Here is a 115,343-nt window from a genome sequence, read left to right as displayed (position 1 = left end):
GAAGCATCCGGTGCGCCCGGGCGTCGGCCTCCTCGACCGTGTCCGCGCCGAACTGCACCATCAGGAAGGCGTGGCCGTCGGGCAGTTCGGAGAGGGCCTTGCCATTGAGATGCTTGATCTGCTCGTCCCGGACCAGCCGGGAGTCGACGCCCTCCAGCGCGATCGGCTCGTGCGGCAGGACCTCGGGCACGGCGTCGGCCGCCCGCTCGATGCTGTCGAACCCCAGCACCACCAGCGTCCGTTCCCGCACCACCGGCACCAGCTCCAGCTCCGCCCGCATCACGGTGACCAGCGTCGACTCGCTGCCGACCAGGAGCCCGGCGACGTCGAAGCCGTGCTCCGGCAGCAGCGAGTCCAGGTTGTAGCCGGACACCCGGCGCGGGATGTCCGGGAAGCGGCGCCGGATCTCGTCCGCGTAGGTGTCGCGCAGGGACCGCAACTGCCGGTACACGGCCGCCCGCAGGTCGCCGTGCCGCTCGATCTCGGCGTACTCCTCGTCGCTGGTCCTCCCGCACCAGAAGCGGGTGCCGTCGTACAGCAGCACCTCCAGGCGGGCGATGTTGTCGACGACCTTGCCGTGCGCCTGCGCGGTCGCACCGCAGGAGTTGTTGCCGATCATGCCGCCGATCGTGCAGTTCGCGTGTGTGGCGGGTTCGGGGCCGAAGCGCAGGCCGGCCGGCGCGAGCTGCCGGTTCAGTTCGTCCAGCACGATGCCGGGCTGCACGACACACCGGCGGGCGTCCTCGTCCACGGACTCCAGGCGCGTGCAGTACTTCGACCAGTCCAGCACCACACCGGCGTTGGCGCACTGCCCGGCCAGACTGGTCCCGCCGCCCCGCGACAGCACCGGCGCGCCGTACTCGCGGGCCACCGCCACCGCCTCCGCGCCCGCCTCCGGGGTACGCGGGACGACCACGCCGATCGGTGTCTGCCGGAAGTTCGAGGCGTCGGTCGCGTACGCCGCCCGGCTGCCTGCGTCGAACCGGACCTCCCCGTCGACCCGTTCACGCAGTGCCGCCTCCAGCGCCTCGACGTCGACGGGCGGAGCGGCCCCGTCACGGATGACCGGTTCGGGCAGGTCCAGCGCGCCCATGGAGCCTCCTTCACGTCTCGGCACGTCAGGCGCCGGGTACCCCCGCCGCCAGCGGGGCAACCACCGTGTGCCCGGGCACGACGCCGCCTGGGTCAGGGCGTCCGCGCGTGCGGCGAGCAGGGGACGCCGTGCGCCCGGGGGATGGTGGTGACCGTGCTGCTGGACGGTCTCGCGAGCAGCTCCCAGGCCGACCTGATGGCGGCGATGAGCGGCCGTGCGCTGTACCGACTCCGGTACGGCCGCCGCGGCGGGGCCCAGTTGCAGGGCTCGGTGGAGATCGGCGGACGGGCAGGGACACAGGCACTGGAGGTGACCCATGAGGCTCCGGAAGGACAGGAGTATCGCGCTGGTGTCGGCCGTCCACTGCTCCTTGCCGAGCATGTCCGCGTCTGCTGAGCGCCCGTCACATCCTCTAGACGGCGCAGCTCACGGAGAGGTTCGGCGATGTGCACGGGCATCGGACCGTCCAGGCCGACCGGCGTGCCTCTGAGTGTGAGGGACCCCGCCTCGCATCCCCGGGCCACGGACACGATCCGTGCCGCCGGACGCGGCGAGTACGCGGGCGACCACTGACAACGGGGGGTCCGCCGGTCTCCTCCCGTCACTCCTTCGCGAGGTCCGGCACCAGCCCGCACAGCGCCTCCCGCTGCTCCGGCCCCATGAACCGGGCCAGCGCTTCGGTGACCGTCTCGGCGAGGGCGCCGGAGGCCTCCGTCAGCAGACGCCGGGCCTTGTCGGTGAGCGCCACTTCGACGCCCCGCTTGTCGCCGCACACGGACCTGCGGGTGACGAGCCCGGTGTGCTGGAGGCAGGCGATCTGGTAGGTGAGCCGGGTCTTGGGGCGGCCGAGGAGTTCCGCGATCCGGGTCATGCGCAACGCCGACTCCGGCTGCTCGGCGAGCAGGCACAGCACCAGGAACTCGTCGTGGGAGACGTCGAGCCGTTCCTTGACCACCGACCGCAGCCGCTGCTCCACGGCCCCTGTCGCGGCCAGCAGGAGCATCCAGGCGCGCAGCTCCGGCGGCAGCAGTCCGCCGCCCTGTGCGGACGGGCATTCGGGCTGGTCGGTGGGGTGCTCGTCAGGGGCGGCCATGGCTCCGAGTCTACCTGTCGTCCAATTTTGGAGAAGCGGGTTGTTCAGATTTGGATTAACCGCTAGCGTGAGCTCACCAAGCTCATCCAAATTTGAACGACCGATGTGTACGACCGAGATGTCAGGAGAACGATCATGACCGTCGCCGTGGAAACCGGCCTGTGGCAGCTCGACCCGGCGGCCTCCGCCGTCGCCCTCCAGCACCGGACGATGTGGGGCCTGGTCACCGTGAAGGGCGCCTTCGCCGCCGTCAGCGGCCGGGGCGAGGTGCGGCCGGACGGGTCCGCCGTCGGCACTCTGACGCTGGACGTCGCCTCCCTCGACACCGGCAACGCCAAGCGCGACAAGCACCTCAGGTCCGCCGACTTCTTCGACGCCGACCACCACCCCGAGATCACCTTCGCGGTGCGCGGCGCCGAACTCCGTGACGGCGACGCGGTGCACGTCATCGGTCAGCTGACCGTCCGCGGCATCAGCCGGCCCCTGTCCCTCACCGCGCGTCTCGCCGGGGCGGACGCCGACGCCCTGACGCTGGAGGCCGAGTTCACCGTGGACCGCGAGAAGTTCGGCATGGGCTGGAACCAGCTCGGCATGATCCGCGGCCTGACCACCGTCACCACCGCGCTCCGCTTCATCCGGGCAGCGGCCTGACGGCCCGGCCGGCACGCTCCACGGCCGCCTGGACGTCGGTGCTCGACAACGTCTGGGGCGAGGCCGTGAAGGCGCGCAGCCGGATCCGGGTGCCCGGACGGGGCACGCGGTACCTCCCTGCGGGGGGTACGAGGTCGTAGCGGGCCGTGGTGTGCGCCGGGAGGGTGGCCGGGCCACGCGTGATCGCCCAGTACGGATCCATGCCCTGGCCCGCGGTGAGCGTGAAGTGGGGGCTCAGGGCGCGGTCCGAGGTGTTCGTCACCCGCAGCGCGAGCAGGGACACGGTGCCCGCCGACGGCCGGTGCACGGAGGTCACCTGCATGCGCAGCGGCGGCGTCCCCGTCACCGCCAGGGCGGCGCTCGTCAGGGCCGGGGAGAGCAGCAGCAGGGTCGCGGCGGCCCGCGCCGGGCGGCGGTGCGGGCCGGACAGCGGACGCGGGCGCGGCTGCCACGCCGTGGCGAACTCCGACGCGGGCGCGGTGATCGCGGCCGCCAGCCAGAGCGGGGTCATCATCAGGTAGTAGCCGTCCTGCGAGCGCGTCGCCAGATAGAAGGCGAGCCACGGCAGGACGGTCGCCGCCGGCCCCAGCCGCCGTACGAACATCACGAACAGCGCCGTCAGCGCCGCGGCCAGCAGCAGGCTCGCGCGGGAGTGCCAGTCGAGCCGGTCGCTGCCGTTCGTGAAGTAGAGGGAGACGCCCACCAGTCCCTGGCCGTGCAGCACCGCGCCCTGCGTCAGCGGCAGCGCGATCCCGGTGAACCAGGGACGGGGTTCGCTCACGATGAAGTACGTGTTCAGCAGCAGCCACACGGTGGCGGCGACCCCGGCGACGCGCAGCACCACCGACGCCGCTCCCCGCGCGCCCAGCTCCCCGCGGCGCACGGCGTAGATCCCGGCCAGCAGGAACGGCGCGACGAACCACGGAAGTTGCTGCGCCGCGCACGCCGCGCCCAGGCACGCCGCCCGCGCCACCCCGGCCGCGCCGAGCCGCCCGCCCGCCCCGATCCGCGGCCAGCGCACCACCACCGGAATCAGCAGCGCCAGCGCCAGGATCGCCGGGTAGCCGAGCCGGCCGTACGTCGGCAGGAACCCGAAGCCGAGGCACGCCATCGTCGCGGCCGACCGCCAGGGCGCCGGCAGCATCCGCCACAGCGTGACCGTCCCGGTGACCAGCGCGGCCGTGCTCACCGCCGTCGCCGGGGCGCCGCCGTGCCCCAGCCACAGCAGCGGCGCGGTCAGCAGCGGGGCCAGCGGGGGATAGCCGTACGTGAAGTCGTATCCGCCGGTCACCGTCGGTGTGAGCGCGACGCCGTGGCCGAAGAGCCAGGGCCACGGCTGTCCGTAGACCGGGCGGCCCATGACCAGTTCCCGGGCGGCCTGGGTGGTGAGGTCCGCCTCGTCCGAGCCGCCGTGCAGCACCGTCCACGCGCACAGTGTGAGCGTCACGGCGGTCACCAGCACGCACAGGTCCAGCCGTGCCAGTGACCGGGCCCGGCGGACGGTCAGGGCCAGCACTCCGCACGCCAGGATCGAGGCGTAGCAGACCGAGATGACCGCGGCCACCGCGAGCCGGTGAGTGGCCGCCTGCGCCCACACCGCGCGCGTGCCGACGAACAGGCTGATGTCGGCGAGCAGGGTCAGGACGCGGTGCCACTGGGCGGGGGAGTCCGGGACGGCGAACGGTGCGGGCTGCGTCCGCCGGCGGGGTGTGACCAGCTGCGTTTCTGCCAAGAGCACGGCACCGGACGCTAATCGTGCCCGGTGAGGGGGGTGCCGCCGGAGGTGAAGAGTCCGGTGTGAAGCGAGTGAGAGCCATGATCCGGTACGGATCGGACATATCCCCGGTATCTTGCTCCCCGCGTGGCGTGAAGCGGTGGGTGGGGCGGTCGCGCACCGTGTCGCTGTTGGGCCGAACGGGTGACATGGCGTAAGAATTGGCTGGTGCAGGCAGAGAAGGCGAGTGGGATCGGGGGGAGCCGGTGAACAGCCACGATGTCACCGATGAACAGTGGGAAGGGCTCGCCCAGGTCGTGCCGTTGCGCGGCCGTGACGCCTGGCCGTCCTCGGTGGGCCATCGCGCGCTCCCGGAGGCGGAGACGGAGACACGCCGCCGTTTCGTCGTCCTCAGGGTCAACGTCTTCGCCGACGCCCGCGAGGTCGCCGAGACCCTGATGGCGGGCATACCCGTCCTGCTCGACCTGACCGGCGCGGAGACGGACGTCGCCAAACGGGTCCTGGACTTCAGCACGGGCGTCGTGTTCGGCCTGGCGAGCAGCATGCACCGCGTCGACCGCAACGTCTTCCTGCTGACTCCGGCCGGGACCGAGGTCACCGGGCTCATGGAACAGGCGGGCGTACCCGGGCCGTGAGCGGTGGGCGTCCCGCACCGTGGTGGGGGCGTCTGCTCGCGAACGTCCGGGCGAGGTCGCCGCACCGGGGCAGGCCTCGTCGGCGCGTTGCCGCGCCGGTCCCCCGATCGTAGGAAGGGCGCGAGGACGGAACGGTTCGCCTGGCGAGGCCGGTCCTACGGTGCGGATATGACTCTGTCATCCGCGCCGGCCGCCCCTCCGCTGCCGTGTCCGGCGCTCCCCGGGGACGGCGAGTGCCACCCGGACCGGCCGCGCGTCACCGAACTGCGGCTGTCCGCCTTCGCCCGGCACCGGCGCGCCGGGTTCCCGCTCGGGCCGCTCACCCTCTTCGCCGGTCCCAGCGGCTGCGGCAAGTCCAGCGCCCTCAGGGCCTACGAGGCCCTCGCCCGGCTCGGCGGCGGCGCCCGGCTCGACGAGGTGTTCCCCGACCCGGTCGCCTGTGTGCCCGACCGGGCGCGGCCCGACGCGCAGCGCCGCCGCGGCTTCCGCATCGGCTGCACCGCCGACGGGCCCGAGGGCCCCGTCCGGCTCGACGTCGCCGTACAGGCCGAGCCCTGCCTGCGCATCGTCGGGGAGCGGTTGACGGCGGACGGGCTGGTCCTGCTGCAGACCGCCCTGCGCGATCCGGGCCGGCGCGCCGTGCAGGCCGAGTGGCACACGGCCGGATCCTCGCCGGTGACCCGCGCCCCGCTGCCGGACGACCGGCTCGGCACCGCGCTGCTGCCGCTGCGCGTCGCCGGCAAGACGGACGGACAGCGCCGGGTACTCGCCGCCGCCGAGCAGATGGTGGTCGCCCTGCGTTCCGTCTTCGCCTGCGATCCACGGCCCAGCCGCATGCGGGACCCGGTGCCCACCGGCTCGGGGCGGCTGCTCCGCGGCTGCGACAACCTCGCCGACGTCCTGTGGCGCACCCGCACCGAGTGCCGGCGGCGGCACGCGCAGCTCGTCGCAGCGGTACGCGCCGGGTGCGCCGGCCCGGTCGCCGACGTCCTCGCCGAGCCGCTCGCCGGCGGAGCGGTCCATGCCCTGCTCGACCGGGGCGACGGATTCCGCACCGGCCTGGGGCGGCTGGGCCACGGCGAGCTGCGCTACCTCGCGCTCGCGCTGGTGCTGCTCACCGGCTCCGGCGTGCTGGAGGTCGACGCGGCCGCCGAGGTTCCCGCCGCCCTGCAGACGCTCACCGTCCTCGCCGACGGCTTCGACCGGGGACTGGACCCGGGGCAGCGGGCCGAACTGCTGCGGCTGGCCGTCCGGATGTGCGCACGGGGGCACATCCGCCTGGTCGGCGCGGTGAGCGACGCGTCGTGGGCCACCGGGACGGACGGGGTCACAGTGGTACACCTGGAGCCGTGACCGACCCTCAGCGCGAACCCCTTGACGTGGCGAAACTCCAGCGCAGGCTGGCCGAGTTCGCCGCCGCCCGGAACTGGCAGCCGTACCACACCCCCAAGAACCTCGTCGCCGCGCTCAGCGTGGAGGCCTCCGAACTGGTGGAGATCTTCCAGTGGTTGACGCCCGAGGAGTCGGCGCGCGTCATGGACGACCCCGGCACCGCGTACCGCGTCACCGACGAAGTGGCCGATGTGCTCGCGTATCTGCTCCAGCTGTGCGAGGTGCTCGGCATCGATCCCCTGGCCGCGCTGGACGCCAAGATCGACCGGAACGAGCGGAGGTTTCCGGCGCCGGGAGAGCGTGACGCGTAGGCGGACCGGCGCCGAACGCGGGGATCGGAAAGCTCCGTTATTACTCTCCGTGTTCAATTTCGGGCCCGAAATCGATTTGTTGTCCGCAGATTTCCGTCTTCCTCTGGCTTTTCGCCTCACGTGCCTTCACTCTGGGTAGTGGACAACGGAGTTCGGGCGGACGTGTGGGCGAGCGCACGTCGTGACAGACGGGGACAACGCATGGACGCGGTGTGGCTCATCGTGACGAGCAGAAGTGCCCTGGCCGCCAGTGGCGACGTGCCGGGGACCCTGGCGGAGGTGTGGCAGGCGCAGGCCCTGGCGCAGGCGATCGGGAGCCGTCTCGCGGTCTCCGGCCCGCCCGAACTGCGTGGCGAGGCCCTGGGGTTGACGGAACTGGCGGGGCGTGGCTGCGGTGTGCTGGACACACCGGAACTGGCCCCCGGTGAACTGCGCGCCGCCCAGCTCACCGAGCTGGGCGACGCCCGCCAGGCCCTGACACGCCTCGACGGCCTCCTCGGCGAGATAGGCATCGCCCTCGTCGCCATCGCCTGCGCGGCGGACGACGAGGGCACGTACTGGCAGTGCATGGAGGCCATCGACGCGGCCGACGAGTCGAGGGACCGTGTCCTGGAGATGCTGCGCAGGCTGGCGGACCGGGAGCAGATGGTGCCGGAGCGGGAGGCGGGTTAGGCCCTGCCCGGGCGAGGGCCTCCCTCGCGTCCCCCGCCGCGGAGGGGGCGCCCCCCGGCACCCGGCGCCCGTGTTTCGTCGGCCGCGTCGATGGCCTTCGCTGCCCCGCCGACGGGCCCGAGGGCCCCGTTCGTCTGAGCGGCCGACGGTCGCTGCGCGCCCCCGGCCGACCGCAGATCCGCGCCCAGAGCCGACAGGTCCGCGTTCAACGCCGCCATCAGCTCCTCCATCTGCTCCAGCAGCCCCTTCGGCCGTCCTGCTGCGGCGCCCCCGCCCTGCTGCGGCACGGTCTCTTCCGACATGACGTTCTCCTCGGCCCCCGGCCCCCCGGGGAGGCCTGCGTGGGTGGCGCTCCGGCGGTCACCGCCCGGCGCGGGTGCCGGGCGGTCCGGCTCCGCCCGAGCCAACGATCATGGCCGGGGCCGGTCACTGGCCCGGTCACGGCCCGGGCGGGGGGTGACGGGATTTCACCCGACGGGGGACGACGGGGGCGGTCCGGGGTGGCCGGGGCGCGAGCGTGCAGGATGGAAGTATGGATCTGCGCATCTTCACCGAGCCCCAGCAGGGGGCGACCTACGACACCCTGCTCACCGTGGCGAAGGCCACCGAGGACCTGGGATTCGACGCCTTCTTCCGCTCCGACCATTATCTCCGCATGGGCTCCGTGGACGGCCTCCCCGGCCCCACCGACGCCTGGATCACCCTCGCCGGCCTCGCCCGCGAGACCAAGCGCATCCGGCTCGGCACGCTCATGACCGCAGGAACCTTCCGCCTCCCCGGCGTACTCGCCATCCAGGTCGCGCAGGTCGACCAGATGTCGGGCGGCCGGGTCGAACTGGGCCTGGGGGCGGGATGGTTCGAGGAGGAGCACACGGCGTACGGCATCCCCTTCCCGAAGGAGAAGTTCGCCCGCCTCGAAGAACAGCTGGAGATCGTCACCGGACTGTGGGCGACGGAGGTCGGCAAGACCTTCGACTTCCACGGCACGTACTACGACCTCACCGACTCGCCCGCGCTGCCCAAGCCCGCGCAGGAGAAGATCCCCGTGCTCGTCGGCGGTCACGGCCCCACCCGTACCCCGCGGCTCGCCGCGAAGTACGCCGACGAGTTCAACATGCCGTTCGGCTCCGTCGAGGAGAGCGAGCGCCAGTTCGGCCGGGTGCGCGCCGCCGCCGAGGAGGCCGGCCGCAGCGCCGACGACCTGACGTACTCCAACGCCCTCGTCGTCTGCGTCGGCAGGGACGACGCCGAGGTGGCCCGCCGCGCCGACGCGATCGGCCGCAAGGTCGACGAACTGAAGCTCAACGGACTGGCCGGCTCCCCGGCCGAGGTCGTCGACAAGATCGGCCGTTACGCGGAGGCCGGCTCCCAGCGGATCTACCTCCAGGTCCTCGACCTCGACGACCTGGACCACCTGGAACTGATCTCCTCCCAGGTCCAGTCCCAGCTGTCCTGACCGCAACGGCCGACCGCCGAACAGCGGGCCGAACGGACACGGCACGTCGTGACCGCACAGCCCCCAGGGCCACCGTCCCCTGGGGGCTGTGTTTGTTCGGTGGACGCGGCAGGCAGCCGCCAGATCTCCGTGCGGTCACGGTCCACCAGGGCTCGTCCGGCGGATCATGGGCCGGGCCAGGGCCGGAACGAGGCGAGGGCCGGCCCGTGCCCCAATCGTGTTGACCGCCCGCGGCAGGCAGTGCTGGAGTCGGCACGTGGACAGCATCCCCGCCAACCGGCGGTTCTGGAACCGGATCAGCAGCGCCTACCAGCACGAGCACGACCCGCGAATCGGCGCCACACCCCGGCTGTGGGGCATGTACTCCATCCCCGACGCGCACCTGCACGCCCTGGGCGACGTCACCGGCAAGCGCGTCCTCGAACTCGGCTGCGGCGCCGGCCAGTGGTCCAGGGCGCTCGCCGCCGAGGGCGCCACCGTGGTCGGGCTCGACCTGTCCGACGCCCAACTCGCCGCAGCGGCCCGCGCGATGGGAGCGGACCGCTACCCGCTGGTGCAAGGCGCCGCCGAACAACTCCCCTTCGCCGCCGACAGCTTCGACCTGGTGTTCTGCGACTTCGGTGGGCTCAGCTGGGCGCCCCCGCACCTGGCCGTCCCGCAGGCCGCACGCGTCCTGGTTCGAGGCGGGCGCCTGGTGTTCAACGTCGCCAGCCCATGGTTCGAAGCCTGCTACGACGAAGCCGCCGGCCGCGTGACCACGACGCTGCAGCAGGACTACTTCGGGCTGAACACCATCGCCGAAGACGACGGCGCGACCAGCTATCAGCTCACCTACGGCGACTGGGTCAAGGTCCTGCGCGGCGCGGGTCTCATCATCGACGACCTCATCGAGCCGCGGCCCGAACCCGGAACACCCAACGGCTACAACGAAACCGACCCACCCGACTGGGCACACCGCTGGCCGGCGGAACTGCTCTGGGTAACCCACAAACCGTGAGTTCCGCCGCGCCGAGACGTGAAGGCATCCCCTCGCCGGACAGGCCCTGGCCCGCTGGAGCAGGGTCCCGGTAGTGCCGGATCGACGATCTCTCGTCCCGCACCCGGGCGAACCGCTTGGAGCGTCTGTGAAGACCGTGATCCACACCCTTCAGCAGCTGTCGGGTGAGAGGCAACGTCCCGACGCCGAGACCGACGAAGTGCGCGCGCTCCTCATCGCGGCGACGGCCGCGTGAACGACGCCCTCCCTGACCGGAGCGAAAATCCCGGGGTGTGCTCAGCGGGTTCCCGGTACGTTGTGCGGACGCGCCGACGACAAAGCGCGTTCGTCCCCTGCGTACTCGCAGCGCAGAGCGCAATTCGAGGTTGACCCACAGTGTTCCTGACCATCAGTACCACCGGCACGCCAGAGCGCCCCGCGACCGATCTGGGTTTCCTGCTGCACAAGCATCCCGACAAGGCGCAGGCGTTCTCCACCTCCTACGGCACGGCCCACGTCCTCTACCCGGAGGCGGACGCCGAGCGCTGCACGGCGGCGCTGCTCCTCGAGGTGGACGCGGTGGCGCTGGTCCGGCGCGGCAAGGGCAAGGGCCGGGGCGGCGCACCCGACGCGGCGCTCGCGCAGTACGTCAACGACCGCCCGTACGCCGCCTCCTCGCTGCTCGCCGTGGCACTGAGCGGCGTGTTCTCCAGCGCGATGCGGGGCGTGTGCAACGCCAGGCCGGACCTGCCCGCCGAGCAGAGGCCGTTGCGGATCGAGGTGCCCGCCCTGCCCGCGCGCGGCGGCCCCGACCTCGTGCGGCGCCTCTTCGAGCCGCTCGGCTGGACGGTCGTCGCCGAGCCGGTGCCGCTGGACGCCGAGTTCCCGGAGTGGGGCGACTCGCGGTACCTACGGCTCGAACTGGAGTCCACAGACCTCACTCTCGCCGAGGCCCTGCGCCACCTCTACGTCCTGCTCCCGGTCCTCGACGACGCCAAGCACTACTGGGTCTCCTCCGACGAGGTCGACAAGCTGCTGCGCGCCGGTGAGGGCTGGCTGCACGAGCACCCCGAGCAGAAGGTGATCACCAGCCGCTATCTGTCCCGTCGCTGGTCGCTGACCCGGCAGGCGATGGAGCGGCTGGAGCTGGTGCGCCTGGCCGAGGCGGACGACAGCGAGGTCGAGGAGATCGACAACGCCGTGGAGGCGGAGACGGAGGCCGAGGAGAAGCCGACGCCTCTCGCCGTGCAGCGGCGCGACGCGATCCTCGCCGCGCTCCGCGACCGCGCGGCCACCCGGGTCCTGGACCTCGGCTGCGGGGAGGGGCACCTGGTGCAGGCGCTGCTCAAGGAGCCGCGGTTCACCGAGATCGTCGGCGTGGACGTGTCGGTGCGCGCGCTCACCATCGCCGCCCGGCGTCTGAAGCTGGACCGGATGGGGGAGCGGCAGGCCTCGCGCGTGAAGCTCTTCCAGGGGTCGCTGGCGTACACCGACAACCGGATCAAGGGGTATGACGCCGCCGTGCTCAGCGAGGTGATCGAGCACCTCGACCTGCCCCGGCTGCCCGCCCTGGAGTACGCGGTGTTCGGCTCGGCCCGCCCCCGCACCGTCGTCGTGACCACGCCGAACGTCGAGTACAACGTCCGCTGGGAGAGCCTCCCGGCCGGACACGTCCGGCACCGCGACCACCGCTTCGAGTGGACGCGCGAGGAGTTCCGCACCTGGGCGGAGGCGGTCGCCGGACGCCACGGGTACGGGGTCACGTACGTTCCCGTCGGCCCGGACGACCCCGAGGTCGGACCGCCCACGCAGATGGCCGTCTTTTCCCTGAACGCCGAGAAGGAGGCGAAGGCCGCATGACCACCGGGACCCACGTGAAGGCGCGCACCCTGCCGGTCACCGACCTCTCCCTCGTCGTGCTGGTCGGCGCCTCCGGCTCGGGCAAGTCCACCTTCGCCCGCAGGCACTTCAAGCCCACCGAGGTGATCTCCTCCGACTTCTGCCGCGGGCTGGTCTCCGACGACGAGAACGACCAGAGCGCGACCCGGGACGCCTTCGACGTCCTGCACTACATCGCGGGCAAGCGGCTCGCCGCCGGCCGCCGTACCGTCGTCGACGCCACCAGCGTGCAGCAGGACGCCCGCCGGCAGCTGATCGACCTGGCCAAACAGTACGACGTCCTGCCCATCGCCATCGTGCTCGACGTGCCCGAGGACGTGTGCGCCGAGCGCAACGCGGCCCGCACCGACCGGGCCGACATGCCGCGCCGCGTCATCCAGCGCCACACCCGCGAACTCCGCCGCTCCCTCAGGCACCTGGAGCGCGAGGGCTTCCGCAAGGTGCACGTCCTGCGCGGGGTGGAGGAGGTCGAGAACGCCACCGTCGTCACCGAGAAGCGGTTCAACGATCTCACCCACCTCACCGGCCCCTTCGACATCATCGGCGACATCCACGGCTGCTCCGCCGAACTGGAGGCGCTGCTCGGCAAGCTGGGCTATGCCGACGGCGTGCACCCGCAGGGCCGTACCGCCGTGTTCGTCGGCGACCTCGTCGACCGCGGCCCGGACAGCCCCGGCGTGCTGCGCCGCGTGATGTCGATGGTCGGGTCGGGCAACGCGCTGTGCGTGCCCGGCAACCACGAGAACAAGTACGGCCGTCACCTCAAGGGCCGCAGGGTCCAGCTCACGCACGGCCTCGCCGAGACGGTCGAGCAGATGGAGGGGGAGAGCGAGGAGTTCCGCGCGCAGGTACGGGAGTTCATCGACGGACTCGTCAGCCACTACGTCCTCGACGGCGGCCGGCTGGTGGTCTGCCACGCCGGTCTGCCGGAGAAGTACCACGGCCGCACCTCCGGCCGGGTCCGCTCGCACGCCCTGTACGGCGACACCACCGGGGAGACCGACGAGTTCGGGCTGCCGGTGCGCTACCCGTGGGCGGAGGACTACCGGGGCCGGGCGGCCGTCGTCTACGGCCACACCCCGGTCCCGGAGGCCACCTGGCTCAACAACACCATCTGCCTCGACACCGGCGCCGTCTTCGGCGGCAAGCTCACCGCGCTGCGCTGGCCGGAGCGGGAGCTGGTCGACGTACCGGCCGAGCGGGTCTGGTACGAGCCGGCCAAGCCGCTGCGCACCGAGGCACCCGGCGGGCACGACGGGCGGCCGCTCGACCTGGCGGACGTGCACGGCCGCCGGGTCGTCGAGACCCGGCACGCGGGCCGGGTGTCCGTCCGCGAGGAGAACGCGGCCGCGGCCCTGGAGGTCATGAGCCGCTTCGCCGTGGACCCGCGGCTGCTGCCGTACCTCCCGCCGACCATGGCACCCACGGCGACCTCGCACGCCGACGGCTACCTGGAACACCCGGCGGAGGCCTTCGCGCAGTACCGGGAGGACGGTGTCGCACGGGTGGTGTGCGAGGAGAAGCACATGGGCTCGCGGGCCGTGGCCCTGGTCTGCCGGGACGCCGAGGCCGCACGCAGGAGGTTCGGCGTCGACGGCCCCACCGGGTCCCTGTACACCCGTACCGGCCGCCCGTTCTTCGACGACGAGTCGGTCACCGAGGCCGTCCTCGACCGGGTGCGCACCGCCATCGGCGAGGCCGGCCTGTGGGACGAGCTGGCGACCGACTGGCTGCTGCTCGACGCCGAGCTGATGCCGTGGTCGCTGAAGGCCTCCGGACTGCTGCGGTCGCAGTACGCCGCGGTGGGCGCCGCCTCCGGGGCGGTGTTCCCGGGTGCGCTGGCCGCGCTGGAGAGCGCCGCCTCCCGGGGCGTCGACGTGACGGAGCTGCTCGGGCGCCAGCGCGGACGGGCCGCCGACGCCGCCGCGTTCACCCAGGCGTACCGGCGCTACTGCTGGACCACGGACGGCCTGGACGGCGTGCGCCTGGCGCCGTTCCAGATCCTCGCCGTGCAGGGCCGCAGCCTCGCCGGCCTGCCGCACGACGAGCAGCTGGCGCTGATCGACCGGCTCGTCGAGCACGACGGCAGCGGACTGCTGGGGACCACCCGGCGGCTGTACGTCGACACCGGCGACCCGGAGTCGGTGCGGGCCGGTGTCGACTGGTGGCTGGAGATGACCGGCCGCGGCGGCGAGGGCATGGTCGTCAAGCCCGTCGGCGCGGTCGTGCGCAGCGAACAGGGGCGGCTGGTGCAGCCCGGCATCAAGTGCCGGGGCCGCGAGTACCTGCGGATCATCTACGGCCCCGAGTACACGCGCCCGGAGAACCTGGCCCGGCTGCGGTCCCGGTTCCTGAACCACAAGCGGTCGCTGGCGATCCGCGAGTACGCCCTCGGCCTGGAGGGCCTGGACCGGCTGGCGGACGGTGAGCCGCTGTGGCGGGTGCACGAGGCGGTCTTCGGTGTACTGGCGCTGGAGTCCGAGCCGGTCGACCCCCGCCTGTAGCGAAGCGTTCCGGCCGAGTGTCCCGACCCTGGGGCACTCGGCCGGACTTCGTCGCTCCGGGCCTCACATGTCCCTGGTTAACCGCCAGTTGCCGTGCTAACTTCGCAGATCGGTCAGGCAGGGTACCGGCTCATGGGGGACAGTCGGTGGAGGCAGGCGTGGGTTTCGGCGGGCCCGAGGTCGATTCCTCGCGCGTGCAAGGTCTTGAACTGCTGTTACGGCTCACCGGCGCCATCAGCGAACTGAGTTGCATGGAGGACGCCCAGGGGCGCATGCAGTTCGCGACGGTGCTGGGGGAACAGCTGGGCCGGCCGGTCGACGTGCGCGGTGTGCGGCTGCGCGAGGACGTGGTGGCCATGGTGCGCGCCGCACTGAATGTGGCCGGCGGGGAACACGTACTCGTGAGAGTGGTCGAAGTCTTCGAAGGAACCGCGCCGGCCGACGAACTCGACCGGCTGCTCGCCCCCGCCTCGCCCCCCTTGCCCGAGGCGCTGCGCGGCCCGCTGGACGGCCCCGACGAGGCCGCCGCCCGCGCCCTGCTGGCCGCAGCCAAGGGCGAGGTGTCCGCGGTCCGGCTGCGGGACGAACTCGCCGACGAGCTGGGCGGTCTCTTCCTGCCGCCCGGGCTCTCTCCCGAACAGCTCTTCACGCACGTCCTGGAGTGGAACGTGCAGCCGGACGGCCTGCCGCCCGCCGTTGTCCTGCTCGACCTGGCCGCCCGGATCGCCGTGGCGCCCGGGCACCGCGCCGCCCTGGCCGGCTGGGTCGACGGCTGGGCGGCCGGCGCGGGCCTGACCGCAGAGGTGGGGCGGCGCCGGGCCGCACGCGCCTTGGTGGTGCGCGACCCGGAGATCCCGCGCTGTCTGATCATCGCCGTCGAGCCGGCCCGCGACGGCTCGGACGAGATCGTCGTACGCCCCTGGCTCAACTCCGCGCCCGGCCGCTGGGACCCGCAGCCCAGCGAGCCGGTCACGACCACCCTGGAGGGACTCGGCCAGGCCGTCGAACGCGCACTGCACCAGGGCGACCGGCTCTGGGCGGCCCACCGCGAGCCGGACCCGGGTGGACGCGAACAGCCGCCGCCGTACATCGAGTTCGTCCTTCCGTACGACCTGCTCAACCACGATGTGGCGGGTTTGAGGTTCCGGTCGGGCGACGCGCGGCCCTTGCCGCTCGGACTGAAGTACGGGGTGCACCTGCGCAGTCTGGAGCGGATGCGGACCGACGACGTGCTGGTCCGGCGTCAGTGGCAGGAACGCTGGCGCGCCCTGCGGCAGCACGGGGTGGCGGTGCACGGCTGGAGCGTGCCGGACGCGCAGCGGCTCGACGCGTGGCAGACCACGCTCGCCGGGGAAGCCGGGCACACGGCCGTGGTGCTGGACGCCCCGGCCGACCTGTCCGCCCTGGAGGCGCTGAAGGCGGCCATCGCCGAGGGGATCGGGCTGGCGATCTGGGACCGCAGGGGGGTCTTCGTCGAGGAGCGGCGGGAAGTCGTGACCGCGGTCTTCGCGTCGGTGCCGACTCCCGCACAGATCCCGATGGCCATCCACCGCCTCCGGCAGAAGGCCGAAGTCCACACCCAGGGTCCCCATTTACTGGGGCGGCACATCGGCTTCTTCTGGGACGATCCCACCCGGCTCGTCGACATCCAGACCACCGACCACGGCGATCTCGCCAGCGAGGAGGCACCGGCATGAGTGAGCAGGAGAAGACGGCTCTGGAATGGCGCGTCTTCCACGCCACCGGCCGTCCACCGGCCACCCCGCCGACGCTGCCCGACGCGCCGCCCTGGCGCCGGTTCCTCGGTGGTCCGTCCCAGCCCGCGCCACCGGACGACCCGGCGGCGGCCCTGCGCCGCCTCGGCCGCGACGTCACCCCGCAGCTCGGCTCCGAGGAGATCGACACCGTCAACGCCGCGCTGCTGCTGCGCCGGCCGCTGCTGATCACCGGCCCGCCCGGCGTCGGCAAGTCCACGCTCGCCTACCTGATATCCCAGGAGCTGGGCCTCGGACGGGTCCTGGAGTGGAACGTCGTCAGCCGGACGACGCTCAGGGACGGGCTGTACACCCACGACGCCCTGGGGCGGGCCCAGGCCATCGCCGCCTGGCAGGCCGGCCTGCGGGACGCGGCCGGCCAGGAACAGCAGGGGGCGCAAGCGGGTCCCGAAGATACCGAGGCATCGTCAAATCACCGTCAACTCCCTCCGTTACTGGGCGACTTCATCACCCTTGGCCCCCTGGGCACGGCCCTGCTGCCCTACGATCGTCCTCGTGTCCTCCTCGTCGACGAACTGGACAAGAGCGACATCGACCTGCCCAACGACCTGCTGCACGTCCTGGAGAACGGAAGCTATGAAGTCCCGGAGCTGGTGCGGAACGCCGCGGGCGCCGCGCACGTCCACACCAGCGACCCGGGCGGCCGCGCCGAGGTGCGCGGCGGCCGGGTCGAGTGCCGGGAGTTCCCGGTCGTGGTGATCACCAGCAACGGAGAGCGCGAGTTCCCGGCCGCCTTCCGGCGGCGCTGCCTGCCGCTGGAGATGCGCACGCCCACCCGGGAGCAACTTCTGGCCATGGTTCAGGGGCACCTGGGGACCCGTCCCCCGGGCACCGAGGACCTGGTGGACCTGTTCGTGCAGCGGATCCAGGCCGGGGGCACCCACTCCCTGGACCAGCTGCTGAACGCCGTGCAGATGACTACCGCGGGTGGTTTCCAGGCGGATGGTGACGGGCGTAAGCTCGTGGAAATGCTGCTCCGCGACCTCGCGAAGGGCCGCTGAATGAACGGCTTTCCCAGGGAGCGCGCATCCGGGGCCGGCGACGGTGAGCCCGTTTCGGGGTCGTCGCCTCCTTCGGCGTTCCCCGAGTCCGTCGAGTACGCGAGTGAGTACGGAGCCTCGGTCCCCGCTGCCCCGCACGCCCCGGCCCGCGCCCGGCCGACCCCCGAGGCGGAGCCCGCGCCGCGCTGGCAGGAGGTCGCCGACGCCGTCTGGCTCGCCGCCTACTGGTCCCACCATGACCGCCCGGCCACCGGCGCGCAGACCACGCTGGAGGCCCGCGACCCGGTGCGCGCCGACCGGCGGCCGCCCGAGCGCTCCGAGGGACCCGCACGCCCCGAGGGAGCCGAGGACCCACGGCACGCGCAGACGCCTCCGGCCGCCGACGCACCTGCGCCCGCCCCGCTGAAAGACCTCCTCGGCACCGGCGCCGCCCCCGGCGCGTGGCCGACCCCGGTGGCCCGCCCGGACCTGCGGTTACGCATCCACCCCGAGGGCACCGAGACCCTGTACCTCAACCGGCCGCTGCTGCCCGCAGAGGAACCCCCGAAGCAGGCTCCCGGCCGCCCCACGGCCCTGCTCGCGCGCGCCCTGCACCGGCTGGCCCGCCGCGTGCCCTCCCGCGACACCCTGGAGCTGGACGAGGAGACCACCGCCGAGCGCGGGGTGGTCGACGGCCTGTGGATGCCCTTCCTGCGGCCCGTCCGGTCCTCCGCCTTCGACCTGGTGCTGCTCCTCGACGACGCCCCCACCATGCGGATCTGGGAGGAGACCGCCGCCCGCCTCGCCGCGGCCGCCGAGCACAGCGGCGCCTTCCACAGCGTGCGCACGGTCGGGGTGAACGTGCCGCGCACCGGCGCCGCCACCCTGCGCTGGGCCGCGGGGCGCGCCGCCGCCGACCCCGGCGAACTGCTCGACGGCCGCGGCGGCCGCGTGTTCCTCGTCGTCACCGACGGACTCGCCCACGGCTGGGCCGCCCCCGCCGCCGACACCCTGCTCGGCCGTCTCGCCCACGCCGGCCCCACCGCCGTCGTCCACCTGCTGCCGCCCCACATGCGGCACCGCTCGACGCTCTACCCGTACGAGGCGGTCCTGGAGGCCGGCGGCTTCGGCGCCGCCAACGACTCCCTCGCGCACTGGGCCCCGCCCGGCGGTCCCGACCCCATGCGCCCGCTGCCCGACGCGGGCGACGGCTCCGTGCCCGTCCCCGTGCTGTCCCTGAAGCCCGGCTCCCTCGCCGCCTGGGCCGACCTCGTCACCGGCGAACGCGGAGTGCGCCGCTCCCTGCCCGTCGTGCTGGCCGGCACCCTCACCAAGGGCGCGCCCGCACCCGGCCTGCGCGCCCCGCGCCTGAGAAGCGCCGCCACGGCCGCCGTACGCCGCTTCTTCACCCTCGCCACTCCGGCCGCGCGGCGGCTCGCCACCCAACTGGCGGCCATCCCCTTCGACTTCGACCTCGTGGAGCAGCTGCGCCGCCGGGCCATGCCGGAGACCGGACCCGACCATCTCGCCGAGATCCTGATGGGCGGGCTGATCGACTGGGACAGCGGCGGCGAGGGCCGCCCCGAGTTCGCCGACGGAGTGCGCGAGGCACTCCTCGCCAGCACCACCCGCACCCAACTCGCGCGCACCGTCAGCCTGGTGGGCGAGCTCCCCGCCGCGGGTGAGCGCGGGGTCGCGCTGCGCGCCGCCCTGCGCGACCCGGCCGGGGCCCGGCTGCCCGACCCGGCCGAGCACGACTGGGTGCGCACCGAACTGGCCGTGATGCGCGCCCTCTCGGGCCCCTACTCCGCGCGCGCCCGGCGCATCGACTCCAGGATCGGCACGGCCGATCGGGTGGACGCCCGTTTGCCCGACAGTACACCCGCCGGAGTGAACCCCCGGCGTGGCGGCGGATCTTCCGACGGTGGAGAAGGCACTGATCCATCGACGAAGGTCCCCGACCCACCTGGAGAGCCCGTGTCCGCCCTGGTAACCGACGCGTCCCAACCCAAAGCCCCGGAGGCTGAGCCGCTCATGCAGAGCACCACCACGACCACACCGCCGGCTCTTCTGGTGAACGTTCCCCTGCGGAACACCTCGTTCGTCGGCCGCCAGGCGCTGCTGGGGGACGTGGAGGCGCAGCTGGTCTCCCAGGACACGGCGGCGGTGCTGCCGCACGCGCTGCACGGCATGGGCGGTGTCGGGAAGTCCCAGCTGGCCCTGGAGTACATCTACACCCACCAGCGCGACTACAAGGTGATCTGCTGGATCCCCGCCGAGCGGGAGAGCCTCATCCTGGCCGCGCTGGCCACCCTGGCCGCCCAGCTGGGTGTCGCCCCGGCGCAGGACAGCGCCGGCGCCCCCGCCGCCAACACGGCCGTGCCGGCCGTCCTGGAGGCGCTGCGCACCGGCGTGCCGTACGACAACTGGCTGCTCGTCTTCGACAACGCCGAGGACGTCGACGCGGTGCGCAAGTACTTCCCCACCAACGGGCCCGGCAAGGTCATCGTCACCTCCCGGAACCGCGCCTGGGAGCGGGTGGCCACCCCGCTGGAGGTGAAGGTCTTCGAGCGCGAGGAGTCGATCGAACTGCTCCAGAAGCGCTCGCCCGACCTGACCCGGGAGGACGCCGACCGGCTCGCCGACGCCCTGGGCGACCTGCCGCTCGCCGTGGAGCAGGCGGGCGCCTGGCGTGCCGTCACCGGCATGCTCGTCGACGAGTACCTCGACCTGCTCGACGAGCGCAGCCCCGAGATCCTCCAGCTCGACCCGAACCCCGACTACCCGGTCTCCGTCGCCGCCGCCTGGGACATCTCGCTGGGGCGGATCCGGGAGACCAACCCGGGCGCACGGCAACTCCTCGACATCTGCGCCAGCATGGCCCCCGAGCCCATTCCGCGGTCCATGCTGCGCGGCAGCCGGGGCGTCAGCATCACGCCCGAGGTCGATCCGCTGCTGCGCGAGTCGATCCGGCTGAACCGCGCCGTCCGCGACCTCAGCCAGTTCTCCCTGATCAAGGTGGACCCACGCTCCGACACGCTGCAGATGCACCGCCTGCTGCAGACCGTGCTCCTGGCCAAGCTGAACGCCGAGGAACGGGAGCGGATGCGGAACGCGGCACACCAGCTGCTGTCGGCCGCCAAGCCGGGCCACTTCGCCTCGTCCCTGGAATGGCGCAACTACCAGGCGCTGCTGCCGCATGTGCTCACCTCGCAGGCGGTCACCAGCACCGACACCTGGGTGCGTGAACTGGTCTTCGACACCGTGCTGTTCCTGTACTACTGGGGCGACCACCAAGGGGCCACGCGACTCGCCCGGCAGTGCTGGAACGCCTGGCTCGCGGCCTCCGGCGAGGAGGACTCCAACGTCATCAAGATGGCGAAGAGCTTCGGATTCCTCCTGCGGCAGATCGGTGAGATCGACGAGTCCATCCCGCTCACCGAGAAGGCGCTGGAGGTGTCCCGCCGCATCGACGTGGACGCCGAGGAACTCGTCGACGCCCTGTGCGAGATGTCCGACGCCCGCCGCTACCAGGGCCGGTTCGAGGAAGCGCAGGCGCTGGGCAGTGAGGCCACCGAGCTGGCCCGGTCCCTGTTCGGCCCGGACGACCTCACCACCTCGCGGGCCACCCACAGCTGGGGCGTCGACCTCAGACTGTGCGGCCGGTTCCACGAGGCCCTGGAACTGGACCAGGAGAACGCCCGGCTGCGTGAGCTGCTGTACGGCCCCGCCAGTTTCTTCACGCTCAACACGCTCAACGCCCTGTCCATCGACATGCGCGAGAGCGGCGACTACCGCGGTGCCCGTGACTTCCAGGAGGACGTGTACCGCCAGGCGCGCAGCGCCCTCGGCGACGACAACCCGCTGACGCTGCGCATCGCCCGGAACCTCGCGGTGTGCCGGCGCCGTGACGGGGCGCTCGAAGAGGCCGCCAAACTCTCCGAGGAGACGCTGCACCGCTTCGTCGCCCGCTACGGCCCCGTCCACGCCGACTCACTGGCGACGGCGATCAACCTCTCCGTCGACCGGCGCCTGGCCGGGGATCTCGACAGCTCCCGTGAGCTGGCCGAGGAGACCGTGCAGCGGTATGCGCAGCTTCTCGGCGAGGACCACGCGTACACCCTGCTGACCAAGGCCAATCTGGCCGCCACGATGCGGGCGCTCGGCGCGCTCGACGCCGCGCAGGAACTGGACGACCTGGCCGCCGCCCGGCTGACGGAGACGGTGGGCGCCAATCATGTGATCACGCTGACGACCGCGATCGGCCAGGCCAACACGGCGTACGCCCGGCTGGACTTCGACCGGGCCCGGGAGATCGACGAGGCCAACCTGCCGCTGCTGGCCGAGGCCGTCGGTGCGGAGCACCCGCTGACCCTGTCCTGCACCACGAACCTCGCCCTCGACCTGCGGGGGCTGGGCCGCGGCGCGGAGGCGGACGAGCTGAAGCGCAAGGCGGTCGACGGCCTCAGCCGCGTGCTCCGCTCGGACCACCCCTGGCTCCTCGCCGCCCGCCAGCACCGCCGCGTGGAATGCGACATCGCACCGATGCCGCTGTAGCGTCGCGCCGTCCGGAATGCGGCAGGCGTTGTGGCGGGGTGGGTGTGTGGGGTGCGTCCGCCCGGAGGGCGTGACCTGCGGCCTCCGGTGCGTGCTCCGGGGGTACCCTCTGCTCGAAGAGCGTGGGGGAGCGTGCCGGGCGTCGCGGGGCAGGCGCGATTGCGCCGACAAGGCGTACGGCTGCCCGTGCGAACCGCGCCTACCTGCCGAAGCGCGGTATCCGCCGCACGGTCCCGGAGAAGCGCGACCAGATCGCCAACCGCAAGAAGCACGGGTCCCACGGTGGCCGGCCGCCGAAGTCCGACACGGCCGACTGCAAAGAGCGCCACGCGGTGGAGTGCGGCATCGATCGCCTCAAGCGCCACCGCGCGGTCGCCACGAGATGGCGCTTCCGGCGGGCCCCCAGCGCCGACTGCCGCACGACAGTCCGAGAATGCGGTCGTGGGGCCCCGCCGCGGAGCTGAGAGCGCCTCAAGCTCGGACAGCTCTGGGTAGCCGGGCCTCTGTGCCCTCTCAGCCGGCGTGGAGGATCCTGAAGCGATCGGGCTCCGCCGGGTCCCGATCAACGACCTGGACCGGTGTCCAAGCCCATTGCCGAACGCTGATGCCCGGCGTGCGGGAGAACCGGATCGGCCCGCGGGTGCCCTCGACCGCCACGCGCGGCCATGACTCGGCGATGGCCGCCCGGTCCGTGCCGTGCGAACGCAGCACGTCGGCGAGGACGGCGACGGTGTCCCAGCCCTCGAAGGCGACGAAGGAGGGCGCTTCGCCCAGCCGTTCGCGGAGGTCCTTCCCGACGCGTTCGCCGAGCGGACCGAGGTGCTCGGGCAGGTAGCGCAGGAACGGGACCCCGGCGCCGTCCTCGCCCAGCACCTCGGCCCATTCGGCGAACTCCGGTTGTCCGGCCGGAGCGCCGATCAGGATCTCCGCGAGCCGCCGGTCGCCCCGGACGGCCCTGACGATCGGCACCGCCGGCTCCGGATGGCCGACCAGCAGGAGGAGCGCCGTCGCACCGTGGTCGACGAGCGCGTCGCACAGGGCCTCGGGGGTGAGCGCGTTCGCGTCGAGTTCGACGACGGTGCCGCCGCGGGGAGCGAGGTGGTCCTGCAGGACGCGGGTCCCGGACGCCCAATAGACGCTCGGCTGGGCCGCCACGGCGATCCGACGCCGGCCCGCGCCGAGGAGGAAGTCCGCGTAGATCCGCCAGCCGTGGGACTGGGCCGGGGCCAGGCGCGCGACCCACTCCGTCGGCTCCTCGGTGAGCGCGTCGAGCACCGCGGACGAGCAGAGGAACGGCACGCCGAGGGCGTCGGCCCGGGCGGCGGCGGCGCGGGCGACGACGCTGTGGTACTCGCCCGCCACGGCGGCCACGCCCAGAGCGGCCAGTTCGTCCACGGCCGCCGCGGCCCGCTCCGGATCGGCCGCGGTGTCCCGGACCGCCAGCTCCAGTGGTCGGCCGTCGATCCCGCCCGCGTCGTTGACCTCGCGAACGGCCAGTTCGAGTCCTGCGAGCAGGTGCCGGCCCGCCTCCACCCAGCCGGGCCGCGTCAGCGGGACCAGCGCCCCCAGACGGACGGACGACCCGTCCGCTTGCTCCGCTCCGGACGGCGATGGTGGCGTGTTCATCGGTTGGCGTCTCCCCTGGGGCGATGCGGTCACGGTCCGCCCGGATCGCGCGTCGGCCGGGTCGGCGGTTCGCGTTCATCATGTCTCGCCGCGGCGGGCGTCTGCCCGGGTGATCACGCCGGTCATTGGATCCACCACCGTCGCCGGCAGGCAACCGATTATGTGTTCGCTGAGCTGCCAGGCTTCATCGGGCGGCGGCGTTGAGCGGGGGCGCGTGCTGGTGTCCCGGCCGGGGTGGCACTCCGTGCCGTGAACTCCGGTACCCGGCATCTGCCGCGGACCGCGCCCGGTCAGCTCACGTCCGCCACCGGCGTCGTCGGGGTGCCGTCCGGGGGCTGTCCGACCGGTGGTGTGCCGGTGGTGTGCGTGGGGGTGCCGGGCCGGTCGCGTTCGGCCAGGCGGCGGGTCAGGAGCAGGAACGGCTGGGTGAGGAGCGTGGTGGCGAGGGCCATGAAGACCAGGACCGTGTAGAGGGGCTTGCTCAGCAGGCCCGCCTGGAAGCCCGCGTTGAGGGCGATCAGCTCGGTGAGGCCACGCGTGCTCATCAGGACGCCGACGGTCCACGCATCGTGCCGGCCCAGACCGCCGAGCCGGGCCGCCACCGTACTGCTGCCGATCTTCGTGACCACCGCCAGCACCGTCACCACCACCAGCGTGACCCACCCCGTGGCGTCCATGCTGTCGAGGGCCACGGACTGCCCCGAGATCACGAAGAAGAACGGCAACAGCAAGGAACCGGCGTCGTGCAGAGGCCGCAGCAGATCCGGATCGAGCGTGCCGCCCTTCTCCCGCGGTACCACGACCCCGGCGAGCAGCGCACCGAAGATCACATGCAACCCGAGGGAGTGCGTCACCCAGGCCGACCCGAGAGCGAAGCCGAGGAGCAGGGCCAGCCGCAGCGAGGGCTCCATCCGCGTGCCCCACAGCAGTTTGCGCAGCACCGGCCGGGCCACCAGCACCATCACGGTGACGAAGCCGACGGCGAGCCCCACCCGCCACGGCCAGTCGAGCACCTTCTCGCCGCCGCTCTGCATCAGCGCCCCGGCCAGCACCGTCCAGCCGATCACGTCCAGCAGCCCGGCGGCGGAGACCGCCACCACCCCCGGCACGGTGCGGGACAGGTCGTTCTCCCGCACGATGGCCGTCAGCACGGGCACCGCCGTTATCGACAGGGCGACACCGGCGAACACCACCATGCCGGGGGAGAGGTCCCGCGGCATGCCCAGGTCACGTAACTGCTCCCGGAACAGCAGCGCGCAACCGCTGCCCACCGCCATCGGCACCACGAACGCGGCCAGTGCCACCGTCACCGAGGCGCGCGCCCGGTCGCCCAGCACCTTCAGATCCAGCTCGTAGCCCACCGCGAACAGGAACACCACCAGCGCGAACTGGGAGAACCCCATCAACGCGGGGGAGATCTCCTTGGGAAACAGCGCCTGGTACGCCCCCGGCGCCGTATGGCCGAGCAGCGACGGACCGAGCGCGATCCCCACCGTCAACTGCCCCACGATGTAGGGCTGCTTCAGCCGCTGAGCCAGCCAGCCGCCCGCATGCGCGGCCACCAGGATCAGGGCCGCGGCACCTACGAAATGCGCGATCATGGCGTCAGGGCTCACGGTTTCTCCCCGTGTTCGGTCGTGTCCTGTGGTCGCAGCCGATCGTTCGGCCGCCGGCAGGTCGGACATCTTCGGGGCGGCCCCAACCTCCATAGCATACTGTTGATCTGACGTCGCATCGGGAGTCGTACACCGACCTGCACCGTGTCACGGGGGGCACATGACGGCGGTCGTTTTCCTTCACGGGACGGGGGTCCGCGAACCGGGCTTCTCCGCACTCGCGGGGCGGGTCGGGGCCGGCCTGACCGCCCTGCGTCCCGGACTGCGCCTCATGCCGTACTACTGGGGCGGCGCGCACGGCGCCACGCTCGCCGCCGGAGGAGCGAGTCTGCCGCCGGCAGCGGGCACGACCCGGGGCCTGGCCGATACCCCGGCCGGGGCGGACCCCGCCGACGACACATCGGCCGCCTGGGCCGCCCTCTACGCCGACCCGTACGCCGAACTCGCCCTCGCCATGGCCGGGGCGCGGCCCGCCGGCGAGCGGCCGCCCGGCTTCGTACCGCAGGAGCAGAAGCTGCAGGCACAGCTCGCCGCGCTCGCCGCGCAGGGCGACGCGCCCGCGGCCGAGGTGGGCCCCGGCCTGGCCCGGGCCGCCACCGACCTGGCCGCTCACCCGCTGCTCGGCGCCGTGGCCGAGGCCCTCGACCCGGACGACCTCGCCGCGCTCGCCGCCCGCTCCCTGACCGCCCGGATCATCGCCGACGCCCTCGACGCCGACGCGCCGCTCGTCCCCGTCGGCGACGTGCGGGACGCCGTCACCGACCGGCTCGCCGAGGCACTCGGCGCACCGCCGCGGGGCACGGAGCGCGGGGTGCGCTCCCTGCTGCTGCGGGTCGCCGGTTCGGCCGCCTCCCGTGCCGTCGTACGGCGTCGGCGCGCCCTCACCGAGGCCGCCCACCCCGCCGCCGGGGACGTCCTGCGCTACCTCAGCCGCGGCGAGGCGGTCCGGGCCGGGCTGCGCGACCTGCTCGCCGGTCTGGAGCCGCCCGTCGTGATCGTCGCCCACAGCCTCGGCGGCATCATCGCCCTCGACACGCTGGTCCTCACCCCGCTGCCCCAGGTCCGCCTCCTGGTCACCGCGGGCTCCCAAGGGCCCTTCCTCTACGAGTCGGGATCCCTGCCCTCTCTCGAACACCCCGCGCCGCTGCCCCCGCACGTCCCCGACTGGCTCAATCTGTACGACCCACGGGACCTGCTCGGCTACCTCGGCGCCGGCCTGTTCCCCGGGCGCGTCACCGACGTCGCCGTCGACAGCCGCCAGCCGTTCCCCGCCGCGCACAGCGCCTACTGGACCAACCCGGCGGTGTACCGGCACATCGCGGACCACCTGCCGTGACCGGCCCGGACTCCACCGCCGTGACCGGCCCGACGGCGCCCGTGCCGCACGTCGACCCGGCCCGCGTGCACGCCCTCATCGTCGGGATCGAGGCCTACGACGCCGGTCCCGCGTGGGATCTGCCCGGACCTGCCCGGGACGCCGTCGCCTTCCACCGGCTGCTGCGGTCCGCCGGGGTGCCGGAGGACCGGCTCCGGCTCCACCTGGCCCCGCTGCCGCCCTTCACCCCCGACGTGCCGTACGCGCCCGCCGACCGGACCACCCTGCGCCGGGTCCTCGTCAGCGATCTGCCGTCGGGTCAGGGCGACGTCCTGTGGGTGTGGTGGGGCGGGCACGGCGTCCTCGACCGCTCCGGTCGTCTACGGCTGTTCTGCGCGGACGCCACCACCGCCGACAAGGCGGGCATCGACCTGGACTCCGCGCTGGAACGCTACGCGGGCGACGCCGTGCCCTCCTTCACCGAGCAGCTGTGGATCGTGGACGCCTGCGAGACCTTCGAGGAGGCCCTCGGCTTCCGGGAGCCGCTGCCGCCCGACGCCCTGCCCGTGGGGCGGCGCACCCTCACCCACCGGCAGACCGTGCTGCGCTCCGCGGGCCGCGGCCGGGCCGCCGTCAACGACCCCGTGCGCGGCACCGGGCTCTTCTCGGACGTGCTGCTCGGCCTGCTGGCCGACCGGGCCGCCGTCCTGCCCGCGCCGCCCGATCCGGAAGAGCTGTTTCCGGCCGTGCGGTCGCGTATCGCGGCCCTCAGGGAAGCGGGCCGTACTCTGCAGTATCCCGAGATCCGGTTGCAGAGCCCCGAACGTTCCGAGATTCTGCCGCCCTCGGGGCCGGGTGCCGGGCCGCGTCCCCGCTCGCCACTCGTCCGGGCGGTGGACGCGCTGCTTGCCTATCCGCTGATGAGGGACCCCGCCGAACGGCAGACGGTGGTCGCCGCGCTGGACCCGCGCGTCACCGCGACGCTGCCCCGTCACACCATTGCCCGTACGGACGCCACCGGCATCCTCACCGCGCTCGGCCGGCGCCACCCGCAGGCGCTGTGGGACCTGTACGACGCCGTGGTGTCCGTCGACGACGATCCCGACCGCGGCGACGAACTCGCCGAGGCGCTACGGCAGTTCGCGGCATCGAAGAGCCGCCCCCACGGCCCTGGATGATCAGGTGGCGTGATCGTACGGTTCCGCAAGCGGGCAGGAATGGCCATGATGGAACCGGACACGGGGCATCGCGTGCCACCGTGCGAGAAGGGGGACGCATCTTGGACCAGCCGCCCGCTCTGCACACTGCCGAAGCCGCCGTCAGTGAGCCGGCCCCCACCGCGGGTGCCCTCGTCTGGGAGTCGGATCTGGCGGACCTCGCGGCGCTGCCACTGACCGCCGTGGACGGTCTGACCCCGCTCAGCCCCCCTGCCCGCCTTCTCGAAGAGGTCCTGCGCTCCCGCAGCGGCATCAGCGGGGGAGGAGAGACGGGCGGCCGGGCCGACTAGCGCCGGCCGCGCGGATCATGTCGCCGGACGCGCCGACGTCGCGCTGCCCACGGGCGTCACCGCCGGTCACCGCTTCCCGCTCCGCCACGCCGCGGTCCCCCACCCGCCCACACGACCGGAGGTCCCGGGAATGACCAGCGCGCAGCGCCATGCCCCGTTCCGCATGCCCGAGCCGCTCTTCGCGGAACTGGCCGCCGGCGGTGGCTCGGCCGAGGCCCTGGCCTTCCTCGAACGAGGGGAGCGGGCACGCCGGCTGCTCCTGCTGCGGACCCTGCTGGCCCGCATCGACGCGCTGCCCACGCCGCTGACGCCGGCCGCCGAGGCCTGGCACCTGATGAAGGAGGCCGCCGCGCGGGCTCCCGAGCCCGTCGACCGGCTGCTGCTCGCGCCGACGACCGGGGGCTGGGTCGCCCACATGCTGCGCAGGGTGCACGGCACCGCGACCGGGCCGCCGCTGTGGGCGGAGGCCGGTCACCTGTGCGCGCTGGCGGTCACGGCGTCCCTGCACGCGGGTACGGAGACCACCGTCCGGGTCCCCCTCACCGACGGTGGCCTGCACCTGCCGGGCCTGGGGCTGGCCCGCCTGCCGGACGCGGAGGGCGGACTGACGGTCGGCCTGGCCGGCACCCGCCGGGGAGAGCTGACGCTCACCGGCCCCGGACGGGACGGGAGCCCGACCTCCGTGACCTGCCGGCCGACGACGGCCCCGCTGGGCGGCGGGGAACCGGCCGCCGCCGACCCGGACGGCAGCGACGGAGAGGCGACCTGGCTCCCTCTCCGCACCCTCACCCACACCGGCCCCGCCGGAACCGTCGCCATACCCCTCGACGACCTCGACCCCTACCGCGACCTGGACGACCCCGTACCGCCCGCCCGGCTCGACGCCGACGAAGCCGGGGAATGGCAGCGGGTGTTCGACGAGGCCGTGGGGGTGCTCACCGGGGCGGGCGGTGGAGGGGACGGGCCCGGACGGCTCGACCCGGCCGTCATCCGTGCCGTCGTGCCGTGGGGACGGACCCGTGCCACACCGCCCGCGCCGCCCACCGTGGGGATCTCCGCCTCCAGCGGCGACTCCTTCGGCAGCATGGTGATCTCCCGCCCCGCCACCGGTCAGGCCCTTGCCGAAACGCTGGTCCACGAGTTCCAGCACAGCAAGCTGGGCGCGCTCCTCCATCTCTTCCCCCTCCTCGACGACGACCGCGAGGAGCGCTACTACGCACCCTGGCGTGCCGACCCGCGGCACCTCACCGGCCTGCTGCACGGTGCGTACGCCTTCACCGGTGTCACCGGCTTCTGGCGGGACCGCATGGCCGATCCGGCCCAGGCCGACGCCGCCGCGTACCACTTCGCGCTGCGCCGGCTGCAGACCCGGCTGGTCGTGCGCACCCTCCTGGCCAGCGGCCGGCTCACCGCCGCGGGACGCCGGCTCGTCGGCGGCCTCGCGGCCACGCTGGACGGCTGGCTGCGCGAACCCGTCGACCCGGCCGCGCTCGCCCGGGCCCGCACGGCCGCCGCCCTGCACCGCACCGAGTGGCGGCTGCGCAACGTCGTACCGGAGGCGGACGCGCCCGCCGCCCCCCGCTTCCGTACGGACCGGCCGCTCTGGCCCGACCTGCGCACCCACGCCTTCGCCACCCGCCCCGCCGCCCCCCACACCCCCGACGAGCATCTCGCCGCCGGGAACCCGGCCGCAGCGCTCGACGGCTACGCCGACAGCCTCGCCCGCGATCCGGCGGACCCCCACCTCCTGGCCGGCTGGATCGTGGCCCGTGCCGCCCTGGACCGGGGCCACGCCACTCGGCGGCTGCTGGCCCGCCCCGAACTGCTCCAGCCGCAGCCCAGCGGCTGAGCCGTGGCCCGGTCGGTGTCTGCCCTTCCGTCCCAGGCACACCTGACGGGGATCTCGCCGTCTGGGAGCCCGGCCGCCGCGCTCGACGGTTACGCCGGGGCCCGGCGGCTGAGCCGCCGTCCGCAGAAGGTCGCCGCAAGCAGGGGGTGAACGGGCGCCCGACTGGTCAGGATGGAGGCATGGGATTCCATGTCGACTCCGAGGCCGGGCGGCTCACCCGCGTCATACTGCACCGGCCGGATCTCGAGCTCAAAAGGCTCACCCCCAGCAACAAGGACGCCCTCCTCTTCGACGACGTGCTGTGGGTGCGGCGGGCGCGGGCCGAGCACGACGGGTTCGCCGACGTGCTGCGTGACCGGGGGGTCACCGTCCACCTCTTCGGCGACCTGCTCACCGAGGTACTCGGCATCCGGGCGGCGAGATCCCTCGTCCTGGACCGGGTCTTCGACGAGAAGGAGTACGGCCCCCTCGCCACCGACCACCTCCGCGCCGCCTTCGAGGCCCTGCCCTCGCGTGAACTGGCCGAGGCCCTCATCGGCGGCATGACCAAGCGGGAGTTCCTGGACGAGCACCCGGAGCCGACCTCCGTGCGCTTCCACGTCATGGAGCTCGACGACTTCCTCCTCGATCCGCTGCCCAACCACCTCTTCACCCGCGACACCTCCGCCTGGATCTACGACGGCGTCTCCATCAACTCCATGCGCTGGCCCGCCCGGCAGCGCGAGACCGTGCACTTCGAGGCCATCTACCGGCACCACCCGCTGTTCCGCGACGAGAGCTTCCGCGTCTGGTCCGAGGGGCTGGCCGACTACCCGTCGACCATCGAGGGCGGAGACGTGCTGGTCATCGGCAACGGGGCCGTCCTGATCGGCATGAGCGAGCGGACCACGCCCCAGGCCGTCGAGATGCTCGCGCACAAGCTGTTCGCGGCGGGCTCCGCCGAGACCATCGTGGCCCTGGACATGCCGAAGGGGCGCGCGTTCATGCACCTCGACACCGTGATGACGATGGTCGACGGCGACACCTTCACCCAGTACGCGGGGCTCGGCATGCTCCGCTCGTACACCATCGAACCGGGCACCGAGGAGAAGGAGCTGAAGGTCACCGACCATCCGCCGGAGCACATGCACCGTGCGATCGCCGCCGCGCTCGGACTGAGCGAGATCCGTGTGCTGACCGCGACCCAGGACGTCCACGCGGCGGAGCGGGAACAGTGGGACGACGGCTGCAACGTCCTCGCCGTCGAGCCGGGCGTCGTCATCGCCTACGAGCGGAACTCGACGACCAACACGCATCTGCGCAAGCAGGGCATCGAGGTGATCGAGATCCCGGGCAGCGAGCTGGGCCGGGGGAGGGGCGGGCCGCGCTGCATGAGCTGCCCGGTCGAACGGGCCGCCATCCCCTAGGTCTGTATATCCATGCTGGACTTCGTATAGTATTCCAGCAGTCTGAGTCCCCCGTATCCCTGGAGCGCCCCCATGGCGACAGTCCCGACCGCCCTCGCCGGCCGCCACTTCCTCAAGGAGCTGGACTTCACCGGGGAGGAGTTCCGCGGTCTGGTCGAGCTGGCCGCCGAGCTGAAGGCCGCCAAGAAGGCCGGGACCGAGACGCAGTACCTGCGGGGCCGGAACATCGCGCTCATCTTCGAGAAGACCTCCACCCGCACCCGCTGCGCCTTCGAGGTCGCCGCCGCCGACCAGGGCGCCTCGACGACGTACCTCGACCCGTCCGGCTCACAGATCGGCCACAAGGAGTCCGTGAAGGACACCGCGCGCGTGCTGGGGCGGATGTACGACGGGATCGAATACCGCGGGGACAGCCAGCAGAAGGTGGAGGAGCTGGCGGCGTACGCGGGCGTCCCCGTCTACAACGGCCTCACCGACGACTGGCATCCCACCCAGATGCTCGCCGACGTGCTGACCATGACCGAGCACAGCACCAAGCCGCTGAAGGAGATCTCCTTCGCCTACCTCGGCGACGCCCGCTTCAACATGGGCAACTCCTACCTGATCACCGGCGCCCTGCTCGGCATGGACGTGCGGATCGTCGCCCCGAAGTCCTACTGGCCGGCCCAGGAGATCGTCGACCGGGCCCGCGAGCTCGCCGAGGCCAGTGGGGCGCGTGTCACGCTCACCGAAGCCCTGGAGGAGGGTGTCCGGGGTGCCGACTTCGTCGCCACCGACGTGTGGGTCTCCATGGGTGAGCCCAAGGAGGTCTGGGACGAGCGGATCGCCGCGCTCGCCCCGTACGCCGTGACCATGGACGTCCTGCGCGCCACCGGCAACCCCGACGTGAAGTTCCTGCACTGCCTGCCCGCCTTCCACGACCTGGGCACCAAGGTCGGCCAGGAGATCCACGAGACCCATGGCCTGGAGTCCCTGGAAGTGACGGACGAGGTCTTCGAGTCGGCGCACTCGGTCGTCTTCGACGAGGCGGAGAACCGCCTGCACACCATCAAGGCGGTGCTGGTCGCGACGCTGGCCTGAGCTTCAGGTCTCGGAGGGCCGCCGCTGCCGCGGCACCGTCGGCAGCCGGAACCACACCGCCTTGCCCGCGTCGGTGGGTCGGTGGCCGCACGACGAGCTCAGGGTGCGGATCAGCAGCAGTCCGCGCCCGTGCTCCTGCCAGGGGTCGGGCTCCCCGGCGGCCGGGTGCGTGAGGTCGCCGGGCGGCGCCGGGTCCGGGTCGTGCACCTCGACCTGGCAGCCGGTCGGCCGCAGCTCCACCACCAGCTCTATCGGTCCGGCGGTGTGCTCCACGGCGTTGGCGACCAGCTCCGCGGTGAGCAGTTCCGCGGTGTCGCTGTCGGCCGCGTGCTCCAGTTCTGCCAGCGCCGTACGGACCAGCGCGCGGGCCACCGGCACCGCCGCGGCGGTGTGCGGCAGCGGGATGCGCCAGCAGGCGGGGGCTGAGGAGCGTTCGTGCAAGGCGGGTCCGTTCATGGAGCAGGCAGTCCTGCTTTCAACTTTTATGAATGGTACGAGCGCCCCCGGCGGGGTCCGTCGGCGGGCGCCGTACGGGGCCGTCGGCCCCGTTGCCGGACGGCTTACCCCGGCCAACGGCCCGCCGCGCACGGCTGCTCCCGCCGTTACGCCGGTGTCGAGGAGCTGTGACGGATGTGACGAGGTGAGGTCATCCCCGCTTCACCTGCGCATGCCCCGCACCCGAACGGTCTATCGCGCGCTCGTGACGACAGTCACGGACAGGTGATAACTTCGAGGGACAGAGCGCAGTGAGGCCAGTGCCCGCCCGAGGAGGCCGCACGTCATGAGTCCTTTCACCGGCTCCGCCGCCCGCACCTCCGACTGGCGGCACCTGCGCGTCGATCTCGCCGACGGCGTCGCCACCGTCACCCTCGCCCGGCCGGAGAAGCTCAACGCGCTCACCTTCGGCGCCTACGCCGACCTGCGCGATCTGCTCGCCGAGCTGTCCCGGGAGCGTTCCGTAAGGGCCCTGGTGCTGGCCGGCGAGGGACGTGGCTTCTGCTCCGGCGGCGACGTCGACGAGATCATCGGCGCGACCCTCGGCATGGACACCGCCCAGCTCCTCGACTTCAACCGGATGACCGGGCAGGTGGTGCGGGCCGTACGGGAGTGCCCGTTCCCGGTGATCGCGGCGGTGCACGGTGTGGCGGCGGGCGCGGGCGCGGTGCTGGCCCTGGCGGCGGACTTCCGCATCGCCGATCCCACCGCCCGCTTCGCCTTCCTCTTCACCCGGGTCGGCCTCTCCGGCGGCGACATGGGCGCCGCGTACCTGCTGCCGAGGGTCGTCGGCCTCGGACACGCGACCCGCCTGCTCATGCTGGGCGAACCGGTGCGCGCACCCGAGGCCGAGCGCATCGGCCTGATCAGCGAGCTGACGGAGGAGGGCGGCGCCCACGAGGCGGCCCTCGCACTCGCCCGCCGCTTGGCCGACGGCCCTGCCCTGGCACACGCCCAGACCAAGGCCCTGCTGACGGCCGAGCTGGACATGCCGCTGGCCGCCGCGGTGGAACTGGACGCCTCAACCCAGGCCCTGCTCATGAACGGCGAGGACTACGCCGAGTTCCACGCGGCGTTCACGGAGAAGAGGCCGCCGAAATGGCAGGGGCGGTAACTGTGCCGACCAAAGGGGCGCGGGGCTGGGCCGAATGTGCGGCTACCGCCACGTGGGCGCGACCAGCCACCGACTACCCGCAGCCGCCCAAGACGATCGGCCACCCCCAGCGCATCGCAGTCATCGGCGGCGGCCCCGGCGGCCTCTACGCCGCAGCCCTGCTCAAACGCCTCGACCCGTCCCGCGACATCACCGTCTGGGAACGCAACGCCCCCGACGACACCTTCGGCTTCGGAGTCGTCCTCTCCGACGAAACCCTGGGCGGTATCGAACACGCGGACCCGGTGGTGTACCAGGCCCTGCAAAGGGACTTCATCCGCTGGGACGACATCGACATCGTGCACCGCGGCACCCGTCAGACCTCCTCAGGACACGGCTTCGCCGCGCTCGGCCGCCACCGGCTCCTGGAGATCCTCCACGACCGCTGCCGCACCCTCGGCGTGGACCTCCGTTTCCGCACGGAGGCCCCGGCCCACCTCAGGCGGACGCATGATCTCGTCATCGCCGCCGACGGAGTCCACAGCACCACCCGCGAGGCCTACGCCCACGTCTTCCGCCCCCACATCGAGACGCACCGCTGCCGCTACATCTGGCTCGCCGCCGACTTCGCCTTCGAGGCGTTCCGCTTCGAGATCGCCGAGACCGAACACGGCGTGATGCAACTGCACGGCTACCCCTACGCGGCCGACGCCTCCACCGTCATCATCGAGATGCGCGAAGAGGTCTGGCGGGCGGCCGGTTTCGAGGAACTCGGCGGACAGGAGTCCATCGAGCGCTGCGCCAAGATCTTCGCCGACGCGCTCGGCGGACGGCCGCTGAAGTCCAACAAGTCGGCCTGGACCACCTTCCGTGCGGTCGTCAACGAACGCTGGTCGCACGGCAACGTCGTGCTGCTCGGCGACGCCGCCCACACCGCCCACTTCTCCATCGGCTCCGGCACCAAGCTCGCCGTCGAGGACGCCCTCGCGCTGGCCGCCTGCCTGGAGGAACAGGACTGTTCGGAGAAGGCTCTGACCGCGTACGAGGAGGAGCGGCGCCCCGTCGTCGCCTCCACCCAGCGCGCGGCCCGCGCCAGCCTGGAATGGTTCGAGAACCTCGCCCTCCACCTCGACCAGCGGCCCCGCCAGTTCGCCTTCAACCTGCTCACCCGCAGCCGCCGCGTCACCCACGGCAACCTGAGGCTGCGTGACGCCCGCTTCACCGCGGCCGTCGAGCGCGAGTTCGGCTGCCCGCCCGGCACGCCCCCGATGTTCACCCCGTTCCGGTTGCGCGGCCTGACCCTGCGCAACCGGGTCGTCGTCTCGCCCATGGACATGTACTCGGCCACGGACGGCGTCCCCGGCGACTTCCACCTGGTCCACCTCGGTGCCCGGGCCCTCGGCGGCGCCGGGCTGGTGATGACCGAGATGGTGTGCGTGAGCCCCGAGGGGCGCATCACCCCGGGCTGCGCGGGCCTCTACACCGCCCGGCAGGCCGAGGCCTGGAAACGGATCACCGAGTTCGTGCACCGGCAGGCACCGGGCACCGCGATCGGCGTGCAGCTCGGCCACAGCGGACGCAAGGGCTCGACCAAGCTGATGTGGGAGGGCATCGACGAGCCGCTGGACGACGGCAACTGGCCCCTGGTGGCCGCCTCCCCCCTGCCGTACAAGCCGCACAGCCAGACCCCGCGCAGGCTCTCCCGGGCCCAGCTCACCGACATAAGAGAGCAGTTCACGGCGGCTGCCGTGCGGGCGGCGCGGGCGGGCTTCGATCTGCTGGAGCTCCACTGCGCCCACGGCTACCTGCTGTCGGGCTTCCTCTCCCCCCTGACCAACCAGCGCACCGACGCCTACGGCGGCTCCCTGGAGAAACGGCTCCGCTTCCCTCTGGAGGTCTTCGACGCCGTACGGAGGGTGTGGCCGGAGGAGCGGCCCATGACCGTCCGTGTCTCCGCCACCGACTGGGCCGAGGGCGGCACGACGGCCGAGGACGCCGTACGGATCGCCCGCGCGTTCGCCGCGCACGGCGCCGACGCGATCGACGTGTCCACCGGGCAGGTCGTGGCCGACGAGCGGCCGGAGTTCGGGCGGTCGTACCAGACGCCGTTCGCGGACCGCATCCGGCACGAGGCGGGCATCCCGGTGATCGCGGTCGGCGCGATCTCCTCCTGGGACGACGTCAACTCCCTGATCCTCGCCGGCCGTGCGGATCTGTGCGCCCTCGCCCGGCCCCACCTCTACGACCCGCACTGGACGCTGCACGCGGCCGCCGAGCAGGGCTACGAGGGCCCGGGAGTCGTCTGGCCGGCCCCGTACCGGGCGGGCAGCCGGCGCCCGCAGACCGGACGCACGGACGCCCCGAAACCTCGGCTCAGTCTGGGGGGCTGAGCAGGCCCACGAACTCCGCTCCCGCGTCCCGCAGCCGCTCGTGCAGTCCCCGGAACACGGCGGCCGAGTGGGCGCCCGGCCAGTTGTCGGGGAGCAGGCGGGCGGGCAGACCGGGGTCGGCGTAGGGGAGGTGGCGCCAGGAGTCCAGGGCGAGGAGGTAATCCCGGTAGGCCTCCTCGGGCGGGGTGTCCGTCCGCTTCTCCCACTCGCGCAGCACGCGCGCGTGGCGGTCGAGGAACGCCTCGTGCTCCTTGGCGATGGCGGCCAGGTCCCACCAGCGGGCGACGGCCTCGGTGGTCGGGGCGAAACCGAGGTGCTCGCCGCGGAAGAAGTCGACGTACGCGTCCAGCCGCAGCCGCTGGAGAGTGTGCCGGGTCTCCTCGTACAGCCGTGCCGGGGCGATCCACACGCCGGGCGCGGCGGTACCGAAGCCCAGGCCGGCCAGGCGCGAGCGCAGCACGTGCCGCTTCTGCCGCTCCGACTCCGGTACGGAGAACACGGCCAGCACCCAGCCCTCGTCCTCGGGCGGTGCGGTGGCGTAGATGCGCCGGTCGCCGTCGTCGAGCAGCTGGCGGGCGTCCGGTGACAGCTCGTACCCGGCCGCACCCTCGGCCGTACGGGCCGGCACGAGCAGCCCGCGCCGCTTGAGCCGCGACACCGACGAGCGTACCGAGGGGGCGTCCACGCCGACCGCGGCCAGCAGGCGGATCAGCTCGGCGACGGGCACCGGACCCGCCATGAAGCGGCCGTACGCGCCGTAGAGCGTGACGATGAGAGACCGTGGTGCATGCTGGTCGGACACATTGATCATCTTAGGTCTTCGGTATCGCCGCTGGTCACCTTGGGTGTCACTCGCGGGCCCGCAGTTTGAACCGTTGCAGCTTGCCGGTCGCCGTGCGCGGCAGCGCGTCCAGGAAGACGATCTCGCGCGGGCACTTGAACGGCGCCAGTTCGGACCTGACGAAGCCGCGCAGTGCCTCAGGGTCCCGCTCGGCGCCCTCCTTGAGGACGGCGAAGGCCACCACGATCTGCCCCCGCGCCTCGTCGGGCCGCCCCACGACCGCCGCCTCGACCACGTCCGGGTGACGCAGCAACGCGTCCTCGACCTCCGGTCCCGCGATGTTGTACCCGGCTGAGATGATCATGTCGTCGGCGCGGGCGACATAACGGAAGTACCCGTCGGGTTCGCGGACATACGTGTCACCGGTGACGTTCCAGCCGTCGCGCACGTACTCCCGCTGCCGCGGATCGGCGAGATACCGGCAGCCGACCGGTCCGCGCACGGCCAGCAGCCCGGGCTCGCCGTCGGGGACGGGCCGGCCGTTCTCGTCCTGCACGCGCGCCTGCCAGCCGGGTACGGGAAGGCCGGTCGTGCCGGGTCTGATCCGCTCGTCGGCGGCGGAGATGAAGATGTGCAGCAGTTCGGTCGCGCCGATGCCGTTGATGAGGCGCAGGCCCGTGCGCTCGTGCCAGGCCCGCCAGGTCGCCGCGGGCAGGTTCTCACCGGCCGAGACACAGCGCCGCAGGCAGGAGACGTCGTACCCGTCCAGCTCGTCGAGCATCGCGCGGTACGCCGTCGGCGCGGTGAACAGCACGGAGACGCGGTGCTCGGCGATCGCCGGCAGCAGTTGCCCGGGGCCGGCCTGTTCGAGGAGCAGGGAACTCGCCCCCGCCCGCATCGGGAAGATCACCAGCCCGCCGAGGCCGAAGGTGAAGCCGAGCGGGGGACTGCCCGCGAAGAGGTCACCGGCGTGCGGCTTGAGGACGTGCCGGGCGAAGGTGTCGGCGATCGCGAGGACGTCCCGGTGGAAGTGCGTGCACCCCTTGGGGCGCCCGGTGGTGCCGGAGGTGAAGGCGATCAGCGCCACGTCGTCGGCCGCGGTGTCCAGCGCCGGGTACGCAGTGCCGGGCGCCGGACGGTTCAGGAGGTCGTCGGGGGCGTCGCCGCCGTACGTCGTGATGCGCAGCCCCGGGATCTCCGCCTTGGCGAGGTCGTCGACCGCCCGGATGTCGCACAGCGCGTGCCGCACGCGGGCGATCTCGCACATGGTGCTCAGCTCGTGCGGGCGCTGCTGGGCCAGCACGGTGACGGCGACCGCTCCCGCCTTCAGCACCGCCAGCCAGCAGGCGGCCAGCCACGGGGTGGTGGGGCCACGCAGCAGCACCCGGTTGCCGGGGACGACGCCCAGGTCGCCGGTGAGGACGTGCGCGATCCGGTCGACGCGGGCGCGGAGCTCCCCGTACGTCCAGGTCCCGGCGGGGGTGCGGAACACCGGGCGGCCGTCCGGGGGCCCGTGGAGCAGTTCGGCGGCACAGTTCAGCCGTTCGGGGTAGCGCAGCTCCGGCAGCTCGAAGCGGAGCTCGGGCCACTGGTCGGGCGGCGGGAGATGGTCACGCGCGAACGTGTCGGCGTGGGCGGAACGGGTCGTGCCGGCCATGGCGGTTCGCCCCCTTGCCTGGGTGGGCGTCGTGGTGGGCCAGGGGCCCCAGCACAGGGAGCGTATCGCCTTGGTGACGGCAGTCAATCCGACGCGATACCTTCGGAGGGATGCCGTACGGCAGGTGAGGAGAGAGGACCGGCCATGCCCGCATTCTCACTCGACCCAGTACAGACCGCCTGGTGCGCCGAGCTCCGCTCGCTGGCCGCCGAACGGCTGCGCCCGCTCGCGGAGCGGGGTGAACCGGGCCACGTCAACCGCCCGCTGGTCGCCGAGCTCGGCCGGCTCGGGCTGCTGAAGCGGCTGTTCACCTCCGGAGCCCTCGACCTGTGCCTGATGAGGGAGTCCCTCGCGTACTCCTGCACCGAGGCCGAGACCGCCCTCGCTCTGCAGGGCCTGGGTACGTATCTGGTGCATGCCCACGGCACCCCCGCCCAGCGCGACCACTGGCTGCCCCGGGTGACCGAGGGGAGCGCTGTCGCGGCCTTCGCGCTGAGCGAGCCGGGCGCCGGATCGGACGCGGCGGCGCTGTCCCTGACCGCTCACCCGGACGGGCCCTCCCGCTGGCGGCTCAGCGGTGAGAAGTGCTGGATCTCCAACGCCCCCGACGCCGACTTCCACACCGTCTTCGCGCGCACCACACCCGGCGCCGGCGCGCGGGGCGTCACCGCGTTCCTCGTGCCCGCCGACCGTCCCGGGCTCACCGGCACCGGGCTCGACATGCTCTCGCCGCACCCCATCGGGGCCCTGAGCTTCGACGAGGTGCCGGTGACGGCCGACGACGTGCTCGGCGAGGTGGACCGCGGCTTCCGGGTCGCCATGGGCACCCTCAACCTGTTCCGCCCCAGCGTCGGCGCCTTCGCGGTCGGCATGGCGCAGGCGGCACTGGACGCCACCCTCGTCCACACCGCCGGGCGGGACGCCTTCGGCGGCAAGCTGAGGGACCTCCAGACCGTGTCCCACCAGGTCGCCGAAATGGCCCTGCGCACGGAGGCGGCCCGCCTGATGGTCTACGCGGCGGCGACGGCGTACGACGAGGGAGCCCCGGACGTGCCCCGGCGGGCCGCCATGGCGAAGCTGCTGGCCACCGAGACCGCGCAGTACGTCGTCGACACCGCCGTCCAGCTGCACGGCGCCCGCGCCCTGCGCCGCGGCCACCTCCTCGAACACCTGTACCGCGAGGTGCGCGCCCCGCGCATCTACGAGGGCGCGAGCGAGATCCAACGGAGCATCATCGCCAAGGAGCTGTACGCCGGTCTGGAGGCCTCGTGACCGCCGAGCGTGTCAACCCGCCCGAGTTGTCCCCGCCCACCGGCTTCTCGCACGCCGTCGTCGCCACCGGCTCCCGTGTCGTCTTCCTGGCCGGCCAGACCGCCCTCGACGCCGACGGCAAGGTGGTCGGCGACACGCTTGTCGAACAGTTCGAGCGCGCCCTCGGCAACCTCCTCGCCGCCCTGCGCGCGGCGGGCGGTACCCCCGCCGACCTGGCCCGTGTCACCGTCTACGCCACCGACGTCGCCGCGTACCGGGCCCAGACCCGCGCACTCGGCCGCCTCTGGCGGGAGCTGGCCGGGCGCGACTACCCCGCCATGGCGGTGATCGAAGTCGTACGCCTGTGGGACGAGCAGGCGATGGTGGAACTCGACGGGTTCGCGGTACTGCCCTGACGGGCACCCCGCGGTGCGCGTCAGGGATCAGGCGTCTTCCGGGTGTCTTTGATGTCCGGAGAGGCCAGGTGCTCCTCAGCGGTCAGCGACGACTTCCACGGTGATCTTCAGGTGGCGACCCGTCATGCCCTTGGCTTTCGTGACGCCGAAGGCGTATCTGTCCAACGTGGCGGTGCCGTTGGCTGTGATCCGCCTGTCCTCATGGGCAAGGGAAGTGATCGTGACGGAAACCGGCTGCGTCACTCCGCAGGCAGTCAACTCCCCTTGCAATGACGCGTCCTGGGCGGATGTTTCCAGGCGCAGACTCCGGAAGGCGATCTCGGGATGTCGTGCCACGTCCAGGTAGTCGGAGGACCTGACGTGATCGTCGCGCTGCTGATTGCCGGACTCGAAGCTGGCCGCGTCCATCGCGACTTCCACCGACGACTCTTCCGGCGACTCCGCAACGGTGATCCGGCCATGGCTGATGGTGAACGTTCCACGAACCGGGAGCAGCCCGAACATGGCACGCGTGTCGAAACGGACGGTGGATCCCACCGGGTTGATCTCGTAGGTGCCGGCTGCTGGTAAGGACTGCTCTGAAGTGCCGGGTATCGCCATGAGCGCGTAGCCTCCGTGTGCTGAAGATCCTCTTGGATGGATCAGCCTCTCGCAGACTGCGATGGCTGCACCAGTCCCCTTTCGATCACCGACAGTGAACCCGACGTCGGCCGGGCCGGTCGCGGGGCGGGACGGGGCGCCGCCGAAGGAGTGGTGATCACGGCCGCGGACGTACGCGCCGGGTTTCACCGGGTACCAGTGGAAGACCCCCACCCACCGGAGGTCTCCCCATGTCCCTGCGCCTCGCTCTCGGCACCGCTGCCGGTTCCGCGGTCCTGCTGCTGCCGGCCGTCACCGCCGCGCCCGCGACCGCGGGCCCGCACGACACCGTGACGGTCGACCAGAAGGCCCATGTAGCCGTGGACGGCACCGTCACCCTCTCCGGCACCTACCGTTGCTCCGACAGCACCGGCCCGGTGTACGTCAGCAGCACCGTGACCCAGGGTTCCACGACCCGCCAGAGCATCGGCGGCACCCGCGCCGTCTGCGACGGCGTGGAACACCGCTGGTCGAACAGCGGCAGACCGGCGATGAGCCTTAAGGAGGGCGAGGCCGACGTGGAGGCCACCTTGCTGGAACTGCGCACCGTCGGCATGGTGCCGTCGCCCCTCGTGCTCGCGACCCAGCGGCAGGAGATCACCCTGGCCGCACAGTGAGCTGCGGTGTTCCGTACGGCTCCTCTTACGGCAGCTCGGGATCCTGGAACAGCTCGATCATGGCCGCGTAGCTGTGGTCGCCGTACCCCTGGTCGAGGGCCCGCTTCGCCAGTGCGTGGACGAAGGCCGGCAGCTCGGTGCTGACGCCCTGCCTCTCGCTCTCGTGCAGCAGGTGCTCGATCGCCGCGAAGTGGGTCGACAGCGTGGCGTCGTGCGCCGGGTACCTGGCGTCCCCGGCGTCGATCTGGCCCGCGTAGTCGGTGACGAAGACCTTGACGGCGTCGACCCACGAGATCGCCCAGGGCAGGAAGGCCGTGGCGTCGATGCCCGCGCTCCTCAGCAGCGCGGCACCGTGGATGAAGCTGTTCAGCGTGCCCCACATGACGCCGAGCAGAGCCACGTCGTGGAGAACGGCGAGGCCCGGGTCCTCCCCCACGTAGGTGGTGCGCCCGCCGAGCACCTTCAGTGTGGCCTCGTGTTGCTCGAACACGCTCGAGGTGCCGCTGTGGAAGATCACGGCTTCCGCTCCGCCGATCATCCCCGGGGTGGCCATGATCGCGCCGTCCAGGTACTCGGCGCCCCGCCGCGCGGCCCAGGCGGCCGTCTCACGTGCCTGCTCCGAGGAACCGGAGGTGAGGTTGGCCAGCACCCGGCCCGACAGCGCGCCGTCCAGCGGGTCGAGGACCTCGTGCACCGCGTCGTAGGTCGTCAGGCAGACGACGACCAGTTCCGCGGCGCTCACCGCGTCCGCCGGGGAGGGCGCGAGCACCGCTCCCCGCCGGACCAGGTCGTCCGCCTTTCCGGGCGTGCGGTTCCATACGGTCGTCGGGTGACCGGCCCGGAGGAACTCGGCGGCCAGCGCCTGTCCCATGAGTCCCAGGCCGATGACCGTGACCGGTAAGCGGTCGTTGCCCGCCATGACAACTCCTCTGATCTTCTCGTCGGTTGCGACGTGATCAGATTCGCGGCGCCGGGCACAGCGGACAAGTACGTACTTTCGAGTGCCCACTTACCCTTCGGTAAGCGGCGTGGCGCGTTTTCGATCAGCCTCCCTTGCTGGGTGGCGCAGCACGTGACGGCGAGACAGCTCCCCCATGCGGGGGAGGGTGAGTGAGGAGTGCGGCGTGGAAAAAGGCCGGCGCATGACCGCACCTCTGCTGACGTTCGGGCACAGCACCGCGACCCGTGAGCGTTTGACCACCCTTCTGCACGGCGCCGGGGTAGTGGCAGTCGTTGACGTGCGCACCGCCCCGGGCAGCCGTCGGAACCCGGATGTGGGCAAGGAGCTGCTCCAGGACTGGATGCCCGGACAAGGCATCGCCTATCGCTGGGAGAAGAGACTCGGCGGCTTCCGCAAGGCCGCGCCGGACTCGCCGGACGTGTTCTGGGAGAACGTCTCCTTCCGGGGTTACGCCGGACATGCGAGAAGCGCCGACTTCCTTGCCGCGATCGACGAGCTGCTGAGGCAGGCGGCGACGGCGCGTACCGCGGTCATGTGCAGTGAGGCGCTGTGGTGGCGCTGTCACCGGCGGATCATCGCCGACTTCGCCGTACTCGCCCGTCGGGTCCCGGTGCTCCACCTCGCACACGACGGGCGGCTCAGCGAGCACCGGCCCACGGCGGGGGCCCGCCTGCGCGAGGACGGCCTGATCGTCTACGACCAGGACCCTCGACGCCCCGGACGGTAGAGGCTGCTACGGGTCGGGTGTGTCAGATGTCCCGGAACGTCTCGATCTGCGCCCCCACCGAGTTCAGCCGCTCCGCCAGGTCCTCGTAGCCACGGTTGATGACGTACACGTTGCGCAGCACGGACGTGCCCTCCGCCGCCATCATCGCCAGCAGGACGACCACGGCGGGCCGCAGGGCCGGCGGGCACATCATCTCGGCGGCGCGCCAGCGGGTGGGGCCCTCGACCAGCACGCGGTGGGGGTCGAGGAGCTGGAGCCGGCCGCCGAGACGGTTGAGGTCGGTCAGATAGATCGCGCGGTTGTCGTACACCCAGTCGTGGATCAGCGTCTTGCCCTGCGCGGAGGCCGCGATGGCCGCGAAGAACGGGACATTGTCGATGTTCAGGCCGGGGAAGGGCATCGGGTGGATCTTGTCGATCGGCGCCTCCAGCTTGGAGGGCCGCACGGTCAGGTCCACCAGCCGGGTGCGGCCGTTGTCGGCGACGTACTCGGCCGTGCGGTCGTGGTCGAGGCCCATCTCCTCCAGGACCGCCAGCTCGATCTCCAGGAACTCGATCGGCACCCGGCGGACCGTCAGCTCCGACTCCGTGACGACGGCGGCCGCGAGCAGGCTCATCGCCTCGACCGGGTCCTCGGAGGGGGAGTAGTCGACGTCCACGTCGATGGTCGGCATGCCGTGCACCGTGAGCGTGGTGGTGCCGATGCCCTCCACCTTGACGCCGAGCGCCTCCAGGAAGAAACAGAGGTCCTGGACCATGTAGTTGGACGAGGCGTTGCGGATGACCGTGACCCCGTCGTGCCGGGCGGCGGCCAGCAGCGCGTTCTCGGTGACCGTGTCCCCGCGCTCGGTCAGCACGATCGGGCGGTCGGGGCGGACGGACCGGTCGACCCTGGCGTGGTACTGGCCCTCGGTCGCGGCGACCTCCAGGCCGAACCGGCGCAGCGCGATCATGTGCGGCTCGATGGTGCGCGTTCCGAGGTCGCAGCCGCCGGCGTAGGGCAGTTTGAAGCGGTCCATGCGGTGCAGCAGCGGGCCGAGGAACATGATGATGGAGCGCGTGCGCACCGCCGCCTCGGCGTCGATGGCCGCCAGGTCCAGCTCGGCCGGCGGCACGATCTCCAGGTCGACGCCGTCGTTGATCCAGCGGGTGCGTACGCCGATGGAGTTCAGCACCTCCAGCAGACGGTAGACCTCCTCGATACGGGCGACCCGGCGCAACACCGTGCGCCCCTTGTTCAGCAGCGAGGCGCACAGCAGGGCCACGCAGGCGTTCTTGCTCGTCTTGACGTCGATGGCACCGGAGAGCCGACGGCCGCCGACCACCCGCAGATGCATCGGCCCCGCGTAGCCCAGAGAGACGATCTCACTGTCCAGGGCCTCGCCAATGCGAGCGATCATCTCAAGGCTGATGTTCTGGTTGCCGCGCTCGATGCGGTTGACAGCACTCTGACTGGTGCCGAGCGCCTCCGCAAGCTGGGACTGTGTCCAGCCACGGTGCTGTCGGGCGTCACGGATGAGCTTGCCGATACGTACGAGGTAGTCGTCTGCCATGAGGTTGAGGCTATCTCAGATATGAGATGTGAACTGACTCGGGGTGGGCCGGGCGGGTGAGGTGCCCCCGGGACGTCCGAAGACACATGTGAGGTGTGCCACTTGTCGTTCCCGCCGTAACGGAAGTGTCGCCCGAACGGCGATTGGGGGTGCGGACGTCGCACGGGCGGTGGCCCGGCCGCGAAGCCGCGACGGCCTTCGAACGTCAGGAGCAGACCATGACGCACACCCCGCACCGCCCCGCAGAACCGGCCCCCTCCGCCGCGGAGTTCGCGGAGATGACGGCCCGTCTCGACCGTATCGACCGGCGCATCGAGGGCGGCTGCGCCACGGCCGCGGGGCTGTTCGCGCTCGGCGGCAGCGGAGCGCTGGCGTCCGCGGTCCACCAGTACGCGGTGATGCACGACGGGTCGATGGCCTCCGCGGGCGTCGCGATGGCGACGGCGCTCTTCGTCGCCGCGGGCCGGCTCGTGCGCCGGGTGCGCGCCTCACGACGTGCCCGTGCGCACCGCTCGCTGGGGTGAACGACCCGCGAAACGGCGTGAGTTGACGTACGAAGGCCGTAAATCGGCGCGAGGCGTAAAGACGAGGGCCGGGTCGCCCGGATTCCCCACTGAAACCACCCGCAGCACAAGCTCCGCAACACCAGGAGGAAGCATGACCGGACTGGTACCCGAGCCGGTGGACGGGGTCCCGTGCGAGACCGCCCCGCCGGCCGCCCCGGTGCCGGGTCCACAGCGGCACGGCGAGGACGGGGCGGACAACGGCCCGGCGTCCGAGGACGGCGAGGTCCCGAGTCTCGCGGCGGCGCGCGGCGGCGTCCCGGTGCCGGCCCCGGTGGCCGTGCCGGACGGGGCCGCGCTGCCGCCGCCCGTCGCCGTACCGTACGGCCGCTCCTGCGCACCGGACGGCGGCCGGGACGGGGTCGCCGATGTCGCGGGACCGCTCACTCCGGAACAGGTGCGGCGGGTGGAGGCCGAGGGCTTCGCCTACGCCGTGGCGCGCGGGATCGGCGAGCAGAACGCCCGCTACTTCGCCCGGGTGGCGTGTGACGCCGCGGTCGCCCGGACGCCGCCGCTCAAGGAGAAGGAGGCGATCGGCTACTGCATCCGTGCCGTGCGCAACCAGATCGCGGACCTGCGACGCCCGCACCCCCGCGAGGTTCCCGTGGAGCGGTTCCCGGACCGCGCCACCGGCGACACCACCGCGGAGCAGGTGATCCGCCGGGACGAGGTCCGACGGGCGCTGCGCATGGTGCGCGAAGTCCTGACGGAGCGCCAGTTCGAGGTGTTCTGGCTGCGCCGGGTCAAGGAGATGTCGCTGGAGGAGACCGCGGAGGTGCTCGGGATCCGTCCGGGAACGGTGGCGGCCACGCTCAACAAGGCGGAGAAGAAGATCGGGCGGCACCTCGCACGCCGGGGTGCCCTGGCCCGGCTGAAGGGGCGGAACGAACGCGGGTAGCGCTAGTACGGGGATCACGGGTTCCGGTGGCCTTCGCCGGAAACGGGCCGGTCCGGTGCCCGCGGAGGCGACCAGAGACCGTGATCCCCGGGCGGGCCTTACCCGGCCCTGGCAAGCCCAACGATCGGGGGAAAAGGGGTTCACATGGAAGATTCGGAGAACGAGGTGGCGGCCCTTGTCGGTCAGCTGAAGCAGGCCGACGCGGAACTCGTCGCCTATCACCTGGCCGGCAGTACGCCGGAGCAGGAACTCGTGGCCCACCACCGGGCCGGCCGTGCGGGAGGGAAGGAGGGCCGCCGTGGAGCCGGCGCGGCCGCACGGCGGAGCGACCCTCCCCCCGCCCCGGCCGTGCCGGCATGGGACACGAGTCCCACCGAGCACGGCACCTCCGGGGCGGCCGGCCGCGGTGACGGGAGCGGGGCTCAGGCACACATCGGGGGAGTGTGCCTGACCCGGCATCTCGGCACCGTGGCCGCGGCCGTGGGCGCGGTCGTGGTCGTCGCCGCACCCGCTCCTTGGAGCGTGCTCCTCGGGGTGGTGGTCATCGTGGTCGCCTTCCTCGGCGCGCCCTTGGCGGCGCTGGTCCTCGGACGCCGGGAGCACGCCGGGGGACGGCGTGCCGGGGTGGACCTGATGGCCGGCGGGGCGGCGGCGGTGATCGTCACCGTGGTGGCCGCGTGGGCGGCCGGGCAGCGCAAGTAAGCGTGTCCGTGGCCGGGCACCGCGGAACGGGCAGGGCCCCGCACGGGGGAGGGGGCGCTGCCCGGTCCGCTGTCCCGGCCGCGACCGCCGCGTGGTGCGGCTCAGTGACGACGGGAGCGCGCCGTGCTGGTCCGTCGCCATCCGAAGGGACCCGGGAGGTCCATGGAGGTCGTACGACGTCCGGTGCTGCTGTGCGTGTGCCGCGGTCCGTTCCGGCCGCCCGTGGTGATCGACCACGAGCGCCGGTTGATGTTGAGCCGCACTCCCGGCAGGATCCGGAAACTCTTGCGAAACGTGAGCGGCATGCGTGCCTCCTTTCGCCGCCGGGCGGGTACCCACGCAGCTGCCGGACACGCCTCAGAGCTGACGGAACGTCACCGGGGCGGCGATCGTCGCAGGCCAGTGCGTGACAGGTTCATGCCATCCCATGGGAGGGTTTCCCGGGTAAGGGCAAACAGGGCCCGGGCATGACCAGGCCGCCCCCATGTACTAGAGTTATCTCGACATCGAGATATCTGCCGAGGCGTGCCGCAGCCGCCACTTCGCTAAGGGTTACCTAACTTAGCCTTACCTTAGCGGATCGGCCAAGACGGCGTGGCGGCAGGATGCGGTGGTACGCGCACATAAAGAAGGAGACTGTCGTGTCGGCGAACAGCTTCGACGCCCGCAGCACGCTGCAGGTGGGCGACGAGTCGTACGAGATCTTCCGGCTGGACAAGGTCGAGGGCTCCGCCCGGCTCCCCTACAGCCTGAAGGTCCTGCTGGAGAACCTGCTCCGCACCGAGGACGGCGCGAACATCACCGCCGACCACATCCGCGCGCTCGGCAACTGGGACTCGCAGGCCCAGCCGTCGCAGGAGATCCAGTTCACGCCGGCCCGCGTGATCATGCAGGACTTCACCGGCGTGCCCTGTGTGGTCGACCTCGCCACCATGCGCGAGGCCGTCAAGGAGCTCGGCGGTGACCCGGCCAAGATCAACCCGCTGGCCCCGGCCGAGCTGGTCATCGACCACTCCGTCATCGCCGACAAGTTCGGCACCAACGACGCCTTCAAGGTCAACGTCGAGCTGGAGTACGGCCGCAACAAGGAGCGCTACCAGTTCCTGCGCTGGGGCCAGACCGCCTTCGACGAGTTCAAGGTCGTCCCGCCCGGCACCGGCATCGTCCACCAGGTGAACATCGAGCACCTGGCCCGCACGGTCATGGTCCGGAACGGCCAGGCCTACCCCGACACCCTGGTCGGCACCGACTCCCACACCACCATGGTCAACGGCCTCGGCGTGCTCGGCTGGGGCGTCGGCGGCATCGAGGCCGAGGCCGCGATGCTCGGCCAGCCCGTCTCGATGCTCATCCCGCGCGTCGTCGGCTTCAAGCTGACCGGCGAGCTGCAGCCCGGCACCACCGCCACCGACCTGGTGCTGACCATCACCGAGATGCTCCGCAAGCACGGCGTGGTCGGCAAGTTCGTCGAGTTCTACGGCGAGGGCGTCGCCGCCACCTCCCTCGCGAACCGCGCCACCATCGGCAACATGTCGCCGGAGTTCGGCTCCACCGCCGCGATCTTCCCGATCGACGCCGAAACGATCAACTACCTCAAGCTCACCGGCCGCTCCGAGCAGCAGCTCGCCCTCGTCGAGGCCTACGCCAAGGAGCAGGGCCTCTGGCTCGACCCGGCCGCCGAGCCCGACTTCTCCGAGAAGCTGGAGCTCGACCTCTCCACGGTCGTCCCGTCCATCGCCGGCCCCAAGCGCCCGCAGGACCGCATCGTCCTCGCCGAGGCCGCCCAGCAGTTCGCGAAGGACGTCCTCAACTACGTCGAGGCGCCCGCCGCGCAGCAGCCCGCCGCCGCGGCCTCCCCGGTCGACGAGGCCAGCGCCGAGTCCTTCCCGGCCTCCGACGCCCCCGCCTACGGCAGCCAGGAGAACGGCGCCGGCGCGCCGCAGCACGCCGATGGCACCGGCGCCGCCGTCCCGTCGAACCCGGTCACCGTGACCGCCCCCGACGGCACCTCCTACGAGCTGGACCACGGTGCGGTGACCGTCGCGGCCATCACCTCCTGCACCAACACCTCCAACCCGTACGTCATGGTCGCCGCCGCCCTGGTGGCCAAGAAGGCGGTCGAGAAGGGCCTGACCCGCAAGCCGTGGGTCAAGACCACCCTCGCCCCGGGCTCCAAGGTCGTCACCGACTACTTCGACAAGGCGGGCCTGACCCCGTACCTCGACAAGGTCGGCTTCAACCTGGTCGGCTACGGCTGCACCACCTGCATCGGCAACTCCGGCCCGCTGCCGGAGGAGGTCTCCAAGGCCGTCAACGACAACGACCTCGCCGTCACCTCGGTCCTCTCCGGCAACCGCAACTTCGAGGGCCGGATCAACCCCGACGTCAAGATGAACTACCTGGCGTCCCCGCCGCTGGTCGTCGCCTACGCCATCGCGGGCTCCATGAAGGTGGACATCACCCGTGAGGCCCTCGGCACCGACCAGGACGGCAACCCGGTCTTCCTGAAGGACATCTGGCCGACCGAGGCCGAGGTCAACGACGTCGTCGCCAACGCCATCGGCGAGGACATGTTCTCCAAGTCCTACAGCGACGTCTTCGCGGGCGACGCCCAGTGGCAGTCCCTGCCCGTGCCGACCGGCAACACCTTCGAGTGGGACCCGGAGTCCACCTACGTCCGCAAGCCCCCGTACTTCGAGGGCATGGGCATGGAGCCGGCCCCGGTCGAGGACATCTCCGGCGCCCGCGTCCTGGCCAAGCTGGGCGACTCGGTCACCACCGACCACATCTCCCCGGCCGGCGCCATCAAGGCCGACACCCCGGCCGGCAAGTACCTCACGGAGCACGGCGTCGAGCGCCGCGACTTCAACAGCTACGGCTCCCGCCGCGGCAACCACGAGGTCATGATCCGCGGTACGTTCGCCAACATCCGCCTGCGCAACCAGATCGCGCCGGGCACCGAGGGCGGCTACACCCGTGACTTCACGCAGGAGGGCGGCCCGGTCTCCTTCATCTACGACGCCTCGCAGAACTACCAGGCCGCCGGCATCCCGCTGGTCGTCCTGGCGGGCAAGGAGTACGGCTCCGGCTCGTCCCGCGACTGGGCCGCCAAGGGCACCGCGCTCCTCGGCGTCAAGGCCGTCATCGCCGAGTCCTACGAGCGCATCCACCGCTCGAACCTCATCGGCATGGGCGTCCTGCCGCTGCAGTTCCCGGAGGGCGCCTCCGCCGAGTCCCTCGGCCTGACCGGCGAGGAGACCTTCTCCATCACCGGTGTCACCGAGCTCAACGAGGGCACCACGCCGCGCACGGTGAAGGTCACCACCGACACCGGCGTGGAGTTCGACGCGGTCGTCCGCATCGACACGCCCGGTGAGGCGGACTACTACCGCAACGGCGGCATCATGCAGTACGTGCTGCGCAGCCTGATCCGCAAGTAAGCGATCGGACACGGCACTTGGGCCGCATCCCCGGCGACGGGGGTGCGGCCCTTCGCCATGCCGCCGAGGCGCGTCGCGAAGGCATCGCCGGAGCTCAGGCTGAACACAGCGCTCCCTCAGCGCACCGGGACACGATCGGTACATGTCCGTCACTTCCGGGTCCCGAACCGGCCGAGTCCGCGCGCCGATCGCCGAGGACGAGCCCCGCCTCGCCCAACGCGCCTATCTGCCGGGCGTCGTGGGGCAGGCGGGACTTTCCCAGCAGGCCCTGGCGCCGCGCCTCGCGCCCGGCGGCGCCCCGTACCCCGCCGTGCCGGCCCCGCCCGCCCCCACCCTGTGCGGCCCGCGCCACGCCATCAGGCCCACGGAGGACGGGAGATGAGGACCGCCCGCCCACGCGGACGCTCGCTGCGGACCCGTCTGCTGCTCTTCCTCGGCGTCACTCTCGTCGCCGTATGCGCCACGATGGCCCTCACCACCGTCCTCGCCCAACGCGCCTATCTGCTGGGCACCCTCGACGACCAGGTCACCGACGCCGCCCGGCACAGCCTCGCCGAGCCGGCGCGGGATCTGACGTTCCTCGACGAGAGCGGGCAGCCCGCCGGACTGCTCGCCGCCCGCCTCCGCACCGACGGCACGATCGTCACCGCCGCCGTCGTCACCCGCGGTGCCGCGCCCCAGCCCCTCACGGCCGGCCAACGCGCCGCCCTCAAGGGCCTGCCCCCCGACGGCACCCCGCACACCCGCGTGGTCCCCGGCCTCGGCACCTACCGGGTCACCTCGCTCGGCTCCGGCGGCGGTCGCGTCCTCGCCGGGCTCCCCATGGACGACGTACAGGACATGATCAGCCGCTTGGCGGCGGTCGAGGCGGTCGTCACGGGCGCCGGGCTCACCGCCGCGGGCTGGGCCTGTGCCGTGGTCGTACGGCGACAGCTGCGCCCCCTCGGCCGGGTCGCGGCCACCGCCGTCGAGGTGGCCCGCACCCCGCTGGGGCATGGTGGGGGCACCGGCCTGACCCGCGTGCCCGAACGCGACCTCGACCCGGGCAGCGAGGCCGGTCAGGTCGGCGCCGCGCTCAACCGCATGATCGACCACGTGGAGTCCTCGCTCGCCGAGCGGCAGCTCAGCGAGGAGCGGGTGCGCCGCTTCCTCGCCGACGCCAGCCACGAATTGAGGACGCCGCTCGCCTCCATCGCCGGATACGCGGAGCTGATGAACCGCGGCACCGACCGGATCGAGCCCGTGCTCGCCTGGCGCCGTGTCTTCGCCGAGTCGGCCCGTATGACAGGCCTCGTCGAGGACCTGCTCCTGCTCGCCCGCCTCGACGAGGGACGCCCGCTCGCCCGTACCGAGGTGGACCTCGCGGCACTGGTCGCCGAGGCGGTGTGGGAGGCGCGCGCCACCGCCGACGGCCACCGCTGGCAGCTGGAGCTGAACCTCGACGCGCCCGCCCTCGTGACCGGCGACGCGGCCCGCCTCCACCAACTGGTGACGGGCCTGCTGGCCAACGCACGGGTCCACACGCCCGAGGGCACGACGGTCACCGGCTCGGTCGAGGCCACGCAGCAACGCTGTGTCATCCGGGTCCGCGACGACGGCCCCGGCATCCCACCGTCCCTGCTGCCGACGGTCTTCGACCGCTTCACCCGCGCCGACAGCTCCCGCTCCCGGCCCGGCGGCCGAGCGGGTGGCTCGGGCCTGGGCCTGGCCATAGCGGAGGCGATAACGGTGGCGCACGGGGGCCGCATCGACGTGGAATCCGCCCCCGGTCGTACGGAGTTCACGGTGGTACTGCCGACGGACCGCGCCGCCGCCGGCAGTCCCCACGCCGGCACGGTGGCGGGGGCCGACCGGGCTCTCGCTCGGTGAGCCGCCTCGCCGACGCGTCACCGCGTCAGACGCGGTGCTGAATCCAGAACACCAGAAGGCTGATCAGGCTGCCACCTGCGGCAGTTGCCGCTCCGCGCAGAAAGCAGAGCGCGGTCAGCCGACCGTACCGCCGAGCCGCTCCCCGTCGCGGCGGCCGCCGGGCTGTGCTGGACTTCACTGGTTCGGATACGTGGGTGAGCTGCATGGAGGTCTCCTTCGGTCCGTTGCACTGCGTGCTGTCGGAGACGTCAGGTCGGCGCGCGGGCGTCCACCAGGAGTGGAGGTCCGCGCGCGGCCCGTGGGCGGCACTTGTCCGGTGCCGCGTCATCGGTCAGAAGCCGCCGGAAGAAGCCTGGTTGAGGTGTCGCGGCAGATCAGCGACCGGATCAGGGGAAATCGGCCTGCGGTGCCGGCCTCCGCGTGCGCGGCGCCCGGCCCACCGGCGGCCGTGAAGTTCCGTGCGGCAGCCGCTCCTACGGGTCCGAGGCGCATATGGCCCCGTGTACGGTCCCAGGATGCTGAGCGACGACGATGAGGATGGCTGGGTCGGCACGCCGTGCACCTCCCCGGTGTGGGTGGTGACCGTGAACTTGACTTCATGGGGCGACACGGTGTCGTGATGCCTTTTGATGATCTCACGAAACATCCGCATATCGGGCAACGGACACCCCAGGAAACCATCGATCCGTCCTTTCGGCGTCATAGGGGAATGCTCAGGAAAAACCGGGGAATCAGGAAAAGGCCCTCGCGGCCGAGGCGGTCTCGCGTGCATGTCGTTCAGGGGGTCGCCAGTTGTGCTTCGTCGCGGAAGCCACGGCGCGAAAAAGGGGGGAGAAAGTCCAATACGACGATCCTGGGGCGCTTTTGTCCACAGGACTCGTGCGCCATCCGTTTACAACTTCGGCGCTCGGCGCTAACTTCCACACCAGCGGGGTGGGAGCGCTCCCATACGGTGGACCGGAACCCGCCCTCCGGGTCACTCCCTCCCCGCGCATCCGCATCACATGACACCCGCACGCACCGTACCTGAAGGAACGGACGCATTGTCATGATCATGACAAAAGATGAATCGGCCGCGCGTCGATTAACGCGCCCCACCCGCGCCAGATCACTCTTCCTCGTCCTGATCTCCCTCCTCGCCACCATCCCGGCCCTCACCCTGGTCGTCACGGCCGGCGCCGACGCGGAGGCCCACGGCACCCCCATGAAGCCCGGCAGCCGCACTTTCCTGTGCTGGCAGGACGGCCTCACCGACACCGGCGAGATCAAACCGGTCAACCCGGCCTGCAAGGCCGCCCAGCAGGTCAGCGGAACCACGCCGTTCTACAACTGGTTCTCGGTGCTGCGCTCGGACGGCGCCGGCCGCACCCGCGGCTTCGTGCCCGACGGTCAGCTGTGCAGCGGCGGCAACACCAACTTCACCGGGTTCAACACGCCCAGCAAGGACTGGCCGCTCACCCACCTCACCTCGGGTGCGACCGTCGACTTCTCGTACAACGCCTGGGCGGCGCACCCGGGTTGGTTCTACGTCTACATCACCAAGGACGGCTTCGACCCGACCAAGACGCTCACCTGGAACGACATCGAGGAGCAGCCGTTCCTCTCCGTGGACCACCCGCCGCTCAACGGCTCCCCGGGCACGGTCGAGGCCAACTACTCCTGGACCGGCAAGCTCCCCGCCAACAAGTCGGGCCGGCACATCATCTACATGGTCTGGCAGCGCTCGGACAGCCAGGAGACCTTCTACTCCTGCTCCGACGTCGTCTTCGACGGCGGCAACGGCGAGGTGACCGGCGTCAAGCAGCCGGGCAACCCGAGCGAGCCGGTGCCCGGCACCTGCACGGCCACCCGCAGGACGACGGGCAGCTGGAACGGCGGCTACCAGTCCGAGGTGACCGTCACCAACACCGGCGACGTCCCCATGCTCGGCTGGATGGTGGACTGGACGCTCCCGGCCGGCCAGAAGGTCGAGAGCCTGTGGAGCGGCACCGCCACCTACAACGGTCAGTCCGTGATGGTCCACAACGCGGGCTGGAACGGTTCGCTGGATCCGGGGAAGAGTACGACGTTCGGCTACGTCGTCTCCGGCTCCGGCGGTGACAGTACGACGACCCTGCCCTGCCGGGTCGGCTGAACCGCTGGTTCGCCCGCCGGCACCCGGCCACGTGCGGCGCGCAGGCGTGTGCGCCGCACGTGAGGGCTACGGGGGAGCGCTCAGCGCGAGTCGGTCGGTGCGGGTGCTCGCGGGTGCTTGCGGGTGTCGGGGCCCGTGCCCCAGTCCTCACTGGTGCCTGGCCAAGTCGCCTCCGTACAGGCCGAGTTCGGGCGCAGGACCGGAGGAGAGGGGCGGCGCCGGAGCAGAGGCGCCGCAGGCCGGTGCCGAGGTGCTCGGGACTTCCGGCGGGGTCCTCGTCGATCTGCCTCGGCAGAGGGGCGTGGCTCTCTTCGGCGATGACGCGGACAGCGGGACGGGCGGCCAGGGGGCAACGGCGGGGAGCTCCACCGGGGGGCGTGTCCCGGCGCCGCGGTCATGCCTCCGGCGGGGCGGCCGCGCGCTGCTCTCCCGAACCGCGGACGATCAGCCGGGTCGGCACGGTGATGGTGCGAGCCCGGGAGCGGTCGCCGTCGAGGCGGGCCAGGGCGGTCGTCGCCGCTGTCCTGCCGATTTCCTCGGGGTCCTGGGCGACGACGGTCAGGGCCGGTTCGAGCGCCTCGGCCAGTGAGACGTCGTCGAAGGCGACGACGGCCACGTGCTTGCGCTTGCTGCGGGCCAGTTCGGCGACGACCCCCAGCGCCACGATGTTGTTGCCGGCGAACAGGGCCGTGGGGGGATCGGCCAGGTCGAGGAGCTGGGAGGTCGCGGCCTCGGCTCCTCGCTGGTCGTGGGCGTTGGTGACCAGTGAGCGGTCGTAGGGGATTCCGGCTTCCTGCAGGGCCGAGCGGTAGCCCGCCAGACGTTCGCGGCGGGTGTAGAGCCTGGTGGGCAGGTCGCCGACGAAGCCGATGCGCCGGTGCCCGTGGGCGATGAGGTGGGCGACGCCTTCCTGGGCGCCCGCCCGGTTGGTACTGACGATGCTGTCCGTGGACAGGCCGACACCGGGGCGGTCGAGGAAGACCACGGGGAGTCCCGCCGTGCGGTGGGACTTGAGGTGGGAGTGGTCGGCGCCGACGGACGGCACGACGATCAGGATGCTGACACGCCGGGCGAGGAACTTGTCCGTCAGGGCGCGCTCACGGTCGGGGTCGTCCGCTGAGGATCCCATGAGCAGCGTCAGTCCGCGGTCGCGGACGCTGTCCTCGATGCCACGGGCCACGGCTCCGAAGAACGGGTTGCCGAGGTCCGGGACGACCAGTCCTATGGTGGTGTCGGGTCCGCCGACGCGGATGTTGCGTGCCATGAGGTTCGGCTGGAAACCGAGCTTGGCCACCGCGGCGAGCACCTGTTCCCTGGTCTGTGCCGAGACGGGGCCGTCCTCGTTGAGGACGCGGGAGACCGTCTTGGCGCTGACGCCCACCTCCTGGGCGACGTCGGCCAGGGTGGGGCGGCGGTTCGCTGCCATGGAGGAAACCGTCTCCTGAGGGCTCTCGGTTCCGGCCGCGGCCTCGGCCGGCAACTGCGAAAGCCGGGTCGTGTTGTCAGGTGGCCTGTACCCCGGCGGCCTTCGCGGCCTCCGAGTCCGCTACGACAGTATCTCCGGCCTCGTCGATGCTGAGCGCGCCGGTCATGATGGCGACGACCTCGGCCATGGAGTAGTCGGAGGGCTTGATCAGGGCGGCGCGCCGGCCCAGCCGGTGGACGTGGATCCGGTCGGCGATCTCGAAGACATGCGGCATGTTGTGGCTGATCAGCACGACGGGCATGCCTTTGTCCCGGACGCGCCGGATGAGGTCGAGGACCTGGCCGGACTCCTTGACGCCGAGGGCGGCGGTGGGTTCGTCCATGACGACGACGCTGCGGGCCCAGGCGACGGAACGGGCCACCGCCACGGCCTGCCGCTGTCCGCCGGAGAGGGTCTCGACCGCCTGTGTGAGCGAGCGCAGTCCGATCTTCAGGTCGGCCATGTGCTCGGCGGCCTCCTGACGCATGCGCTTCTTGTCCAGCATGCGGAAGACACTGCCGAGGACGCCCGGGCGGCGCAGTTCGCGGCCGAGGAACATGTTGGAGGCGATGTCCATGGAGGCGGCCACGGCGAGGTCCTGATACACCGTCTCGATGCCGTGGGCGCGGGCACTCTGCGGGCCGGAGAAGGTGATGGGTTCGCCGTTCAGCCGGATCTCGCCCGCGTCGGGGACCAGAGCCCCGGTGAGGGCCTTGATGAGGCTGGTCTTGCCGGCGCCGTTGTCGCCGATGACGGCGAGGACCTCGCCGGGCAGCAGGTCGAAGTCGGCGCCGTCGATGGCGGTGACGTGGCCGTAGCGCTTGACCAGACCGCGGGCCTGCAGGACGGGGGTCGAGGAGGAGGTGGCGGTCATCGGGCCTTCTTCCGGGAGATCTGGTCGACGGTCACCGCGAGGATCACCAGGACGCCGGTGATCAGGGTCTGGTAGATGGAGGCGACACCCATCAACTGCAGGCCGTTGCGGAACACACCGACGATGAGGACGCCGATGAAGGTGCCCAGGACCGACCCGCGTCCGCCGAAGAGGCTGGTGCCGCCGAGCACCACCGCGGTGATGCTGTCCAGGTTGTCGGTCTGTCCGGCCTGCGGATCACCCACGCCGGTACGGGAGATGAGCAGCAGGGCGGCGATGCCGTACAGCAGGCCGGCCACGGTGTAGACGCCGATGGTCAGCCGGGAGGTGCGGATGCCGTTCAGCCGCGCCGCCTCCTGGCTGTTGCCCAGGGCGTAGACGTGCCGGCCCCAGGCGGTGCTGCTGAGCGCGTACGCGAGGAGGAGGAACAGGGCGATCGTGACCAGCGAGCCGTACGTGATGTCGGTCCTGCCGAGCGGGAAGGTCTGCCCGAGTGCCGTGAGCGGGCCGGGCAGGTTGGTGACCGTCTGCTCCTCGGAGTAGATGTGGGTCAGCGCGAAGGCCACGTTGAGCATGCCGAGGGTGACGATGAACGGCGGCAGCGGGATCTTCTGCACCAACGCCCCGTTGAGCAGGCCGAAGCCGCCGCAGACGACCAGGCCCAGGGCGATCGCGACGAGCGGTGGCAGGGTTCCCTCGGCCGCCATCTTGGCGATCACGATGCTGCCGAACGCCATCACCGCCCCGCAGGACAGGTCGATGCCCGCCGTGAGGATGATCAGCGTCTGACCGATGGCCAGGGTGCCGACGACCATGACCTGCTGCACGATCAGCGAGAAGTTTCCGCCCGTGAGGAACTGGTCGGTCGAGACGGAGAAGAAGACGCAGGCCAGGAGGAGGGCGACCAGGGGGCCGGTGGTCGGTTGCGTGAGCAGTCTGCGGGCCGTGGTCGGTGCTTTGAGCCCGGCGTACGGCGAGGAGGTGGACGGTGGCGTGGACGTGGCAGTCATGCGAAGTCCTTGACGGAGGGTGAGAGGGCGGCCCGCTCCCGGTCGGGGAGGCGGGAGCCGGGCCGCTGCCTGAGGCGGTTCGGGCGGTCCTCGGGGCGGCTCAGCCCCAGCAGTTCTCCAGGCCGTACGCGGTGTCCTTCGAGGTGACCCCCGTCTGCGCCTTGTCGGTGATCAGCGTGACGCCGGTGTCGGTGTAGCCGGAGGCCTTCTTGCCGTTCTTGGCGTACGTCACGACGGCCTTGACGCCCTCGGCGGCCATCTTCAGCGGGTACTGCTGCGAGGTCGCGGCGATCTTGCCGTCCTTGACGGCCCGCGTGCCGGTGCAGCCGCCGTCGACCGAGACGATCAGGACGTCCTTCTCCCGGCCCTTGGCCTTCAGCGCGGTGTAAGCGCCCAGGGCGGCGGGCTCGTTGATGGTGTAGACGACGTTGATGTCGGGCGCCTTCTGCAGGCAGTTCTCCATCGCGGTCTGGCCCTTGGCCTGGTCGCCGCCGGTGTCCTGGGCGCAGGTGACGTCCTTGTCGGTGGCGCCGAAGCCCTTCAGGAAGCCGTTGTGCCGCTGGACGCCGACGGAGACGCCCGGCGCGAGGTCGAGGGTGGCTATCTTCGCCGTCTTGCCCTTCATGGCGGCCTTGGCGTACTCGCCGATCAGCTCGCCGGCCTTGAGGTTGTCGGTGGCGAAGAGGGCGTCGACCGCGCTCTGCGGCTCGGTCGGGGTGTCCAGGGCGATGACGAGGACGCCCTTGGCCTTGGCCTTTTCGATCGCGGGCACGATGGCCTTGGAGTCGCTGGGCGTGATCAGGATGCCCTTCACGCCGGCGGCGACCATGTTCTCGATGGCCGTGACCTGACCGGCGTTGTCCCCGTCGAACTTGCCGGCCGCGGTCATGAGTTTGACGCCCTCGGCCTTCGCGGTCTTCTCCGCGCCCTCCTTCATCTTCACGAAGAACGGGTTGGTGTCGGTCTTGGTGATCAGACCGACCTTGACGTCACCCGAACCGGCGCTGGACGAACCCGATCCGGCACCGGAGCCGGATCCGCAGGCCGTCAGGGTGAGGGCCGCGATGCCCGTGACCGCGGCGGCTCTGAGGAGAGGGGAGGACAGGCGAGTGGTGCGAGGCATGATCGACTCCTGTGGGATAGCGGGCGGCACGGAGTTGGGTCGGAGCATGCTGCCCGGGGTGTCATCGTTGACTTATGTCATCGTTGACACTGCATGGCGAGGATGATGGACTCCGTCTCCCGGCAGCGTCAATGCCTTGTGCCGGACACAAGTCCGTAACGCCCGCGGCGGCTGCCCGGTCCGTGCCCGCTTTCGCTCGTGCGTTCGAAGAGAAGAGCAGCCCATGAGTCTGCGTCAGATCACCGTCCTCGGGGAGTGCGTCGCGGACGCCTTCACCGAACCCGCGAGCGCCCCGGGCGAGCTGGCCCTCCGTGTGCTGCCCGGCGGCGGGCCCGCGAACACGGCAGTGGCCCTGGCCCGGCTGGGCACCCCGGCCCGCTTCCTCGCACGGCTGTCCGGCGACGTGTTCGGCCGCCTGTTCCGGGCCCATCTGGAGGCGTCCGGGGTGGACCTGTCGTATGCCGTCCCGGCCGCGGAACCCAGCACGCTGGCCGTGGCGGAGCTGGACGCCCGGGGGCAGGCCGCGTTCTCCTTCCACGCGCAGAACACGGCCGACTGGCAGTGGACGGCCGAGGAGCTCGCCCGGGTGGAGCTGTCCGAAACCGCCTGTGTGCACACCGGGTCGCTCGCCCTGGTCCGGGAGCCCGGGGCGGCGGTGGTGGAAGAATTCCTGGCAGCCGCCGCTTCCCGGGCCACCATCAGCATCGACCCCAACGTCCGTCCGCTGCTGGTGCGCCCCGAGGTCTACCGCGCCCGGCTGGAGCACTGGTGCGGCCTCGCGGACGTGCTGCGGCTGAGCGAGGACGACCTGGCGCTCCTCCTGCCCGGCACGCCCCCCGAGCGGGCGTGCGACATCTGGCACGCCGCAGGGGCGCGGCTCGTCGTGATCACCCGCGGCGCCGACGGCGCTGTGGCCTCCCTCGACGGCGAACGGGTGCACGTGCCCGCGGTGGCGACGCAGGTGGTCGACACGGTCGGGGCGGGAGACTCCTTCACGGCCGGGATGCTGCACCACCTCGGGGCCCGTGGACTCCTCGGTGGCCGGCTGACGGAGCTGGGTCCGGACGATGTCGCACAGGCCTGCCGGTTCGCCGCCCGGGTCGCGGCCCTGACCTGCTCGGTCGCAGGCCCCAACCCGCCGTGGCAGAGCCAGTTGGCGCGGCTCGCGACAGCCGACCGCCCGTAACCGGCAGGCGAGTCGCGCCGGGGCAATCACGCCCCGACCGTTGACGCGTCGGCCCGATTGCCCGCATCATCGGCCCACTTGATGTCATCGATGACACAAGTCAACGATGACACTCCTTGGCCGACCGCGTGGACGACACCGCCGACCAAGGCGTCACTTTTCGCTCCGTCCGCGCCGGGGCCGCAGTCACCGCTGCGCGGACGGCCGCTGTACGAGGAGACACCATGGGCTCTGCACGCGTATCCCGGCATGCCCGGATGCGGTTGGCGGCGGTGGCGACCGTCTGCGCCCTGTCCGCCGCCCCGCTCGTCCCTCAGGCCGTCGCGGCCGACACTCCGCCGTACTCCGAGACCTACCGCCCCCAGTTCCACTTCACCCCGGAGAAGAACTGGATGAACGACCCCAACGGCCTCGTGTACCACAAGGGCGAATACCACCTCTTCTACCAGTACAACCCCAATGGAAACTCTTGGGGTGACATGTCCTGGGGGCACGCGGTGAGCACGGACCTCGTGCACTGGAAGGAGCTGCCGCTAGCCCTGCCGCACGACGACCAGGAGATGGTCTTCTCCGGCAGCGCGGTCGTCGACCGGAACAACACCACCGGCTTCGGCACCCTGAAGAACCCGCCCATGGTGGCGATCTACACCAGCTACGACAAGGCCACCGGCATCCAGGCCCAGTCGCTCGCCTACAGCACCGACCGCGGCCGCACCTGGACCAAGTACCGGGGCAATCCCGTCCTCGACATCGGCTCCAAGGAGTTCCGCGACCCCAAGGTCCAGTGGTACGAGCCGACCAAGAGCTGGCTGATGACGGTGTCGCTGTCCACCGAGCACAAGGTGCGGTTCTACTCGTCCAAGAACCTCAAGGACTGGAACCTGCTCAGCGAGTTCGGGCCACAGGGTGCGACCGGCGGCGTGTGGGAGTGCCCCGACCTGTTCCCCCTCGCGGTCGACGGGGACGAGAACAACATCAAGTGGGTGCTGGTCGTCAACATCAACCCCGGTGGCATCGCGGGCGGTTCGGCCGCCCAGTACTTCATCGGCGACTTCGACGGCAAGAAGTTCACCGCCGAGGACAAGGGCACGTACACCCCGCCCGCCGGCCAGGTCGTGCAGGACTTCGAGGGCACCGACTTCGGTCCGTGGACCACCACCGGCACCGCGTTCGGCCAGGCGCCCACAGGCGGGGCGCTGGACGGCCAGGGCACGGTCGACGGCTTCGACGGCAAGGGCCTCGCCAACAGCTTCCACTCGGGCGACGGCACCACCGGCACCCTCACCTCGCCCGAGTTCACCGTCGACAGCGACTACCTGAACTTCAAGGTCGGCGGCGGCCGGCACCCGCACGTGCCGGGAACGGTGATGGAACGGGGCCCTGAGCCAGAGGGCACGCTGCTCGCCGACTTCGAGGGCGGCACCTACGGCGACTGGACGACAACCGGGGACGCCTTCGGCTCCGCACCCGCCACCGGCACCCTGCCCGGCCAGCAGGAGGTCTCCGGCTTCCTGGGCAGCGGCCTGGTCAACAGCTACCTGAACGGCGACGCCACCACGGGCACCCTCACCTCGCCCGAGTTCACCCTCGACAAGGACTACGTCAACTTCCTCATCGGCGGCGGCAACCACGGCCTCTCCTCCGGCAACCCCACCGCCGTCGAGCTCGTCGTCGACGGAGCGGTGGTCCGCAGCGCCACCGGCCAGGACGCCGAGGCCCTCAACTGGGCCTCCTGGGACGTCCGCGACCTCGCCGGCAAGAAGGCGCGGATCAGGATCGTCGACGACAACACCGGCGGCTGGGGCCACATCAACGTCGACCACATCATGCTGTCCGACACCCAGGCCCGGCCCGTCTCCCAGGAGACGTCCGTCAACCTGCTCGTCGACGGCCAGATCGTCCGCAGCGCCACCGGCTCCAACAGCGAGACCCTCGACTGGGCCTCCTTCGACCTGCGCCCCTACCTCGGCAAGAAGGCGCGGATCCAGGTCGTCGACATGAACACCGCCGGCTGGGGGCACATCCTGGCCGACCAGTTCACCGCCGCCGACACCCCCGCCCTCTCCGCCCTGCAGCGCGCCGACTGGGCCGACTACGGCAAGGACTACTACGCGGCGGTGTCCTGGGAGAACGCCCCGGGCGGCAAGCGCTACATGATCGGCTGGATGAACAACTGGGACTACAGCGGCGCCATCCCGACCTCCCCCTGGCGTGGCGCGCAGAGCATCCCCCGCCAGATGGCCCTGCGCACTGTCGACGGCCGGGTCCGGCTGGTCAGCGAGCCGGTGAACAGCGTGACGTCCCTGCGGCAGGCCCCGTCGTCCGCGACCGGGCTCACCGTCGAGAACACCTCCCAGCCCCTGATCGGCCGCGCGGCCGAGGGCAAGGCGCTCGACATCGAGGCGACCTTCTCGCTCAAGGACGCCGAACGGTTCGGCCTGAAGGTGCGCACCGGCGCGGGCGGCGAGGAGACCGTCATCGGCTACGACACCACGACACAGCAGTTGTACGTCGACCGCACCCACTCCGGCGCCGTGGACTTCAACAGCAGCTTCCCCGGCGTCCAGAGCGCGCCCCTGAAAGCCGAGAACGGCAAGGTGAAGCTGCGCGTCCTGGTCGACTGGTCGTCCGTCGAGGTGTTCGGCGGCAACGGCGAGGCCGTGATCACCGACCAGATCTTCCCCGACCCCGCCGACCAGGGCGTGCAGGTCTTCGCCGAGAACGGCTCGGTGAAGCTGGACAAGGCCGTCGTCTGGCACCTCGACTCCGCCCACTGAAAGGACCGAACCGTGAAGAGGACCCTGCTCGCCGAGTTCACCGCCCGCGAGGGAGCTCAGGACGAGGTCGCCCGACTGATCGGGGACTACGCCCGGAAGGTGCGCGAGGAACCAGGCAACCTGGCCTTCGACGTCTACACCAAGGCGTCCAACCCGCGCGCCTACTGGATCTTCGAGGTGTACCGGGACGAGGACGCCTTCCAGACCCACCTGAACGCCCCGTACGGCGGCCCGTTCAACGCCGCCCTCACCCCACTGATCGAAGAGGACGCCTCCGTGCTGACGTTCCTGGAGCCGCTGGGAGCGCACCCGCCCACGAGGCGTTGACAAGGGAGCGCACCGGGGCGCGGCGTTCGGTAGGCGGAGAAGGGGCGCCGCGCGGGCGCCCCGACCACGCGCCAGGGGGACCTCACACCTCCCACACCTGGCGCAGCCAGTCCAGCTGACGCCGGACATGCACCGCGTCCCCGCCCTCATGGCCGTTGAACGGATAGGCGTGGATCTCCTTGCGCGGGGCGGCGGCCGTCAGCTCCCCGTAGCGATTGCAGGCGCCGTACGCCCCGCTGGGCGGGCACACCCTGTCCCGCAGGCCCACCCCGAAGTGGGCCGGGGCCTGGGCGCGCCGGGCGAAGGAGATGCCCTCCATGTAGGACAGGGTGCGGTACGCGGCCGCCTCCGCGCCCCGGTGCACGGAGAGGTACGCGGTGATCTCGCCGTAGGGGGGCGCGTCGGTGAGGTCCAGGGCGCGGCGGATGCCGCACAGCAGAGGGGCGGTGACCAGGACCGCCGCCAGATCGGGGACGTGAGCCGCGACGGCCAGGGCGAGGCCGCCGCCCTGGCTGTTGCCGACGGCCGCGACCCGCCCGGCGTCCACACCGGGCAACTCCCGTACCGCGGCGACCGCGCGCACCGCGTCCGTGATCAGCCGGCGGTAGTGGTAGTCGTGCGGGGCGAGCAGACCGCGGACCATCGGGCCCGGCCCGCCCGGCGCCCCCGCATGGGGATCCGGCGTCTCGCCGCCGCAGCCGTACTGGTCGCCCTGGCCGCGGTTGTCCATCAGCAGATGCGCGTACCCGGCGTTCACCCAGGTGAGCCGTTCGTGCGGGAGGCCGCGGCCGCGTCCGTAGCCCGCGTACTCGACGACCGCCGGCAGGGGCTCGTCCACCCCGGCGGGCCTGCTGAACCACGCGCGCACCGGATCGCCCGCGAAGCCCCGGAAGGTCACGTCCCAGGTCCGCGTCAGCCGTAGGCCGGTCTCCACCGGACGTACCGACACGAGCGGCTCCGCCTGTGCCGCCTCCTTGAGGGTGCTCAGCCAGAACTCGTCGAAGTCGGAGGGCTCTTCGACGTCCGGGCGATGGTGCTCCAGCTCCGGGAGCGGCAGGTCGAACGCGGGCACAGCAGCACCTCGCAGGAGTCTCGGACGGCGGTGACGACCGATTGTTGCGGTCGTATCTCAGAAAGTTCCGGATGACGGTAACAGTCACCTCATGTCTTCCGCAGCGGTCCCGAGGTGATTCCCATACGCCACGGCTGCCTCAACTCCCTGTTGCAGCACCCATTGACAGCGCTTTCCATGCCCCATAAGTTGCCGCAAGTTACCGGTAAGAGCTCGAAAGTTTCGGTTCCGTGTCCCACCGCCACGGGAGGCCCGAGCATGAGCACCTCCATCACGCCGGCGCCACCGCCCGGCACCCAGGATCCCCCGCCGACGAGAACCGCGCCCCGCCGTGCCCGCCCCCCGGCGCGCACCGGCTGGCGGCGGGCGCTGCGCCGCGACTGGCAGCTGTACTCGCTGGCCGTGCTGCCGCTGCTGTTCTTCCTGGTCTTCCGCTACCTGCCGATGATCGGCAACGTGATCGCCTTCCGCCGCTTCGAGCCGGGCGGCTCGGTCTTCGGCGAGCAGTGGGTCGGCCTGCGCTACGTCGAGATGTTCCTCACCGACCCCACCTTCTGGCAGGTGTTCCGCAACACGCTGTGGCTCGGCGGACTCACGCTCGTCTTCTGCTTCCCGATCCCGATCGTCCTCGCGCTGCTGCTGAACGAGGTGCGCAGGCGGTCCCTGAAACGGTTCGTGCAGTCGGTGTCGTACCTGCCGCACTTCCTGTCGATGGTGATCGTCGCGGGCCTCACGATGCAGATGCTCGCGACGGACGGCCCGGTCAACCAGGTCCTTGAGTGGTTCGGCCACGACCCGATCCGCTTCATCCAGGAACCCGAGTGGTTCCGCACGATCTACGTCGGCTCGGAGATCTGGCAGACCGCCGGCTGGGGCACGATCCTCTACCTCGCCGCGCTCACCACGGTCGACGAGGAACTGTACGAGGCCGCACGCATCGACGGCGCCAACCGCTGGCAGCAGATCTGGCACGTCACCCTGCCCGGCATCCGGCCCACCATGATCACGCTGCTGATCCTCAACATAGGCACGTTCATGGCGGTCGGCTTCGAGAAGGTCCTGCTGCTGTACAACCCGCTGACGTACCAGACCTCCGACGTGATCTCCACGTACGTGTACCGGACCGGCGTGGAGTCCAGCAGCTTCAGCTACGCCGCCGCCATCGGTCTGTTCGAGGCGATCATCGGCCTGGTCCTGATCGTGTCCGCCAACCAGTTCTCGCGCCGCACAGTGGGGACGAGCCTGTGGTGACCCGTCCGTCCGTGAACCGGCCCACCCGGGGCTACCGCGTCTTCCAGGGCGTCAACGGGGTGATCCTCACCCTCGTCGTGGTCGTGACCCTGTACCCCTTCCTCAACATCGTCGCGAGATCCTTCAGCGGGGAGCGCCAGATCCGCGCCGGTGAAGTGACCCTGTGGCCCAAGGGTTTCAACCTGACCACGTACAAGATCGTGTTCCAGGACTCGATGTTCTGGCGGAACTACGGCAATACCGTCCTGTACACGGTCGTGTCCACCGCCGTGGCCATGGTCCTGACCACGTGTTACGCCTATGTGCTGTCGAAGAAGCACCTCAAGGGGCGCACCGCGCTCGTCGGCATCGCCGTGTTCACGATGTTCTTCACCGGTGGCCTGATCCCCAACTACGTCCTGGTCACCAGCCTCGGCCTGAAGAACAGCGTCTGGGCGATCGCGCTGCCCAACGCGATCAGCGTCTTCAACCTGCTGGTGATGAAGGCCTTCTTCGAGGGCCTGCCGACCGAACTGGAGGAGGCCGCGCAGATCGACGGCCTGAGCACCTACGGCATCCTGCTCAGAATCGTGCTGCCGCTGTCCAAGGCGGTCGTCGCGACCATGGTGCTCTTCTACTCGGTGTCCTTCTGGAACTCCTGGTTCAGCGCGTTCCTCTACATGGACCGGACGGACCTGATGCCCGTCACCGTCTATCTGCGCAACGTCATCCAGGGCGCCACCGGAGGCGCCGGCGTCGGTGCCGCCACCGAGCAGCTCAGCCAGGTCGGCGCGAGCATCCAGGCCGTCACGATCGTGCTCACCGCGCTGCCGATCCTGTGCGTGTACCCGTTCGTCCAGCGTTACTTCGTCTCGGGCGTGACGCTCGGTGCGGTCAAGGGCTGACCCTGCACCACCCACGCTGCTCCTCCTCGACCCACTGACGGAACAAGGGAGTTCCCGTGAAGAACACAGGACAGCTGTCGCGGCGCCAGGTCCTCGCCGCCGCCGGTTTCGTCTCCCTCGCCACGCTCACCGGCTGCGGCAGCGGTGACGACGGAGGGGACTCCAAGGACCTGTCGAAGAAGCGACGCGGTGCGATGAAGGAGTACCGCTCCGGACAGCAGTTCAAGGCCTCGAAGCCGCTGTCCTTCTCCCTCCTGCACAACAACAACCCGGTCTACCCGACGAAGAACGGCTGGCTGTTCTGGAAAGAGGTCACCAAGCGCACCGGAATCACCCTGAAGCCGGTCGACGTCCCGCTGGTGGACTACGAGAAGAAGCGCAGTGTCCTCATCGGCTCGGGCGACGCCCCCTTCATCATCCCCAAGACCTACCACCCCTCCGAGGTCGCGTTCGTGTCGTCGGGGGCGATCCTCCCGGTCAGCGACTACGTGCACCTGATGCCCAACTTCCAGGCCAAGGTCAGGAAGTGGAAGCTGGAGCCCGAACTCGACTCCATCCGCCAGTCCGACGGCAAGTACTACCTGCTGCCCGGCCTGCACGAGAAGGCCAAGATCGGCTACTCGCTGTCCTTCCGCACGGACGTCCTCGACCAGCACGGCCTGGCCCTGCCCACCACCTGGGACGAGGTGTACGACGTCCTGAAGGCCCTCAAGGAGGAGTACCCCGACAAGTACCCCTGGACCGACCGCTGGAGCACCAACACCCCCTTCCCGTGCGGCGCGCTGTTCAACTACCTCGGCCAGGCCTACGGGGTCAAGGCGGGCTGGAATTACGACAACATCAGTTTCGACACCAAGGCGCAGAAGTTCGTCTTCACCGCCGCGACCGACAGCTACCGCCAGATGATCGAGTACCTGAGGAGACTCGTCGCCGAGAAGCTGCTGGACCCGGAGAGCTTCACGCAGCAGGACGACCAGGCGGTGCAGAAGCTGCTGGCCGGTAAGTCCTATGTGATCAGCGCCAATCCGCAGGAGCTGGTGCAGAACTACCGCTACAAGCTGGGCAAGCAGGTCAAGGGCGCGAAGATCGAGATGATCCCGGTGCCCCTCGGGCCGGCGGGCCCGGTGGTGCTGGGCGGTGCCCGGCTGGAGAACGGCATCATGATCTCCAGCAAGGCGCTCAAGAGCGACACCTTCGTCGCGATGATGCAGTTCGTGGACTGGCTCTGGTACTCGGACGAGGGCCAGAAACTCTGCAAGTGGGGTGTCGAGGGCGTCACTTACACGGAGTCCGGCGGCCAGTACAAGCTGGAGCCCGGCATCAGCCTCATGGGCTCCGACCCGGACGCCCCGAAGGACCTCCAGAAGGACTTCGGCTTCTTCAACGGCGTCTTCACCTACGGCGGCAGCTGGTCACTGGTCTCCTCCTCGTTCAGCCCGGACGAGAAGAAGTTCCAGGACGTCATGACCCAGCGCGAGGAGCTGCCCGTCGACCCCGCCCACCCGCTGAAGTCCGTGGAGCAGGAACAGGCGACGCTCTGGGACACGCCGCTGAAGGACCACGCCATCCAGAACACGCTCAAGTTCGTCCTCGGCAAGCGCCCGCTGTCCGAATGGGACGCGTACGTCACCGAGCTGAAGGCGAAGAACATGCAGCAGCTGGTCGACCTGCACAACAAGGCGTACGAGCGCTTCAAGAAGGAGAACGGATGATCATCCGCGTCCCCGACAGCGTGAACCGGACCTTCCCGGACGCCTGGCGCCACTGCGTCGGCACCGGCCGGATCGAACTCGCCCTGCGCCGTGACTACCAGGACTCCCTCGCCCTGCTCCAGCGCGAGATCGGCTTCCGGTACATCCGGGGACACGGCCTGCTCAGCGACGGCATGGGCGTGCACCGCCCCTACGAATGGGAGGGCGCCCGGCGCGTCCACCACTCGTTCACGTACGTCGACCAGGTCATCGACGCCTACCTCGGCCTCGGCATCCGCCCGTTCCTGGAACTCGGCTTCATGCCCGAGCAGCTGGCCTCCGGCGAGGAGACCATCTTCTGGTGGCGGGGCAACGTCACCCCGCCCCGGGACGGGAAGGAGTGGGCCGGGCTGGTCCGCGCGACCGTGGCCCACCTCGTCGACCGGTACGGCCTCGACGAGGTGCGCACCTGGCCCATCGAGGTGTGGAACGAGCCCAACCTGCCCGGCTTCTGGAAGGACGCCGACGAGGCGGCGTACCACCGGCTGTACGAGGTGACCGCGCACGCCGTCAAGGAGGTGGACGCCGACCTGCAGGTCGGCGGGCCCGCCATCTCACCCGGCGCGGACGAGTGGCTGGAGCGGTTCGCCGAGTTCACCGAACGCCGGGACGTCCCCGTGGACTTCGTGTCCAAGCACGCGTACACCTCGGGCCCCGCCCAGCACGTGCCGTTCGGTTCGTACCAGACGCTGGCGCCCGCGCGGGACCTCCTGGACCAGTTCGCCACGCCCCGCGACCGTCTGAAGAACACGCGTCTCGCGGGGCTGCCCGTCCACATCACCGAGTTCAACTCCTCGTACTGCCCCGACAACCCCATCCACGACACCGCCTTCAACGCCGCGTACCTGGCCCCCGTTCTCGCGGGCGGCGGCGAGCACGCCGACTCCTTCTCGTACTGGACGTTCAGCGACATGTTCGAGGAGGCGGGCGTGCCGACCGCCCTCTTCCACGGCGGCTTCGGACTGCTCACCCACCGGCAGGTGAAGAAGCCCACGTACCACCTGTACGCCTTCATGGCCCGCATGGGAGAGGGCCTGCTGGCGCTCGGCGACGACCACCTGGTGACACGGCACGCCGACGGCCGGGTCACCGTCCTCGCCTGGGCACCCGTCGACCCGAGCGGCGAGACACCCGGCCCCGAGCGGCATGCCCTGCGCCTGTCCGTCCCGGTGCAGTCGGGGGAGGTGTTCGTCCGCCGGTCCACGGTGGACGAGGAGCACGGCAACGCCCACACCGCCTGGCAGCGGATGGGCAGCCCGCGCTCACCCCGCCCGCACCAGCTCGACGTCCTGCGGGAGGCCGCCGAACCCGCCCGCAGTCATCGGCGGCTGCCGGCCGAGGACGGCAGGGTGCACCTGGACCTGACCCTCGCCCGCCACGAGGTGACGCTCGTGGAGCTGGACCCGGTGACGGACGAGACCCCGCCCTGGTGGGACGAGCGCCGACTGCTCGGGAGGGAGGAACCGCAGTGAGCGCCCCCCAGGCCGTCGCCTTCGGAGACGGCCCCCTCTCCCGCGCCGCCGCCCTGATCCACACCGTGGTGACCGTCGAGGCGTTGCTGCTGCTCGCCGCCTCACCGGGCCTGGCCGGCCTGTTCCTCCTCGGCGCCGCCCCGTCGAACCTCCCGCTGGCCGCCGTATGCCTGCTGCCGCTGGGCCCGGCCCTCTCCGCCGCCCTGTACGCCCTCCACCACCGCGGGCGCGACCTCACCGACCTCCACCCGGCACGCACCTACGGGCGGGGCTGGCGGCTCAACGCCCTGCCCGCGCTGAAACTGTGGACGCCCCTGCTCGCATGGCTGACCGTCATCGCCTTCACCCTCACCCACTTCTCCGCCACCGGCCTGCCCGGCTGGTGGGCGGTGCTGCTCACGGCGATCGGCGCCGGCTCCCTCCTCTGGGGCGCGCACGCCCTGGTCCTCACCTCCCTGTTCGCCTTCCGCGCCCGTGACACGGCCCGCCTCGCCGCGTACTTCCTGCTCAGGCACGGCCGCGCCACCCTGGCCGCCGCCTCCCTGCTCGTCCTCGCCGCCGGCCTGACCGTCCTGCTCACCGAGGCCCTGCCCGCCCTGCTGGCCGCCCCGCTGCTGTACTCCCTGCTGCACGGCTGCCGCCCGGTGATCGCAGAGACCCAGGAGGACTTCACCGCATGACCGCACCCCGCACCCCGAAGGTCCCCTACGGCGGCGACTACAACCCCGAACAGTGGCCGGAGGAGGTGTGGGACGAGGACCACCGCCTGTTCACGCAGGCCGGTATCAACACCCTCACCGTCGGCGTCTTCTCCTGGTCCCTCACCCAGCCGGCCGAGGACACGTACGACTTCACGATCCTGGACCGCATCCTCGACCGGGCCGCCGCCGAGGGACGCCGGGTCTGCCTGGCCACCGGCACCGCCGCCCTCCCGCCCTGGCTCGCGAAACGGCACCCCGACGTCAACCGCACCGACTTCGAGGGCCGCCGCCACCGCTACGGCCAGCGCCACAACTTCTGCCCCAGCTCACCCGCGTACCGCCGCCACGCCACCGCGATGGCCGCACGCCTCGCCGAACGGTACGCGCACCACCCCGCCCTGCTCGCCTGGCACATCAACAACGAGTACGGCGGCGCCTGCTACTGCGACCTGTGCGCCGACGCGTTCCGCGCCTGGCTGCGCGACAAGTACGGCACGCTCGACGCCCTCAACGACGCCTGGTGCACCACCTTCTGGTCCCACCGCTACACCGCCTGGGACGAGATCGAGCCCCCGAGCGCCCTCACCGAGCACTGGCGCGGCCCCGACCACACCGCCTTCCAGGGCACCACCCTCGACTACTTCCGCTTCACCACCGACGCCCTGCTCGGCTGCTTCCTCGCCGAGAAGGAGGCGATCCGCGCGCACGACCCGGACACGCCCGTCACCACCAACTTCATGGGCATGTTCCGCCCCCTCGACTACCACCGCTGGGCGCCCCACCTCGACTTCGCGTCCTGGGACAGCTACCCGCCCCTCGACGCCCCGCCCACCTGGCCCGCTCTCGCGCACGACCTGATGCGCGGCCTGAAGGACGGCGCCCCCTTCTGGCTGATGGAGCAGACCCCGTCCACCACCGCCTGCCGGGACGTCAACCCGCTCAGGCGTCCGGGCGAACTCCGCCTCGCCACCTTCCAGGCCCTCGCGCACGGCGCGGACGCCGCCCTGTACTTCCAGATGCGCGCCTCCCGCGGAGCCTGCGAGAAGTACCACGGAGCGGTCGTCGGGCACGCGGGCCGTGACGACACCCGCGTCTTCCGCGAAGTCGCCGATCTCGGAAGGGAGTTGGAGCTGCTGGGCGGCGCCACTCTGCAAGCGCGCACTCCCGCCCGCACCGCACTCCTCTTCGACTGGGACAGCTGGTGGGCCCTGGAGATCTCCGACGGCCCCTCCCGCCTCGTGCGCTACCAGGACATCGTCCACGCCTACTACCGCGCCGCCCGCGCAGCAGGCGCCGATGTCGACGTCGTCCCGCAGACCGCCGACCTCACCCCGTACGACGTCGTCCTCGCCCCCGTGCTGCATATGGTCAAGGGCGACCTCGCCCCCCGCCTGGAAGCCGTCGCCGCCCGTGGCGGCACCGTGCTGACCACCTTCCTCTCCGGCCGCGTCGACGAACACGACCGCGCCTTCCTCGCCGACGTCCCCGGCCCGCTCGCGCCCCTCATGGGTGTTCGCGTCGACGAGTGGGACGCCCGGCAGCCGGAGTTCGCGCAGCGCATCCCGGAACTGCGGGCGCAGGCCCGGCTGGTCTTCGAGATCGTGCAGCCGCGCGGCGCCGAGCCCGTCGCCACGTACGGCCACGACTTCTACGCGGGCACCCCCGCCGTGACCCGTAACCGATTCGGCGACGGAGAGGGCTGGTACGTCGCCACCGCCCTCGACCAGCCCGGCGTCGACCAGGTGGTCCGCCGGATTCTCGACCGCCACGACCTGCTCGGCCCGTACGCCGAGCAGCCCGCCGTGGAGACCGCGACCCGCGTCACCCCCGACGGCACCCGCCTCCTCTTCCTCCTCAACCACACCGCCGAACCGGCCCGCCTGACCGCCCACACCACCGCCACCGACCTGCTGACCGGCAAGCGGGTCGAGCAGGGGGAGCCGCTGACCCTCGACCCGCTCGGCACGGTGGTCCTGCGCCTTCAGTAGAGGGGCCGGCCCCGCTCGTCCGGGATCCCGGACTTCCGGAAGAAGTAGCTGTTGATCTGGTCGCGCCACTCGCGGGCGCTGCGCAGCTGTTCCTCGAACAGTTCGGCGACCCGTGCGTGGCGTGCCGGATCCACCAGTCCGGCCAGCGAGGCCCACACCTCCCGGGCCTCCTCCACCTCCGCCACACCCTCGAAGTGCGTGTCGTAGATGTGCTGGATCACGGTCTTTCCGCTCTTCAGCACATGCCCGTACGGCACGTGGTGGAAGAACAGCAGCAGCTCGTCGGGGCAGGTGTCCGGCGACTCGTACAGCTCGGCCCAGGGCTTGGCGTACTGACCCGCGTACCCGGTGCCGGTCGCCACGCTGCGGTCGACCCCGACCCCGTCCCGGTCGGCGAAGTGATACGTCCCCCACGGGCTGTACTCGTATCCGTCCACACTCGGCCCGTAGTGATGCCCCGGCTGCACCATGAAGCCCACCCCGAGCGGCGCGGTGTACTTCTCGTACGTCCGCCACGAACCGTCCAGCACCGCGTGCAGCCCCGCTGCCGGGCCCGTCCCGAAGGTGAGCCGGATCCACTCGTCGAGGATCCCGCCCGGATCCGCGTCCGGCTGCCAGGCGAGCCGCCCGAAGGTGTAGAGGTTGGCCTGCGCGAGAGGATGCCCGGTCCAGAAGGGATCGTCCCCGACGTTGGAGACGGCGACCAGCGCGTCGGCCAGCTCCCCCACCGGAACCCCGTCCGGACGGAACCGCAGGACCTCACTCCACATCGGCCCCAGCCAGCACACGTGCCGCTGCTGCCCGGTGTACTCCTGGGTGGCCTGCAGCTCCAGCGCGAGGCGGGTCCGCGGCATCGCGCCGAGCAGCGGCGAGACCGGCTCCCGCACCTGGAAGTCCATCGGCCCGTGCTTGACCTGGAGCACCGCGTTCGGCGCGAACTCCCCGTCCAGCGGAGCGAAGTGTTCGTACGCCGCACGGGCCCGGTCCGTCGTCCGGTCCCGCCAGTCCTGGCGGTGGTTGTAGACGAAGGCCCGCCAGTGCACCGTGCCGCCGTACGGCTCCAGCGCGGCGGCGAGCATGTTGGCACCGTCCGCGTGACTGCGGCCGTACGCGAACGGTCCCGGCCGGCCCTCCGAGTCCGCCTTCACCACGAACCCGCCGAAGTCCTCGATCTCCTCGTACACCCGCGCGGCCGCCTCGGCCCACCAGGCCCGCACCCTCTCGTCCAGAGGATCGGCCGTGGACAGCCCGCCGAGCACCATCGGCGCGGCGAAGGTGACCGACAGGTGCGTCCGGATCCCGTAGGGCCGTAACGCGTCCGCGAGGGAGGCGACCTCACCGATGCGGTCCGTGAGCAGGTGGGCCTCGGTCTCGTGCACGTTGACGTTGTTCACCGCCACGGCGTTGATCCCGCACGCCGCCAGCAGCCTGCCGTACGCCCGCACCCGGCCCAGCTCGCCGCGCGCCCGCCCGTCCCGCCAGAACAGCGAGCCGCCCGCGTACCCGCGCTCCACCTGACCCATCACCGGATGCACGGCCACGTTGTCCCAGTGGTCCAGCATCCGCAGCGCGAGCGCCGGACGGTGCCTCGCACGCGGCCGCTCACCGCGGAAGGCCTCCTCGCCGAGCCGTACGACGTGGAAGAGGCCGTACAGCAGCCCCGCCGGGCCGGACGCCGTGACGGTCGTCGTACCGTCCTCGCGCCCGCACGTGAACTCCTCGCCGCCCTGCGAGCCGCTCACCTCCAGCACCAGGTCGTACGACGTCCCGCCCGGCCCGGCGTCGCGGTCCACCCCGCCACCGAACCGGGCGCAGGCCTCCGCCACCTCCCCGTGCACCGTGTCCACCAGCGGACCCGATCCGCGGATCAGCGTCCGCCGGGTGCCGAGCGGCCGGAAGGCCACCGGCGGCAGCCAGGCCGGGTCGACACCCTCGGGCGGCACGGGCACGGGAAGCGGCATGGGACCCCCAACTCGGTTGCTCAGGCGAGCAGTTCGATCTCCGCCACGGTCGCCTCACCGTCGAGGACCAGGCGGTACCTGTCGTACGTACCCGGGGACCTCACGGAGAACGCGCGGGTCTGCCTGTCCCATGGGAAGGACTCGCCTGAGCGCTCGTCCAGGGTGTGCCACGCGGTGCCGTCCGTGGACCCCTGGAGCGTCCAGCCGGTCGGGGCCTTCGCCCGGTCCGCCGACGACGTCAGGGTGTACTGCACGGCCTCGGTGCGACCGGCCACCGGCAGCTCCAGGGACGTCACCGTCGCGTCCGTCGCCGACGTGTCGTCGAAGAGCGCCCCCTCGCCCTTCAGGACGTCCGCGCGTGGTGCCGGCACCTTGTCGTCCTCGGTGATCGACACGGGCGCCGCGTGCTTCCCGGTGCCCCACGACGACGGCCGCGGGCCCATGTCGAACTCCAGCACACCGCCCCGCGCGATCAGCGAGTGCGGCAGCGAAGTCGACGTCCACGGACGGCCGTTGACTCGCAGACCCTGCACGTAGACGTTCTTCGCGGTGTTCCGCGGTGCCCTGACGACCAGCTCCTCGCCGTTCTCCAGACGGACCGTCGCCTTGGTGAACAGCGGGGAGCCGATCGCGTACTCACCGCTGCCCATCACCAGCGGGTAGAAGCCCAGCGCGGAGAACAGGAACCAGGCCGACTGCTCGCCGTTGTCCTCGTCGCCGTGGTAGCCCTGTCCGATCTCGCTGCCGACGTACAGCCGCGACAGCACCTCACGGACGTGTCTCTGCGCCTTCGACGGCTGCCCGGCCGCGTCGTACATGTAGAGGGCGTGGTGGGCGACCTGGTTGGAGTGCCCGTACATGCCCATCCGCACGTCCCGTGCCTCCGTCATCTCGTGGATGACACCGTCGTAGGAGCCGACGAACTCCGGTGACGCCGTCTCGGGCGTGGCGAGGTACTCGTCGAGCTTCTCCGCCAGTCCACTGCGGCCGCCGTACAGGTTGGCGAGGCCACGGCTGTCGTGCGGGGCGGTGAAGGCGTAGCCCCAGCCGTTGGTCTCGGTGTAGTCGTAGCCCCACACCCGCGGGTCGTACTTCCCGGACGGGACGCGCCAGTCGCCCTTCGCGTCCTTCCCCTGGAAGAAGCCGGCCTCGGAGTCGAACAGGTTCACGTAGTCCTGGGCCCGGTCGAGGAAGTACGCGGACTCCTCCTCGTAGCGCCTCTCGCCCGTCTCCTCGTAGAGCTTCCGGGCCATCCGGGCGATGCCGTAGTCGTTGAGGCAGCCCTCCAGCGCCCACGAGAGCCCCTCGTGGGTCTCGGTGCCGGTGTAGCCGAGGAAGGGCGAGGTCGCCATGCCCTTGCGGCCCACGCCCGGCGAGGGCGGCACGACGGTCGCGTTCTTCACGGCCGCGTCGTAGGCCGCCTTGGCGTCGAAGCCGACGCCCTTGACGTACGCGTCGGCGAACGCGACGTCGGACGAAGTGCCGGTCATGAGGTCCGCGTAGCCGGGGGAGGACCAGCGTGAGGTCCAGCCGCCGTCCTTGTACTGCTGCACGAACCCGTCGGCCAGTTCGCCTGCCTGCCCGGGCGTGAGGAGGGAGTACGCCGGCCAGGCCGTCCGGTAGGTGTCCCAGAAACCGTTGTTGACGTACACCTTGCCGTCCACGATCTTCGCGCCGGTGTGCGTCGGGGTGTCGGGGCCGGGCATCGGGGAGAAGGGGGAGGCGTACCGGTACCTGCCGTCGACCCTCTCGAAGCCCGAGTTGGGATACAGGTACAGCCGGTACAGGCTGGAGTACAGGGTCGTGAGCTGGTCCGGCGTGGCGCCCTCGACCTCCACCTTGCCGAGCAGCCGGTCCCACTGCCGCTGGGCGCGCTTCTTCACCGTCTCGAAGGAGGTGCCGTCGGGGATCTCCTGGCGCAGGTTGTCCTTCGCCTGGTCGGCGCTGATGAGCGAGGTCGCCAGGCGCAGGGTGACGGTCCGGTCCTCCGCCTCGAACCGCAGGTGCCCCTTGACCCCGCTCACCGCTGAGTCCGTCACCGGCTGGTCGAACACGCCGTGGACGAAGAGCCGGGTGGCCCCGGTCGACAGTCCCGACTTCACGTCGGAGTAACCGGTGACGATGCCGTTCTCCTTGTCCAGGGTCAGCCCCGCCTGTTCGGTCACGTTGTCGAAGAGCACGCTCGCGTCGTCGCCCGGGTAGGTGAAGCGGAGCACGGCCGCGTGGTCCGTCGGGGCCATCTCCGCCGTCAGCCCGTTCTCGAACCGCACCCCGTAGTAGTACGGCCGCGCGGTCTCGTTCTCGTGCCGGAAGGCCAGCTCCCTGGCCTCACGGCCGGTGTCGGGGGTGCCGGCGGCGGCCGACGGCATCACCTGGAAGGTCTGCCGGTCACCCATCCAGGGGCTCGGCTCGTGGCTCGCGCTGAACGCCTGGATCGTCGGCAGGTTGTCCGCGTTGTTCGCACGTGCGTAGTCGTACAGCCAGCTCAGTGAACCCGCGTTGGTCACCGGCGTCCAGAAGTTGAAGCCGTGCGGCACGGCCGTCGCCGGGAAGGTGTTGCCGCGCGAGAAGCCGCCGCTGGAGTTCGTGCCGCGGGTCGTCAGCGCGTAGTCGGACAGGTGTGCCTTCGGCTTCTCGGGCGCCACGCGCCCGAGGGCCAGGTCGTCCAGCCAGCCGCGGAACCGCGCCGGGCCCTCGGGGGAGTCGTACGCGACCAGGATCCGGTCCACCGTCTTCCCGGCGGCGACCGGGCCGATCCGCGAGACCACGTTGTTCCACTGGTTGACGTACAGCACCTTGGCGGCCCCCTGTCCCCGGGGACTCAGCTCGAACCCGTGCTGGTCGGTCGCCTTCAGGTCGCTCAGATACGTCCCGTCGGTGAAGGCCAGGTCGACGGCGACGTTGGTGGCGGCGTAGTCGCGGTCGCCGTTCGCCATCGACGGGAAGACGCGGTACGACAGCCGCGTGTCCCGGCCGACGGACACGTTCACGTCGAAGACCTTGTTGTACGAGTACGCCCGTCCGCCGTGTGCCGTCCGGCGTACCGCAGGGCCCGCCTGCCGGTGAAGCCGGCGCCCGCCTTCGCGGTGGGGGAGCCGCTCGGGCCGCGGTCGACGAGAGAGAGCATGTCCTCGGGGACGGGGCCGTCGCCGGCGCCCGTGGAGAACTGCACGTCGGCGATCTGCAGGAGGTCCCCGCCGTTGTTCTTCGTGACGTCCAGCCGGACGTGCCGGAGTTCGGCCGGCTCGGCGAGGTCGTACGTCTTCGTCCGGAACCGCTCGGCGAAGGACTCGCCCGAGCGGGTGTCCAGGGTCTTCCAGTCCTTCCCGTCCGCCGAGCCCTTCAGGGTCCAGTCCGCCGGGTCGCGTTCGTCGTGGTCGTTGGCGGAGGTGAGCGCGTACCGTGCCACCTTGACCGGTTTGTCCAGGTCGAACTCGACCCAGCCGGTCGGCTCGAACGTCAGCCACTTGGTGCCGGCCTCGCCGTCGACGAGGTTCTCCTTCACCTCACCGGCGCCCGTGTTCTCACCGCCGGCCCGGACGTCCGTGACGTGGTCGGTCACGTTGCCCGGGATGCCGCTGGTGTACCCGCCGTCCACGCCCGCGGCCCGCTTGCTGCCGTCCGGGGCCTCGTCGACGGTGCTGACCCAGTCCGGAACCGGGTCGTCCGACTCGAACGAGGAGGCGAACTCCCGGTCGGCGGTCTCCGGTGCTGCGGGCAGGGCGACCGCCGTGCCCGGTGATCCCACGGCCATACATAAGGCGGCCGCTGTCGCGACCGCCGGACCCCATCTGTGCCGAACTCCCATCTGCATGCGCGAGCGCCCTCCCTGCCCTCTGGACAACGTTGTCAACTGTGGTGCGCAAGGACCAGTAGGGGGTCAAGTCAAAGGACTGTCAAGGGTGTTGGGTGTGGCATTCGGGGCCTATGTCGCGGATTTTTCCGGCAAGCCGCCCACAGGCAGCTCATATTTCCGCGAGGTCTCAACTCGGAAAAGACAAATGGCCAACCTTGCATTCGATCTTGATCCCTTGACGGGAAGTGGACTATACCTGTCGCACCCGCTTAGCCGTTCGATAGATCGGGAGCAGGTCCGGGGGGAGCCGGAACGGGTGGTTTGGCGTACGGAACAGGTCAGCCCACCGTGTACTCCTCGCCTTCCCGGTGGCTCACGCATTTGAGTAGTTCACGCACTTCCTGCACGACCCAGCTTGACCCGATCGCGGTGCCGGGGAGGATCCGGTTCACCGCCTGAGTCCTGGAGAAGGCGAGGACTTGAGCATGGGATCCACTTCCGCCGAGAACAACGGTTCCGGCCACACCGGCGCACCGGGTGTCGGCCGCCGCGATCTGATCAAGCGGTCTGCCGCACTCGGCCTGCTGTCCGTACCCACGATGAGCTTCCTGTCGGCCTGTGCCAGCGGCGGGGGAGGCGACGACTCCGCCGATGACACGCAGGGCAAGACGTCCGCGTCGAACCCGTTCGGCGTGAAGAAGGGCAGCAAGCTCGACGTCGTCATCTTCAAGGGCGGGTACGGCGACGACTACGCCAAGGCGTGGGAGGCCTCGTTCCAGAAGAAATGGGGCGTCACCTCCACCCACACCGGCACCCAGGAGATCACGGGCAAGCTCCAGCCGCGCTTCAACGCGGGCAACCCGCCGGACATCGTCGACGACTCGGGCGCCCAGCAGATCAAGGTCGACGTCCTCAACAAGAACGGGCAGCTCCTCGACCTCGCCAAGGTACTGGACGCCCCGTCGGTCGACGACCCCTCCAAGAAGGTCCGCGACACCCTCATCCCCGGCACGCTCGACCCGGGCACGTTCGAGGGCAAGGTCGTCGCCCTCAACTACATCTACACGGTCTGGGGTCTGTGGTACTCGGGCAAGCTCTTCAAGGAGAAGGGCTGGGAGGAGCCCAAGACCTGGGCCGACTTCCTCGCCATCTGCCAGGACGCCAAGAAGCAGGGCATCGGCGGCCTCGCCCACCAGGGCAAGTACCCGTACTACATCAATGTCGCCATCATGGACATGATCGCCAAGAAGGGCGGTCTGGACGCCATGAAGGCGATCGACAACCTCGACCCCAAGGCCTTCGTCGGCTCCGAGGCGGCGCAGGCGGGCGTCGAGGCGATCTACGAGGTCGTCGAGAAGGGCCTGCTGATGCCCGGCACGAACGGCCTGACCCACACCGAGTCCCAGACCCGCTGGAACCAGTACAAGGCCGCCTTCATCACCTGTGGTTCCTGGCTGGAGAACGAGCAGCTCAAGACGACGCCGTCGGACTTCGACATGAAGTTCATGCCGATGCCGCTGCTGCCCGACAGCAAGCTGCCCTTCGAGGCGATCCGGGCCGGCGCCGGCGAGCCCTTCATCATCCCGGCCAAGGCCAGGAACCTCGCCGGCGCCCAGGAGTTCATGCGGATGATGCTCTCCAGGGAGTGGTCGACGCTCTTCGCCAAGGAGGCGAACTCGCTGACCATCCTCAAGGACGGCGTCGACCCGACCGTCGAGCTCCGCCCCGGCACCCAGTCCACGGTCGAGGCGTCCAAGGCGGCGGGTGACAACACCTTCCGTTACATGTACGTCGACTGGTACAGCGAGATGGGTGCCGCCCTCGAAGCCGCGTCCAACGAACTGATGGCCAAGCGCATCCAGCCGAAGGAGTGGCTCAAGCGAGCCCAGGCCGCGGTCGACAAGCAGGCCAAGGACCCGGCGTCCAAGAAGAACCACCGGGACTGACCGCACGCCGTTCCCCGGGCCGGAACACCTCCGGCCCGGGGAGGACACCAGGGGCAGGAATCGCCAATGCGCAAAGGGCAGTACAGGTTCATCGCGGGGTTTCTGTTCATCCCCGTGGCGCTCTATCTGATCTTCGTCATCTGGCCGTACATCCAGACGTTCGGCTATTCGCTGACCGACTGGAAGGGGCAGTCGCAGACCTTCGACTTCGTCGGGCTCGACAACTACAAGGCACTGCTCCAAGACGATGTCTTCCTGGGCGCCATCTGGCACAACATCCAGTTCCTGGTGTTCATCCCGGTGATCACCATTCTGCTCGCCCTGTTCTTCGCCTTCATGGTGAACGCGGGCGGACGCAGCCGGGCCGGCGGAGTCAGCGGTGTCGCCGGATCGAAGTTCTACAAGATCATCTACTTCTTCCCGCAGGTGCTGTCGCTGGCGATTCTCGCCGTGCTGTTCAACGCCGTGTACCGCAGCGACGGCGGCGGCATGCTCAACGGCTTCCTGATCAAAATCGGCCTGGTCGACGCGAGCAATCCGGTGGAATGGCTGAACGAACCCGGATTCGTGCGCTGGGCACTGATCCTGGTCGCCGTCTGGCACGGCGTCGGCTTCTACCTGGTGCTGTTCTCGGCCGCCATGCAGTCCATCCCGAGGGACATCTACGAGGCCGCGCTCATCGACGGCGCCGGCCGCGCCCAGTCGTTCCTGCGCATCACCCTGCCGCTGCTGTGGGACAGCGTGCAGACCGCCTGGGTGTACCTGGGCATCGTGGCGATGGACATGTTCGTCCTGGTCGCCACCATGACCCAGAACATGGGCGCGTACGGCGGCGGTCCCGACCACGCCAGCGACGTCATGTCGACCGTGATGATGCGCAACTTCCTCTACTTCGGCAAGAGCGGCTACGCCTGTGCGATGGGCGTGATCATGCTGCTGCTCACCCTGGTCCTGTCCGTGGTCACGCTGCGCGCCACCCGCCGCGAGCGCATCGAGTTCTGAGCGGGAGAGACGACGATGAGCGCACCCCTCAAGGAGACCGCCGCGACGGGCGGTCCGGCCCCCGCCCAGCCCCCCGTCCGCAAGACCCCGCCCCGCCCGGGCGACCAGCGCGGCGAAGGCGTCGTCCTGAACGTCTTCTCGCACGGCTTCCTCGCCCTGTGGGCGCTGCTGATCGTGCTGCCCCTGCTGTGGCTGGTGCTGAGCTCCTTCAAGACCGACGCGCAGATCGGCGGTTCGGCCTTCGGCTGGCCGCAGAACTGGTCCCTGGACGTCTTCTCCCGCGCCTGGCAGAAGGGCATCGGCGACTACTTCCTCAACACCGTCGTCGTGCTGGTGTTCTCCGTGCCGCTGACCATGCTGTTCGGGTCGATGGCGGCGTACGTGCTGGCCCGCTACCGGTTCTGGGGGAACCGCTTCCTCTACTACTTCTTCGTCGCCGGCGCGATGTTCCCCGTGTTCCTCGCCCTGGTCCCGCTGTTCTTCATGGTGAAGCGGCTGGACATGCTGAACACCTACCAGGGACTGATCCTGGTCTACATCGCCTACTCGATGCCGTTCACGGTGTTCTTCATGCACTCCTTCTTCCGCACCCTGCCGACAGCCGTCTTCGAGGCCGCCGTCCTGGACGGTGCCTCGCACACCCGGACCTTCTTCCAGGTGATGCTGCCGATGTCGAAGCCGGGACTGATCAGCGTCGGCATCTTCAACACCCTCGGCCAGTGGAACCAGTTCATCCTGCCGACGGTCCTGATGCAGCCGCAGAGCGGCGACGATCCCGAGCGCTATGTGCTGACCCAGGGGCTCATCCAGCTCCAGCAGCAGCAGGGGTACGCCTCCGACCTGCCGGTGCTGTTCGCGGGTGTGACCATCGCGATGATCCCGATGCTGGTCGTGTACCTGTCCTTCCAGCGTCAGGTGCAGGCGGGGCTGACCTCGGCGACGCTGAAGTAGCCCTCCGCAGCGGTTCGCGTACGCGCCGTCCCCGGCCGCGGGAACGGCGCGTACACACGTATGCACAGACCCGGATGCAGTTCAACCTCTTGACGTGAGGCAACCCGAACGGCTCAGCTTAGAGTTCACTAGTTGGACATAGAGCGGGGCCTCATCGCTGCGGCCCCGTGCGCAGGAGGTCGTCGTGGAGACTCCGGGGTCGCAGTCGTCACTGCACCGAGCAAACCTGGAGCGGGTCGTCCGAGCCGTGCGGCTGGCCGGGTCGCTCACCCAGGCGGAGATCGCGAGGACCACGGGTCTGTCCGCGGCGACCGTCTCCAACATCGTCCGGGAGCTCAAGGAGGGCGGAACCGTCGAGGTCACGCCCACCTCGGCGGGTGGCCGGCGGGCCCGCAGCGTCAGCCTGAGCGGGGACGCCGGCATCGTCATCGGCGTGGACTTCGGGCACACGCATTTGCGCGTCGCGATCGGGAACCTCGCCCACCAGGTGCTGGCCGAGGAGTCCGAGCCCCTCGACGTCGACGCCTCCTCGACGCAGGGCTTCGACCGGGCGGAGCAGCTGGTCAGCCGGCTGATCGAGGCGACCGGCGTCGACCGGTCCAAGATCGCCGGCGTGGGCCTCGGCGTGCCCGGCCCGATCGACGTCGAGTCCGGAACGCTGGGCTCGACCGCGATCCTGCCCGGCTGGACCGGCACCAGGCCCGCCGAGGAGCTGCGGGGGCGGCTCGGCGTGCCGGTGCACGTGGACAACGACGCCAACCTCGGCGCCCTCGGCGAACTGGTCTGGGGCAGCGGCCGGGGCGTGCGGGACCTGGCGTACATCAAGGTCGCCAGCGGTGTGGGCGCGGGCCTGGTGATCAACGGCAAGATCTACCGCGGCCCGGGTGGCACAGCGGGAGAAATCGGCCATATCACACTCGACGAGGCCGGCCCCGTCTGCCGCTGCGGAAACCGGGGGTGCCTGGAGACCTTCACGGCCGCGCGCTATGTGCTCCCGCTCCTCCAGTCCAGCCACGGCACCGACCTGACGATGGAAGGAGTCGTACGGCTGGCGCGGGACGGCGACCCGGGCTGCCGTCGGGTGATCGCCGACGTCGGTCGTCACATCGGCAGCGGAGTCGCCAATCTCTGCAACCTGCTGAACCCGAGCCGGGTCGTCCTCGGCGGCGATCTGGCCGAGGCCGGTGAGCTGGTGCTCGGCCCGATCCGGGAGTCCGTCGGCCGCTACGCGATCCCCAGCGCGGCACGTCAACTGTCCGTGCTTCCCGGGGCACTTGGCGGTCGCGCGGAGGTGCTCGGCGCCCTCGCCCTCGCGCTCAGCGAGATGGGGGATTCAACCCTTTTGGACGGAACCCTGCAGGCGGCCGCCCCTGCCTTCACTTAGAGAACGGATGGCACCGTTGCCAACCCGTTAAGGATTTACTTCTTGACGTCGCACGTATGGCCGAGTTGACTTCCAGCCACCTCGGCCGCAACGACGCGGCCTCGTCAGGGAGGTTTCTAGAAGTGAACACGCGTATGCGTCGTGCCGCCGTTGCCATTGCCGCCGGCGCGATGGCCGTCTCGCTGGCCGCTTGCGGCAGCGCGAAGGAGGCCGGCGACAAGAGCGAGGAGTCCAAGTCCCCCGCCAAGGGCGACGCCATCAAGGTCGGACTGCTCCTGCCGGAGAACCAGACCGCGCGCTACGAGAAGTTCGACTACCCCTTGATCCAGAAGAAGGTCAAGGAGCTGACGAACGGCAAGGGCGAGGTCGTCTACGCCAACGCCAAGCAGGACGCCAGCCTGCAGAACCAGCAGGTCGACACGATGGTGACCAACAAGGTCGACGTGCTGATCGTGGACGCGGTGGACTCCAAGGCCATCGCCGGTTCCGTGAAGAAGGCCAAGGACTCCGGCATCCCGGTCGTCGCCTACGACCGCCTGGCCGAGGGCCCGATCGACGCCTACACCTCGTTCGACAATGAGACGGTCGGCAAGGTGCAGGGCGAGGCCCTCCTGAAGGCCCTGGGCTCCAAGGCCAAGGACGGCGACATCGTCATGATGAACGGGTCCTCCACCGACCCGAACGCCGCCCAGTTCAAGAAGGGCGCGCACTCCGTCCTCGACGGCAAGGTGAAGGTCGGCCGCGAGTACGACACCAAGGAGTGGAAGCCGGAGAACGCCAACTCCAACATGGAGGGCGCCATCTCCGCCCTCGGCAAGGACAAGATCGTCGGCGTCTACTCCGCCAACGACGGCATGGCGGGCGGCATCATCACCGCCCTGAAGGCGGCCGGCATCTCCGACATCCCGGTCACCGGCCAGGACGCGGAGCTCGCGGGCGTGCAGCGCATCGTCGCGGGCGAGCAGTACATGAGCGTCTACAAGCCGTACCCGCAGGAGGCCGACGTCGCCGCCGAGATGGCCGTCGCCCTCGCCCAGGGCAAGTCCCTCGACTCCATCGCCAAGGACAAGGTCGACAGCCCGACCACCAAGGGCGTCCCCTCGGTCCTCGTCCCGGTCGTCTCGCTGACCAAGGACAACATCAAGGACACCGTCATCAAGGACGGCATCTACACGGTGAACGAGATCTGCACGGCCAAGTACAAGTCGGCCTGCGGGAAGATCGGTCTCCAGTAAGCAGCCCGAAGTCCCTTCACACGTACGGGAATCCACGCCTTGAGCGGATTCCCGTACGGGACCGACTGCGCGAAGCTCCTCCGGCGCCCCGCACACACCAGCCCCGCAAGCCAAGCGGGGCGCCGGAGGGAAATCCCCGCAGTTCCCCGTAGTTCCCCGCAGTTCTCCGCGGTGGTATCCACGCGGTTGTCTCCTGCGGGTCCCCCCAACTTTCTGCACTACCTTCCGCCGGGTCAGGCGGCGAAGGAGATGGTTCACGTGTCCGCTACGCCCGTGCTGGCGTTGCGCGGGGTCTCCAAGCGGTTCGGTGCCGTTCAGGCGCTCACCGACGTAGAGCTTGAGGTCCACGCCGGTGAAGTGGTCGCCCTGGTGGGCGACAACGGCGCCGGAAAGTCCACGCTGGTCAAGACGATCGCCGGCGTGCACCCCATCGATGAGGGCGCCATCGAGTGGGAAGGCAGATCCGTCACGATCAACAAGCCGCACGACGCCCAGAACCTGGGCATCGCGACGGTCTACCAGGACCTCGCGCTGTGCGACAACATCGACGTCGTCGGCAACCTCTACCTGGGCCGGGAGATCCGCAAACGCGGGGTCCTGGACGAGGTGGAGATGGAGCGTCGTTCCCGCGAGTTGCTGGACACGCTGTCGATCCGCATCCCCAGCGTCCGTATCCCGATCGCCTCGCTCTCCGGCGGTCAGCGCCAGGTCGTGGCGATCGCCCGTTCCATGCTCGGCGAGCCCAAGCTGGTCATCCTCGACGAGCCCACCGCCGCCCTCGGCGTCGAGCAGACCGCCCAGGTCCTCGACCTCGTGGAGCGGCTGCGCGAGCGCGGTCACGCCGTGATCCTCATCAGCCACAACATGGCCGATGTGAAGGCGGTGGCCGACAAGGTCGCCGTGCTGCGCCTCGGCCGCAACAACGGCGTCTTCGAGGTCAAGTCGACCTCGCAGGAAGAGATCATCTCCGCCATCACGGGCGCCACGGACAACGCCGTGACCCGTCGTGCGGCGCGCACCAATGGGGAGATCAAGAAGTGAGCATCGACAAGACCACCGCGACTTCGGGGACCCCCGAGGACCACGCCGTGGCGAACCCCGAGGCGGCCGCCGCAGCGGTCACGGTCGTCGACCCCCGGCTGCTGGTGCGCGAACAGGGCCTCGCCGGCTACGTCACCGAGTTCAAGCGCAAGCTGAAGTCCGGTGACCTTGGCTCCATTCCGGTCGTCCTGGGCCTGGCGATCATCTGGATCATCTTCCAGAGCCTGAACTCCAACTTCCTCACCGCCGGCAACCTCTCCGACATGTCCGTCGCCATGGTCGGCACGGGCATGATCGCCGTCGGCATCGTCTTCGTGCTGCTGCTCGGCGAGATCGACCTGTCGGTCGGCTCGGTCAGCGGTGTCGCCGGCGCCACCTTCGCCGTGTTCAACGTCACCAACGGCATGAACGAGTGGCTCGCCTTCGTGCTGGCCATCCTCACCGGCACGGTCGCCGGCGCGGTCCACGGCTTCTTCTTCGCGAAGATCGGTGTGCCCGCGTTCGCCGTCACGCTGGCCGGTCTGCTGTTCTGGAACGGCTTCATGCTCCAGATCCTCGGCGACAACGGCACGATCAACCTCGACCCGGACGGGGTCGTGGCCCAGCTCACCAGCTACTACTTCACGGACGTGGCCGCCGCGTACGGCCTGGCGATCGTGGTCACCGCCGGATACTTCCTCAGCTCCTTCCTGGGCAACCGCCGCCGCGAGGCCGCCGGTGTGCCGTCCAGGCCGCTGAGCGAAACCATCCTGCGCACCGCGCTGTTGGCCGTCCTGGCCTTCGCCGTCGCCATCGTCTTCAACCAGTACAAGGGCCTGCCGCTGGCCGTCGTCATCTTCATCGGCGTGCTGCTCGTCACGGACTTCGTGCTGCGCCGTACCGCCTACGGCCGCAAGGTGTTCGCGCTCGGCGGCAGCGTGGAGGCGTCCCGCCGGGCCGGTATCAACGTGGAACTGGTGCGGATCTCGGTGTTCGCGATCTCCGGTACGTTCGCCGCGGTGGGCGGTCTGTTCATCGCGTCGAAGATCGCCTCGGCGAACCAGGGTGCCGGTGGCGGTGACCTGCTGATGAACGCCATCGCTGCCGCGGTGATCGGTGGTACCTCGCTGTTCGGTGGGCGGGGGCGTACCTGGAACGCGCTGCTCGGTGTGCTGGTGATCGTGTCGATCCAGTACGGGCTCGCTCTTGAGGGCATCGCGTCGCCGGTTCAGTACATGATCACGGGTGGTGTGTTGCTGGCCACCGTCGTCATCGACGCGGTGACCCGCAAGACGCAGAAGAGCGCAGGGCGCGCTTAGCGCCGTAGGGGCTGCGCCGGGTGGGCGGCTGCGGGTTGTTCGTGGCTGGTCGCGCCCACGCGGCGGAGCCGCACATCGCGTACAGCCCCGCGCCCCTTACCGGCGTCACTGTGCCCGGCACCTGTGAAGGTGCCGGGCACAGTCGTGTCGTAGCCAAGGGCGTTACTGGGTACAGCCGAACGCGTGACGTATGACGCACCGCCCGGACGCCGTCCACGGAGGCGGAACATTAGACTCGACACGCCCGGCAACTGCTCGAACAGCTCTACTGCAAGGAGGCACGGGTGCCGCTGCTGACCCGCATCAGGGGACCGCGCGATCTGGACCGGCTCAGCCTGGAGGAGCTGGACCAGCTGGCAGAGGAGATCCGGACCTTCCTCGTCGACGCCGTCTCCAAGACCGGCGGCCACCTCGGCCCCAACCTCGGTGTGGTGGAGCTCACCATCGCCCTGCACCGGGTGTTCGACTCGCCCAAGGACAAGGTGCTCTGGGACACCGGCCACCAGTCCTACGTGCACAAGCTGCTGACCGGACGCCAGGACTTCTCCCGGCTGAAGATGAAGGGCGGTCTGTCCGGCTACCCCTCGCAGGCGGAGTCCGAGCACGACATCATCGAGAACTCGCACGCCTCCACCGTCCTCGGCTGGGCCGACGGCATCGCGAAGGCCAACCAGCTGCTCGAACGCGACAGTCACGTCGTCGCCGTGATCGGTGACGGTGCTCTGACGGGCGGTATGGCCTGGGAGGCGCTGAACAACATCGCCGACGCCAAGGACCGGCCCCTCGTCATCGTCGTCAACGACAACGAGCGTTCGTACGCCCCCACCATCGGCGGGCTCGCCAACCACCTGGCGACGCTGCGTACGACGGACGGCTACGAGCGTTTCCTGGCACGGACGAAGGAGGTGCTGGAGCGGACCCCCGTCGTCGGCAGGCCGCTCTACGGCACCCTGCACGGCGCCAAGAAGGGCCTGAAGGACTTCATCGCCCCGCAGGGCATGTTCGAGGACCTGGGGCTCAAGTACGTCGGTCCCATCGACGGGCACGACATCGAGGCCCTGGAGTCGGCCCTGGTGCGCGCCAAGCGGTTCGGCGGCCCCGTCATCGTGCACTGCCTCACGGAGAAGGGCCGCGGCTACCAGCCGGCGCTCCAGGACGAGGCCGACCGCTTCCACGCCGTCGGCAAGATCCACCCCGACACCGGCCTGCCGATCGCGTCCTCCGGCGCCGACTGGACGTCCGTCTTCGGCGAGGAGATGGTCAAGCTCGGCGAGGAGCGCGAGGACATCGTCGCCATCACGGCCGCGATGCTCCAGCCGGTCGGCCTGGAGAAGTTCGCCAAGCGGTTCCCGGAGCGGGTGTACGACGTCGGCATCGCCGAGCAGCACGGCGCCGTCTCCGCGGCGGGCCTCGCCACCGGCGGAGTGCACCCGGTGTTCGCGGTGTACGCCACCTTCCTCAACCGGGCCTTCGACCAGGTCCTGATGGACGTCGCCCTGCACAAGTGCGGTGTGACCTTCGTCCTGGACCGGGCCGGCATCACCGGCACCGACGGCGCCTCGCACAACGGCATGTGGGACATGTCGATCCTCCAGGTCGTACCGGGCCTGCGGCTGGCCGCCCCGCGCGACGCCGACCAGGTGCGCGCGCAGCTGCGCGAGGCCGTCGAGGTCAAGGACGCGCCGACCGTGGTCCGCTTCTCCAAGGGCGCCGTCGGGCCCGCCGTACCGGCCGTCGGCCGGGTCGGGGGCATGGACGTGCTGCGCGAGCCGGGGACGGACAAGCCCGACGTGCTGCTCGTCTCGGTCGGCGCCCTGGCTCCCATGTGTCTGGAGGTCGCCGACCTGCTCGACAAGCAGGGCATCTCCACCACCGTCGTCGACCCGCGCTGGGTCAAGCCCGTCGACGAGGCCATGGCCCCGCTCGCCGAGCGGCACCGCGTGGTCGTCACCGTCGAGGACAACTCGCGCGTCGGCGGTGTCGGCTCGGCGATCGCGCAGGCCCTGCGGGACGCGGGTGTCGATGTGCCGCTGCGCGACTTCGGCATCCCGCCGCGCTTCCTGGACCACGCCTCCCGCGCCGAGGTCATGGCCGAGATCGGCCTCACCGCCCCGGACATCGCCCGCCAGGTCACCGGGCTGGTCTCCAAGCTGGACGGCCGGTACGAACGTACGTCGGCCGAGGTCGACGCGGTGGAGCCCGCGCGCGACTGACGAAGGACGCCTGACGTCCGGATGGGCCGGTGCGACCACTGCCTGGAGTGGTCGCACCGGCCCATTGGCGTGAATCCATCGGTGCCGGGGCATACGGTCTACGCCCCCTCTCGATCATGCCGAGGACGCCAAGCGTGGGAGGTAGTCGTGAGCAGCACCCTCTTCCGGACGAAGAAGGTCGAGCAGTCCATCCGGGACACCGAGGAGCCAGAGCACGCGCTCAGAAAGTCCTTGTCCGCGCTGGATCTGACCGTCTTCGGCGTCGGTGTCATCATCGGCACCGGCATCTTCGTCCTGACCGGCACCGTCGCCAAGAACAACGCCGGACCCGCGGTCGCCCTGGCCTTCGTCGCGTCCGGTGTCGCCTGCGCGCTCGCCGCGCTCTGCTACGCCGAGTTCGCCTCCACGGTTCCGGTGGCCGGCTCCGCGTACACCTTCTCGTACGCCTCCCTCGGTGAACTGCCCGCCTGGATCATCGGCTGGGACCTGGTCCTGGAGTTCGCGCTGGGTACGGCGGTGGTCGCCGTCGGCTGGTCCGGCTACATCCAGTCGCTGATGTCGAACGCGGGCTGGGAGATGCCCGCGGCCCTGGGCAGCAGGGAGGGCGCCTCCGGCTTCGGCTTCGACATCCTCGCCGCCGTCCTGGTGCTGGCGCTCACCTGCATCCTCGTCATCGGCATGAAGCTGTCCGCCCGGTTCACCCAGCTCGTCGTCGCCGTCAAGGTGACCGTCGTCCTGGTGGTGATCATCGCCGGTGCCTTCCTGGTCGACGGCGACAACTACGACCCGTTCATCCCGAAGACCCAGGAGGTGGAGGCGGGCAGCTCCCTGAGCGCCCCGCTCATCCAGATCATGTTCGGCTGGGCGCCCTCGAACTTCGGTGTGATGGGCATCTTCACCGCCGCCTCCGTGGTCTTCTTCGCCTTCATCGGCTTCGACATCGTCGCCACGGCCGCCGAGGAGACCAGGAACCCGCAGCGGGACATGCCGCGCGGCATCCTCGGCTCGCTGTTCATCTGCACCGCGCTCTACGTCGCCGTGTCGCTCGTCGTGACCGGCATGCAGCACTACAGCCGGCTGTCCGTGGACGCCCCGCTCGCCGACGCGTTCAAGGCCACCGGGCACCCCTGGTTCGCGGGCTTCATCAGCTTCGGCGCCGCGGTCGGCCTGACCACGGTCTGCATGATCCTGCTGCTCGGCCAGACCCGGGTGTTCTTCGCGATGAGCCGCGACGGGCTGCTGCCCCGCTTCTTCTCCCACGTCCACCCCCGCTTCAGGACCCCGCACCGGCCCACCATCCTGCTGGGCGTGGTCATCGCGGTCCTCGCCGGCTTCACGCCCCTGAACGAACTCGCCGCGCTGGTGAACATCGGCACGCTGTTCGCCTTCATCGTCGTGGCGATCAGCGTGATGGTCCTCCGCCGCACCCGCCCCGACCTGCACCGGGCCTTCCGCACCCCGTGGGTGCCGGTCATCCCGATCCTGTCGGTGCTGGCCTCGCTGTGGCTGATGCTGAATCTGCCCGCCGAGACCTGGATCCGGTTCGGCATCTGGATGGTGGCCGGTTTCTTCGTGTACTTCCTGTACGGCCGCACCCACAGCCGTCTGGCACGGGGTGAGGAGGCCACGGCGGGCGAGGTGGCGTGAGGCGGTGACGCCTCGTCATGACGCGGCGGACCGTTCAGCGGAACCGACGCCGCGCTGAGTTCACGCGTCGTGGTCGGGCGGTGTCGTGCGGGCCGGGGCGGTCCCGTCCCGCACGCTTCGCGGCCCCGTGACCCGCGCGCCCAGCTCCGTCACCCGGCGCCGCAGCTCGCGGTCCGCCGTGGCGACCAGGCAGGCGCGGTCGCCTGCCGCCTCGACCAGTTCGACGATACGGTCGTCCCCGCTGCCGGGCGCGGACTCCACCCGCACGCCCGGCGCGGAGTCCACGCCGCGGGCCGCGCCCTCGACCACGAGGACGATCTCCGCCGGACCGTCGTGCCCCGGCAGCCCGTCCGCCGCCAGCCGGTCCCGGAGCCGTTCCGCCGCCCCGCGCCGGTCCCGCCACCAGCCGTCGGGCACCGACCCGATGACGTTCGCGGCGTCGACGATCACGAGCAGGGGGTTGTCGTCCATGAGGCCGTCCATACGGCCAGGGTCGCACGACCGTCCCCCGCCCGGCCGTACCCGCCGGGAGACGGTGCGGCATCCCCGCTTAGAGTGAACCGGTGAACGGCGACTGGCTCATCCGCGGCCGAGACGGCCGCCTCAGTGTCTATCTGCCGTCGGGCGACGCCGTCCTGTGCCGTGCCGAGCGCGCGCCCGGAGGGCCCTGGGAGGCGCCCCGCCGAGTGGGCGGCGACCAGAAACTGCACCCCGGACTCGCCATCGGCCAGGGCGCCGACGGCTACGCCCACCTGGTCGCCTGGCGGCCCACCGTGCCCGGCCAGTCGGGCCTGGTGCACTCCACGCACTTCCGGCCCCGGCTCGCGCCCCTGGACTGGAACCCGGTGGGCCACCCGGACAAGAAGGGCGACCGCACCGGGATGCCGGCCGTGGCGGTCGACGCCCAGGGACGCGCCCACCTCTTCGTCCGCAACGGTGGCGGCGGGGTGAGCATGCTCGCCCAGAAGGAGAAGGGCGGCTGGGGCCCCTGGCGGGACCTCAAGGGGCAGGACGTCCAGGGGGAGTTGGCCGCCGTGACGGGGGAGTCCGGCAGGGTCGAGCTGTACGCGGCCGTCCCCGGCGGGGTCCGGCACTGGCGGCAGGAGGAGCCGGGCGCACAGCCGGTACCGCAGGAGGGGTGCGACGTGCCGGTGCGGCCCGGCACCCTCCGGGCACTCGCCACCTCACCGGAGCACACCACCCTGTTCTTCACCGACGACTCCGGTGACCTGTGCGCCTGGCGCCCCGGCGACAAGCCGGTGTCCCTCCTCGCCTCCGCCGGCCCCGGCCCGGTCGCCGCCGTCCGCTGCGTCATCGGGGGCCACGACTGCACGCTGCTCGCCCAGCGCTCGGTGAGCGGCCGGGTCGCCTTCGCCGCGTACCCCACGGAACAGGAGTCGGCCGGCGCCTGGTGGACCGAGTCGGGCCCCCGACTGGCCGCGGACGCCGAGGTGTCCGTCGCGGTGGACGAGGACGACCGGGTGGTGGCGGCCACCCTGTCCCCGTCGACCGGGCAGCTTCTCCTCACCCGCCGCAAGGACGAGCCGGGGCTGGCTCTGGAGGCGTGGCGGGAGGTCTGACGGGCGTTCGTGCGCGTCCTGACGTGCGGGTGTGCTGCGGCGCGTCCCATCTGCCCCTTTCGCCGTGGTCCCCTCTGCTTCCTCGCCGCTGCCTCAGTTGATCGACGTGCAGGTCGAGTGCGTCCGAGGTTGACCAATCGTCGAACCAGGAAGCTAAAGTACTAGGCAACTAGATAAATGGAGGAACTGGTGATTGAGTTCCACCTGAACGAGCGGTCCGGCCTCTCCCCGTACCAGCAGCTCGTCCAGCAAGTCCGCCATGCGCTCCGGCTGGGCCTGCTGAACGAAGGCGATCGGCTGCCGACGGTCAAGGAAGTGGCGGGGCAGCTGGCCATCAACCCGAACACCGTGCTCAAGGCATACCGAGAGCTCGAGTACGAGGGGCTGGTGGCTGCCCGCCCGGGCGTCGGAACGTTCGTGACGCGGACGCTGGCCGACGCCACACTCGCCGAGCACGCCCGCCTCCGCGGGGATCTGCGGCGCTGGCTGGCCGAGGCACGCCGCACCGGCCTGGACGACGAGAGCATCGAGGCCCTGTTCATGACCACCTTTCGGACCACCGCTGGAGAGGACGTAGCGTGAGCGCCGTCTTACAGGCCCGGACACTGGGCAAGAAGTACAAGCAGCGTTGGGCGCTGCGGGACTGCACGCTGGAGGTGCCCGCCGGGAGGGTCGTCGGCCTGGTCGGTCCCAACGGCGCCGGGAAGTCCACCCTGCTGAACCTGGCATCCGGCATGCTGACGCCGACGTCCGGGACGATCGAGGTGTGCGGCGGCCGCCCCGCCGACGGCCCCGCGCAGCTGGCCAAAGTGGGTTTCGTCGCACAGGACACCCCGACCTACGCCGGATTGAGCGTCGCCGACCACCTGCGGCTGGGCGCCCGGCTCAACCCCGGTTGGGACGACGCCCTGGCCGCCCAGCGGATCCGGCGGCTCGGCCTCGACCTCAAGCAGCGCGCCGGGCGGCTGTCCGGCGGCCAGCGCGCCCAGCTCGCCCTCACCCTGGGGCTGGCCAAGCGGCCCGAACTGCTCATCCTCGACGAACCGGTCGCCGCCCTCGACCCGCTCGCCCGCAGGGAGTTCATGCAGGACCTGATGGAGGCCGTCGCCGAGCACGAGCTGAGCGTCGTGCTCTCCTCCCACCTGGTCTCCGACGTGGAGCGGACCTGCGACTACGTCATCGTCCTGGTCGACTCCCGCGTGCAGATAGCCGGTGACATCGACGAGCTGCAGGCCACCCATCACCGCCTCACCGGCCCCCGCCGCGACCCGGCCACCCTCCCGGCGGACTGGCACGTCATCACCGCCAGCCACACCGACCGGCAGACCACCCTCCTGGTGCGTACCGAGGCTCCGGTCAACGATCCCTCCTGGAGCGTCAGCCCGCTCGCTCTGGAAGACATCGTCCTGGCTTACATGACCCGGCCCGGCGATGCGGTCCGTGACACCCGGCCCGCGCTGGAGGTACTCCGATGATCTGGCTGACCTGGCGCCAGTTCCGCACCCAGGCCGCCGTGGTGTTCGCCGCACTGGCCGCCCTCGCCGCCACCCTCGCGGTCACCGGCCCGCAGCTGGCCGACCTCTACAAAGCAGCCGGCAGCACCCTGGTGGACCGGATTCCCAGTGCGGACCAGACCCTCTACTACGCCGGACTGATGGTTGTGCTCGCCGTGCCGGCGGCCATCGGAATGTTCTGGGGCGCGCCGCTGATCGCCCGTGAGCTGGAGACCGGCACCCACCACCTGGCGTGGAACCAGGGCGTCACCCGCACCCGCTGGCTGGCGACCAAGCTGGGCTTCGGCGCGGCGGCCGCCATGACCGCCGCCGGACTGGCCGCACTCGTGGTGAGCTGGTGGAGCAGCCCCATCGACCGGGCCGTCAACGACGGTGGCGCCACGGACACGTACTTCTCGCGGCTCGACCCCATGGCCTTCGCCGCACGAGGTGTCGTCCCCGTCGCCCACGCCGCCTTCGCCTTCGTCCTGGGCGTCGCCCTCGGCCTCGTCATCCGTCGCACCCTGCCCGCGATGGCAGCCACGCCTGTCCTCTACGCCGCCGTCCAGATCGCTGTGCCGATGTGGGTCCGGCCTCATCTGGTCACGCCGGACCGGACCACCGTGCCGATCAGAACCGGCATCCCCATCAGCATCCAGGACGAGAGCGCCAAGGAGATCGTCGTACACCCCGATCTGCCCGGTGCCTGGCTCACCTCCCAGCAGACACTGAACGCCGCCGGTCAGCCGTCCTCCCCACCGTCGTCCTTCGCCGACTGCCTGTACGGCGGGTCGGACATACCCAGCCTTCAGCACGTCGACCGCTGCATCGCCGACCTCGGCGCCCAGGGCTACCGGCAGCAGGTGACGTACCAGCCCGCCAGCAACTTCTGGGCCCTTCAATGGGCCGAGACCGGGCTCTACCTCGGGCTCGCCCTGGTCCTGACCGGGTTCTGCGCCTGGTGGATCCGCCGCCGTCTGACCTGACGAGCGACCCGACGGCCGCCTTCGCCGGGTCGTCGCCGTCGGTTCGACCGCGGCGTCACCGTACGCGGCCGGCTCCCCGTGGTGCCGCGCACCAAGGCTCCCGCGTTCGTCGTCCAGGGCGTGACGCGGATCGCCGATGTCAGGGCCGACGCGGGCGCATGAAAAGAGGGCCTCCGCCGAGCGGCGGAGGCCCTCTTCAGCCACGTACGGCCGTTACGCCGGGACCGACGCCACGCCCGGCTCCAGGAACCGCTTCCCGTTCACGCGCTCGGAGACGCCCTCACGGTCCAGGTACGGCGTGATGCCGCCCAGGTGGAAGGGCCAGCCGGCGCCGGTGATCAGGCACAGGTCGATGTCCTGGGCCTCGGCGACGACACCCTCGTCGAGCATGAGCCCGATCTCCTGCGCCACCGCGTCCAGGACGCGCTCGCGCACCTGCTCCTCGGTCAGGACGGTGTCGCCCTGCTTCAGCAGCGCGGCGACCTCGGGGTCCAGCTCCGGCTTGCCGCTGTCGTAGACGTAGAAGCCGCGCTTGCCCGCCTCCACGACCGCCTTGAGGTTCGGGGAGACCTTGAAGCGGTCCGGGAACGCCTTGTTGAGCGTCTCGGAGACGTGCAGGCCGATCGCCGGGCCCACCAGTTCCAGCAGGACGAGCGGAGACATCGGCAGGCCCAGGGGCTCCACCGCCTTCTCCGCCACCTCGACCGGGGTGCCCTCGTCGATGACGTTCTGGATCTCGCCCATGAAGCGGGTCAGGATGCGGTTCACGACGAACGCCGGGGCGTCCTTGGTGAGGACCGCGGTCTTCTTCAGCTTCTTGGCGACGGCGAACGCCGTGGCCAGGGAGGCGTCGTCGGTCTGCTCGCCGCGGACGATCTCCAGCAGCGGCAGGACGGCGACCGGGTTGAAGAAGTGGAAGCCGACGACCCGCTCGGGGTGCTTCAGCTTCGACGCCATCTCGGACACGGACAGGGACGAGGTGTTGGTGGCGAAGATCGCGTGCGCCGGGGCGACCGCCTCGACCTCCGCGAACACCTTCTGCTTGACGCCCATCTCCTCGAACACGGCCTCGATGACGAAGTCCGCGTCCGCGAAGCCCTCGGCCTTGTCCAGGACACCGGTCACCAGCGCCTTGAGGCGGTTGGCCTTGTCCTGGTTGATCCGGCCCTTGCCGAGCAGCTTGTCGATCTCGGCGTGGACGTAACCCACACCCTTGTCGACGCGCTCCTGGTCGATGTCGGTCAGCACGACCGGCACCTCCAGGCGGCGCAGGAACAGCAGCGCGAGCTGGCTGGCCATCAGGCCGGCGCCGACGACACCCACCTTGGTGACCGGGCGGGCCAGGTTCTTGTCGGGGGCGCCCGCCGGGCGCTTGCCGCGCTTCTGCACCAGGTTGAAGGCGTAGATGCCGGCGCGCAGCTCGCCACCCATGATCAGGTCGGCGAGGGCCTTGTCCTCGGCGTCGTAGCCCTGCTGGAGGTCGCCGTTCTTGGCGGCGGCGATGATGTCCAGGGCGCGGTAGGCGGCCGGGGCCGCGCCGTGCACCTTGCCGTCGGCGATGAAGCGGCCCTTGGCGACGGCCTGGTCCCAGGCCTCGCCGCGGTCGATCACCGGGCGGTCGACGACGATCTCGCCCTTGAGGACGGAGGCCGTCCAGATCAGCGACTGCTCCAGGAAGTCGGCGCCCTCGAAGATCGCGTCGGCGATCCCGAGCTCGTAGACCTGCTTGCCCTTGAGCTGCTTGTTCTGGTTGAGGCTGTTCTCGATGATCACCGAGACGGCCTTGTCGGCGCCGATCAGGTTCGGCAGCAGCGTGCAGCCGCCCCAGCCCGGGACCAGGCCCAGGAACACCTCGGGGAGGGAGAACGCCGGGAGGGCCGCGGACACCGTGCGGTAGGTGCAGTGCAGGCCGACCTCGACGCCACCGCCCATCGCGGCGCCGTTGTAGTACGCGAAGGTCGGCACGGCCAGCTTGGAGAGCCGCTTGAAGACCTCGTGGCCGCCCTTGCCGATGGCGAGCGCGTGCTCGTACTCCTTGAGGATCTCCACGCCCTTGAGGTCGGCGCCGACCGCGAAGATGAACGGCTTGCCGGTGATGCCGACGCCGACGATCTCGCCGTCCGCGGCCTCCTTCTCGACCTGGTCGAGGGCCGTGTTCAGGTTCGCCAGCGAGGCGGGGCCGAAGGTGGTCGGCTTGGTGTGGTCGTGGCCGTTGTCCAGGGTGATCAGGGCGAAGCGGCCCGCACCCAGCGGCAGGTCGAAGTGGCGTACGTGCGCCTGCGTGACGACCTCGTCCGGGAACAGCTCGGCCGCACCCTTCAGCAGTTCGGCGGTGGTGCTCACTTGCCCTCCCAGTTCGGGTTCTCCCAGATGACCGTCGCGCCCATGCCGAAGCCGACGCACATGGTGGTCAGGCCGTAGCGGACCTGAGGCTGCTCCTCGAACTGGCGGGCCAGCTGCGTCATCAGCCGGACGCCGGAGGAGGCCAGCGGGTGCCCGAAGGCGATGGCGCCGCCGTACTGGTTGACGCGCTCGTCGTCGTCGGCGATGCCGTAGTGGTCGAGGAAGGCCAGGACCTGGACGGCGAAGGCCTCGTTGATCTCGAACAGACCGATGTCGGAGATGGACAGCCCCGCCTTGGCGAGGGCCTTCTCCGTCGCCGGGATCGGGCCGTAGCCCATGACCTCGGGCTCGACGCCCGCGAAGGCGTAGGAGACCAGGCGCATCTTGACCGGCAGGTCGTTCTCGCGGGCGAACTCCTCGGAGGCGATGACCGAGGCGGTGGCGCCGTCGTTCAGACCGGCCGCGTTACCGGCGGTTACTCGGCCGTGGACGCGGAACGGCGTCTTCAGGCCCGCCAGGTTCTCCAGGGTCGTGCCCGGGCGCATCGGCTCGTCGGCGGTGACCAGGCCCCAGCCCGTCTCGCCGCCCTCGGGGTTCGTACGGCGTACGGAGATCGGCACCAGGTCGGCCTGGATCTTGCCGTTGGCGTACGCCTTGGCGGCCTTCTCCTGGGAGCGCACGGCGTACTCGTCGGCGCGCAGCTTGGTGATGTGCGGGTAGCGGTCGTGCAGGTTCTCGGCGGTCATGCCCATGAACAGGGCGGACTCGTCGACCAGCTTCTCGCTGACGAACCGCGGGTTCGGGTCGACGCCCTCGCCCATCGGGTGCCGGCCCATGTGCTCGACACCGCCCGCGATGGCGACGTCGTACGCGCCGAAGGCGATGGAGCCGGACACCGTGGTGACGGCGGTCAGGGCGCCCGCGCACATACGGTCGATCGAGTAGCCGGGCACGGACTGCGGCAGACCGGCGAGGATGCCGGCCGTACGGCCGATCGTCAGGCCCTGGTCGCCGATCTGCGTCGTCGCGGCGATGGCGACCTCGTCGATCGTCTTCGGGTCGAGACCGGGGTTGCGGCGCAGCAGCTCCCGGATCGCCTTCACGACGAGGTCGTCGGCACGGGTCTCGTGGTAGATGCCCTTCGGGCCCGCCTTGCCGAACGGGGTGCGGACGCCGTCGACGAAGACGACGTCCCTGACGGTACGAGGCACGATGGCTCTCCTCCAGGGTGCGGGATGGCACTGCTGCGGTGCGCTGAGCGCGCGCTTATCACCATGCTACTTATGAGTAACGTAGCTGCCCAGTCCCGGGGGCGCGAGCGGTGAAGGTCACACCCCTGCGAGTGTCCCGGCGCCCGCCTCCTACCCCCCACTCGGGCGGGGCAAGGGACCTGTGCAGAGCCACTGGACCTGCGCCGGCGCGCGGACGCGGGAAAACGCTGGGATGCTGAGGAGGGGGCGCTCCCGTGATCTGAAGAACAGTGGTGGTGAGCGCCTTGGCTGGCTTGGAGGAGAACGAACCGGAACCGGCCGCGCAGCGGGCCGATCCGCACGGGGACCCGTTTCTGCGCACCCGGTTCGCCGTACCGGCACGTCCCACGGTGTTTCTGCGCAGGGAGCGGCTGGGCCGGCACCTGGATCACGCCCTGCTGACTCCGCTGACCATGGTCAACGGAGCCGCGGGGGCGGGCAAGACCGTGCTGGTGGCCGACTGGGCCGCGGGGCTGGACCGGCCCGTCGCCTGGCTCACCACCGACGCGGCGGACCAGGGCCCCGGGACGTTCTGGGCGTATCTGCTCCAGTCCCTGCGCGCCTCCGGAGTACCGCTGTCCGCCGGCGTCGGCTCTCCCGCGGACGCCGGCCGCGTGGACCACACGCTGCTGACCCGGCTCGCCACCGAGCTGAGTGCGCTGGACCCACCCGTGATCGTGGTGATCGACGAGTACGACCGCGTGAGAGCTCCGGAGATCTCCGAGCAGTTGGAGTTCCTCCTGCACCACGCGGCGCAGGGCATACGTCTGATCCTCGTCTCCCGCACCGAACCCCTGCTGCCGCTGCACCGGCACCGGGCGGCCGGCGACATGACCGAGATCAGGAACGCGGAACTCGCCTTCACCGCCGAGGAGGCCGCCGTGCTGCTGGAGCGACACGGACTGAGCCCCCCGTCGCACGCCGTGCACGCGCTCGTGGAGCGCACCCGGGGCTGGGCCGCCGGCCTCAGACTGTGCGCCCTGGCCGCGCAGCAGAGCCCCGACCCGGAGACGTACCTGAAGGAGTTCGAGGCCGAGCACACCCCGGCCGCCGACTTCCTGCTCGCGGAGGTGCTCGGACGGCAGAGCGCCGAGACCCAGGATCTCCTGCTGCGGGTCAGTGTCCTCGACCGCTTCTGCCCCGACCTGGCGAACGCGCTGACCGAGCGCACGGATGCCGAGCCCCTTCTGGCCGGGCTGCGCCAGGAGAACGCGTTCGTCGAGTACCTCGGGCACACCTGGTACCGCCTCCATCCTCTCTTCGGGGAGATCCTCCGGGCCCATCTACGGGTGCGCTCGCCCGGCCTGGAACCCGTACTCCACCGGCGGGCCGCGGGCTGGCTGCGGCGCCGCGGATACCTCGTGGAGACGCTCGGCCACGCCGCGGCCGCGGGGGACTGGGAGTTCACGGCCGCCGCTCTCGTCGACGACCTCGCCATCGGCCGGATCTTCACGGGTCTGAGCACCGAGGACCTGGCCGCGCTGTTCGCCCGGATGGGGCCCGAGGCCACCGGTCCCTGCGCGGACCTCGTCCGCGCGGCCTGTGAACTGTCCCGGCGCGATCTCGACCGTGGCCTGACCCACCTGCGGCACGCCGAGCGGAGCCTGGCCGGGGACGGGGCCGCATCGGCGGCGGCCCGGCTGAGCTGTGCCCTGCTGCAAGCCCTGGCGGCCCGGCTGACGGGTTCGCCGCGCAAGGCGGAACTGGCCGCGGAGGCCGCCGAGAAGCTGCGGGCCGAGGTCCCCGCCCACCTCCTGGACGAGCACGCCGAGCTCACCGCCCTGCTGCTCACCCATCTGGGATCGGCGCGGCTGTGGGCCGGGCGCTTCGAGGAGGCCCGCGCCGCCCTGTCCACGGTGGCCGGCTCCCGCGGCTCCGCCTCGACGGCGCTGCCACGCGAGGACTCCCTGGCCCGCCTGGGCCTGATCGACTACCTGGACGGCTGGCCCGGCAGGGCGGAGCGCAAGGCCCTCGCGGCGCAGGCCGAGACGGAACGGTTCAGCCTCACGCAACCGTCCGCCTCCGGCATCGAACGGCTGGTCCTGGCCGCCGTGGCGGTGGACCGCGACGAACTGGCCCGGGCCGAGGCCCTTTTGGACGCGGCGGCCGACTCGCACCCCGGGATGCGGGACCCCGTGCTGGAGGCGGGCCGGGCCGTCACCACCGCGCGTCTGCTGCTGGCCCGGGGCCGGACGCGGGCCGCGCTCGAAGCGGCGAAACCGGCCGTCTCCGCCGACGTGGACTCCCCCTGGGCTCAGGGTCAGGCGGCGCTGGTCGCGTCCGCCGTCCACCTGGCCGAAGGCCGGCCGGAGACGGCCGCGGCACTCCTCGGATCGTTGGCCGACGGCCAGGTGGCGTGTGCCGTGGGGGCGGCGCGGGCCCGGCTCGCCGCGGGCCGGCCCGCCGAGGCGATCGACCTGCTCGACCGGGCGCACCCCGCGGGCCGCGCCGGTCCCGCGGTGACCGTCCGGGCCGCTCTGGTGCGGGCGCAGGCCGCGGACGCGGCGGGAGACACCGCCACCTCGCGCAGGCTTCTCGCCCAGGCCCTTCGCGAGGCACGGCCCGAGCGGTTGCGACGTCCCTTCCTCGAAGCCGGACCGTGGATCCGCCGCTTTATGGACTCGGCGCCCCTGCGGCAGCTGGCAGCGGGCTGGCTCACCCTGGGCCCCCCGCCGCACGGCGGGCTGCCGCGGCCCGAGGACCGGCTGCCGCGGGTCGTGGAGGAGCTGAGCGGACGCGAGCGCGATGTGCTGCGGCGGCTGGCCCGGATGATGTCGACGGAGGAGATCGCCGTCGATCTGTACGTGTCGGTGAACACGGTCAAGACCCACCTCAAGAGCCTCTACCGGAAGCTGGCGGTGAACCGGCGCAGCGACGCGGTACGCCGCGCACGCGAGCTGGGGCTGCTGTGAGCCGGGAGGAGCGCAGAGCCGAGCGCCGGAAGGACACCGACTACACCGGTGGTGTCTACGGCTCCATGCTCGCCGCCTCCGTGATCGTCGGTGTCGGCACCCTCGGCTCCTTCCCGACCCTGGAACTGGTGCTGCTGCTGTTGCTCACCGGCATCGTGTTCTGGCTCGCCCACGTGCACGCCCAGCTGTTCGGCGCGCGCCTGGCGGAGCAGCGCCTGGACCGCCGAACCGTGCTGCACGTGTGCCGCGACGAGTGGCCGATCGTCAAGGCGGCCGTCCCGCCCGCCGTCGCCGTGGCCGTCAGCCCTCTGCTGGGCCTGGGCGTGGAGGGCGCCCTCTGGCTGGCGCTCTGCGTGGCCGTGGCCGGGCAGGTGGGCTGGTCGGCGGCAGCGGCACGACGGGCGGGCGCCCGGTGGCTCCTGGTGCTCACCACCGTCTCGGTGAATCTGCTGCTCGGCGTGCTCATCATCACCTTGAAGATCGCACTGACGCACTGACGCACTGACGCACTGACGCAGGGCGATGTATCACCTCTGCCGGGTGAGGCCGGACGGTGCGCCGCGACCGACGATCGCAAGGTAAGGACGATCGCAGGGCAAGGACGCAGACTGTCCCGGGCCGCCCGCGGGAGAGCAGCTGATGCGCTACGAGATCCGCGTCGACGGACGCATGTCGGAGACGCTGGCCAAGGCCTTCCCGGAACTGGATCACGTGGTGATGTCCGGTCAGACCGTCCTGTTCGGGCCCGTTGTCGACGAGGCGCACTTGTACGGGCTGCTGGCCCGCTTCCAGTCGCTGGGACTGCGGGTCGTGGAGATGCGCCAGCTGCCGGAGTGAGCCGAGCGGCGTGCGCCCTGCCGGCCCCCGCCCGGGAGCGGGCGATGACGCCGCCGGACCCGGCGAGACCCGGGCGACGGACACGGCAGCCGCCCGCCGCCCTCCCCCCGGGCCCTCACCACCCCACGCCGGCGCGCTTCTCCCGTCACCCCATCACCGCGGCTCCGCCCACGGATCACCCACCGAGGGTGACCCGGTGGCCGCCGGCGCGCGGCACGCTGGGCCCGGTGACGCCCCCGCGCACCGCCTCCGCGGCGGTCCGGGAGCGACTCGCTCGATCAGGCGAGGAGGAGCCATGCCCGCCGCAACGGCCCCCGGTACGACGGCCGACGCCGAGGAACTGCTGGCGAAACTCGGGCGTTCCTGGACGTGGATCCTCGGTTCGGCGGCCGCCACGCTCGTGCCGGGAGTCCTCGCCCTGGTCTGGCCGGACGCGACCCTGCACGTCCTGGCGGTCCTCATCGGCCTGTATCTGCTCGTGACCGGGGCGTTCCGGTTCGTCGCCGTCTTCGCCCGGGAGGGGCCCGGCGAACGGCTGCCCGGACTGCTCCTGGCGGTGCTGCACGTCCTGGCCGGAGTCCTGTGCCTGCGGCACCCCCTGCAGACCATCGCCGCGCTCTCCCTGATCGTCGGAGGTGTCTGGCTGGTGTCCGGCGTCCTCACGCTCTACACGGCCATCGCCGCCAAGGACCTGCCGCACCGCGGCGTCGTCCTGGGCGCGGCGCTGCTCGGGATCGTCGCGGGGATCGTGGTGCTCGCCCTCCCGGCCGAGTCGGCGCGGGCGCTGACCCGGCTGCTCGGCCTGTGGCTCGTCCTGCTCGGCCTGGTCGAGGTGGCGATCGCCTTCGCCTGGAGAGCGGCACTGTCCAGGGCACGCGACGCGGCTGCGCGCGACCCGGCCGGGACCGTCTGAACCCCGGTTCGACGCCCACGCGAGGGAGAAGCCATGGCCTCGGACAAGCCCTCCGGACCGCCCGGCCCCGGCGCGCACGCAGAAGGCGGTCAGGCCCTGACCCCGGAGGAACGCGCCGAGTACGAGCGGCTGCGCCGGTACGCGCAGGTACGCCACCGCCGGCTGCGCAAGGCCGGCGCCTCGGTCCTGCTCGCCGTGGCCCTCCTGCTCGCGCCCCTGGCCGTCGTCACGGCATGGCTGGACGACACCATCGCCGACACCGACCAGTACGTGGAGACGGTGGCGCCGTTGGCCTCGGAGCCCGCCGTCCAGGACGCCGTGATCGACCGGCTCACCCGCCGTGTGGTGGCCGAGGTGGACGTCGAGGCGGTGACGGCCCAGCTCACGGAGGTGCTCAAGGAGGCCGGAGCGCCGCCCCAGGTGGCGGACGCGGCGGCCGCCCTCGACGGTCCGCTGCGCTCCGCGGTGACGGCCGTCGCGCAGCGCACCATCACTGGCGTGGTGACCAGCGACGCCTTCGGCCAGGCCTGGGTGGCGGCCAACCGGCGGGCGCACGACGAGGTGATGAACGTGCTCACCGGAGAGCGGGAGGGCGCCCTGCGCGCCGCGGGCGACACCGTGCAACTGGACCTCGGAGTCGTGGTCGACGACGTGCGGCAGCGCCTGGTGGACGCCGGTTTCGACACGGCCGCCGCCATCCCGGACTCCGAGCGCACCATCACGCTGTTCCAGACCGAGGAACTGAGCAAGGCACAGGACGCGATGCGGCTGCTGGACATCGTCGGCACCTGGTTGCCCGTCCTCACCGTCGCCCTCGCCGCCCTCGCCGTCTGCACCGCGCCCGGGCACCGGGTGATGCTGCTGATCACGGCCACCGGCGTCGGCGTGATGATGGTGCTGCTGCTCGTCGCGCTGGCCGTCATGCGGCGGGTCTACCTGGACTCGGTCCCACCGTCGGCTCTGCCGTCCGACGCCGCCGCGGTGATCTTCGACACCTTCGTCCGCTTCCTGCGCAACAGCACGCGCACGCTCCTCGTCGTCGCCGTGATCACGGCGGTGGCCGCCTGGCTGTACGGCCCTGGGCGCCTGGCCCGCGGCGTACGGGGCGTGGCCCGGCGGGGCACCACGGCCACCGGCGAGGCACTGAGCCGGGCCGGAGTGCGCACCGGCACGACGGGACGCCGGATGGCCGCCCACCAGGCGTGGATCACCGGAAGCGTCATCGGGGCGGGCGTCCTGGCGCTGGTGCTCTGGAACCACCCCACGGTCGGCGCGGTGATCCTCGTGGTGGGCCTGGTCCTTCTGGTGTCGGCCCTCACGGCGGTGCTGGCCGCCGCCGCGGGGCCCGCCCCGCCCGCCACCGAGGGCGAAGCGGGGCGAGCGGTCCCATGAGCCTGACGCTCGTCCCCAGGCTCACCCGGCTCGGGTGAAGCCGCCCGGGCCCTGCCGTGCGCACGCTGAAGACGGACACGGAACAGCTGCCGTGCCCGCTCCCGGACGGAGGAGAGACATGAGTGGGCCGATGAACCTCGCGTACGACTTTCCGCTGCTGAGCGCCTTCTGGACCGTCATGTGGATCTTCCTGTGGATCCTGTGGTTCGTCCTGCTCTTCCGGATCATCCTCGACATCTTCCGGGACGACACCCTGAGCGGCTGGGGCAAGGCCGGCTGGCTGGTGTTCGTCTGCCTCCTGCCCTTCCTCGGCGTGTTCGTCTACGTGATCGCCCGGGGCAAGGACATGGGCCGCCGCGAGGTGGCGCAGGCACGTGAGCAGCAGGCGGCCTTCGACCGGTACGTCCGGGAGACCGCCCAGGGCGGCGGCGGAAGCGTCGACGAACTCGCCCGGCTGTCCGAGATCCGTGCCCGGGGCGACATCACGGACGAGGAGTTCCGCCGGGCCAAGGAACTGGTTCTGAGCGGCTCCGGCCCCTCTGACCAGTCGTCCACCGTCCCCCACACCCCCGGTCGCGGTCGCTGAGAGCGCACCGGACGAGACCGAAACGAGGCATCAGATGACCGCCACGCACCCCCCGCACGCGCGGACGACCAAGCAGGCGTGGGCCACCGGCCTGATGGCCTTCGCGGCCGTCATGCTCATGATCGCCGGGATACTCGCCGTCCTGCGCGGCATCGCGGCGATCGCCGAGGACGACGTGTTCCTCACGACCGAGAACTACGTCTTCGAGTTCGACCTCACCGGCTGGGGCTGGGTCCATCTGATCCTGGGCGTGGTCGCGGTGATCGTCAGCTTCGGGCTGTTCCAGGCATCGATGTGGGCGCGCGTCGCCGGTGTGGCCATCGCGGGACTCGTCATCATCGCCAACTTCCTCTCCCTGCCGTACTACCCGGTGTGGTCGGTCGTGATGATCGCGATGTCCGGGTTCGTCATCTGGGCTCTGTGTGTGGCACGGAAGGACGAGTCCTTCGACCCGTTCGAGCGCCCGGGACGCGAGGTCTGAGGGAAGAAGTGCCTCCCATGGAAGGGCAGGGCGCGCAGGCGAGAGGGCCCACGGCGGCCCCCTCCGGCCCGGCCGCCGGCCGGGGCCACGTGGGACGGGCGCGTCTGGCCCTGCTCCTGCTCCTGGCCGGAGTGCTGGTTCCGCTGGTCGCCGCCGGTCTGCTGAGCGTGCTCTGGCTGCTGGTCGGTCTCGCGGGACTGTCCCTCCTCGCCGTCGGGACGTGGTGGACGCTGGCCCACACCGGTGTGGTGCGGATGGCCGGAGTGGCCCTGTGCGTGTTCGCGCCGGTCACGGTGCTGGCGCTGTACGCCGCGTCCGGTCTGCTGGCCCCGGCCCTCCTCGCCCTGGCCCTGTGGGTGCTGGCCGAGGTGGCGGCCCGGGGCGCCGTGGCACCGTGGCCCGGCCCCTCCGCTCGCGAACACGAGCCCGCCGAGGCGCCCCACGACCCCTGGATCCTCATGAACCCGCGCTCCGGCGGCGGCAAGGTGGGCCGTTTCCACCTGGTGGACAAGGCACGGGCCGCGGGCGCGCGTGTCGTCCTGCTGGGCGCCGGACCGCAGGACGCGGCCGGGCTGGCCCGGCAGGCCGTGAGCGAGGGGGCCGACCTGCTGGCGGTGGCGGGCGGCGACGGCACCCAGGCCCTGGTGGCCGAGGTGGCGGCGCGGCACGATCTGCCCTTCATGGTGATTCCCGCCGGCACCCGCAACCACTTCGCCCTCGACCTCGGACTCGACCGCGACGATCCGGCGGCGGCCCTCGACGCCCTCACCGACGGCGTCGACCTCCGCGTCGATCTCGGGTTCGCCGCAGGCCGGGTGTTCGTCAACAACGCCTCCTTCGGTACGTACGCGGCCGTCGTCGGCGAGCCCGCCTACCGCGACGAGAAGGTGCAGACGACCCTGCAGACGCTGCCCGGCCTCCTGACCGGCCCGGACGCGCCCAGGCTGCGGATGCGGGCCGGCGACACGCGCGCCGACGAACTGCAGGCACTGCTCGTCAGCAACAACCCCTACCGGCGAGCCGTCGACTCGGCCCGCCTGGGGCGCAGGGAGCGGCTGGACTCCGGGCTGCTCGGCCTGCTGTGCGTACGGGTCCGCACGACCGCGCAGGCGGCGAGGATCGTGCGGGGCACCCGTTCGGGGAGCCTGCTGCGGCTCACCGCGCGGGAGGTGGTCGTCGAAGCGGACACGGACACCGTCCCGGCCGGCATCGACGGGGAACACGTGCTGCTGCCGACGCCCGTGGTCTGCCGCATCGCACCGGCCGCGCTGCGCGTGCGGGTGCCGCGCGACCGCCCGGGCACAGCGCTGAGCAGACCGGCGGCCGACTGGCCCCGCGTCACACGGCTCGCGCTCGGTCCGCCGGCCTCGGGCGGCGGCCGGGCCGCGTACGGCGGGCCGCCCGGTGCCAGGGCAGCCCGCAGCTCACCCGCGCACCAGACCGGGAGGCGGTAGCCATGTGCCGTTGGCTCGCGTACACGGGAACACCCGTCCTGCTCGACACCATCCTCTACCGGCCCGAACACTCGCTCATCGACCAGAGCCTGCACTCCCGGCTGGGCGTTGAGACGACCAACGGCGACGGGTTCGGCGTCGGCTGGTACCAGCCGGGCCTCGACACCCCCGCGGTCGTCCGGGACACCGGCCCGGCGTGGAGCAACCGCAACCTGCGGGAGATCGCCGGCCACGTCCGCTCCCCGCACTTCTTCGCCCACATCCGGGCCACGACCGGAACCGCGGTGCAGCAGACCAACTGCCACCCGTTCCGCCACGGCCGCTGGCTGTGGATGCACAACGGGGCGATCGCCGAGTTCCAGCGGGTCCGGCGCGACCTCGCCCTGGCCGTCGACCCGGATCTCTTCTCCGGCATCGAGGGTTCGACGGACTCCGAGATGATGTTCTTCCTCGCCCTCACCTTCGGCCTGGAGCAGGACCCGCCGGGCGCGGTCGAGCGGATGGCCGGCCTGGTGGAGGAGACCGGTCACCGGCACGGCGTCGAGTTCCCGCTGCAGATGACGGTCGCCGTGGCCGACGGACAGCGGCTGTGGGCCTTCCGTTACTCCAGCCAGGGCGCCTCACGTTCCCTCTTCTTCAGCACCGAGGTCGAGACACTGCGCGCACTCCACCCCGACCTGGCGTTCCTGCGGGAGGTGTCCGAGGAGACCCGCCTCATCGTGTCCGAGCCCCTCGGTGATCTCCCCGGCGCGTGGAACGAGGTTCCCGACAGCAGCTACTGCGTCGTCCAGCCCGGAGAGGACGATCTGCACCCCTTCAGCCCGCAGGTCCCGCAGGCCGCGTAGGCGGTGCCGTGGATCCCCTCGGGGTCAGCACCGGTGTCGGCACCGGATGTGAGCCCGGCCCTTCCCCCGTGATCGCCCCGAACAGGGTCCGGGCCACCTCCGCGCCGAAGCCGTGGACGTCGTGGCTCATGGCCGACAGCGTCGGGTGGGTGAGACGGCACAGCTGGGAGTCGTCCCAGGCCAGCAGGGAGACGTCCTCGGGGACCTTCAGACCCATCTCCGCGGCCACCGACAGCCCCGCCACCGCCATGATGTCGTTGTCGTACACGATCGCCGTCGGCCGGTCCGGCGGCGCGGCGCTGAGCAGGGACCGTGTGGCCCGCGCGCCCGCGTCCCCGGAGAAGTCGGTGGCGACCTGCCAGGCCCCGGCCAGCCCCAGCGTCCTGGCCGCCTCGTCGAACGCGGCCGTACGGATGCAGGTGTGCCCGAGGGCCGCCGCGCCGCCGACCCGGGCGATCCGCCGGTGCCCGAGCGCGGCCAGATACCGCACGGCCTCCGTCACGGCCGTGGTGTCGTCGGTCCACACGGAGGTGAGCCCGCCGGTCAGCGAGGGGTGCCCGACGGCGACCACCGGCAGCCCGAGCCGCCGGGCCGCGGGCACCCGAGGGTCGTCGTCGCGGAAGTCCACGAGGATCGACCCGCCGATCTGCCGCCCCCGCCACCACGACTCCAGCAGCCCGACCTCCTCCTCCACACTCCGCACCAGTCGCAGCAGCAGCGAGCAGGACCGCTCGGTCAGGACGCTCTCCACGCCCGAGACGAACTCCATGTAGAAGGGCTCCAGGCCGAGCAGCCGGGCGGGCCGGCAGATCGCCAGCCCCACCACGTCCACGCGCGAGCCGGCCAGCGTCCGGGCGGTGAGGTTCGGCGCCCAGCCCAGCTCCCGCGCGGCCTTGAAGATCCGGTTCCGGGTCGCCTCCGACAGCCCCGGCTTGTGGTTGAAGGCGAGGGACACGGCCCCCTTGGACACACCGGCGCGCGCGGCGACGTCCTTGATGGTGACGCGGGGGGTCGGGGTCGCCGTCATCGGCCGGGCTCCATGCAGTACAGGGCTGAACGAGCCGCGGCCGGATCAGGAGTCCTCCAGCCGCGCACACCGATGGTCACCTCTTCGCCGGGGAGCAGCGTGACCAGCCCCCGGTCGGCCCGCGCATCAGGGTCCAGCCGGTCGGCCTGGAGCAGCAGATCCCGTACGAGAGTGCGGGCCGTCACCGTGATTCCGCCCGGCGCGAGCGCCACGTCGAACTCCGGCCGCACGTACGGGATGTCGCGGTCCGGCACGGGGAAGTGCAGGGCGCGCAGCCCGTCCGCGTCCGCGACGAGGAACTCCTTCGGCCCGGCGGGCTCCAGCTCCGGGGGGACACCGACGCGGGCCACGGTCCGCGCCCCGGCCGCCAGCCCGAGGCGCGCCTCCCCGAGCACCGCCCCCTCCACGGACATCCGGCGCAGCGACACCGTCCCCGACCACTCCCGCGCCGCCTGGTTGACGGCGGCCAGCAGCAGACCGCCGCCTTGCCCCTGGAGGGTCAGCAACCGGTCCCCGTACAGCCGCCGCAGCTCGTGGTACAGCGGCTTCTCGCGCCCGTCCCCGTCGATCGCGGCCCACGAGGTCACCGGCCAGCAGTCGTTGAGCTGCCAGACGACGGTGCCCGCGCACACCGGCCAGCCGGACCGCCAGTGCTCGATCCCGGCGGCCACCGCACGCGCCTGGTTCACCTGCGTCAGATAGTGCCAGCGGTCGAAGTCGCCCTCCGGCACGGTGAAGTGCCGGGCGAGCCCGCGCTCCAGCTTGCCGTTGCCGTCCTCCGCCTTCTGGTGGTGCAGCATGCCGGGGGAGTCGGGCGCCAGGTCCTCCCCGGGCAGCGCGCGCCGCAGCGTGGCGTACGCCGGCGGCGCCTGCCAGCCGAACTCGGCGACGAAACGCGGCACGTTCAGCCGGTAGTCCGCGTAGTCCTCCCGGTTCCAGACCTCCCAGGAGTGGTGGGTGCCGTGCGCCGGATCGTTCGGATGGTGCCGCCAGGACCCGGACCAGGGACTGCCCGCCGTGTACGGCCGCGTCGGATCCAGCTCCGCCACCACCCGCGGCAGAACGCCGAGGTAGTACCCCTCCCCCCAGGAGTCCCCGGCCAGCCGCTGCTCCCAGCCCCAGTCCCGAAAGCCCCACAGGTTCTCGTTGTTGCCGTTCCACAGCACCAGCGAAGGATGCGGCATCAGCCGTACGACGTTCTCCCGCGCCTCGGCCTCCACCTCGCCCCGCAGCGGCTGCTCCTCCGGGTAGGCCGCGCACGCGAACGGGAAGTCCTGCCAGACCAGCAGGCCCAGCTCGTCGCACGCGTCGTAGAAGTCCTCGCTCTCGTAGATCCCGCCGCCCCAGACCCGTACGAGATCCACGCCCGCGCCGGCGGCCTGCGTCAGCCGCTCCCGGTACCGCTCGCGGGTGATCCGGGACGGGAAGACGTCGTCCGGGATCCAGTTGACACCCCGCGCGAAGAGCCGCTCGCCGTTGACGACGAGGGTGAACCCGGTGCCGTGCGCGTCGGCCGAGGTGTCCAGCTCGACCGTCCGGAAGCCGATCCGCCGGCGCCAGACGTCGAGCGCGTCCTCCCCGTGCAGGAGCGTCAGCTCGACGTCGTACAGGGGCTGTTCGCCGTACCCGCGCGGCCACCACGGTTCCGCGTCCGGCACGTCGACGCGTACCACCCCGGACGTCCCGTCGATCTGCGCCCGCGCCCGGGCACCGCCGGCCCGGGCCTCGACGGCGAGTGGCGCCTCGACCCGGGCCCGCTCGACGTCGACGTGCAACTCGACGCACCCGGTGCCCTGTTCGACGGTGACGAGCGGACGTACGCGGGAGATCCGGGCCGTCGACCAGTGCTCCAGCCGGACCGGCCGCCAGATACCGGCCGTCACCAGGGTCGGGCCCCAGTCCCAGCCGAAGGAGCAGGCCATCTTGCGGACGTACTGGTAGGGCTCGGCGTAGGCGGCCGGCCGCTCACCCAGCCGGCCGCGCACCGCCTCGGCCTCGGCGTACGCGGAGGCGAACCGCACCGCGAGCCGCCCGCTCAGCCCCGTCACGTCGAAGCGGTACGAGCGGTGCATGTTCCGCACCCGTCCCAGCAGCCGCCCGTCGAGCAGGATCTCGGCCACGGTGTCGAGGCCGTCGAAGACGAGGTCGGTCTGCTCGTGTCCGGTCTGCTCGTGTCCGGTCTGCCCGTGGTCCGGTGCCGCCCGCAGGTCGGTCTCGTACGTCCAGTCCCGCCGCCCCACCCACGCCACCTCGGCCTCGCCCAGGCCGAGGAACGGGTCCGGGATCACTCCCGCGGCCAGGAGATCGGTGTGCACACAGCCGGGCACCACGGCGGGAATCACATCCCCGGTGCCTTCCGGGTGTCGCAGGACCCATCCCTCGGTGAGCGGTGTGGCCTGAAGCATGCGCACTCCCTAAACCGGTCCACCACGTGACGCGGACGCCTTCCGGCAACCTTGGCGGGATAGGGACTTTACCGGTTAAGGAAAGCGCTGTCAGAGTGCCGAACCAGCCAACCCGCTCGTGCTCGTCCGTCCCAAGAACGGAGCTGACGCACATGAACCGCCGCACAGTCCTCGCCATCGCCGCAGCAGCCCTGCTGCTCTCGTCGTGCACCGGCACCGGAGGAACGTCGAGGGGCGCGGATGCCAAGGCGCCCGACGACCCGTCGAAAGTGAGCGGGACCATCACGGTCCTCACCCAGCGCACCGACCTCGTGCAGGACGGCACGTTGAAGAAGTACGCCGCGGAGTTCAACAAGACCTATCCGAAGGTCGAGGTCGAGTTCGACGGTCTCACCAACTACGAGTCCGAAGTCAAGATCCGTATGAACACGGAGAACTACGGCGACGTGCTGATGATCCCCGCGGTCATCAAGAAGAGCGACTACCCCAAGTTCTTCGCCTCGCTGGGCACCCAGGAGGAGCGCGGCAAGAAGTACCGCTTCACCGAGTTCACCACGGTCGACGGCAAGGTCTACGGGCAGACCCCGGTCGGGGTGAGTCCCGGGTTCCTCTACAACAAGCGGGTCTGGCGGGAGGCCGGCGTCACCGACTGGCCCACCTCACCGGCCGAGTTCCTCACCGCCCTGAAGGCCATCAAGTCCAAGACCGACGCGATTCCGTACTACACCAACTTCGCGGCCGGCTGGCCGCTCTCCCAGTGGACGGACACCAAGGGCTCCCTGCACTGCGACCCCGAGGCGACCACCAAGCTGGCCGAGGGCGACCCCTGGGCCAAGGGCGCCGACCTGCGCGTGGGCGACACCCTGCTGTACGACATGGTGCGCGAGGGGCTGGTCGAGAAGGACCCGACGACCAGCAACTGGGAGGAGTCCAAGCCCCGGCTGGCGAAGGGCGAGATCGCCACGCAGTGGCTCGGCTCATGGGCGATCATCCAGTTCCAGGACGCGGCGAAGAAGGCCGGCGCGAACCCCGACGACATCGGCTTCATGCCCTTCCCGGCCCGGACGGACGGCAAGCACTGCGCGATTCTCTCCCCCGACTACAACCAGGCCGTCAACGTCCACTCCGAGCACAAGGCGGCGGCCCGCGCCTGGATCGACTGGTTCACCGAGAAGTCCGGCTACGCCGAGGACAACCTGTCCATCTCCCCGCTCAAGGCCGACCCGCTGCCCGACGTGCTGAAGCCGTACGAGGAGGCGGGCGTGAAGTTCATCGAGCTGGACGACACCAAGGGCGCCGAGGTCAAGCTCATCGACTCCGAGTCCGAGGTCGGCATCTACGCCCCCGAATACCGCCAGAACCTCGTCGACCTCGCCCGCGGCGCACGCAAGGGCAGCCTGGACGACTTCTTCGCCGACCTCAGCAAGCGCTGGACCGAGGCGCAGAAGAACGTGGGTTCCTGAGATGACGGACACCACCGAGAAGGCGGCGGTCGGGGCCGGGGCGGAGGCGGCACCCGCCGTCCCGGCCCCGGCCCCGCGCCGGGCCCGCGTGTGGCGGGGGGTCACCCCCTGGCTCTTCCTGCTCGCCCCGCTCGCCCTGCTGATCGTCTTCACCTACGCGCCGATCGCCAACATGGTCGCGTACAGCTTCACCGACTGGGACGGCGTCAACCCCGAACTGCACTACACGGGCGCGGAGAACTACGCCGAACTCTTCACCCGCGAAGACCTCTTCCGGGTCTTCTTCGTCAGCGGCTACTACCTGGCCGCCTCAGCCGTCCAGATCGCAGCCGCCCTCTACTTCGCGACGATCCTGTCCTTCAACGTCCGCTTCCGGAACTTCTTCAAGGGCGTGCTCTTCTTCCCGTACCTGATCAACGGGGTCGCGATCGGCTTCGTCTTCCTCTACTTCTTCCAGGACGGCGGCACCCTCGACTCGCTGCTGGGGCTGTTCGGCCACTCCACCGACCACGCCTGGCTCGGCTCGCCGACGTCCGCGAACGTCTCGCTCGCCGGCGTCTCCCTCTGGCGCTACATGGGCCTGAACTTCGTCCTGTTCCTCGGCGCGATCCAGTCCATCCCGGGGGAGCTCTACGAGGCGGCCGAACTGGACGGCGCGAACCGCTGGCACCAGTTCCGCCACATCATCGCGCCCGGCATCAAACCGGTCCTGACCCTGACCGTGATCCTCTCCGTCTCCGGATCGCTGTCGGCCTTCGAGATCCCGTACATCATGACGGGCGGCGCCACCGGCACCGAGACCTTCGTGATCCAGACGGTGAACCTGGCCTTCCGCTTCAACAAGACGGGGCTCGCCTCCGCCGCCGCGGTCGTGCTGCTGCTGATCATCCTGCTGGTGACGTGGCTGCAGCGGCGCCTCGTCCCCGACGACAAGGTGGACCTCGTATGACGCGCCGTGTGGTGGCCCGCGCCCTCGTGTACCTGTCGCTGACCGGCGCGGCGGCGGTCGTCCTGCTCCCGCTCGGCGTGGTGCTGCTGACCTCCCTGAAGTCCGAGCGGGAGATGGCGGACTCCGGCGGAGCCCTCACGCTCCCCGACGACCCGCTCAACTTCTCCAACTACGTGACGGCGTTCCAGGACGGCCGGATGCTCTCCGCGTTCGGCAACACGGCCCTCATCCTGCTCTTCGCCATCGGGGGCACGGTCCTCATCGGCTCGATGACGGCGTACGCGATCGACCGCTTCGCCTTCCGCTTCAAGAAGCTGGTGGTCGCCCTCTTCCTGGTCGCCGCACTGGTCCCCGGCGTGACCACGCAGGTGGCGACCTTCCAGATCGTCAACAGCTTCGGCATGTTCGACAGCCTCTGGGCGCCGATCCTGCTCTACATGGGCACGGACATCGTGTCGATCTACATCTTCCTGCAGTTCGTCCGGTCCATCCCGATCTCCCTCGACGAGTCGGCCCGCCTGGAGGGCGCCAACGCCTTCACGATCTACCGCAAGATCATCTTTCCCCTGCTGAAACCGGCGATCGCGACGGTGGTGATCGTGAAGGGGATCACCGTCTACAACGACTTCTACATCCCCTTCCTCTACATGCCGTCGGAGGATCTTGGCGTGATATCGACGTCCCTGTTCCGCTTCAGGGGCCCCTTCGCGGCCCACTGGGAGACGATCTCGGCGGGGACGGTCCTGGTCATCCTGCCCACGCTGATCGTCTTCCTGTTCCTGCAGCGCTTCATCTACAACGGCTTCATGCGGGGCGCGACGAGGTGAACGCTGTGCAGGGCGCTCGGCGGTCAGACGGACAACGCCCCCACCAGCACGGGCGTCACCAGCTCGACCTGCCACGGCCGAGCCCCGTACCCGGCGAGAGCCGCGCGCACGGTCTCCGCCTCGACGACCGTCGGCGGCTCCCAGCAGACCCTGCGCACCGTATCCGGCGCGATCAGATTCTCCTGCGGCATACCGAGCTGCTCGGCGAGCGCGGTCACGGCGGCCCGCGCCGCGGTCAGCCGCTCCGCGGCGGCCGGATCCTTGTCGGCCCAGGCCCGCGGCGGCGGAGGCCCGGTCACCGGCTGCCCCGGCTGCGGCAACTGGGCGTCGGGAAGGGCCTTGGCCCGGTCGACGGCCGCCTGCCACTGCTCCAGCTGCCGCCGCCCCATGCGATGCCCGAACCCGTTCAGCGCGGCGAGCGCGTGCACATTGCCCGGCAAGGAGAGGGCGGCCTCGACGATGGCCGTGTCGGAGAGCACCTTGCCCGGCGACACGTCCCGCCGCTGGGCGATCCGGTCCCGCGTCTGCCACAGCTCGCGCACGACGGCGAGCTGGCGGCGCCGGCGCACCTTGTGCATCCCGGAGGTACGGCGCCAGGGGTCCTTACGGGGCTCGGGCGGCGGAGCCGACGCGATCGCGTCGAACTCCTGCTGGGCCCACTCCAGCTTGCCCTGCCGGTCCAGCTCCTTCTCCAGCGCGTCGCGCAGGTCGACGAGGAGCTCGACGTCCAGTGCGGCGTAGCGCAGCCACGGCTCGGGCAGCGGGCGTGTGGACCAGTCGACGGCCGAGTGGCCCTTCTCCAGTACGAAGCCCAGGACGCCCTCGACCATCGCGCCCAGCCCGACCCGGGGGAACCCGGCGAGGCGTCCCGCCAGCTCGGTGTCGAACAGCCGCGTCGGCACCATCCCTATCTCGCGCAGGCAGGGCAGGTC

The 115,343-nt window shown here is 71.1% G+C and carries 91 protein-coding genes and 1 pseudogene (2 of these 92 only partly in view); 66 read left to right on the top strand and 26 right to left on the bottom strand.

Annotation, left to right across the window (positions count from 1 at the left end; translation table 11 throughout):
- Positions 1 to 1,093, bottom strand: partial view of an FAD-binding and (Fe-S)-binding domain-containing protein gene (locus tag NW895_RS20865; RefSeq protein ID WP_289937265.1) — the 5' portion only. 2,021 nt of this gene lie to the left of the window's left edge; only the first 1,093 of its 3,114 coding nucleotides appear in the window; its start codon is at positions 1,091 to 1,093; its stop codon lies off the left edge, out of view.
- Positions 1,094 to 1,240: 147 nt separating this feature from the next.
- On the opposite strand from NW895_RS20865, the gene NW895_RS20860 reads away from it, so the two are divergent.
- A complete protein-coding gene (locus tag NW895_RS20860; RefSeq protein WP_289937264.1) occupies positions 1,241 to 1,489 on the top strand; it encodes a hypothetical protein in 249 nt (82 codons plus the stop codon).
- Between the two features lie 205 nt (positions 1,490 to 1,694).
- Here NW895_RS20860 and NW895_RS20855 read toward each other — a convergent pair whose 3' ends face one another.
- On the bottom strand, positions 1,695 to 2,186 hold the full coding sequence (locus NW895_RS20855) for a MarR family transcriptional regulator (protein WP_289937263.1): 492 nt from the start codon (positions 2,184 to 2,186) through the stop codon (positions 1,695 to 1,697).
- 135 nt (positions 2,187 to 2,321) lie between these two features.
- On the opposite strand from NW895_RS20855, the gene NW895_RS20850 reads away from it, so the two are divergent.
- A complete protein-coding gene (locus NW895_RS20850) occupies positions 2,322 to 2,837 on the top strand; it encodes a YceI family protein (RefSeq protein ID WP_289937262.1) in 516 nt (171 codons plus the stop codon).
- Here the strand turns inward: NW895_RS20850 and NW895_RS20845 are convergent.
- Positions 2,818 to 4,569, bottom strand: coding sequence for a hypothetical protein (locus tag NW895_RS20845; protein WP_289937397.1), 1,752 nt, complete (start codon positions 4,567 to 4,569; stop codon positions 2,818 to 2,820). The genes NW895_RS20850 and NW895_RS20845 overlap by 20 nt on opposite strands.
- 248 nt (positions 4,570 to 4,817) lie before the next feature.
- On the opposite strand from NW895_RS20845, the gene NW895_RS20840 reads away from it, so the two are divergent.
- The 4 genes from NW895_RS20840 (at position 4,818) to NW895_RS20825 (ending at position 7,582) form a co-directional block, all read left to right on the top strand.
- A complete protein-coding gene (locus tag NW895_RS20840) occupies positions 4,818 to 5,207 on the top strand; it encodes a cell division protein SepF (protein ID WP_289937261.1) in 390 nt (129 codons plus the stop codon).
- Positions 5,208 to 5,375: 168 nt separating this feature from the next.
- Positions 5,376 to 6,560 carry an ATP-binding protein gene (locus tag NW895_RS20835; RefSeq protein ID WP_289937260.1) on the top strand — a complete coding sequence of 395 codons (1,185 nt, stop codon included), beginning with the start codon at positions 5,376 to 5,378 and terminating at the stop codon, positions 6,558 to 6,560.
- Positions 6,557 to 6,910 carry a nucleotide pyrophosphohydrolase gene (locus tag NW895_RS20830; protein WP_289937259.1) on the top strand — a complete coding sequence of 118 codons (354 nt, stop codon included), beginning with the start codon at positions 6,557 to 6,559 and terminating at the stop codon, positions 6,908 to 6,910. Before NW895_RS20835 ends, NW895_RS20830 begins: the two co-directional genes overlap by 4 nt.
- Before the next feature lie 201 nt (positions 6,911 to 7,111).
- The gene (locus tag NW895_RS20825; protein ID WP_289937258.1) at positions 7,112 to 7,582 is read left to right on the top strand and encodes a DUF6099 family protein; all 471 of its coding nucleotides are present in this window, start codon (positions 7,112 to 7,114) and stop codon (positions 7,580 to 7,582) included.
- On the opposite strand, the gene NW895_RS20820 is transcribed toward NW895_RS20825, so the two are convergent.
- Entirely contained in the window at positions 7,579 to 7,884 is a 306-nt protein-coding gene (locus tag NW895_RS20820) for a hypothetical protein (RefSeq protein WP_289937407.1), read from the bottom strand. The two genes, NW895_RS20825 and NW895_RS20820, sit on opposite strands and share 4 nt — an antisense overlap.
- Before the next feature lie 230 nt (positions 7,885 to 8,114).
- Here NW895_RS20820 and NW895_RS20815 point away from each other — a divergent pair, with 230 nt between their 5' ends.
- From NW895_RS20815 to fxsT, 7 genes are all read left to right on the top strand, one after another.
- Entirely contained in the window at positions 8,115 to 9,038 is a 924-nt protein-coding gene (locus tag NW895_RS20815) for an LLM class F420-dependent oxidoreductase (RefSeq protein WP_289937257.1), read from the top strand.
- Between the two features lie 256 nt (positions 9,039 to 9,294).
- The gene (locus NW895_RS20810) at positions 9,295 to 10,035 is read left to right on the top strand and encodes a methyltransferase domain-containing protein (RefSeq protein ID WP_289937256.1); all 741 of its coding nucleotides are present in this window, start codon (positions 9,295 to 9,297) and stop codon (positions 10,033 to 10,035) included.
- Positions 10,036 to 10,410: 375 nt separating this feature from the next.
- Positions 10,411 to 11,874, top strand: a complete 1,464-nt coding sequence (locus tag NW895_RS20805) for a 3' terminal RNA ribose 2'-O-methyltransferase Hen1 (RefSeq protein ID WP_289937255.1) — start codon at positions 10,411 to 10,413, stop codon at positions 11,872 to 11,874.
- Positions 11,871 to 14,417, top strand: coding sequence for a polynucleotide kinase-phosphatase (locus tag NW895_RS20800; protein WP_289937254.1), 2,547 nt, complete (start codon positions 11,871 to 11,873; stop codon positions 14,415 to 14,417). The genes NW895_RS20805 and NW895_RS20800 overlap by 4 nt, the downstream gene beginning before the upstream one ends.
- Before the next feature lie 194 nt (positions 14,418 to 14,611).
- Positions 14,612 to 16,114, top strand: a complete 1,503-nt coding sequence (locus tag NW895_RS20795; RefSeq protein WP_289937253.1) for a hypothetical protein — start codon at positions 14,612 to 14,614, stop codon at positions 16,112 to 16,114.
- The gene (locus NW895_RS20790) at positions 16,111 to 17,193 is read left to right on the top strand and encodes an AAA family ATPase (protein WP_289937252.1); all 1,083 of its coding nucleotides are present in this window, start codon (positions 16,111 to 16,113) and stop codon (positions 17,191 to 17,193) included. The genes NW895_RS20795 and NW895_RS20790 overlap by 4 nt, the downstream gene beginning before the upstream one ends.
- Complete coding sequence (fxsT, locus tag NW895_RS20785; protein ID WP_289937251.1) at positions 17,194 to 21,729, top strand: FxSxx-COOH system tetratricopeptide repeat protein; 4,536 nt, start codon at positions 17,194 to 17,196, stop codon at positions 21,727 to 21,729.
- A gap of 513 nt (positions 21,730 to 22,242) precedes the next feature.
- On the opposite strand, the gene NW895_RS20780 is transcribed toward fxsT, so the two are convergent.
- The gene (locus tag NW895_RS20780; RefSeq protein ID WP_289937250.1) at positions 22,243 to 23,355 is read right to left on the bottom strand and encodes an ABC transporter substrate-binding protein; all 1,113 of its coding nucleotides are present in this window, start codon (positions 23,353 to 23,355) and stop codon (positions 22,243 to 22,245) included.
- A 290-nt stretch (positions 23,356 to 23,645) separates the two neighbouring features.
- On the bottom strand, positions 23,646 to 24,971 hold the full coding sequence (locus tag NW895_RS20775) for a cation:proton antiporter (RefSeq protein ID WP_289937249.1): 1,326 nt from the start codon (positions 24,969 to 24,971) through the stop codon (positions 23,646 to 23,648).
- 160 nt (positions 24,972 to 25,131) lie between these two features.
- Here NW895_RS20775 and NW895_RS20770 point away from each other — a divergent pair, with 160 nt between their 5' ends.
- The 6 genes from NW895_RS20770 (at position 25,132) to argF (ending at position 32,128) form a co-directional block, all read left to right on the top strand.
- A complete protein-coding gene (locus NW895_RS20770) occupies positions 25,132 to 26,307 on the top strand; it encodes a hypothetical protein (protein WP_289937248.1) in 1,176 nt (391 codons plus the stop codon).
- Complete coding sequence (locus tag NW895_RS20765; RefSeq protein ID WP_289937247.1) at positions 26,304 to 27,464, top strand: caspase family protein; 1,161 nt, start codon at positions 26,304 to 26,306, stop codon at positions 27,462 to 27,464. Before NW895_RS20770 ends, NW895_RS20765 begins: the two co-directional genes overlap by 4 nt.
- Positions 27,465 to 27,565: 101 nt before the next feature.
- Positions 27,566 to 27,793 carry a hypothetical protein gene (locus NW895_RS20760; RefSeq protein ID WP_289937246.1) on the top strand — a complete coding sequence of 76 codons (228 nt, stop codon included), beginning with the start codon at positions 27,566 to 27,568 and terminating at the stop codon, positions 27,791 to 27,793.
- Between the two features lie 130 nt (positions 27,794 to 27,923).
- Complete coding sequence (locus tag NW895_RS20755) at positions 27,924 to 29,642, top strand: HEXXH motif domain-containing protein (RefSeq protein ID WP_289937245.1); 1,719 nt, start codon at positions 27,924 to 27,926, stop codon at positions 29,640 to 29,642.
- Between the two features lie 179 nt (positions 29,643 to 29,821).
- Positions 29,822 to 31,048, top strand: coding sequence for an arginine deiminase (locus tag NW895_RS20750; protein ID WP_289937244.1), 1,227 nt, complete (start codon positions 29,822 to 29,824; stop codon positions 31,046 to 31,048).
- Between the two features lie 72 nt (positions 31,049 to 31,120).
- The gene (gene argF / locus NW895_RS20745) at positions 31,121 to 32,128 is read left to right on the top strand and encodes an ornithine carbamoyltransferase (protein ID WP_289937243.1); all 1,008 of its coding nucleotides are present in this window, start codon (positions 31,121 to 31,123) and stop codon (positions 32,126 to 32,128) included.
- 3 nt (positions 32,129 to 32,131) lie between these two features.
- On the opposite strand, the gene NW895_RS20740 is transcribed toward argF, so the two are convergent.
- Complete coding sequence (locus tag NW895_RS20740) at positions 32,132 to 32,584, bottom strand: ATP-binding protein (protein ID WP_289937242.1); 453 nt, start codon at positions 32,582 to 32,584, stop codon at positions 32,132 to 32,134.
- Between the two features lie 325 nt (positions 32,585 to 32,909).
- Between NW895_RS20740 and NW895_RS20735 the strand changes: the two genes are divergently transcribed.
- Together NW895_RS20735 and NW895_RS20730 are read left to right on the top strand one after the other, a co-directional pair.
- Positions 32,910 to 33,737 carry an enoyl-CoA hydratase family protein gene (locus tag NW895_RS20735; protein ID WP_289937241.1) on the top strand — a complete coding sequence of 276 codons (828 nt, stop codon included), beginning with the start codon at positions 32,910 to 32,912 and terminating at the stop codon, positions 33,735 to 33,737.
- Between the two features lie 95 nt (positions 33,738 to 33,832).
- The gene (locus NW895_RS20730) at positions 33,833 to 36,106 is read left to right on the top strand and encodes a bifunctional salicylyl-CoA 5-hydroxylase/oxidoreductase (RefSeq protein WP_289937396.1); all 2,274 of its coding nucleotides are present in this window, start codon (positions 33,833 to 33,835) and stop codon (positions 36,104 to 36,106) included.
- Here the strand turns inward: NW895_RS20730 and NW895_RS20725 are convergent.
- Both NW895_RS20725 and NW895_RS20720 read right to left on the bottom strand, forming a co-directional pair.
- Positions 36,090 to 36,917 (bottom strand): PaaX family transcriptional regulator C-terminal domain-containing protein, encoded by an 828-nt coding sequence (locus NW895_RS20725; RefSeq protein ID WP_289937240.1) that lies wholly within the window; start codon positions 36,915 to 36,917, stop codon positions 36,090 to 36,092. The two genes, NW895_RS20730 and NW895_RS20725, sit on opposite strands and share 17 nt — an antisense overlap.
- Positions 36,918 to 36,954: 37 nt before the next feature.
- The gene (locus NW895_RS20720) at positions 36,955 to 38,544 is read right to left on the bottom strand and encodes an AMP-binding protein (protein ID WP_289937239.1); all 1,590 of its coding nucleotides are present in this window, start codon (positions 38,542 to 38,544) and stop codon (positions 36,955 to 36,957) included.
- A 144-nt stretch (positions 38,545 to 38,688) separates the two neighbouring features.
- Between NW895_RS20720 and NW895_RS20715 the strand changes: the two genes are divergently transcribed.
- On the top strand, positions 38,689 to 39,816 hold the full coding sequence (locus tag NW895_RS20715; protein ID WP_289937238.1) for an acyl-CoA dehydrogenase: 1,128 nt from the start codon (positions 38,689 to 38,691) through the stop codon (positions 39,814 to 39,816).
- Entirely contained in the window at positions 39,813 to 40,211 is a 399-nt protein-coding gene (locus NW895_RS20710) for a RidA family protein (RefSeq protein ID WP_289937237.1), read from the top strand. The genes NW895_RS20715 and NW895_RS20710 overlap by 4 nt, the downstream gene beginning before the upstream one ends.
- Before the next feature lie 75 nt (positions 40,212 to 40,286).
- On the opposite strand, the gene NW895_RS20705 is transcribed toward NW895_RS20710, so the two are convergent.
- The gene (locus NW895_RS20705; protein ID WP_289937236.1) at positions 40,287 to 40,811 is read right to left on the bottom strand and encodes a YceI family protein; all 525 of its coding nucleotides are present in this window, start codon (positions 40,809 to 40,811) and stop codon (positions 40,287 to 40,289) included.
- Positions 40,812 to 41,041: 230 nt separating this feature from the next.
- Here NW895_RS20705 and NW895_RS20700 point away from each other — a divergent pair, with 230 nt between their 5' ends.
- Positions 41,042 to 41,467, top strand: coding sequence for a DUF6299 family protein (locus NW895_RS20700; protein WP_289937235.1), 426 nt, complete (start codon positions 41,042 to 41,044; stop codon positions 41,465 to 41,467).
- Between the two features lie 25 nt (positions 41,468 to 41,492).
- Here NW895_RS20700 and NW895_RS20695 read toward each other — a convergent pair whose 3' ends face one another.
- Positions 41,493 to 42,386: an NAD(P)-dependent oxidoreductase gene (locus tag NW895_RS20695; RefSeq protein WP_289937234.1), complete on the bottom strand. Its 894-nt coding sequence runs from the start codon at positions 42,384 to 42,386 to the stop codon at positions 41,493 to 41,495.
- 223 nt (positions 42,387 to 42,609) lie between these two features.
- Here NW895_RS20695 and NW895_RS20690 point away from each other — a divergent pair, with 223 nt between their 5' ends.
- Positions 42,610 to 43,155, top strand: a complete 546-nt coding sequence (locus NW895_RS20690; protein ID WP_289937233.1) for a DUF488 domain-containing protein — start codon at positions 42,610 to 42,612, stop codon at positions 43,153 to 43,155.
- Between the two features lie 22 nt (positions 43,156 to 43,177).
- Here the strand turns inward: NW895_RS20690 and NW895_RS20685 are convergent, their stop codons facing one another.
- Positions 43,178 to 44,707 (bottom strand): UDP-N-acetylglucosamine 1-carboxyvinyltransferase, encoded by a 1,530-nt coding sequence (locus NW895_RS20685; protein ID WP_289937232.1) that lies wholly within the window; start codon positions 44,705 to 44,707, stop codon positions 43,178 to 43,180.
- A gap of 218 nt (positions 44,708 to 44,925) precedes the next feature.
- On the opposite strand from NW895_RS20685, the gene NW895_RS20680 reads away from it, so the two are divergent.
- The 3 genes from NW895_RS20680 to NW895_RS20670 all read left to right on the top strand — a co-directional run bounded on the left by NW895_RS20680 (position 44,926) and on the right by NW895_RS20670 (position 46,870).
- Positions 44,926 to 45,231, top strand: a complete 306-nt coding sequence (locus tag NW895_RS20680) for a hypothetical protein (RefSeq protein ID WP_289937231.1) — start codon at positions 44,926 to 44,928, stop codon at positions 45,229 to 45,231.
- 133 nt (positions 45,232 to 45,364) lie between these two features.
- Positions 45,365 to 46,168, top strand: a complete 804-nt coding sequence (locus NW895_RS20675) for a sigma-70 family RNA polymerase sigma factor (protein ID WP_289937230.1) — start codon at positions 45,365 to 45,367, stop codon at positions 46,166 to 46,168.
- A gap of 144 nt (positions 46,169 to 46,312) precedes the next feature.
- Positions 46,313 to 46,870 carry a hypothetical protein gene (locus NW895_RS20670; protein WP_289937229.1) on the top strand — a complete coding sequence of 186 codons (558 nt, stop codon included), beginning with the start codon at positions 46,313 to 46,315 and terminating at the stop codon, positions 46,868 to 46,870.
- A gap of 101 nt (positions 46,871 to 46,971) precedes the next feature.
- Here the strand turns inward: NW895_RS20670 and NW895_RS20665 are convergent, their stop codons facing one another.
- On the bottom strand, positions 46,972 to 47,175 hold the full coding sequence (locus NW895_RS20665; protein ID WP_289937228.1) for a DUF4236 domain-containing protein: 204 nt from the start codon (positions 47,173 to 47,175) through the stop codon (positions 46,972 to 46,974).
- 336 nt (positions 47,176 to 47,511) lie between these two features.
- On the opposite strand from NW895_RS20665, the gene NW895_RS20660 reads away from it, so the two are divergent.
- The 4 genes from NW895_RS20660 to NW895_RS20645 all read left to right on the top strand — a co-directional run bounded on the left by NW895_RS20660 (position 47,512) and on the right by NW895_RS20645 (position 54,313).
- Positions 47,512 to 50,310: an aconitate hydratase gene (locus tag NW895_RS20660; RefSeq protein WP_289937227.1), complete on the top strand. Its 2,799-nt coding sequence runs from the start codon at positions 47,512 to 47,514 to the stop codon at positions 50,308 to 50,310.
- 142 nt (positions 50,311 to 50,452) lie between these two features.
- Entirely contained in the window at positions 50,453 to 50,692 is a 240-nt protein-coding gene (locus tag NW895_RS20655; RefSeq protein WP_289937226.1) for a hypothetical protein, read from the top strand.
- A complete protein-coding gene (locus tag NW895_RS20650; RefSeq protein WP_289937225.1) occupies positions 50,689 to 52,179 on the top strand; it encodes an ATP-binding protein in 1,491 nt (496 codons plus the stop codon). Before NW895_RS20655 ends, NW895_RS20650 begins: the two co-directional genes overlap by 4 nt.
- A gap of 1,048 nt (positions 52,180 to 53,227) precedes the next feature.
- Entirely contained in the window at positions 53,228 to 54,313 is a 1,086-nt protein-coding gene (locus NW895_RS20645; RefSeq protein WP_289937224.1) for a lytic polysaccharide monooxygenase, read from the top strand.
- 394 nt (positions 54,314 to 54,707) lie between these two features.
- On the opposite strand, the gene NW895_RS20640 is transcribed toward NW895_RS20645, so the two are convergent.
- The 4 genes from NW895_RS20640 to NW895_RS20625 all read right to left on the bottom strand — a co-directional run bounded on the left by NW895_RS20640 (position 54,708) and on the right by NW895_RS20625 (position 58,785).
- The gene (locus NW895_RS20640; protein WP_289937223.1) at positions 54,708 to 55,739 is read right to left on the bottom strand and encodes a LacI family DNA-binding transcriptional regulator; all 1,032 of its coding nucleotides are present in this window, start codon (positions 55,737 to 55,739) and stop codon (positions 54,708 to 54,710) included.
- 76 nt (positions 55,740 to 55,815) lie between these two features.
- Positions 55,816 to 56,652, bottom strand: coding sequence for an ATP-binding cassette domain-containing protein (locus NW895_RS20635; protein ID WP_289937222.1), 837 nt, complete (start codon positions 56,650 to 56,652; stop codon positions 55,816 to 55,818).
- Positions 56,649 to 57,662, bottom strand: coding sequence for an ABC transporter permease (locus NW895_RS20630; RefSeq protein ID WP_289937221.1), 1,014 nt, complete (start codon positions 57,660 to 57,662; stop codon positions 56,649 to 56,651). The genes NW895_RS20635 and NW895_RS20630 overlap by 4 nt, the downstream gene beginning before the upstream one ends.
- Before the next feature lie 100 nt (positions 57,663 to 57,762).
- Positions 57,763 to 58,785, bottom strand: coding sequence for a sugar ABC transporter substrate-binding protein (locus NW895_RS20625; RefSeq protein ID WP_289937220.1), 1,023 nt, complete (start codon positions 58,783 to 58,785; stop codon positions 57,763 to 57,765).
- A gap of 223 nt (positions 58,786 to 59,008) precedes the next feature.
- Between NW895_RS20625 and NW895_RS20620 the strand changes: the two genes are divergently transcribed.
- The 3 genes from NW895_RS20620 to NW895_RS20610 all read left to right on the top strand — a co-directional run bounded on the left by NW895_RS20620 (position 59,009) and on the right by NW895_RS20610 (position 63,075).
- Complete coding sequence (locus NW895_RS20620; RefSeq protein WP_289937219.1) at positions 59,009 to 59,971, top strand: carbohydrate kinase; 963 nt, start codon at positions 59,009 to 59,011, stop codon at positions 59,969 to 59,971.
- Positions 59,972 to 60,195: 224 nt separating this feature from the next.
- Positions 60,196 to 62,748 (top strand): GH32 C-terminal domain-containing protein, encoded by a 2,553-nt coding sequence (locus NW895_RS20615; RefSeq protein ID WP_289937218.1) that lies wholly within the window; start codon positions 60,196 to 60,198, stop codon positions 62,746 to 62,748.
- 12 nt (positions 62,749 to 62,760) lie between these two features.
- Positions 62,761 to 63,075, top strand: coding sequence for an antibiotic biosynthesis monooxygenase family protein (locus NW895_RS20610; RefSeq protein WP_289937217.1), 315 nt, complete (start codon positions 62,761 to 62,763; stop codon positions 63,073 to 63,075).
- 82 nt (positions 63,076 to 63,157) lie between these two features.
- Here the strand turns inward: NW895_RS20610 and NW895_RS20605 are convergent, their stop codons facing one another.
- Positions 63,158 to 64,147, bottom strand: a complete 990-nt coding sequence (locus tag NW895_RS20605) for an acetylxylan esterase (RefSeq protein ID WP_289937216.1) — start codon at positions 64,145 to 64,147, stop codon at positions 63,158 to 63,160.
- Positions 64,148 to 64,405: 258 nt separating this feature from the next.
- Between NW895_RS20605 and NW895_RS20600 the strand changes: the two genes are divergently transcribed.
- The 6 genes from NW895_RS20600 to NW895_RS20575 are packed head-to-tail and all read left to right on the top strand — an operon-like array spanning position 64,406 to position 72,194.
- On the top strand, positions 64,406 to 65,398 hold the full coding sequence (locus tag NW895_RS20600; protein ID WP_289937215.1) for an ABC transporter permease subunit: 993 nt from the start codon (positions 64,406 to 64,408) through the stop codon (positions 65,396 to 65,398).
- 11 nt (positions 65,399 to 65,409) lie between these two features.
- Positions 65,410 to 66,282 (top strand): carbohydrate ABC transporter permease, encoded by an 873-nt coding sequence (locus NW895_RS20595; protein WP_289937395.1) that lies wholly within the window; start codon positions 65,410 to 65,412, stop codon positions 66,280 to 66,282.
- 56 nt (positions 66,283 to 66,338) lie between these two features.
- Positions 66,339 to 67,994, top strand: coding sequence for an extracellular solute-binding protein (locus NW895_RS20590; RefSeq protein ID WP_289937214.1), 1,656 nt, complete (start codon positions 66,339 to 66,341; stop codon positions 67,992 to 67,994).
- Positions 67,991 to 69,505: a xylan 1,4-beta-xylosidase gene (locus NW895_RS20585; RefSeq protein WP_289937213.1), complete on the top strand. Its 1,515-nt coding sequence runs from the start codon at positions 67,991 to 67,993 to the stop codon at positions 69,503 to 69,505. The genes NW895_RS20590 and NW895_RS20585 overlap by 4 nt, the downstream gene beginning before the upstream one ends.
- Positions 69,502 to 70,185 (top strand): hypothetical protein, encoded by a 684-nt coding sequence (locus NW895_RS20580; RefSeq protein ID WP_289937212.1) that lies wholly within the window; start codon positions 69,502 to 69,504, stop codon positions 70,183 to 70,185. The genes NW895_RS20585 and NW895_RS20580 overlap by 4 nt, the downstream gene beginning before the upstream one ends.
- Positions 70,182 to 72,194, top strand: coding sequence for a beta-galactosidase (locus NW895_RS20575; RefSeq protein WP_289937211.1), 2,013 nt, complete (start codon positions 70,182 to 70,184; stop codon positions 72,192 to 72,194). Before NW895_RS20580 ends, NW895_RS20575 begins: the two co-directional genes overlap by 4 nt.
- Here the strand turns inward: NW895_RS20575 and NW895_RS20570 are convergent.
- Together NW895_RS20570 and NW895_RS20565 are read right to left on the bottom strand one after the other, a co-directional pair.
- Positions 72,188 to 74,155 (bottom strand): alpha-glucuronidase, encoded by a 1,968-nt coding sequence (locus NW895_RS20570; RefSeq protein WP_289937210.1) that lies wholly within the window; start codon positions 74,153 to 74,155, stop codon positions 72,188 to 72,190. The two genes, NW895_RS20575 and NW895_RS20570, sit on opposite strands and share 7 nt — an antisense overlap.
- Positions 74,156 to 74,175: 20 nt before the next feature.
- Positions 74,176 to 77,909: pseudogene (locus NW895_RS20565) on the bottom strand (GH92 family glycosyl hydrolase).
- A gap of 527 nt (positions 77,910 to 78,436) precedes the next feature.
- On the opposite strand from NW895_RS20565, the gene ngcE reads away from it, so the two are divergent.
- The 9 genes from ngcE to NW895_RS20520 all read left to right on the top strand — a co-directional run bounded on the left by ngcE (position 78,437) and on the right by NW895_RS20520 (position 90,668).
- Positions 78,437 to 79,897, top strand: a complete 1,461-nt coding sequence (ngcE, locus tag NW895_RS20560) for an N-acetylglucosamine/diacetylchitobiose ABC transporter substrate-binding protein (protein WP_289937209.1) — start codon at positions 78,437 to 78,439, stop codon at positions 79,895 to 79,897.
- 66 nt (positions 79,898 to 79,963) lie between these two features.
- Positions 79,964 to 80,899: a sugar ABC transporter permease gene (locus NW895_RS20555; protein WP_289937208.1), complete on the top strand. Its 936-nt coding sequence runs from the start codon at positions 79,964 to 79,966 to the stop codon at positions 80,897 to 80,899.
- 15 nt (positions 80,900 to 80,914) lie between these two features.
- Positions 80,915 to 81,850: a carbohydrate ABC transporter permease gene (locus NW895_RS20550; protein WP_289937207.1), complete on the top strand. Its 936-nt coding sequence runs from the start codon at positions 80,915 to 80,917 to the stop codon at positions 81,848 to 81,850.
- A 184-nt stretch (positions 81,851 to 82,034) separates the two neighbouring features.
- On the top strand, positions 82,035 to 83,234 hold the full coding sequence (locus NW895_RS20545; RefSeq protein WP_289937206.1) for an ROK family transcriptional regulator: 1,200 nt from the start codon (positions 82,035 to 82,037) through the stop codon (positions 83,232 to 83,234).
- Between the two features lie 134 nt (positions 83,235 to 83,368).
- Positions 83,369 to 84,469, top strand: a complete 1,101-nt coding sequence (locus tag NW895_RS20540; protein ID WP_289937394.1) for a sugar ABC transporter substrate-binding protein — start codon at positions 83,369 to 83,371, stop codon at positions 84,467 to 84,469.
- A gap of 249 nt (positions 84,470 to 84,718) precedes the next feature.
- Positions 84,719 to 85,510: an ATP-binding cassette domain-containing protein gene (locus tag NW895_RS20535; RefSeq protein WP_289937205.1), complete on the top strand. Its 792-nt coding sequence runs from the start codon at positions 84,719 to 84,721 to the stop codon at positions 85,508 to 85,510.
- Complete coding sequence (locus NW895_RS20530) at positions 85,507 to 86,808, top strand: sugar ABC transporter permease (protein ID WP_289937204.1); 1,302 nt, start codon at positions 85,507 to 85,509, stop codon at positions 86,806 to 86,808. The genes NW895_RS20535 and NW895_RS20530 overlap by 4 nt, the downstream gene beginning before the upstream one ends.
- A gap of 284 nt (positions 86,809 to 87,092) precedes the next feature.
- Positions 87,093 to 89,021 (top strand): 1-deoxy-D-xylulose-5-phosphate synthase, encoded by a 1,929-nt coding sequence (gene dxs / locus NW895_RS20525; RefSeq protein WP_289937203.1) that lies wholly within the window; start codon positions 87,093 to 87,095, stop codon positions 89,019 to 89,021.
- A gap of 147 nt (positions 89,022 to 89,168) precedes the next feature.
- Positions 89,169 to 90,668: an amino acid permease gene (locus NW895_RS20520; RefSeq protein WP_289937202.1), complete on the top strand. Its 1,500-nt coding sequence runs from the start codon at positions 89,169 to 89,171 to the stop codon at positions 90,666 to 90,668.
- A 60-nt stretch (positions 90,669 to 90,728) separates the two neighbouring features.
- Here the strand turns inward: NW895_RS20520 and NW895_RS20515 are convergent, their stop codons facing one another.
- Positions 90,729 to 91,139: an NTP pyrophosphohydrolase gene (locus NW895_RS20515; RefSeq protein WP_289937201.1), complete on the bottom strand. Its 411-nt coding sequence runs from the start codon at positions 91,137 to 91,139 to the stop codon at positions 90,729 to 90,731.
- Positions 91,140 to 91,231: 92 nt separating this feature from the next.
- Here NW895_RS20515 and NW895_RS20510 point away from each other — a divergent pair, with 92 nt between their 5' ends.
- The 4 genes from NW895_RS20510 to NW895_RS20495 all read left to right on the top strand — a co-directional run bounded on the left by NW895_RS20510 (position 91,232) and on the right by NW895_RS20495 (position 94,727).
- Entirely contained in the window at positions 91,232 to 92,248 is a 1,017-nt protein-coding gene (locus NW895_RS20510) for a hypothetical protein (protein ID WP_289937200.1), read from the top strand.
- Between the two features lie 177 nt (positions 92,249 to 92,425).
- On the top strand, positions 92,426 to 92,830 hold the full coding sequence (locus tag NW895_RS20505) for a GntR family transcriptional regulator (protein ID WP_289937199.1): 405 nt from the start codon (positions 92,426 to 92,428) through the stop codon (positions 92,828 to 92,830).
- Positions 92,827 to 93,723: an ABC transporter ATP-binding protein gene (locus NW895_RS20500; protein ID WP_289937198.1), complete on the top strand. Its 897-nt coding sequence runs from the start codon at positions 92,827 to 92,829 to the stop codon at positions 93,721 to 93,723. The genes NW895_RS20505 and NW895_RS20500 overlap by 4 nt, the downstream gene beginning before the upstream one ends.
- A complete protein-coding gene (locus NW895_RS20495) occupies positions 93,720 to 94,727 on the top strand; it encodes a transporter (protein ID WP_289937197.1) in 1,008 nt (335 codons plus the stop codon). The genes NW895_RS20500 and NW895_RS20495 overlap by 4 nt, the downstream gene beginning before the upstream one ends.
- 213 nt (positions 94,728 to 94,940) lie before the next feature.
- On the opposite strand, the gene NW895_RS20490 is transcribed toward NW895_RS20495, so the two are convergent.
- Positions 94,941 to 97,070, bottom strand: coding sequence for a 3-hydroxyacyl-CoA dehydrogenase NAD-binding domain-containing protein (locus tag NW895_RS20490; RefSeq protein WP_289937196.1), 2,130 nt, complete (start codon positions 97,068 to 97,070; stop codon positions 94,941 to 94,943).
- Positions 97,067 to 98,281: an acetyl-CoA C-acyltransferase gene (locus NW895_RS20485; protein WP_289937195.1), complete on the bottom strand. Its 1,215-nt coding sequence runs from the start codon at positions 98,279 to 98,281 to the stop codon at positions 97,067 to 97,069. Before NW895_RS20485 ends, NW895_RS20490 begins: the two co-directional genes overlap by 4 nt.
- Positions 98,282 to 98,556: 275 nt before the next feature.
- Here NW895_RS20485 and NW895_RS20480 point away from each other — a divergent pair, with 275 nt between their 5' ends.
- The 9 genes from NW895_RS20480 to NW895_RS20440 all read left to right on the top strand — a co-directional run bounded on the left by NW895_RS20480 (position 98,557) and on the right by NW895_RS20440 (position 107,740).
- The gene (locus NW895_RS20480) at positions 98,557 to 101,232 is read left to right on the top strand and encodes a LuxR C-terminal-related transcriptional regulator (RefSeq protein ID WP_289937194.1); all 2,676 of its coding nucleotides are present in this window, start codon (positions 98,557 to 98,559) and stop codon (positions 101,230 to 101,232) included.
- Entirely contained in the window at positions 101,229 to 101,729 is a 501-nt protein-coding gene (locus tag NW895_RS20475; protein ID WP_289937193.1) for a hypothetical protein, read from the top strand. The genes NW895_RS20480 and NW895_RS20475 overlap by 4 nt, the downstream gene beginning before the upstream one ends.
- Positions 101,730 to 101,871: 142 nt before the next feature.
- Positions 101,872 to 102,069 (top strand): hypothetical protein, encoded by a 198-nt coding sequence (locus tag NW895_RS20470; RefSeq protein WP_289937192.1) that lies wholly within the window; start codon positions 101,872 to 101,874, stop codon positions 102,067 to 102,069.
- A gap of 295 nt (positions 102,070 to 102,364) precedes the next feature.
- Positions 102,365 to 102,982 (top strand): DUF308 domain-containing protein, encoded by a 618-nt coding sequence (locus tag NW895_RS20465; RefSeq protein ID WP_289937191.1) that lies wholly within the window; start codon positions 102,365 to 102,367, stop codon positions 102,980 to 102,982.
- Between the two features lie 33 nt (positions 102,983 to 103,015).
- Positions 103,016 to 104,374 (top strand): hypothetical protein, encoded by a 1,359-nt coding sequence (locus tag NW895_RS20460; RefSeq protein WP_289937190.1) that lies wholly within the window; start codon positions 103,016 to 103,018, stop codon positions 104,372 to 104,374.
- Between the two features lie 118 nt (positions 104,375 to 104,492).
- The gene (locus NW895_RS20455) at positions 104,493 to 104,960 is read left to right on the top strand and encodes an SHOCT domain-containing protein (protein ID WP_289937189.1); all 468 of its coding nucleotides are present in this window, start codon (positions 104,493 to 104,495) and stop codon (positions 104,958 to 104,960) included.
- 34 nt (positions 104,961 to 104,994) lie between these two features.
- On the top strand, positions 104,995 to 105,441 hold the full coding sequence (locus tag NW895_RS20450; RefSeq protein ID WP_289937188.1) for a hypothetical protein: 447 nt from the start codon (positions 104,995 to 104,997) through the stop codon (positions 105,439 to 105,441).
- Between the two features lie 17 nt (positions 105,442 to 105,458).
- Positions 105,459 to 106,895 carry a diacylglycerol kinase family protein gene (locus tag NW895_RS20445; RefSeq protein ID WP_289937187.1) on the top strand — a complete coding sequence of 479 codons (1,437 nt, stop codon included), beginning with the start codon at positions 105,459 to 105,461 and terminating at the stop codon, positions 106,893 to 106,895.
- 2 nt (positions 106,896 to 106,897) lie between these two features.
- On the top strand, positions 106,898 to 107,740 hold the full coding sequence (locus NW895_RS20440; RefSeq protein ID WP_289937186.1) for a class II glutamine amidotransferase: 843 nt from the start codon (positions 106,898 to 106,900) through the stop codon (positions 107,738 to 107,740).
- Here NW895_RS20440 and NW895_RS20435 read toward each other — a convergent pair.
- Together NW895_RS20435 and NW895_RS20430 are read right to left on the bottom strand one after the other, a co-directional pair.
- Positions 107,712 to 108,767 (bottom strand): LacI family DNA-binding transcriptional regulator, encoded by a 1,056-nt coding sequence (locus NW895_RS20435; protein WP_289937185.1) that lies wholly within the window; start codon positions 108,765 to 108,767, stop codon positions 107,712 to 107,714. The two genes, NW895_RS20440 and NW895_RS20435, sit on opposite strands and share 29 nt — an antisense overlap.
- Entirely contained in the window at positions 108,764 to 111,172 is a 2,409-nt protein-coding gene (locus NW895_RS20430; protein WP_289937184.1) for a glycoside hydrolase family 2 protein, read from the bottom strand. The genes NW895_RS20435 and NW895_RS20430 overlap by 4 nt, the downstream gene beginning before the upstream one ends.
- Positions 111,173 to 111,324: 152 nt before the next feature.
- On the opposite strand from NW895_RS20430, the gene NW895_RS20425 reads away from it, so the two are divergent.
- The 3 genes from NW895_RS20425 to NW895_RS20415 are packed head-to-tail and all read left to right on the top strand — an operon-like array spanning position 111,325 to position 114,411.
- The gene (locus NW895_RS20425) at positions 111,325 to 112,635 is read left to right on the top strand and encodes an ABC transporter substrate-binding protein (protein ID WP_289937183.1); all 1,311 of its coding nucleotides are present in this window, start codon (positions 111,325 to 111,327) and stop codon (positions 112,633 to 112,635) included.
- Between the two features lies 1 nt (position 112,636).
- Positions 112,637 to 113,584, top strand: coding sequence for a sugar ABC transporter permease (locus tag NW895_RS20420; protein WP_289937182.1), 948 nt, complete (start codon positions 112,637 to 112,639; stop codon positions 113,582 to 113,584).
- Complete coding sequence (locus NW895_RS20415; RefSeq protein ID WP_289937181.1) at positions 113,581 to 114,411, top strand: carbohydrate ABC transporter permease; 831 nt, start codon at positions 113,581 to 113,583, stop codon at positions 114,409 to 114,411. The genes NW895_RS20420 and NW895_RS20415 overlap by 4 nt, the downstream gene beginning before the upstream one ends.
- A gap of 23 nt (positions 114,412 to 114,434) precedes the next feature.
- Here the strand turns inward: NW895_RS20415 and NW895_RS20410 are convergent, their stop codons facing one another.
- Positions 114,435 to 115,343, bottom strand: the 3' portion of a protein-coding gene (locus tag NW895_RS20410) for a ribonuclease D (RefSeq protein ID WP_289937180.1). 372 nt of this gene lie beyond the right edge of the window; only the last 909 of its 1,281 coding nucleotides appear in the window; the start codon falls outside the window, past its right edge; the stop codon is at positions 114,435 to 114,437.

The organism is Streptomyces sp. S.PNR 29, from assembly GCF_030386795.1.
Lineage (GTDB): Bacteria > Actinomycetota > Actinomycetes > Streptomycetales > Streptomycetaceae > Streptomyces.
The sequence above is the reverse complement of the archived record's forward strand: the minus strand, read 5'-3'. Positions and strand labels throughout refer to the sequence as shown.

Excerpts from the sequence above, each read along its gene's own strand:
- NW895_RS20515 (WP_289937201.1), bottom strand. The coding sequence starts at position 91,139 with ATGGACGACAACCCCCTGCTCGTGATCGTCGACGCCGCGAACGTCATC.
- NW895_RS20815 (WP_289937257.1), top strand. The coding sequence starts at position 8,115 with ATGGATCTGCGCATCTTCACCGAGCCCCAGCAGGGGGCGACCTACGAC.
- NW895_RS20455 (WP_289937189.1), top strand. The coding sequence starts at position 104,493 with ATGAGTGGGCCGATGAACCTCGCGTACGACTTTCCGCTGCTGAGCGCC.
- NW895_RS20495 (WP_289937197.1), top strand. The coding sequence starts at position 93,720 with ATGATCTGGCTGACCTGGCGCCAGTTCCGCACCCAGGCCGCCGTGGTG.
- NW895_RS20800 (WP_289937254.1), top strand. The coding sequence starts at position 11,871 with ATGACCACCGGGACCCACGTGAAGGCGCGCACCCTGCCGGTCACCGAC.
- NW895_RS20570 (WP_289937210.1), bottom strand. The coding sequence starts at position 74,155 with ATGCCGCTTCCCGTGCCCGTGCCGCCCGAGGGTGTCGACCCGGCCTGG.
- NW895_RS20705 (WP_289937236.1), bottom strand. The coding sequence starts at position 40,811 with ATGGCGATACCCGGCACTTCAGAGCAGTCCTTACCAGCAGCCGGCACC.
- fxsT (WP_289937251.1), top strand. The coding sequence starts at position 17,194 with ATGAACGGCTTTCCCAGGGAGCGCGCATCCGGGGCCGGCGACGGTGAG.
- NW895_RS20420 (WP_289937182.1), top strand. The coding sequence starts at position 112,637 with ATGACGGACACCACCGAGAAGGCGGCGGTCGGGGCCGGGGCGGAGGCG.
- NW895_RS20445 (WP_289937187.1), top strand. The coding sequence starts at position 105,459 with ATGGAAGGGCAGGGCGCGCAGGCGAGAGGGCCCACGGCGGCCCCCTCC.
- NW895_RS20725 (WP_289937240.1), bottom strand. The coding sequence starts at position 36,917 with ATGATCAATGTGTCCGACCAGCATGCACCACGGTCTCTCATCGTCACG.
- NW895_RS20685 (WP_289937232.1), bottom strand. The coding sequence starts at position 44,707 with ATGGCAGACGACTACCTCGTACGTATCGGCAAGCTCATCCGTGACGCC.
- NW895_RS20790 (WP_289937252.1), top strand. The coding sequence starts at position 16,111 with ATGAGTGAGCAGGAGAAGACGGCTCTGGAATGGCGCGTCTTCCACGCC.
- NW895_RS20645 (WP_289937224.1), top strand. The coding sequence starts at position 53,228 with ATGATCATGACAAAAGATGAATCGGCCGCGCGTCGATTAACGCGCCCC.
- NW895_RS20585 (WP_289937213.1), top strand. The coding sequence starts at position 67,991 with ATGATCATCCGCGTCCCCGACAGCGTGAACCGGACCTTCCCGGACGCC.
- NW895_RS20690 (WP_289937233.1), top strand. The coding sequence starts at position 42,610 with ATGACCGCACCTCTGCTGACGTTCGGGCACAGCACCGCGACCCGTGAG.
- NW895_RS20750 (WP_289937244.1), top strand. The coding sequence starts at position 29,822 with ATGGGATTCCATGTCGACTCCGAGGCCGGGCGGCTCACCCGCGTCATA.
- NW895_RS20460 (WP_289937190.1), top strand. The coding sequence starts at position 103,016 with ATGGCCTCGGACAAGCCCTCCGGACCGCCCGGCCCCGGCGCGCACGCA.
- NW895_RS20780 (WP_289937250.1), bottom strand. The coding sequence starts at position 23,355 with ATGAACACGCCACCATCGCCGTCCGGAGCGGAGCAAGCGGACGGGTCG.
- NW895_RS20465 (WP_289937191.1), top strand. The coding sequence starts at position 102,365 with ATGCCCGCCGCAACGGCCCCCGGTACGACGGCCGACGCCGAGGAACTG.
- NW895_RS20535 (WP_289937205.1), top strand. The coding sequence starts at position 84,719 with ATGGTTCACGTGTCCGCTACGCCCGTGCTGGCGTTGCGCGGGGTCTCC.
- argF (WP_289937243.1), top strand. The coding sequence starts at position 31,121 with ATGGCGACAGTCCCGACCGCCCTCGCCGGCCGCCACTTCCTCAAGGAG.
- ngcE (WP_289937209.1), top strand. The coding sequence starts at position 78,437 with ATGGGATCCACTTCCGCCGAGAACAACGGTTCCGGCCACACCGGCGCA.
- NW895_RS20630 (WP_289937221.1), bottom strand. The coding sequence starts at position 57,662 with ATGACTGCCACGTCCACGCCACCGTCCACCTCCTCGCCGTACGCCGGG.
- NW895_RS20735 (WP_289937241.1), top strand. The coding sequence starts at position 32,910 with ATGAGTCCTTTCACCGGCTCCGCCGCCCGCACCTCCGACTGGCGGCAC.
- NW895_RS20540 (WP_289937394.1), top strand. The coding sequence starts at position 83,369 with ATGCGTCGTGCCGCCGTTGCCATTGCCGCCGGCGCGATGGCCGTCTCG.
- NW895_RS20670 (WP_289937229.1), top strand. The coding sequence starts at position 46,313 with ATGGAAGATTCGGAGAACGAGGTGGCGGCCCTTGTCGGTCAGCTGAAG.
- NW895_RS20720 (WP_289937239.1), bottom strand. The coding sequence starts at position 38,544 with ATGGCCGGCACGACCCGTTCCGCCCACGCCGACACGTTCGCGCGTGAC.
- NW895_RS20715 (WP_289937238.1), top strand. The coding sequence starts at position 38,689 with ATGCCCGCATTCTCACTCGACCCAGTACAGACCGCCTGGTGCGCCGAG.
- NW895_RS20640 (WP_289937223.1), bottom strand. The coding sequence starts at position 55,739 with ATGGCAGCGAACCGCCGCCCCACCCTGGCCGACGTCGCCCAGGAGGTG.
- NW895_RS20655 (WP_289937226.1), top strand. The coding sequence starts at position 50,453 with ATGTCCGTCACTTCCGGGTCCCGAACCGGCCGAGTCCGCGCGCCGATC.
- NW895_RS20665 (WP_289937228.1), bottom strand. The coding sequence starts at position 47,175 with ATGCCGCTCACGTTTCGCAAGAGTTTCCGGATCCTGCCGGGAGTGCGG.
- NW895_RS20620 (WP_289937219.1), top strand. The coding sequence starts at position 59,009 with ATGAGTCTGCGTCAGATCACCGTCCTCGGGGAGTGCGTCGCGGACGCC.
- NW895_RS20550 (WP_289937207.1), top strand. The coding sequence starts at position 80,915 with ATGAGCGCACCCCTCAAGGAGACCGCCGCGACGGGCGGTCCGGCCCCC.
- NW895_RS20855 (WP_289937263.1), bottom strand. The coding sequence starts at position 2,186 with ATGGCCGCCCCTGACGAGCACCCCACCGACCAGCCCGAATGCCCGTCC.
- NW895_RS20430 (WP_289937184.1), bottom strand. The coding sequence starts at position 111,172 with ATGCTTCAGGCCACACCGCTCACCGAGGGATGGGTCCTGCGACACCCG.
- NW895_RS20700 (WP_289937235.1), top strand. The coding sequence starts at position 41,042 with ATGTCCCTGCGCCTCGCTCTCGGCACCGCTGCCGGTTCCGCGGTCCTG.
- NW895_RS20675 (WP_289937230.1), top strand. The coding sequence starts at position 45,365 with ATGACCGGACTGGTACCCGAGCCGGTGGACGGGGTCCCGTGCGAGACC.
- NW895_RS20850 (WP_289937262.1), top strand. The coding sequence starts at position 2,322 with ATGACCGTCGCCGTGGAAACCGGCCTGTGGCAGCTCGACCCGGCGGCC.
- NW895_RS20835 (WP_289937260.1), top strand. The coding sequence starts at position 5,376 with ATGACTCTGTCATCCGCGCCGGCCGCCCCTCCGCTGCCGTGTCCGGCG.
- NW895_RS20820 (WP_289937407.1), bottom strand. The coding sequence starts at position 7,884 with ATGTCGGAAGAGACCGTGCCGCAGCAGGGCGGGGGCGCCGCAGCAGGA.
- NW895_RS20625 (WP_289937220.1), bottom strand. The coding sequence starts at position 58,785 with ATGCCTCGCACCACTCGCCTGTCCTCCCCTCTCCTCAGAGCCGCCGCG.
- NW895_RS20600 (WP_289937215.1), top strand. The coding sequence starts at position 64,406 with ATGAGCACCTCCATCACGCCGGCGCCACCGCCCGGCACCCAGGATCCC.
- NW895_RS20770 (WP_289937248.1), top strand. The coding sequence starts at position 25,132 with ATGACGGCGGTCGTTTTCCTTCACGGGACGGGGGTCCGCGAACCGGGC.
- NW895_RS20470 (WP_289937192.1), top strand. The coding sequence starts at position 101,872 with ATGCGCTACGAGATCCGCGTCGACGGACGCATGTCGGAGACGCTGGCC.
- NW895_RS20425 (WP_289937183.1), top strand. The coding sequence starts at position 111,325 with ATGAACCGCCGCACAGTCCTCGCCATCGCCGCAGCAGCCCTGCTGCTC.
- NW895_RS20505 (WP_289937199.1), top strand. The coding sequence starts at position 92,426 with ATGGAGGAACTGGTGATTGAGTTCCACCTGAACGAGCGGTCCGGCCTC.
- NW895_RS20615 (WP_289937218.1), top strand. The coding sequence starts at position 60,196 with ATGGGCTCTGCACGCGTATCCCGGCATGCCCGGATGCGGTTGGCGGCG.
- NW895_RS20435 (WP_289937185.1), bottom strand. The coding sequence starts at position 108,767 with ATGACGGCGACCCCGACCCCCCGCGTCACCATCAAGGACGTCGCCGCG.
- NW895_RS20635 (WP_289937222.1), bottom strand. The coding sequence starts at position 56,652 with ATGACCGCCACCTCCTCCTCGACCCCCGTCCTGCAGGCCCGCGGTCTG.
- NW895_RS20695 (WP_289937234.1), bottom strand. The coding sequence starts at position 42,386 with ATGGCGGGCAACGACCGCTTACCGGTCACGGTCATCGGCCTGGGACTC.
- NW895_RS20755 (WP_289937245.1), top strand. The coding sequence starts at position 27,924 with ATGACCAGCGCGCAGCGCCATGCCCCGTTCCGCATGCCCGAGCCGCTC.
- NW895_RS20825 (WP_289937258.1), top strand. The coding sequence starts at position 7,112 with ATGGACGCGGTGTGGCTCATCGTGACGAGCAGAAGTGCCCTGGCCGCC.
- NW895_RS20450 (WP_289937188.1), top strand. The coding sequence starts at position 104,995 with ATGACCGCCACGCACCCCCCGCACGCGCGGACGACCAAGCAGGCGTGG.
- NW895_RS20440 (WP_289937186.1), top strand. The coding sequence starts at position 106,898 with ATGTGCCGTTGGCTCGCGTACACGGGAACACCCGTCCTGCTCGACACC.
- NW895_RS20555 (WP_289937208.1), top strand. The coding sequence starts at position 79,964 with ATGCGCAAAGGGCAGTACAGGTTCATCGCGGGGTTTCTGTTCATCCCC.
- NW895_RS20415 (WP_289937181.1), top strand. The coding sequence starts at position 113,581 with ATGACGCGCCGTGTGGTGGCCCGCGCCCTCGTGTACCTGTCGCTGACC.
- NW895_RS20575 (WP_289937211.1), top strand. The coding sequence starts at position 70,182 with ATGACCGCACCCCGCACCCCGAAGGTCCCCTACGGCGGCGACTACAAC.
- NW895_RS20650 (WP_289937225.1), top strand. The coding sequence starts at position 50,689 with ATGAGGACCGCCCGCCCACGCGGACGCTCGCTGCGGACCCGTCTGCTG.
- NW895_RS20680 (WP_289937231.1), top strand. The coding sequence starts at position 44,926 with ATGACGCACACCCCGCACCGCCCCGCAGAACCGGCCCCCTCCGCCGCG.
- NW895_RS20740 (WP_289937242.1), bottom strand. The coding sequence starts at position 32,584 with ATGAACGGACCCGCCTTGCACGAACGCTCCTCAGCCCCCGCCTGCTGG.